The sequence below is a fragment of the Pseudarthrobacter sp. HLT1-3 genome (genome assembly GCF_059383535.1).
Genome location: NZ_JBWZCJ010000008.1, coordinates 1 through 115,343 on the forward strand (window position 1 = coordinate 1; position 115,343 = coordinate 115,343).

A 115,343-nucleotide genomic window follows, 5' to 3' on the forward strand; every position below is an offset into this window, starting at 1 on the left:
GGAGAGTGTTGAGTTCGGGGTTCACATACCGGGTTTAACACTCTCCGCCTCACTTTAAAAGCGTCCCCACCGTCCCAACCAATAGGAATTACTCATCTAGGGCTTGTCCTTACCGCGGCGCTTAAGGTAGCGCTCGAATTCCCGGGCGATCGACTCGCCGCTGGCCTCGGGGAGGTCGGCGGTGTCCTTCGCTTCCTCCAGCTGGCGCACATACGCCGCAATTTCTGGATCCTCGGTCGCCAGCTCATCAACGCCGCGCTCCCAGGCATCGGACTCATCCACCAGGTCCTGCGTGTCGAGCGGCACCTGCAGCAGCTCCTCGATGCGGTGCAGCAGCGCGAGCTGGGCCTTGGGGGAGGGGGCCTGCGCGACGTAATGCGGCACAGCGGCCCAGAGCGAGACCGTTGGCAGCCCGGCCAGCAGCGCAACCTCGGCGAGGACCCCAACAATGCCCACCGGACCCTCGTATTGGGAGGCCTCAAGGTCCATCCGCTCCCGCAGTGCAGGGTCATCCGAGGACGTGCTCACCGGAATCGGCCGGCTGTGCGGTACGTCGGCGAGGAGGGCGCCGACCAGGATCACGTAGTCCACGTGCAGCGCCTCCGCATGGACCAGCAGTTCCGCGGTGTACGCCCGCCACTTGTAGGACGGCTCCGTGCCCTGGACGAAGATCACGTCGACGTTGGAATCGGGAACGCTGGCTTTATAAATACGCGTGGAGGGCCACTTGATCTTCCGCTCCCCGGTTGCCGTGCGGCGGATCGTGGGCCGGGTGAACTGGAAGTCGTAGTACTCGTCGGCGTCGACCGATCCGACCTTCTTGCCGCCCCACAGCTTGTTGAGGTAGCGCAAAGCATCGCTGGCAGCCTCCCCGGCGTCATTCCAGCCCTCGAAGGCGGCGAGCATCACCGTGTTGCGCCGGCCCTCAGGGACGGGCAGCAGCAGCCGTTCCGGCTCGGGCACGCCGCCCGTTTCCGCGGGGTCTACCTCGAAGCTATTCATCTCTTCACCCTACGTCCAAGCACCCGGCCCCCGCATGGAATGAAGCGCCGGGAATAGCCGGCGGCCGCGCGGATTCGCCGTCGGCGTAGTATCAGCCCCCTCACAGGGCTGCACCGTAGACTGGAAAGCATGCAATCCTCAGTTCCCCAGCCCCTGCTCAAAGCCGCGCTCTGGGACATGGATGGCACCATCGTTGACACCGAGCCGTACTGGATCGAGGCTGAACACGCCCTGGTGGCCGCGCACGGCGGACACTGGTCCCACGAGAAGGCCATGCAGCTGGTGGGCCAGTCCCTGGTTTTCTCGGCCGGCATCCTGCAGGATTCCGGCGTGGCGCTGGAGCGCCGGGAAATCATCGACATCCTGACCGCCCACGTGATCAGCCAGGTCCGCACCTCCGTGCCGTGGCGGCCCGGCGCCCGCGAACTGCTGGACGGGCTCCACACCGCGGGCATCCGCTGCGCCCTCGTGACCATGTCCGAGGCCCCGCTGGCCCGGGAAATCGTGGCCAGCCTGCCCAAGCCCTACTTCGATTTCCTCGTCACCGGCGACACCGTCACGCAGGGCAAGCCGCACCCCGAGGCCTACCTCAAGGCGGTGGAACTGCTGCAGGGGCAGGACCCGGAACTCGGACCGCAGCACTGCATTGCGCTGGAGGACTCCGTGCCGGGCGTCGCATCCGCCGTCGCCTCGGGCGTGCTGACCGTCGCCATTCCGCACATCATGCCGCTGCCGCACGATCCGCGCCACGCCGTGTGGGACACCCTGGCCGGACGCACCGTGGCCGATCTCGAGGATCTCGTCGCGCTCCGCCACGAATTCCCGGACGCGACCTTCGGCCGGGCCGGCGGCACCGGCACCGCCCCCGACGGCGCGGATGAGCTCGGCGCGTATGAACACGGCGCAGCAAAGGTCCCGGTCCATGACTGACACCGACACGCGCAGCGGGCGGGATCCGCAGAAGCAGGGCCGCAAGGAAGGCATCCCGCTGGGACGCATCGCCGGCATCCCGGTGATCCTCGCCTACTCCTGGTTCATCATTGCGGCGTTCACGGTGATCGTCTACGGCCCGGTGCTGCAGAAGAACAACCCGGAACTGGGCGTCGGCGCCTACGTCGTGGCGTTCGCCTACGCTGTGCTGCTGCTGATCTCGGTCCTGGTGCACGAGCTCGCGCACGCCCTGACGGCGAAGATCTACCACTGGCCCAGCGAAAAGATCGTCCTGAACCTCTGGGGCGGCCACACCCAGTTTGAGAGTTTCACCGCGTCTCCCGGCCGTTCCGTCCTCGTCGCACTGGCCGGTCCTGCGGCCAACTTCGTCCTCGCTGCCGGGGGCTGGCTCGTCCTGACCGGCGGCGAACTCACCGGCGTCGCCGGTATCCTGGCGAACATCTTCGTCTGGGCCAACCTGCTGATCGGCATCTTCAACGTCCTGCCCGGGCTGCCGCTGGACGGTGGCCGGCTCGTCGAATCGGCCGTCTGGAAGCTGACCGGCAGCCACGAAAAGGGCACCGTTGCTGCCGGCTGGGGCGGCCGGATCATCGTGATCGGCCTGGTGGCCTGGTTTGTGGTCCTGCCCCTGCTGGGTGGCGGCCGGCCGGACACCTCCTTGATGCTCATCACGCTCCTCGTCTGCAGCTTCCTCTGGATGGGCGCCACCGCCTCGATCAGGCAGGCCCGGCTGCGCGGCCGGCTGCCGCTGGTGGAAGCCGGAGCACTGGCCGAGCCTGCGGTAGGCCTCCCGGAAGCGGCCACCGTGGCGGACCTGCTGGCGCTGCCCCGGGACCGTGCCACCGGGGCACCCCCCGCCGTCGTGCTGTACCGCCCGGACGGGCGTCCGGCCGCCGTGGTCGACGCCGGCGCCGTCGCCGCCGTTCCCGCGGCCGCCGCCGCTTCGACCCCGGTCACGGCAGTGTCCTATGCCCTCGGCGCAGGCGCCTACGTGCCCGAGGGGTCCAAGGGGCAGGAACTGATCCAGTACCTGTCCCAACTCGACGGGCTGGAGTACGCCGTCGTGGACAGTGCCGGAACCGTCACCGGGCTCCTCCGGCAGTCCGCCGTGCTGGGCGCGCTCACGGGCAAGGCCGCCGGGGCCGGCAAGCGGATGTACGGCCAAAGCCGGTAGAGTTACCTGCCGGTCGTGTATTTCCGGCCCGGGTTCGAGTCCCCGGGCACCAGCAGCCGGACCGCCGGCTACATCCGCGGCCACCCAGCTTTCCAGGAGCGAGGAACATCTTCATGAGCAGCGACACCGCCGCCAGCACCAGCCCCGACGACGCCGCCACAGCCGGCAGCGCGGCCATCCACACAGCCGCCCCGGCAATCGGCCTGCCGGCTGCCGCCGCCCCGGTGGGCGCGGCCCGCCGCCGCGGACCGTTCCGCGAAGGCGAACGCGTTCAGCTCACCGACGAACGCGGCCGGATGAACACGATCAGCCTGGAAGCAGGCGGAGCGTTCCACACGCACCGCGGCTTCCTCAACCACGACGAGATCATCGGCCAGCCGGACGGCTCCGTGGTGGTCAACAACGTCGGCCAGCAGTACCAGACGCTGCGCCCCCTGCTCTCGGACTTCGTACTCTCAATGCCGCGCGGCGCGGCCGTGGTCTATCCCAAGGACGCCGGCCAGATCGTCACCATGGCCGACATCTTCCCCGGCGCCCGCGTCGTCGAGGCCGGTGTGGGCTCCGGTGCGCTGTCCATCTCGCTGCTCCGCGCGGTGGGGGACAACGGCTACCTGCACTCCTTTGAACGACGGGAGGAATTCGCCGACATCGCCCGCGGCAACGTCGAGACGATCTTCGGCGGTCCGCACCCGGCCTGGCAGATCTCCCTTGGGGACTTCCAGGAGGAAGTGGTCCGCACCGAGGAACCCGGCTCCGTGGACCGGGTGGTCCTGGACATGCTCGCCCCGTGGGAATGCCTCGACGCCGTCGCCACCGTCCTGGCCCCGGGCGGCGTGTGGATCAACTATGTCGCTACGGTGACGCAGCTGTCCCGGACCGCGGAGGCCATCCGGGCCGACGGCCGCTTCACCGAACCCGACGCCTGGGAATCCATGGTCCGCGGCTGGCACCTTGAGGGCCTCGCGGTCCGGCCGGACCACCGGATGGTCGCGCACACCGGCTTCCTGCTGGTCACCCGCCGGCTGGCGGACGGCGTCACGGGCATCTCCGTGAAGCGCCGCCCGTCCAAGACCGGCTTCAACGAAGAGGACGTCAACGCCTGGACGCCGGGTGCCGTGGGGGAGCGCGCCGTCTCGGACAAAAAGCTCCGCCGGGCCGCCCGCGACGCCATCGCCGGAACCAACGTTAAGGACGATCCGGATATTACGAAGTAGTCCGTATTTCGGAAGTCTTCAGCAGCGTCCGGCTTCTTGGGGCTAATGTCTTAATAGAAGCGTAGGAAGGGGCTGATGCACGATGGAGACTCCGAACACCGATCCGGACCTGACCCCGGCAGAGGATGCGGGGGCCGCGGCGGGACAGCCGCGTGCCGCCGACGGTGACCGCTACGCGGCCAGCGAGCTGTCGGTGGCCGAGCGGCAGGTCAATATCCTCCGGGACAAGCTCCGGCATATTGACCGCCAGCTCGCCGCCGCCACCCAAAACAACTCCAAGCTGGTGGGCATGCTGGAGACCGCGAAAGCGGAAATCTTGCGGCTGAAGAACGCCCTCGACCAGGAAGGCCAGCCGCCGTACAGCTTCGGCACCGTGCTGCAGCTGAACCCCAGACGCCATTCCTCCGCCGGCAACGGCGGGCAGGCCGCCACCGAGGAATCGGTGGACATCTTCAACGCCGGCCGCAAGATGCGCGTCGGGATCAGCCCGCTGGTCAACATGAACCAGCTCGCCGTCGGCCAGGAAGTCCTCCTCAACGAGGCGCTGATGGTCGTTGCCGGGCTTGGCTACGAACGGGCCGGGGAACTCGTCACACTGAAGGAAATGCTGGGCGCTGACCGCGCCCTCGTGGTCGGGCGGGCGGACGAGGAACGCGTCGTCCGGCTCTCCGGCGCCCTGCTCGCGCAGAAGCTCAGGGTCGGGGACGCCCTCTCGGTCGATTCGCGCACCGGCTACGCCCTGGAAAAGGTTCCGCGCTCGGAGGTGGAGAACCTCGTCCTCGAGGAGGTCCCGGACATCACCTACCAGGACATCGGCGGCCTGGGACCGCAGATCGAACAGATCCGCGACGCCGTGGAGCTGCCGTTCCTGCACCCGGACCTGTACCGCGAGCACGGTCTCAAGGCGCCCAAGGGGATCCTGCTCTACGGCCCCCCGGGCTGCGGCAAGACGCTGATTGCCAAGGCCGTGGCGAATTCCCTCGCCGCCCGGGCAGCCGAACGCACCGGCAAGACGGACATGAAGAGCTACTTCCTGAACATCAAGGGCCCGGAGCTGCTGGACAAGTACGTCGGCGAGACCGAACGGCACATCCGGCTGATTTTCGCCCGGGCCCGGGAGAAGGCGTCCGAGGGCAGCCCCGTGGTGGTCTTCTTCGACGAAATGGACTCGCTGTTCCGCACCCGCGGCACCGGCATTTCCTCCGACGTGGAAACGACCATCGTCCCGCAGCTGCTCAGCGAGATCGACGGCGTCGAGCGGCTCGACAACGTGATTGTCATCGGCGCGTCCAACCGCGAAGATATGATCGACCCCGCGATTCTGCGGCCGGGCCGGCTGGACGTCAAGGTCAAGATCCACCGCCCCGACGCGGAGGCCGCGGCGGACATCTTCAACAAGTACATCACCGCCGACCTTCCGTTCCACGAGTCCGACCTGGCCGAGCACCACGGTGATGTCCAGGCCACCGTGGATGCGATGGTCCAGCGCACCGTGGAGGCCATGTACTCCACCGACAAGTCCAACGAATACCTCGAGGTCACCTACGCCAACGGCGACACCGAGATGCTCTACTTCAAGGACTTCAACTCCGGCGCCGTCGTTCAGAACGTCGTGGACCGGGCCAAGAAGTACGCCATCAAGGACCTGCTCACCGTGGGCCAGAAGGGCATCCGGATCGACCACCTGCTGCGCGCCGTCGTGGACGAGTTCCGCGAGCATGAGGACATGCCCAACACCACCAATCCGGATGACTGGGCGCGGATCTCGGGCAAGAAGGGCGAACGCATCACCTACATCCGCACCATCGTCCAGGGCAAAGCGGGGCAGGAACCCGGCAAATCCATCGAGACGATGCCGAGCACGGGCCAGTACCTGTGACGTCGGCGGTGCCCGGCAGACCGGCCGGTGTATCCGGCGGCCTGCCGGCGGGCGGAGCCCTGCGGGTGATGGGCTCGGAGACCGAATACGGCATCCACGCCCCCTCCGCGCCCGGCGCGAACGCGACCATGATGTCCGCCCGGGTGATCCAGGCATACGCCCAGGTCACCCGGCAGCGCGCCGCCGGCGGCGCCGAGACCCGCTGGGACTACACCGACGAGGAACCGCTGCACGACGCCCGCGGCTGGACACTGGAGCGCAGCCAGGCCGAACCGGACCAGCTGACCGACCAGCCGCCCATTCTCGACGCCGAGGCCGTCGCCCTTGCCTACGGGCGGCAGGAGCTGGAGGCTGACGGCGAGGACGAGTCCGGCACGCTGCTGATGAACATGGTGCTGGGCAACGGTGCCCGGCTGTACGTGGACCATGCCCACCCCGAGTACTCCAGCCCGGAAGTGACCAACCCGCGCGACGCCGTCGCCTGGGATGCCGCGGGGGACCTCGTGGCGCTTGCCGCGGTGCGCAGGCTGGCTGCCGATCCTGAGCTGCCGCCGGTCAATCTGTACAAGAACAACACCGACAACAAGTCCGTCTCCTACGGGTCGCACGAGAATTACCTGATGCCCCGCTCGGTGCCGTTCGGGGACATCGTCCGTGGCCTGACACCGTTCTTCATCACGCGCCAGATCATCTGCGGTGCCGGGAGGGTCGGCATGAAGCAGGACGGCTCCCGCCCCGGCTACCAGATCAGCCAGCGGGCCGACTTCTTCGAGACCGAAGTCGGCCTCGAGACCACCATCCGCCGGCCCATCATCAACACCCGCGATGAACCGCACGCTACCGCCGACAAGTACCGTCGGCTGCACGTCATCATCGGCGACGCCAACCTCAGCCAGGCCTCCAATTACCTCAAGTTCGGCAGCACCGCGATGGTGCTCAGCCTGATCGAGGCCGGTCTTGCCCCCAGGATCGAGGTCCACGAACCGGTCGCGGCGCTGCAGGCCGTCAGCCACGACACCTCGCTAACGGCCACCGTGCGGCTGCTGGACGGGCGGCGGATCACCGCCCTGGACCTGCAATGGATCTACTACGAAGCGGCCGCTAAGCATGCCCAGGACACCGGCGTCGCCGACGCCGTGGACGGGGACGGGCACACGCACGAGGTACTGGAGCGCTGGGCAGCGACGCTGACCGAACTCGGCAGCGACCGGGCGGCGGCCGCGACCTCCGTGGAATGGCTGGCGAAACTTTCCCTGCTGGATGGCTACCGGGACCGCGACGGGCTGGACTGGGGACACGCGCGGCTGGGCCTCGTGGACCTGCAGTGGGCTGACATCCGCCCCGAAAAGGGCCTCTATTACCGCCTGCTGGCGCGGGACCGCATGCGGCGGATCGTCGACGACGGCGTGATTCAGCGGGCGGTTACTGAACCGCCGTCGGACACCAGGGCCTTCTTCCGGGGCCGCTGCGTCAGCCGGTTCGGGGCCGATGTCGTCGGTGCCAGCTGGGACTCCGTGATCTTCGATCTGCCCGGCCGCGGCAGGCTGCAGCGGGTCCCCACCCGGGAACCGCTGCGTGGCACCGAGGCCCTCACGGGCGGTCTGTTCGCCCGGCACCGGGAAGCCGGGCCGTTCCTCGCCGAGCTGCTGGGACTGCCTCCCGGTTCGTAGCGAAAAGAGCCCCGCCGGAGCCCCGGGCGTGGCAATATGGCTTACAGGATGTCCCTTGCGAAAATGGGACGGACAGAAGGAGAAAACAATGGCAGGCCAGGAGCAGCAGCAGCCCACGTCGCGGGACACCGAAGTCGAGGAAGACGTCCCCGCGGCCCCGCCGGCTCCCGCGGAGGGACAGGCGTCAGCGGCCACCCAGGGCGTCGACGATCTGCTGGATGAGATCGACGGCGTGCTGGAGTCCAACGCCGAAGAGTTCGTCCGGGCTTTTGTCCAAAAGGGCGGCCAGTAGCACCGCCGGACCGCGGCGGCCCAAGGGTTGCGCCGGTACAGGGAAGAGGGCCGGAAGTCGTTGATTCACTACGTTGAGGGAGTGCACCAGTGCAGGAAACCACCGCCAACCAGGTAGCCGCCAACGCCACGTCCTCCTTCACCGAACATCTGCAGCGCCAACGCCCCGACTTACTGCCTTTCGGCCAACTGCCTTCCGGCCAGGGCCAGCAGCTGCCCGCTGGCGGTGCCGCGCCGCTGCAGGCGCCGCACGGGACCACGATCGTCGCGCTGACCTATGCCGGCGGGGTGCTGATGGCCGGCGACCGGCGCGCCACCATGGGCAACATCATCGCCAGCCGGCACATCGAAAAGGTGTTCCCGGCGGACCAGTACTCCGTGCTCGGCATCGCCGGAACCGCCGGAATCGCGCTCGACATCACCCGGCTCTTCCAGGTCGAACTCGAACACTACGAGAAGATCGAGGGAACCCTGCTGAGCCTCGACGGCAAAGCCAACCGGCTCGGTGCCATGATCCGCAGCAACCTGCCGATGGCGATGCAGGGCCTCGCCGTCGTGCCGCTCTTCGCCGGATTCGACCGTCCCGCGGGCGTTGGCCGGCTCTTCTCCTACGACGTCACCGGCGGCCGGTACGAGGAGCAGGAGCACCACTCGGTTGGTTCGGGATCGATGTTCGCGCGCGGCGCGCTCAAGAAACTCTGGCGGCCCAACCTCCCGGAACAGGACGCCGTCGCCGTCGCCGTCGAGGCGCTTTACGACGCCGCCGACGACGACTCCGCCACCGGCGGCCCGGACCCCGTCCGGCAGCTCTGGCCGGTGGTTTACATCGTTAACCGGACCGGGGCCTACCGGGTTCCCGAACGCGAGCTCGCGGCCATGGCCGGCACCATCATTGAATCCAGGGCCGTGGCCCAGCGGGAGGCCTGAGATGACCCAGCAGTTCTACGTATCGCCCGAACAACTGATGAAGGACCGCGCGGATTTCGCGCGGAAGGGCATCGCGCGCGGGCGCTCCGTAGTGGTCATCAGCTGCCGCGACGGGATCGCCCTGGTGGCCGAGAACCCCTCTCCGTCGCTGCACAAAATCGGCGAGATTTACGACAAGATCGCGTTTGCGGCCGTCGGAAAGTACAACGAATTCGAAAGCCTCCGGCAGGCCGGGGTGCGCTACGCCGACGTGCGCGGTTACTCCTACGACCGGGAGGACGTCACCGCCCGGGGCCTCGCGAGCGTTTACGCGCAAAGCCTCGGGGCGGTCTTCACGGCGGAGCAGAAACCTTTCGAGGTCGAGCTGGCCGTGGCCGAAGTGGGCGCCACCCCGGAAGAGGACCACCTCTACCGGCTGACATTCGACGGGTCCATCGCGGACGAGAACGGCTTCATCGTGATGGGCGGCCAGGCGGACAAGGTATCCGAGGCCGTCGCGGCGGGCTGGCAGGGCGCCCTGGACTTCGCCGGCGCCATCAGGCTGGCCCTGGCCGGCCTTGTTGCGGACAAGGAAACCGCCACGCTGCCGGCGTCGGCCGTGGAAGTGGCGGTGCTGGACCGCGGCTCGGAAAGCAGCCGGGGCACCCGCCGCGCCTTCCGCCGGCTTGAGGACGCAGACGTCACCGCACTGCTCGCTGAGGAGAACTGAGATGGACAAGCGCATTTTCGGCATTGAGACCGAGTTCGGGATTTCCTACTCAAGCCCGGAGTCCCGCCCGCTGGCCCCCGAAGAGGTGGCCCGCTACCTCTTCCGCAAGGTGGTCAGCTGGGGGAGATCCTCGAACGTGTTCCTGACCAACGGGTCCCGGCTGTATCTCGACGTCGGATCCCACCCGGAGTATGCGACCGCGGAGTGTGATGACCTCCTCCAGCTGATCGCGCATGACCGGGCGGGTGAACTGATATTGGACGACCTTGTCGACGAGGCACAGGAACGGCTCGCGGCGGAGGGCTTCAACGGCACGGTCTACCTGTTCAAGAACAACACGGACTCCGCCGGGAACTCGTACGGCAGCCACGAGAACTACCTGATCCCGCGGCGCGGCGAGTTCTCCCGGCTGGCCGAAATCCTGATTCCCTTCCTCGTGACCCGGCAGCTCATCGCCGGGGCCGGCAAGATCCTGAAGACCCCGCACGGAGCGACCTTCGCCTTCTCGCAGCGCGCTGACCACATCTGGGAAGGCGTCTCCTCCGCGACCACCCGGTCCCGGCCGATCATCAACACCCGCGACGAGCCGCACGCCGACGCCGAGTTCTACCGCCGGCTGCACGTGATCGTGGGCGACTCCAATATGTCCGAGACCACGGCGCTGCTCAAGGTCGGGACCGTTGACCTGATCCTGCGGATGATCGAAGCCGGGGTGATCATGCGCGACATGCGGATGGAAAACCCGATCCGCAGCATCCGGGAGATCTCCCACGACCTCAGCGGCCGGGCCCTCGTCCGCCTCGCCAACGGCCGCCAGCTCACGGCCCTGGATATCCAGCGCGAATACCTGGCCAAGGTCACGGCCTTCGTGGCCGAACAAGGCGCCCACAACGCCCATGTCCCGCTGATCCTGGACCTCTGGGAACGCACCCTCGATGCGATCGAAAGCGGCGACACCAGCAGGATCGATACCGAAGTGGACTGGGCGATCAAGAAGAAGCTGATGGACAACTACCGCGAACGGCACAACCTCGGCCTCGACGCACCGCGGATCGCCCAGCTGGACCTGACCTACCACGACATTTCGCGCACCCGCGGGCTGTACTACCTGCTCCAGACCCGGGGCGCGGTGCGCCGTGTGGTCGATGACACCGCGGTCAAGGACGCGGTGGACGCCCCGCCCCAGACCACCCGCGCCAAACTCCGCGGCGACTTCGTCCGGCGGGCACAGGAACTGGGCCGCGACTACACCGTGGACTGGGTGCATCTGAAGCTCAATGACCGCGCCCACCAGACGCTTTTGTGCAAAGACCCGTTCCGGAGTGTGGACGAGCGGGTCGATGCCCTGCTGGACTCTATGGGCTGATACCCAGCTTTCCACGTTATTCTGGATGGGGTGCCGTTCGCGGCCACCGCTTGCTTTGCCGCTGGCCGTTGCCCGGCGAGGCGTCCATCCTGCCCCGACGAAAGTTCTTAAGTGCGCCGACTACTTGCAATTCTTCTTCCCGGACTGCTGCTGCTGACTGCCTGCGGCGGCGGCGAACCCGCTGCCCCGGAACCCACCAGCCAGTCCGCCGGCGAAACCGCCAAGCTGGACTCCCTCAAGCTGACGGAGAACGGCGACAAGAAGGCACCCGGTGTCGAATTCACCAAGCCCCTCGAGGTCACTCAGCCGACCGTCAAGGTGATCACGGAGGGCGACGGCGACCCGGTCAAGGAAAACCAGATCGCGTCCATTTCGATTGTTGCCCTCAGCGGCAAGGACGGCTCGACCCTCGAGGACACCTTCCCGAACGACCCGGAGGAGCTCGAACTTAACGAGGAGCTCAAGACCAGCAGCCCGGTTATCTACAACGCCTTCGTAGGCGCGAAGGTCGGATCGAACGTGGCCCTGGCCGTTCCCGGCGCCGCAGCCGCTGAAGGCACCGAAGCGCAGCCCACCCAGCTGCTCGTCGTCAAGGTAGTCTCCGCCAAGGACGCACCCAAGGTCCTGGACAAGCCCGAGGGCGAGACCATCACCCCGCCGGCCGGCCTGCCGACCGTCAAGGACAACGACAAGGGCATTCCGGAGATCGCCGTCGCCGGCGTCGCCGCCCCGACTGCCCTGGTGTCCCAGGACCTGATCAAGGGCTCCGGCCCCGAGGTCAAGGAAACGGACACGCTGACCGTGAACTACGTCGGCGTGACCCTGACCGAAGGCAAGGTTTTCGACTCCAGCTTTGACCGGGGCGAGAAAGCCACCTTCCCCCTCACCGGTGTCATCAAGGGCTGGACCCAGGGTCTGACCGGAAAGACGGTGGGCTCCCGGGTCCTCCTGGTCATCCCCAAGGACCTCGCCTACGGTGATGAAGGCTCGGGCGACGCCAAGGGCGATCTCGTCTTCGTCGTCGATATCCTCGGCACCCGCTAACCACTGCACGACCCCAAGCCCCACCAGAAGGAGCAACCATGTCATTTGGACAGCGCAACATCGACCGCCAGAAGCCGGAAATTGACTTCCCCCAGGGCGACGTTCCCACCGAACTCGTCATCACCGACCTGATCGAGGGCGACGGCGCCGAAGCCAAGGCCGGCGACACCGTTTCCACCCACTACGTCGGCGTGGCTTGGTCCACCGGCGAGGAATTCGACGCCTCGTGGGGCCGCGGCGCACCGCTCGACTTCCGCGTCGGCGTCGGCCAGGTCATCCAGGGCTGGGACCAGGGCCTGCTGGGCATGAAGGTCGGCGGCCGCCGCCGGCTGGAGATCCCCTCCGAGCTGGCCTACGGCTCCCGCGGGGCCGGCGGGGCAATCGGTCCGAACGAAGCCCTGATCTTCGTCGTCGACCTCGTCGCCGTCCGCTAGGCACCTGGCTCGCTGAGCACCCGGCCCACGTCGGCGGCCACCCACCGGGTGGCGCCCTGATGGCCAAAGCGCGGTAACAATCGGAAAAGTTCTTCCGGCTGTTGCCGCGCTTTTGTCAGTTTCGGGCAGGGACTTTAGTAGCCTTGCGGGGTGTCAGCCTCACGTACCGAACGCCTCCTGAACCTGCTCATCGCCCTGCTCAACACGACCTACGGCCTGCGCCGCAGTGAGCTGCGCGAAAAGGTCTACCACGACACCACCAGCAGCGACGTCGCCTTCGGCCGGAAGTTCGAACGCGACAAGGGCGAGCTGCGGAGCTTCGGATTCGAGATCGAGACAGTCACCGACACGGGCTGGGGTTCCGATGATCCGGCGACCACCCGCTACCGGATCGGCAAGGAATCCAACCGGCTCCCGGACGTCAGCCTCACCCCGGCAGAGTGCACCGTGCTCATCCTCGCCGCCCAGCTCTGGGAACAGGCCGCTCTCGGCTCCGCGGCCGTCAACGCGGTCCGCAAGCTGCAGGCCGCCGGTGGCCTCGTCGACGCCGAACTCCCCGCCGGGGTCCAGCCCCGGATCCGACCCGCCGGCCAGGCCTTCGAGGACCTCGTCGCCGCGATGCACGCCCAGCATCCCGTCAGCTTCCGCTACCTCGCCGGCAGCACCGGCAGGGAGGAGGAACGATTCGTGGAACCCTGGGGCCTCGGCAGCCGCTTCGGCCAGTGGTACCTCGTGGCCCGGGACCGGACCCGCGGGGAGAAGCGCTTCTTCCGCCTGTCCCGGCTGACGTCCGCCGTCACCGTCCTGGACCAGGAACACTTCACCCCGCCGGCGGACTTCAACGTCCGCGCCGAACTTTCCGGACTGGCGGAACTGCCGGTCCGGACCGCCGTCGTCGACGTCCAGACCGGCAGGCTGCACGGCCTCCGCCAACGGGCGCTCCCCGACGCCGGCAGGCCCGACGCCGTGAAGCCCGACACCGTGAAGCCAGACGCCGGTCCGGACGCCGTCGGGCCGCCCACGGCCGGCCGGGACCGGCTCCGCGTCCCGTACCGGGACGACGAGACGCTTGCCGAGGAACTCGCCTCCTACGGGCCCCGCGTCCTCGTGGTCTCCCCGCCCGAACTCGTGGCCTCCGTGCGCCGCCGGCTGGCCGCCGCGGCTGAATTCGCCGTGTCGCCCGTCCCGCCGATCGATTTCCCGCCAGCCGCTTTCCCGGCCGTCTCCCCTCCGGGAGGGCACCGGCACGGCCGCAACCGCACTTCCGAGGACCAGCTGACCCGGATGCTGCAGCTTGTGCCGTTCCTGGTGCACAACCAGGGGCTCCACATCAGCGTCGTGGCGGAAAAATTCGGCATCACCCGCCAGGAACTGGAGGCGGACCTGCGGATCCTGATTTGCTCCGGCCTCCCGGAAGGCTATCCGGACGACCTGCTGGACATCCAGTGGGACGACGACCATGTCACCATCAGCGAGGATCTCGACCTGAAACGGCCCGTCCGCTTCACCGTCGAGGAGGCCTGCGCACTGCTGACCGGGCTGGAAACGCTCAACGGCCTGCCCGAACTGGCCGAAGGCAGCGCGCTGGAATCCGTCACGCTCAAGCTCATGGCGGCGGCGGGGGAGGAGGGGCTCAAGGCGGCCGCACTCTCCGGCCCCGAAGTGGCGCCCGGCAACTCCGTGGCCCTCGAGACGGCGCGGGAGGCGATCCGTACCGGCGCCCAGCTGCGGCTGCGGTACTTCTCGCCGCTCCGGGACACTGTCTCGGAACGGAACATCGACCCGCTGCGGCTCTATTCGCTGGACAACACCTGGTACCTCGAGGCCTACTGCCATGCGGCGCAGGGCCTGCGCAACTTCCGGCTGGACCGGATCGAAACCCTGGAAACCACCGGCCGGCCCGTCTCGGAAACGGCCAAACCGGGCGGCAGTTTCCCCGTCAAACTCTTCACCCCCAACGACGACGACACCGTCGTCGTCGTTGAACTGACCCGCCGCGGAATCGGCGTCGCCGACGAGTATTACGCCGAGCGGACGGCGGAACTGCCCGACGGCGGGCTGCTCGCCGAAATCCGCTTCGGCAGCACCGGCTGGCTGCCGATGTTCGTGGCCCAGCACGGCGGGACGGCCCGGATCCTGGAACCGCAGGACATCGCAGACGCTTCGCGCGAGTGGCTTGCCGCCGCCCTGGCCCAATATGAAGACTAGCCAGGCTGGCGGCTAGACTACTCAGCATGCCTTGGTGGTCCTGGATCGTAATTTGGATAGCGCTTGTCGCGTTGTCGCTGTTGTTCTTCGGTGTGCTCGGAGTCCGGTTGTTCCGGCAGTTCATGGCCACGGTCAAGGAACTCGGCGAAGCGGGGGACCGGTTCTCCACCTTCCCCTCCGGCCCGGGCAGCTTCGGTTCAGCCGATGTTCATGTGGGCCGCGTAGGCTCGGACGGCGGCGACGCGGGGGACGGATCCGGCCCACACACCGAGCCCGGCTCAGCCGTTTTCGCCTCACCCGTGCAGATGGGTCATGACTACCGCGCAGCCAAGTCTGCCCGGCAGGAAGCCCGCCGCAAGCGGCGCGTCCAGCGCAAGCAGGACCGCGGCCAGCCCCAGCGGCTGCACGACATCGATTTCAGTTAGACATAAGATGTATTCAAACGAAAGGACCACCCGTCATGAGGCTTGAAGGCTGGCATCTCATCATCATCATCGTCCTGGCGCTGGTGCTTTTCGCCGCACCGAAGCTGCCGGGCATGGCCCGCAGCCTCGGCCAGTCGATGCGCATCTTCAAATCGGAGGTCCGGGAGATGAAGAAGGACGGCTCCACCGACGCGGCGGACGGCACCGAGCCGGTCGAGGGCCGCGTCGTGAACCACCCGAAGTCCAACGGCACGGAATCCCGCACTGCAGACGGAACCGACGTTCCGCCGCCGAACCGCGCCTAACACCGCGTGGCAGTAACCATGGGCCGTAAGTCGAACCCCGAGGGGAGGATGGCGCTCCTCGAACACCTGAAGGAACTGCGGAACCGCCTCTTCAAGTCCGCGATCGCCGTCATTCTGGGTACCGTCGTCGGATTCCTCGTCTACCAGCCCATGCTCGCCGCGCTGATCAAACCCATCAGCGACCTGAATGAACATGAAGGCCGGCAGGCGACGCTGAACTTCGATGGCGTGGCCAGTTCCTTTGACCTGATGATCCAGGTCTCCGTCTTCCTGGGCCTGATACTCGCCAGCCCGGTATGGCTGTACCAGCTGTGGGCCTTCATCGTTCCCGGCCTGCACAAGAAGGAACGCCGGCTCGCTCTGTCCTTCGTGGCCGCCGCCGTTCCGTTGTTTATCGGCGGTGTCCTGCTGGCATGGCTGGTGCTGCCGAACGCGGTCCGGGTGCTGACCGATTTCACCCCCTCCGGCGGCTCGAACTTCATCAGCGCCCAGGTGTACCTGTCATTCGTGCTGCGGCTCCTGCTGGCCTTTGGCATCGCCTTCCTGCTGCCTGTGGTCCTCGTCGGGCTGAACCTGGCGGGGATCATCAAAGGCAAGCAGCTCGTCAAGAGCTGGCGCATCACCGTCTTCCTGGTCTGCCTCTTCGCCGCCATGGCCGCGCCCGGCGCCGACGCGATGAGCATGTTCTACCTCGCCGGGCCGATGCTGCTGCTCTTCTTTGCCGCGATCGGACTCTGTCTGCTCAACGACCGGCGCCGCGAACGCCGCGCGGTCAAGCGGGCCGCGGAGACCGAAGCGACCGCGAACCTGGCAACTCCCAGCTCCGAGCTGGAGAATCTCTAGCCCGTGGCGCACTAGGCTGGAAGCATGTCCTCACTACCCGGGCCGGTATCGCCGTCTGAACGCTACCGAGCCAGTGCCGAGCGGGCCGCCGAAGCCAAAACCTACCTGGGCGGCTTCATCCGTTCGCTCGCCTTCGAACTCGACGACTTCCAGCGCGAGGCCTGCCTGTCGCTGCAGGCAGGCCGTGGTGTCCTGGTGGCCGCCCCCACGGGAGCCGGCAAAACAATCGTGGGGGAGTTCGCCATCTACCTGGCTCTCCAGCGCGGGCTCAAGGCCTTCTACACCACCCCGATCAAGGCCCTGAGCAACCAAAAATATTCGGAACTGGCCGATAAATACGGTGCCGACCGGGTCGGCCTGCTGACCGGCGACACCAGCATCAACGGCGACGCCCCCGTCGTTGTGATGACCACCGAGGTGCTCCGCAACATGCTCTACGCGGACTCCAGCACCCTGGCCGATCTCGGCTACGTCGTGATGGACGAGGTCCATTACCTGGCGGACCGGTTCCGCGGCGCCGTCTGGGAAGAAGTCATCATCCACCTGCCCAGCGAGGTCCAGGTGGCCTCGCTCAGCGCGACCGTGTCCAACGCCGAGGAATTCGGCGCCTGGCTCGATACGGTCCGCGGCCAGACCGACGTGATCGTGTCCGAGCATCGTCCGGTCCCGCTCTGGCAGCACGTGATGGTGGGCCGCAAGATCGTGGACCTCTTTGCCGGCGACACCAGCTTCGATGAGATCGCCCCGGCCGGCGAGGCCGCCGTGGCCGCGGTGGCCGCCACCACGGAAACCGCTGACCTGAGTGTCCGCCCGGGCTTCGAGGTGAACCCCGAGCTGCTCTCGATGGCACGCGCCGAGAGTCAGATGAACTTCCGCAGCCGGTTCGGCCATGCCGGCCGGAACCAGCGGAATCAGCGCAACCAGCGCCAGCGCGACGACGCACCGCAGGGCGGGCCACGCAGCCCGGTCCGGAAAGCCAGCCGCCCGCAGGTCATTGCCAGCCTGGACCGGCAGGACCTGCTGCCGGCCATCACCTTCATTTTCTCCCGCGCGGGCTGCGACGCCGCCGTGGCGCAGTGTGTCGCCGCCGGACTGTGGCTGACCACGGAGCAGGAACAGCTCATCATCGCGCGGCGCGTTGATGAGGCGGCGCAGGACATCCCCTCCGACGACCTGGACGTCCTGGGCTTCTGGAGCTGGCGCGACGGGCTGCTCCGCGGACTGGCCGCCCACCATGCCGGGATGCTTCCCACCTTCAAGGAAGTCGTGGAGAAGCTCTTCGTCGACGGACTGGTCAAGGCCGTGTTCGCGACCGAAACCCTGGCGCTCGGCGTCAACATGCCGGCCCGTTCCGTCGTGCTGGAGAAACTGGACAAGTTCAACGGCGAGGCACACGTCAACATCACCGCGGGGGAGTACACCCAGCTGACCGGCCGCGCCGGCCGCCGCGGAATCGACGTCGAGGGCCACGCCGTGGTCCTGTGGCAGCCCGGCACGGACCCCGCGTCCGTCGCCGGCCTTGCCTCGCGCCGCACGTACCCGCTCAACTCCAGCTTCCGGCCCACCTACAACATGTCCATCAACCTGCTCGCGCAGTTCGGCCGGCCCCGGGCCCGGGAGATCCTCGAATCCTCCTTCGCCCAGTTCCAGGCAGACCGTTCGGTCGTCGGGCTGGCGAAACAGGTGCGCAGCCGGGAGGAATCCCTCGCAGGCTTCAGCAAGGCAATGAGCTGCCACCTCGGCGACTTCACCGAATACTCCCGGATCCGGCGGGCCCTCTCCGACGCGGAGAAGAACGCCTCACAAACCAGCTCCCGGGCCAGGAAATCGGTGACCGAGGACTCACTGAGCCGGCTGCTCCCCGGTGACGTCGTGGACGTGCCCACCGGACGGGCGCCCGGCCTCGCCGTCGTCCTCAGCTCCGACCACAACTCCCGCGAACCGCGGCCCGCGGTGATGACCCTGGACAACCAGCTGCGCCGGATCGGCACGCAGGACGTGGAAGGACCGCTCGCCCCGATCACCAGGGTCCGGATCCCGAAATCCTTCAACGCCAAGGTGCCCAAGTCGCGGCGGGACCTGGCCTCCTCGGTCCGCAACGCCCTCCGGGAGAACCGGCCCCCGGCGCCGCCCAGCCGGAACGACGACTTTGGCCGCGCCGCCGCCCTGCCGGACCAGGAGAAGAAGATCGCGGATCTCCGCCGCGAACTCCGCGCCCACCCGTGCCACGGCTGCAGCGAACGCGAGGACCACGCCCGCTGGTCGGAGCGCTACTGGAAGCTCCGCCAGGAAACGGACGGCCTGGTGCGCCAGATCCAGGGCCGCACCAACACCATCGCCAAGACCTTCGACCGGGTGTGCGGCGTCCTGTCCAGCTACGGCTACCTGGAAACCTCCGACGCCGGCGTGCTCACCATCAGCCCCGACGGACAGCGGCTGCGCCGGATTTTCGGCGAAAAAGACCTGCTGATCTCCCAGGCGCTGCGGCTGGGCGCGTTCGGTGACCTTGACGCCGCCGAAGTCGCCGCCCTCGCCAGCGTCCTGGTCTACCAGGCCAAACGCGAGGACCGCGGGCTCCGGCCCAAAATGCCCAGTGTGTCACTGGAATCCGCCGTGGACATCGTGGTGCATGAATGGTCCGCCCTGGAGGACATCGAGGAAGCCAACAAACTCCCGCTGACCGGTGAACCCGAACTCGGGCTGGTCTGGCCAATATTCAAGTGGGCCAAGGGCCGGCACCTGCAGGACGTCCTGAGCGGCACCGACCTTGCCGCCGGCGACTTCGTGCGCTGGGTGAAGCAGGTCATTGACCTGCTCGACCAGCTCGCAAAAATCCCCTCCCTCGACCCTCGCGTGTCGCGGCTGTGCGGCGAAGCGATCAAACTTATCAAGCGCGGCGTCGTCGCGTATTCCTCCGTGGCCTGACCGCCGCGGCCGGCCGTCCCGCCGTACCCTGCCACCGTCGTCGAACATGCCCGGCCCGCGCCGGACACCAGCCCAAGGAGTCCCCGACCCATGACCGATTCACCCGTCAAGCCCGCGCCGAACAAGGTGACGCTGTACCGGAACGGTTCCGTCTACACCGCCGCCGATCCTTTCGCGACGGCGATGCTGGTCGACGGCGACACGGTCGCGTGGGTCGGCTCCGAGCAGGCTGCCACCTCGATAGCGGATTCCTCCATGGAGATCATCGATGTGCACGGCGCCCTGGTGGCCCCCGGCTTCGTCGACTCCCACGTCCATCTCACCGAAACCGGCATTGCCCTGGACTCCCTTCAGCTGGCCGGGGTGCGCTCCGCCCGGGAGCTGCTCGACGCCGTCGCAGGCTTCTGCGTCTCCTCTTCCAGCGCGGGCGACACCGTGCTGGGGCACGGCTGGGACGAGACGCAATGGCCGGACTCCGCCCTGCCGTCCCGGGAAGAACTGGAACGCGCCGCCGGCGGACGGAAGGTCTACCTCTCCCGCGTCGATGTGCATTCGGCCCTCGTGTCCTCCTCGCTGGCACTCTCCGCCGGCCTCGACGGGATCGACGGCTCCGGTGCCGGCGGCCAGGTCAAGGGTGCCGCGCACACGGCCGCCCGGCTCGCTACGCGCCGGCTGCCCGCCGCGGCAATCCGCGGCTACCAGCAGCAGGCCCTGGCCGAGGCGGCCGCCAACGGCTATGTGGCCCTGGCCGAGATGGCGGCGCCGCACATCGGCAGTGTCGGGGACCTGCAGCTGGCCGCGGGGTGGAACGCCGGACCGGACGCGGTGCCCGAGATCCTGCCCTACTGGGGCCAGCTGGCCCACTCGCCGGAGCATGCCCGGTCCATCCTTGACAGCCTCGGCGTGCCCGTCCTGGGCCTGGCAGGCGACCTGAACATCGACGGCTCGATCGGTTCGCGCACCGCTGCCCTGCGGGCGGACTACAGCGACGCCCCCGGGGAACGCGGCAGCCTGTACCTCTCGGTCGCGGACGCCGCGGCCCACCTGGCGGCGTGCTCACTGCTGGGCATCCAGGCGGGTTTCCACGTGATCGGCGACGCCGGCCTGGATGCCGCGCTGGATGCCCTGGACCTGGCGGCCGCAGAAGTCGGAGAGCAGAAGCTCCGCGCCGCCGGGCACCGCTTCGAACACGTGGAGCTCGCCGACGCCGATGCCATCAGCCGGCTGGCCAAGTACTCGATATCCGTCAGCGCGCAGCCCGGCTTCGACGCCGACTGGGGCGGGGAGGGCAACCTCTACCAGCAGCGGCTTGGCTCCCGGCGTGACGGCATGAACCCCTTCGCCGCCTTCTACGCCGCCGGCGTCCCGATCTGCTTTGGCAGTGACAGCCCGGTGACGCCGCTGCGTCCCTGGGCCAGCGTCCGAGCCTGCCTGCAGCACAACAACCCGGCCGAACAGATCTCCGCCCGCGCGGCGTTCCTCGGACACACACGGGCGGGCTGGCGTGCCGCCCGGTACCGGAACCCTATGGCGGGCCAGCTGGTACCCGGCGCGCCCGCCAGCTTCGCGGTGTGGGAGGTCGAGGAACTGATGGTCCAGGTGGCCGACGGCCGGGTCCAGTCCTGGAGCACCGACCCCCGCGCCCGGACTCCGCTGCTGCCGGCGCTGGACACCGGCTCCGAGCCCGGCTGCCTGCAGACCGTCCGGGACGGCCGGGAACTGTACTCCAGCGGCGCGCTCCGGGGCTGACTCTCGGCTCCCGTCCGGCATTCTTTCGGCTCTCGTCCGGCCCGGGCACCGTCGGCCCGGCGGCGAAACTTTTCCCGCCCGCAAGGAGGCTTTGACCTGCGACGACGAATGGAACGGCAGGTCACCGAGCGGTTGACAGATCATGGCCGGCCCGTAGCATTGAGGGGCAACGGAGGGTGGTGTAGACCGCAGCCTCCGGACGTCCCCCGGTCAGTTTCAGGTTGCCGCCAGCGCGGCAGCTTCTCTGGTCGTGGCCATGGGAACTCCCAGGGGGCGGGTCCACTTCGCAGCAGAAAACGGTTCCGGCGGCGCACTCCGCGGGCTGCCGAAACTGGCCCGAGGCGGGTGGACCTGCCCGGGGGAGCGGGGTTTGCCCCGGACCGCCCGGCGACTCCCTATAATGGAAAGTTGCGCCCGGTATCAGCTAACCGCAGACTGCCCGGCGCTTGACCTCCCCCTTCAAGGAAAGGCCCCGCTGTGCGTGTCCTCACGATCATCCCGACCTACAACGAGCTGGAATCGTTGCCCAAGACCCTCGGGCGCCTGCGCAAGGCCGTGCCGGGCACCGACGTCTTGGTTGTCGACGACAACAGCCCCGACGGCACCGGGCAGCTCGCGGACCGCTTCGCCGCGGAGGACAGCCAGGTCCACGTGATGCACCGGGCCGGCAAGGCCGGGCTCGGGGCAGCCTACATCGCCGGCTTCAAATGGGGTCTCGACGCCGGATACGACGTCCTCGTGGAGATGGACGCCGACGGCTCGCACCAGCCCGAGCAGCTGCCCCAGCTCCTCGAAGCGGTGGAACAGGGCGCCGACCTCGCCATGGGGTCCCGCTGGGTCCCCGGCGGCAGTGTCGTCAACTGGCCGCTCCACCGTCAGGCAATCTCCCGGATCGGCAGCACGTATGCGCGGATCATGCTCGGCGTGAAAATCAAGGATGTCACGGGCGGCTTCCGCGCGTTCCGCCGGAGCACCCTGGAGAAACTGAACCTGGACACGGTCGACTCCGTCGGCTACGGCTTCCAGGTGGACCTGGCCTGGCGCGTGGCCAAGCTCGGGCTGACGATCGTAGAACGCCCCATCACCTTTGTCGAGCGGGAACTCGGCGACTCGAAAATGAGCGGCAACATCGTGGTCGAAGCGATGATCAACGTCACCAGGTGGGGCCTGACCTCACGGTGGAACACGCTCACCGGAAAGCTCACCGGCAAGGCTGCGGGCAAGTAGTCCCGCTAACAAAGCAACGCGGGGTCACTTCCAGCCCATCCGATGCGTCGGGATGGGCCGGAAGTGACCCCGCGTTGTTTGAAACGGCGGGTGCTCGGACGGTCTAGGCTGAGCGCCGTTCGCCGCGGCGTTCGCGCAGGATCGTCAAGCGGTCTGCGAGGATCTGCTCGAGTTCGGGCAGTGAGCGACGTTCCAGGAGCATGTCCCAGTGCGTGCGGACTGCCTTTTCATTGAGGTTCACGGGGCGTTCGCCATTGACGAGCAAGGCTTCCTTGCCGGTCTTCGACACCCATACCGGGGGGATCTCCGCTTCGGAGGAGAAGGTCACGAATACCTGCTCGCCGTCCGCGCAACGGTACTCAACCCGCTGGCGCGGAGCCGGTTCGACGCCGGATTCGGTCTCCATGCTCTGTGCGCCGAGGCGCATACCCCGCAGGCTGCGATCGCTCATCTTTTCTCCCTCTATTCGGTTCGCAGGGTCATAACCTGCGTTAGCCGGGGGCCGCGAGGCCGCGCCGGACTGTTGTTTGCGTTGCGCTGTCTCACTGGACCTAAACCGGACAAATCGTCACTGGATTAAACGCTTCGCGAAGCTTAATTGTTCCGCCGGACTGAACCTGCCGGACAAATACTCAAGTATACGGGAGTCGGGCGCCCCGGTAAAGCCTGGGGTGTCCGGTCGCCCCGGAAGCCCGGTGCGGGAAGCGGGCTCCGCGATGAAACGGCGCCCGGTACCCGGGGGCAACTGAACGGGGAGGCACCCGCCGCGCGGCTGCCTCCCCGTTCAGGGGGCGATCAGGAGTCCGGCTGGCCCGGGAAGCCGGTCGCGCTGGCGCCGGCCGCAGGTTCTGTGGCGCTGGCGCCGGCCGCGGGTCCTGCCGGCGGCGCCGTGCCGGACGCAACGGGTGCGGTGTCAGCAGGCTTCACCGCGGAGTCGGTTCCGGGACCGAAGAGCCCGTCGTTGAACTGTCCGTCCTTGCTGCCGCCCAGTGCGTTGCCGATGCCCTTAAGGGCTTCGCCGACTTCACTCGGAATGATCCACAGCTTGTTCGCTGATCCTTCGGCGATCTTGGGGAGCGTCTGCAGGTACTGGTAGGCGAGGAGCTTCTGGTCCGGGTTGCCCTTGTGGATCGCGTCGAAGACCTTCTGGATGGCCTGTGCCTCGCCGTCGGCCCGGAGGATCGCCGCCTTCGCGTCACCTTCGGCTTTCAGGATCGAGGACTGCCGCTGGCCTTCGGCGGTGAGGATAGCGGACTGCTTGGTGCCTTCCGCGGTCAGGATCGCGGCACGGCGGTCACGCTCGGCGCGCATCTGCTTTTCCATCGAGTCCTGGATGGAGTGGGGCGGATCGATCGCCTTGAGCTCAACCCGGGAGACCCGGATGCCCCAGCGGCCGGTCGCTTCGTCCAGCACCCCGCGGAGCTGCCCGTTGATCTGGTCACGGGAGGTCAGTGCCTCCTCGAGGTTCAGGCCGCCGACGACATTCCGGAGTGTCGTCGTGGTGAGCTGTTCGACCGCCTGGATGTAGTTGGCGATCTCGTAGGTAGCCGCCCGCGCGTCGGTGACCTGGAAATAAACGACCGTGTCGATCGAGACCACGAGGTTGTCCTCGGTGATCACCGGCTGCGGCGGGAAGGAGACCACCTGTTCACGCAGGTCAAGCAGCGGCAGCAGCCGGTCCACGAACGGGATCAGGATCGTGAGGCCGGGGTTCAGCGTTCGCTGGTACTTGCCCAGCCGTTCGACGACGCCGGCACGGGCCTGCGGGACAATCCGCACCGACCGGACCAGCACGATTATTACGAACGCAACGAGAACCAGCAGCACGATTGCGACTGCGATATCCATACATCACCTATTCCCCAGATTGGTCTAGCTATGGTGTGCGGCGGTGTCCCGCCGCGTGCCCGGTGCCGGTGGCGGCCGCCGGAATTCTTGCGCGTGCTACTGGATGGCGGTCTCAGGCTGCGGGGCAACGACGGCGGTCGCGCCATCAATGGCGCTGACGATCGCGTGCTGTCCGGGTGCCAGGACTCCGGTCTCGGACCGGGCGCTCCAGACGTCGCCGCCGATTTTGACCAGGCCGCCGCTTTCGCTGACCGGCTCCATCACCAGCGCGGATTCGCCGATCAGCCGTTCGATGTTGCTCCTGCGGTCCGCCGGGCCTTTGTGGAGGTGCTTGAGCGCGACCGGCCGGACGAAGCCGATCATCAGGAGGGAAACCACGCAGAAAGCCACGACCTGCAGTCCGAGGTCCGCGCCGGCGAAGGCCGCCACCAGGCCTGCAAGGGCTCCGCCGCCGAGCATAATAAAGAACAGGTCGAGGGTGAGCATCTCCACGACGGCAAAAACGAGGAAGACCGTGAGCCACAGCGCCCACCAGTTTTCCGGCAGCCATTCGAACATCATTTTCCCCCTTCGCCCCGGGGGCTGCAGGCGCAGACCCTCAGTAACTGTGATTCCATCCTAAGCCGCAGGGCAAGGCCTGCCGAGGGCCGCGGAAGGACCCCGGCGAAAGTCGCCAAGTCGTTACCTTGAAGTAGGCTTCGGGGCCGCTACCGGGGCCCGAAAACGCTGATCCGGAACCGGGCAGACACGGACGTCCGCGGCGGAAGCGCGGCCGTGAGGGACGCCAGTGCCCCGCGGTCCAGATGGTGTCCGGCCGGGCCCATGAAGGCGAGCCGGGCGACGTCGTCCGGGGCCAGCAGCAGCGGCACGTCCAGGTTGTCCGCGGACAGCGCGGAAAAATGTCCCTCGAGCGAGGCTGCGAGCCGTTCGTCCTTCGCCGGGTCGATCCCGAGCATCCCGGCGCGCCCTGCGACCTCCTCGAGATGCCCTGGCCGGGGAGTCACCACGACGAGCCGGCCCCCGGGACGGAGCACCCGGGCAAACTCGGCCGCGTTGCGCGGCGCGAAGACCACGGTGACGACGTCGACCGCGTCGTCGGCGAGCGGCAGCGGCTGCCACACGTCGCAGACGAGGTTCACGGCCTCAGGGTTCAGCCTGGCGGCCCGGCGCAGCGCGAACTTCGAAATATCCAGGCCGACGGCGGCCGTGGGAGTCCGGCCGAGTGCCGCCCGGTCCAGCACGGCCCGCAGATAGTGGCCGGTCCCGGTTCCCGCGTCCAGCACCGTCCCCGGGCTGCCCGCGGAACCGCCGGAAAGCGCCGGGGCGGCCAGCTCCGCCACGGCGTCGGCGAGCGGACGGTAGTGGCCGGCGTAGAGGAAGTCGAAGCGTGCCGCGACCATCTCGGCGGTGTCCGCTTCAAACACGGTCCCTTTGCCGACCAAGAAGTTGAAATACCCCTGTTTCGCCGCGTCGAAGCTGTGGCCGGCCGGGCAGACCAGGGTGCGGCCGCTGCCGTCGCTGAATCCGAGCCGGTTCCGGCAGACCGGACACTGCACGGAGGCGGCGGAGACGGGGGGCATAGTGTCCATCCTAGGGGTGCCAAGCCCAGACCAGGAGTGCGCCGACGCCGCCGGCCCGGGTGTTCCGGGGTGAGCTATTTCACAGCCCGGGATTCTGGGGCTAGGCTCGCACAGGTGAAACCAGAACATCTGCCGCTGATCAATTCCGTTTCCGCTCCCGCCGTGCATCCGGACGGCACGCGTGCCGTGGTGTCGGTGCTGCGGCCCGACTTCGACGCCGATGCCTACGTCGGCCAGCTCTGGTCGGTGCCGCTGGACCCGGAACACCGCCCCCGCCGCCTGACCCGCGGTTTCCGCGACACGGCTCCGGGCTTCTCCCCGGACGGACAGGTGCTGGGGTTCCTGCGCGCCGCGGCCGGCGGCAAACCCCAGCTGCACATCGTGGAGGCCGGTGGCGGGGAGCCGCAGCCCGTCACCGACGCCCCGCTGGGCGTGTCGGCGTTCGCGTGGTCGCCCGACTCGCGGCGCATTGTCTACAGCGCACGCACTCCGGCGGACGGCCGCTACGGCAGCACCGAGGGAGTCACCGCCGGAACCGAGGACGCCCGGCTGATCACGGACTACCAGTACCGGATGAACGGCGTCGGTTATACCGCGGACAAGCCGGTCCAGCTGTTCCTCGTCGAGCTTCCCGAACTCGGGGCGGAACCCAGGGTGGCGCCGCAGGGCAGGGCGCTGCAGGCGCGCACCGCGGTTGACGCCGCGAGCGGCAGCTCCGGCGGCACATCCGGCAAACTGTTGCCGGCCGCGCGGCAGCTCACCACCGCTGCCACCGACCACGACGGCGCCGGTTTCAGCGCCGACGGAACCACCATCTACTTCACGGCCGCCCTGCACCCCGGCAGCGACGCCGATCTCGCCAGCGGCATCTACCGCCTTCCGGTCGGGGACGGCGCCGGGGGTAGGGAGCCGGAACCGGTGGCTCCCGGCGACACCGGCCGCCAGACCGTGCACGCCGTCCGCCAGTCAGGGGACGGACGGTGGCTGTTTTTCCTCGCCCAGGAGCTCGGCAGCTCGGGCCTGGACTTCGTGGCACGCAACACCGCGCTTTACGTGATGCCGGCGACCGGCGGCGACGCCACCTGCCTGAGCGACGCCGAGGCGATGGACCTCGGCTGCAACGGCCGGATTGAACTGGGCGGCCCCGACTCGGCGCTGCTGCTGAACAACACCCGGGGCACGGTCGAGCTGCTTGAGTTCCACGCGGCCGGGAACCACCAGCTGCTGCACGGCGGGAGTGTCGTCACCGGCGCCGCCGCCGGCGGGGAATCGCTGGTGGTCAGTTTCACCGACCCGGCGACTGAGGGGGATGTCGCGGTCCTCGCCGGTGGCCAGCTCCGCGTGCTGACTGATTTTTCGGCAGCGCTGCGGGCCGAGGCCTCGATCCTCGAACCCCTCGAGCTCACGGTCCCTTCCGCGGATGGTTACCCCGTCCACGGCTGGCTCGTGAAGCCGCCTGGCGAGGGGCCCCACCCGGTCCTGCTGAACATCCACGGCGGCCCGTTTGCCCAGTTCACCGGGGCCCTCTTCGACGAGGCCCAGGTCTACGCCGCAGCAGGCTACGCGGTCCTGCAGTGCAACCCCCGCGGTTCCGCCGGATACGGCCAGGCCCACGGACGGGCCATCAAGGAAAAGATGGGCAGCGTGGACATGCAGGACGTGCTGGCCTTCCTGGACGGCGCGCTCGGCAAGTTCGAGGAGCTCGACGGCGGGGCGCTCGGCATCATGGGCGGGTCCTACGGCGGCTACCTGGCCGCCTGGACCATCAGCCATGACCATCGTTTCAGGGCGGCCATCGTGGAACGCGGCTTCCTCGATCCCGTGAGCTTTACCGGTTCGTCGGACATTGGCTGGTTCTTTGGCGGGGAGTACACCGGCCGATCCGCGGAACAGATGGCGGCGCAGAGCCCGATGGCCCGGGTGGACCAGGTGCGCACCCCGGCGCTGGTCATCCACAGCGAGGAGGATCTCCGCTGCCCGGTGGAGCAGGGGCAGCGATATTTCACCGCGCTCAAACAGCTCGGTGTCGAGGCCGCGTTCCTGGTCTTCCCGGGGGAGAACCATGAACTGTCACGCTCCGGTACGCCGCACCACCGCAAGCAGCGCTTCGAGCAGATCCTGCAGTGGTGGGCCCGCTACCTTCCGACGGCGGCAAACCCGGCCGCCGCTCCCGCCGGCACCGGGCCGGCACGGTCCTGAGCATCCGCCGCCCGGTCCGCCGCAGCGGACCGGGCGCGTTCGGCTTGAGCGGCCTCAGGCGTCGGGCAGGAACCCGAGCTCCTTCCGGGCGAGGCTGATATCGGGCTGTGACCAGCGCGCGGCGTACTCGGCATTGCTGCTGAGGGAGCGGAGTTCGGCGCGGTCCAGGTAAAGGATGCCGTGCACGTGGTCGGTTTCGTGCTGGACGATCCGGGCCTGCCAGCCGCTGAACTCCCGCTGCTGCCGGGTCCCGTCCGGTGCCGTGAAATCCAGCCGGACCGCCTCGGGGCGGGAGACGGCGGCCTGGAGACCGTTCACGGAGAGGCATCCTTCGTAGAACGCCACGGTGGCACCGCTGGTCGGCTCGTAGGACGGGTTCAGCATGGCGAAGAACGGCAGCGGCTCCCGTCCGCGCACGGCGGCGACGGTGGGATCGACGTCGAACTGGTCCTCGAGCACGGCGAGCTGCAGCGGAATGCCGAGCTGGGGTGCCGCCAGACCCACACCGGGTGCTTTGTGCATCAGGCTGCGCATCAGGTCGACCAGCTGGCCGAGCTCGGCGTCGCTCAGCTGGCCCTCGAACGGCTCGGCGACCTGCCGTAGCACCGGGTGTCCCGCCTGGACAATGGCAGGCAGCACCCCGGCGGTCAGTATTTGTTGGACGGTCTCGTGGATGCGGGCGGTGCTGAAGTCAGTCGGCGTGGCGTCAGGGGACATGGCAACAGACTACTGGCGTCCGCACGCCGTCGAAACAAAGTCGTGAATGCGTCCTCGCAGCAGGTCACCGGCGTCGATCTTCAGGATGCCGTCGCGTCCGCCCGCTGACACCCAGAGCGGCATCAGGGTCCCCACTTTGTCCTCCGCGACAGCGTGCGGATCGCAGCGCGCGGGCCGGATCCCCAGCCGGAACTGCTGGCTGGCACCGCCGGCGTGGACCGAAACGGAGCGCGGCCACGGGGCGGACCGGTCCTCGTCGAGCAGCGGGGTCCGGTCGATCCAGTTGATGGTGAGGGTACCCGTTGAGCCGGGGTTCACAGCACCCGGCGTGCTCCGCGGTGTGATGATGAGCGCCATCACCGCACTCTGCCCGTCCGCGGAGACCTCAAGTTCCGGTGCCAGCCGGATTTCGGCGACCGCTGCGGCCGCCTGGGCGAGACACATTTCCGAGTTGTTCCTGCTGAGCACCCCGTAGGGGTCGGTGGCGGGCACCGTCATGGCCGGCCCCGGAGCTTCAGTAAGGCGAATTTGCACGACCGGTCCTTCGGTCAGCACTCCTCCGGACGGCGCTCCTCCGGACGGCGGTTCCTTGTGCACCGGTACGGTCGGGAGTCCGCATTCCGCGGCGGGCAGGTGTGCCGGCAGGATCTTAGTCTGGCCCGGCGGCAGTTCGATCCCGCCGGGCGCCGCCTGCCATTCGATGGCGCCGGTAAACAGCGCACTGGCCACGCCCGCCGCATAAACGGTTACCGGTGCCGAGGTGGTATTGGTCAACTGAATGGCAATGATTTGCCGGCCGTAGTTGTCGCGGAGCTGGTTGATCTCCGCGGTGACCGGGACAACGGTGACCGGGGCAGCCGCAGCGGCGGCGGTGGATGTGGCCGACGGATGGCCTGTACCCGATGGTACCGGGCTGCAGGAAGCCATCAGGGCGAGGGCAGCCATGGCGGCCGCAACTGCACACACGGATGCGTTCCCAGGTTCGCCGGCCGGGCGCCGGAGCAGCGGAGGGGAGCAGCCCATGGCGCCAGTGTATTCCCGGCGCCGGATCAGACGATATCGCGCCCTTCCTGGCCGAGGACTATATCTCGACCGAGGCGCCCCACCTGCTCGCCCCGGCCGCAACGCGGAACCGACAGGAGGCGCTGGCCGGCGTGGCAGCAGCCCACGACGTCGTCTCGGGGCAGCACTTCGAGGTGCGACGGACAACGTGTGAAGGCACCCGGGTGGTGGTGGCCGAGTGGACCGCCACCCTGCCGAAGGACCTGCCGTCCTGCCCGGCGAGCACCCCAGCGGCGTAGCATCCCGGGGCGCCCTTGCGACTCCCTGCACCTTGAAGTCCGGCCGCTCCCTGCGCGGCGAGGTCCGGCCGTTCACTGCATGGTGAACCGGCGGGCCACGAAATTGTTGACGGCGGGCACGGAGGCGGCCGCGGCTATCGCGCGGTTCCGCGTCGCCCATGGCACTGCCGGCAGGGGACGGCCCAGCGCCATGTTGATTTCGGACTGGCGGGCCGCCCGGGCGGCTGCCGCCCTGCGGCTGGCCTCGAAGGTGCGGAGCTCCACGCCCACGTCCGCCCCGCGCAGCGACGCGAGAATCACCGGAGCCAGTGTGACCGCGTCGAGCCAGCCCAGGTTCATGCCCTGGCCTCCGATCGGGCTGATCTCGTGGGCGGCGTCGCCGATTAGCACCGTCCTGCCGGCGACCATCCTGCGTGCCAGTCGGGAGCGTACGCCGAAGCTGCTCAGCATGCTGTTGCTATCGGGATCGACGTCAATCCCGGTACGTTCTCCGATCCGAGCGACCAGCCAGCGGGCGTCGCCGTCGCGCCCGGCGTCCGCGAGGCGCACGACCCAGCGGCGCAGCGTTCCGGGCAGCGGAAAGGACTCGACGATTCCTCCCGGCTCCAGGAACAGGGCCGCGTCCGGGCCTAATCCGGTGGTGTCGGTGAAGTCGCCCATCAGGTAGCTGTCCGGGTAATTCTTGGCCACCACCGCAGTGCCCAGCCGGGTGCGGACGGTGGAGCGGATGCCGTCGGCAGCAACCGCAAGGGCGGCCCGATACCGCACAGTGCTGCCGTTGACGACGGCCTCAGCGGTGACCTGGCCGCCGTCGTCGTGCAGCCCGGTAACCCGGACGCCGCGGTGCAGCGCGCCGGGGTCGAGTTGCCGGACGCGCTCCTCCAGCACCGCCTCCGTCCGGGTCTGCGGCAGGGCGAGGATGAACGGAAAAGTGTCCGAGACGCCGGCGAAGGGCATCTCGGCGAGCCGGGTCCCTCCGGCAAGGGCGAAGCCCCGGCGGATCGGGACCCCTTCGGCCACCAGACCCGGTGCCACGCCGATTCCCTGGAGCGCGTCCAGTGACGGGGGATGGATGCCGATGGCGCGGGAGTGCGGCTCGGCGCCGGTGCGCTGCTCCAGGATGCGGACGTTCACGCCGTGCTGGAGGAGCAGGGCGGCCATGAACAGTCCCACCGGGCCGCCGCCGATCACCAGGACGTCAATCACGGGGCCGGTCCTGGTCGAGGATCAGCAGGTTGCGGTAGGGCGCGTGGCGCAGGACCGTCCAGCCCGGGGGAGCGGCGGCCCGGAGTTCGGCCGCGGTGTAGCTTCGGCGGATCGAGGTGAGGCCGTCCTGCCGGATGTAGGAGCCGGTGAAAGGCCAGGAGGAGACGAAGAAGAGACCGTAGGCGACCGCGCTGCGCCGGAGGTCGTTGTGGATGACCCGGCCGTGGCAGAGCCGGGCGGATTCGGCCAGGAACGCCGGAAGCTGGTCCTCCGCCAGATGGTGCAGTACATGGTTGGAGACCACCAGGTCGAAGCTGAGGCCTTCGCCGGCCAGCTCGGCGGCCGTGGCCTGATGGAAGGTCACGCCGGCGGCCGGGTGCCGTTCTGCGGCGAAGCGGCTGGCGCGCGGATCCGGGTCGACGGCCGTGATCTTCAGGCGGAGACCGTCCCGGGCAGCCCAGCGGGACAGCAGGACCGGCACGTCGCCGCCCCCGCAGCCGATGTCCAGCAGGGAGACGGTGGTGTCACGGCTGAGTCGCGGCCTGAGCTGGGTCCGATAGATGCCCCGCCAGCCGGAGACCGCCCGGTTGACCAGGCCAAACTGGGCATAGGTTCGGTCCAGCCGGTCCGGATCGCAGCCGGGCCGGTCCATTTCCTCGACGGCGTGCGCCGCGCGTCCGCGCAGAAGATCCATCGTGTGGCGCTCAGGCAAGCGCCGCTTCCGGCTGCGCGGACGGGGCGGCGGCGTCTTCGGACAATGCTGCCTGCCCGCCGCTTCGTGGGCTGCCGATCCTGGTGAACAGCGCGGTTTCCACGGTCAGTCCGGGGCCGAAGGCCATCGAGCAGATCCGTTCCTCGCCGTCTCCGGCCCTGCCCGCCGGCGGCAGGTCCAGGATGTGGCGGAGCACGAACAGGACGGTGGCGCTGCTCATGTTCCCGTAGTTGCGCAGGGTCTCCCGGGCCGGAACCAGCTGCTCATCGCTGAGGTCCAGCCGGGACTGGACCTTGTCCAGGATGCTGCGTCCGCCCGGGTGGATGGCCCAGTGCCGGATCTCGCGGTAGGGGAGTCCGTACAGGGAACTATCCCGGGACAGGAGCGGCTCCAGGGCACCGATGATGTGGTCATCGATGATGTGCGGGACATAGTTTCCCAGGACCATCTCGAATCCCTCGTCGCCGATGTTCCACGCCATGGATTCCTCGCCGACCGGCGTCAGGACGGTTTCGAAGTGGTCCAGCTGCAGCAGGGCGGGTTGGTCCGGGTACTCGCGGGCGGTCACGATGGCCGCTGCCGCACCGTCGGCGAACAACGCCGAACCCATGATGGTGTCCGGATCGTTCGACGTTCGGACGTGCAGCGAGCAAAGCTCGGCGCAAACCACGAGGACGACGGCGTTCGGGTCCGCCTCGCAGAACGACTTGGCCGCACGCAATGCGGGGAACGCCGCGTAACAGCCCATGAATCCGAGATGGTAGCGCTGGACCGCGGGGTTCAGACCGAGGGCCCGGACGATCTTGTAGTCCGGGCCGGGGTTGAAGAATCCGGTGCAGGACACCGTCACAAGGTGAGTTATGTCAAGTAAAGTGATTTCGGGGCAGGCATCCAGGGCTTTTTGGGCGGCCTCGATGAAGAGCTTGGTGGCCTCGATGGCGAAGATGTCATTGCGCACCTTGGTGCTGGGGCTGAGCAGCAGGCCGGTTCCGGCGTCGAAAAACCGCGGGTTCTCCGCCCGGCTGTCCTTGGTCATTTCCGCAACAGCTGTGTAGCGGGTCTCAATGGCGGCGGAATCAAAGCAGGTAGCGACCAGCCGGGTTCCAAGCCTGGTGAGCCCTGGCTGGGCAGCAAAAACGTCCCGGGCCTCGGTCTGAATTAACACAGTCGGCGGGACAGCAGTTTCCAGGGACCTCAGGTAGACCGTCATGGTTCATTCTCAGTGAGTCCGGCGCAGAAGACAATGGAACGGACGCTGCAATGGATGCCGCACACGGAATGAGGGCCGCCAGGAAAACGTGGCCTGTAGCCCTCTCAGCCCGCTCGCATAAAACGCCGATAATCAACATTATGTAAAGTAGTGTTCCTGCGTGGCTCATCTGCTCGGATGTCCAACCACTGCAATTGCGGCAGAGACGACAACAAGCCCTTGGGGGTCTTTACGGCCCAGAGCGTTAGGCGCCGGACACCAGAGCCACTCGACGTCCGTGAGGTCGAGCAAAGCATGGTCGATCCACACGTCATGCTCCGAGCGGCACTTGGCAGCAGATTCAGCGGATCTCCGTTGGGCAACCATGACCCGAGCATGTCGCAAAGCCCCGCTGAACCACGACAGAGAGGCTCCCGGTGAGTCTCGTCAGCGGGGATTAGTACCAAAATGATTATGCATGGCTACCAGTAGCACTCTGCGTATCTCATCTGGTGAATCATGCATGCCCTCCCCCGCTGTCGTTCCGGGCGACGGATCTGCTCAGGCTCCGCGGCCTCGGCTCGGCGCACGAAACACTGCCCAGGACGACTACCTCTCCGCCACGCCGCGTTCACTGGTCGCTGACCCCCTCGGTTACAGCTGCCAGGTCGAGTTCCTCCACGCAGACGCCGCAGGAGAAGGGTGGTTCGCGCTGCATCGACGGGCACCCCGAAGGCTCCATGAACACGAGCGCCCGTCAGATGGCCTCAGCCGAACCCAAAACGGCCCGGTTACTTCCTCAGAGCAGGCGTGAGCGCCAGCGGTCAATTTCAGCTGTGAACTCGGACGATTGTCCCGATTCCGCCCACAGTTGAGCCAGTTCATTTCCCGCTGCGTCTTTCATCCGGTCCAGCACGGCCGCGGCTTTCGTCTGCAAATACTCAGGCAAGGGATCGGCGGTTCGTGGCCAAGGTTCCGGGGCATAGGCGGCATCGCTGCCAAGCAACTCCGGTTCATTCCAAGCGACAACAAGTGCAGCGGCTGCCATCCCTATCGACCCGTCTGGAGCCTCCACATCTGGGGCGGACTCAAGGACAGCGTCCAGTGCGTTCTCGATGATCGGCGAAACTGTTGCTACGGAGTTGGCGTTATCGAACTCGTACGAGAAGTCCGCTGCGTCGTCGTTGCCAAAAACCGATCCATCCCATGCGCCCATAAGCACTGCCCCCTGAGTCGACTGTTAGGCCGACGGTGCGCGGCTTAGCTGAGATTCTTGCACGCAAGCCAGCGAAGGCCAACCATGGCGCTTCGCCGAACACTTCTCCGTCACACCCCTGCTACTGGTCGCCGACGCACTCCGTCATGGCTGGTTCGCGACTACAGAGGATCAAGCGACACCGTTCGAGCAGGGGCTGCTGGTAGTCCACGACGTCCAACTCCGACGGCGCCACGCCCAATCTGAAGTACGTGCCCCCAGCTCCGTCCTCAAATAGGGGAACCCGGCGCGGTTTCCGGAGTGAGACCGGAACGGGGGCCTCAGTCCTTCGTGGCAGCCCGGGCAGCGGCCGCAGGCACCGGTTCGTGGCGGAGATAGCTCCGGGTGAACCGCCCGCTCCCCGCGGTCAGGGCACGCAGCTCGATCGCGTACCGCAGGAGCTCCTGGTCCGGCACTTCGGCAGTGATTTCGGTCCGGTCCCCGCCGGTCGACGTCGTGCCGGTCAGACGCGCCCGGCGTGACGAGAGGTCGCCCATCACCGCGCCCACGTGCTCGTCCGAGACGCTGATGGTCACTGCCGAGACGGGCTCCAGAAGCTGGATGCGCCCGGCTGCCGCGGCCTCCCGCAGGGCCAGCGCGCCGGCCGCCTGGAAGGCTGCGTCCGAGGAGTCCACGCTGTGCGCCTTGCCCCCGAGCAGGGTCACCCGGATATCCACCACCGGGAAGCCGGCGGAGACGCCCTTCTGCATCTGTGTCCGCACACCCTTCTCCACCGAGGTGATGAAGGGCCCCGGAATAACTCCGCCGACGGTTTTGTCGACAAACTCAAAGCCACTCCCCCGTTCCAGCGGCTCAACTTCGATGTCGCAGACGGCGTACTGGCCGTGGCCGCCCGATTGCTTGACGTGCCGGCCGTGGCCAACCGTCGGAGCAGCGAAGGTCTCCCGCAACGGTGTGACCACGTCGGCCGTCTGCAGCTTGACCCCCTGCTCGCGCAGACGTCCCAGGACGACGTCCGCGTGCGCCTCGCCCATGCACCAGAGGATCAGCTGATGAGTTTCAGCGTTCCGTTCCACCCGCAGCGCCGGGTCGCCGGCCGCGACCTTGGCCAGGCTCCGTGCCAGGACATCCTCATCGCCATGAGAGGCCGCCTCGACCGCAACGGGCAACAGCGGATCCGGCATCTCCCATGGCCGGATCAACAACGGCATTTCCCGGGCCGAAATCGTGTCACCGGTCTCCGCAGGCCCGAGTTTCGTGAGGGCGCAGATATCCCCGGCCACGCTGTACGGCACCGGCCGGAGGCTGGCCCCCAGCGGCGAATACAGGTGGGCGACGCGCTCATCACTGTCGTGGTCCGGATGGCCCCTGTCCGCCAGACCGCGGCCGGCCACATGCACGAACGAGTCCTCCCGCAAGGTGCCGGAAAAGAGTCGGACCAGACAAACCCGGCCCAGAAAAGCGTCGATCGTGGTGCGGATTACCTCGCCGACCAGTGGCCCGGCCGGGTCGCAGTCGGGAATAGCCGCAGGGGTTCCGTCGGCGTGGGAGACGGCCGGCGGCCGTCCCTCCGCGGGCGACGGGAAGGCCCGGGTCACCATTTCCAGCAGCTCCGCGAGCCCGACGCCGGTCTCGGCGGAGGTGGCGACCACCGGATGAAAGGATCCCCGGGACACCGCGGTCTCAAGGTCGCTGATGAGGATCCCGGCCGGGATCACCTCGCCTTCGAGGTAGCGCTCCATCAGGGTTTCGTCCTCGCTCTCCGCGATGATCCCTTCGATGAGCGCACCCCGTGCCGCTTCCGAGGAGGCGCGTTCGACGTCGTCGACGTTCCGGTAAGCGGGCACAGCGTCATCCGTAAGGTGTTCCGAGACGGTGCCCGAGAGCAGCCCCAGCAGTCCGGTGATCTCGCCCTTCGGGCGGACAGGGAGGTAGAGCGGCAGGACCGTGTCGCCGAAGGCCCGCTGGCACCGCGCGAGGGCCGCGTGGAAGTCCGCCCGGGGATGGTCCAGCCGGCTGAGCACCACGGCCCGGGGCACCCCGACGCGCTGGCATTCGGCCCAGAGGGCGGTGGTGGCAGCGTCAATGTCATCGATTGCCGAGACGACGAACAGGGCAGCGTCCGCCGCGCGCAGCCCGGCGCGCAGTTCGCCGATGAAGTCCGGGTAGCCTGGCGTGTCGAGCAGGTTCACTTTGATGCCGCCGGCCTGCACGGGCACGACGGACAGGGCGACGGAGCGTTGCTGGTGGATCGCGGCCGGCTCCGAGTCGCTGACCGTGGTGCCCTCGGTAATGGAGCCTTTCCGCGCAATCGCACCGGTTGCGGCCAACAGAGCCTCAGCCAGCATCGTCTTGCCGGATCCCGAATGGCCCACCAGTGCTACGTTCCGGATCTGCGCCGGCTGGTCGGGCGGCAGGGTCTCGGAGGCGTCGGCCCGCCGGAGTTCAGCCGCCCCCCGTGCTGCTGATCTGGCCGGAACCTTGGCATCTTTCGCTGGCATTTGGTCCTCCCGGTGTGCATCCCTTGGCCGGCCTGACCGCCCGGCTTCCGCGCGTCGTGCAGCTGTCTCCTTGGATTGGACACCCGCCAACGAACTGACGGCAAGATGCAAAAGTCACCTTCGCCGGCACGGCCCGGAACCCCGGGCCCGGTCCGCCCGCTCAGCGCCCTCCGTAGGCCGCCTCCAGCGCCGCGATGTCGAGCTTCTGCATTGACAGCATGGCCTGCATGGCGCGCTGCGAACCCGCGGGGTCCGGACCGCCGAGCAGCTGGCCCAGCACTGAGGGGACCACCTGCCAGGACACCCCGTAGCGGTCCTTGAGCCAGCCGCATTGGCTTTCGGAGCCACCCTCGCTGAGCGCGTCCCAGTACCGGTCGACTTCCTCCTGCGAGGAACAGTCAATAACAAAGGAGATCGATTCGTTAAACGTGAAGGCCGGTCCCCCGTTCAACGCAGTGAAGGTCCGGCCCTCAATTTCGAACCGCGCGGTGATCGCCTGGCCCGCAGGTGCGGGTCCGCCCTCCCCGTAGCGGGACACCTCCAGCAGCTTCCCGCCGTCGAACACGGAAACGTAGAATTCGGCGGCTTCTTCCGCTTGGGTGTCGAACCACAGGCAGGTGGTGATCTTCTCGGCCATTGCGCGTCCTCCGTTCGGCCCGTGCCGCGGCGGTGTCCGGCGGCAGTGCGGGGTTTCAGCCCGAGCCTAGTCCGGCCGTTTGGCGGGCACAACGGGTTACCGGGCAAGACCGGTGGCCCGACTAGGCTTGGTGCTATGTCCTCTTCAACGCCTCCGCTCCCCCGGCCCCCCGAGCATAAAGCGGCGCCGGCGGACTCCAAACGGACGACGGTCTGGGCCGCCTGCGCCGACGCCGCCCTGATTCTCATCTTCGCCGCCATCGGCCGGGACGCCCATCAACGCGGGGACATCATCTCCGGCGTCTTTGCCACCGCCTGGCCGTTCCTCGCCGGCGCCGCACTGTCCTGGCTCGCCCTGCGGCTGTGGCGCGCACCCCTGGCCCTGTGGCCGGCCGGCGTCGGCGTCTGGCTCGGAACAGTCACCGTGGGCATGCTCCTGCGTGCCGCCACCGGGCAGACGGTGGTCCTGCCGTTCGTGCTTGTGGCCCTGCTCAGTCTCGGGCTGTTCCTGCTCGGCTCCCGACTGCTGGCCGCTGTCGTCCGGCGGCGCAACACACGGCGCGCCCGGGCCTGATGGACTAGGCTGGCAGGGACATGGCCAGGGCCCCGGGAGTACCCTCCGGCAGGCCCAACTGGCCGGCAACGGCGCAACAGATCCGGAAAGGTTCACACGTGGTCACCGCTTTCGTCCTGATTAAGACAGACGCTTCCCGCATCCCGGAGACCGCGGAGGAGATCTCCGCCATCCAGGGCATCAGCGAGGTCTACTCCGTTACCGGCGAATGGGATCTTATTGCGGTCGCCCGCGTCCCCAAGCATGACGATCTCGCGGATGTCATCGCGGACCAGCTGTCCAAGGTACGCGGTGTTGTCCACACCATCACGCAGATTGCCTTCCGGGCCTACTCCCAGCATGACCTGGACGCGGCCTTCGCGCTGGGCTTCGAACAGTAGGGCTCAGACGCTTCAGCTGCGTGAGAGCGCGACCCAGCGGTCCAGTACCGCAGCGGCCGCACCCGACTCGATGGACTGTTCAGCGCGGCTGAAGGCGGCCGCCATCCGCTGGCTCAACGGACCAACAGCGTCCCTATCGAAGGCCACGAGTCCGGCGGCGGCGTTCAGCAGGGCGGCGTCCCGCGCGGAACCGCGTCCCCCCGCGAGTACGGAACGGACGACGGCGGCATTGGCGGCGGCGTCCCCGCCGCGCAGCTCCTCCAGGGTCGCCCGGCGGATGCCCAGGTCGCCCGGCTCGAATATCTCCTCACTCACCGCGCCGTCGCGGATTTCCCACACGCGGGACGGACCGGTTGTCGTCAGTTCATCGAGCCCGTCATTCCCGCGGAACACCAGCCCGCGGCTTCCGCGCTTGGCCAGCACCCCTGCCACCAGCGGGGCCATCCGCTCGTTGGCGACACCCACCGCCGAGGCCTGCACGTGGGCGGGGTTGATCATCGGCCCCAGGAAGTTGAAGGCTGTGGGTACGCCAAGTTCGCGGCGGGCGACGGCGGCATGCCGCATCGAGGGATGAAACACCTGGGCAAAGCAGAAGGTGATGCCTGCCTCTTCCGCGTTCAGGGCCACACGCGGAATCGGCAGGTCCAGCCGGACGCCCAGCGCCTCCAGGACATCCGCTGAACCGGAAGTGGAGGAAGCGGCACGGTTGCCGTGCTTAACGACCTTGGCGCCGGCACCGGCCGCGATCAGCGCGGCCATAGTGGAAATGTTGACCGTGTTCTGCTGGTCCCCGCCGGTTCCGACGATGTCCAGTTTCTGCCCTGCTATATCAATAGGGCTCGCATGCGCGATCATCGCATCGACCAGGCCGACGAGTTCGTCAACGGTCTCGCCTTTGGAACGCAGAGCGACCAGGAAGCCGGCCACCTGGGCGGGCGAGGCCTCGCCGGACATGATCGAGTTCATCGCCCATTCCGTGTTGCCGGTCGTCAGATCGGTACCGTTAATAAGGGCGTTGATGAGCCGCGGCCAGGTGTTGCCTGCCGCCTGTGCAGTTGCCTGAGAAGTCACGTTCCGATGCTATCGAGGTGCGCACTGCAATGACCAATGTGAACGGCGCCGGGAACTTTTCCGCGCGAATTCGCGTCTTTGTAGAAAAAGTCCCCCGAAAACGCCGTTTGCGTTGGGCAGGAGCGAGTTTTATAGACATAATGTCTATGTGACATCTGCGACCCAAGCCCCCAGTACCCCGGCGCACCCGACGCTGAATCGTCCGAACATGGTTTCTGTTGGAACCGTTGTCTGGCTTTCCAGTGAGTTGATGTTCTTCGCCGGTCTCTTCGCCATGTACTTCACACTCCGTTCGACTTCCGGACTGATGTGGGCCGAAGAGACAGCCAAGCTCAACTTTCCCTTTGCGCTCGTAAACACGATCGTCCTCGTGGCAAGTTCCTTTACTTGCCAGATGGGCGTCTTCGCCGCCGAGCGGCTTCAGCCGCGTCGAAGCGGCGGCCGCCTCAGCTTCACCCGCTGGGGTATGAACGAATGGTTCACCCTGACTTTCATCATGGGTTCCATCTTCGTGGCCGGCCAGGCGATGGAGTATGCCTTGCTCGTTTCCGAGCATGTCTCGCTCTCCTCCAACGCCTATGGTTCGGCGTTCTACATCACCACAGGCTTCCACGGCCTGCACGTTATAGGTGGCCTGGTTGCCTTCCTCCTGATCATGGGCCGCTCCTTCGCAGCGAAGAAGTTCGGCCACTTCGAGGCAACCTCAGCGATTGTCACCTCGTACTACTGGCACTTCGTCGACGTCGTCTGGATCGGCCTGTTCCTGGTGATCTACGTCCTCAAGTAGCCCAGACTGGACTCTTTCCATAAGAGGCAGAATTTCAAAAGACGGCTCCCGGAGCCGACGCAGGATCGAAAAAAGGAACCACCACGTGAAGGCACTCTCGCAGAAGCGACGTCACCCACTGGCAGCTATTGCGCTGCTGCTGATGGGCCTCCTGGTGACTGGTGGGCTGTACGCAGTCGCCAGCACCGTCAACCAGGCCAAGGCAACCACCAGCTTCAGCGCAAATGACGCAGAGGAAGGCGGCAAGCTCTTTGCCGCCAACTGCGCCACCTGCCACGGCATGGGCGCCAGCGGGTCCAATGCCGGACCCTCCCTGGTAGGCGTCGGCGCCGCCGCCGTCGACTTCCAGGTCGGGACCGGCCGTATGCCCATGCAGATGAACGGCCCGCAGGCTTACAAGAAGCCGGCACAGTTCAACGAAGAGCAGACGCACCAGCTGTCCGCGTATGTCGCTACGCTCGGGCCCGGCCCGTCCATCCCGGAGGCCGGTGTCCTCGATGAGAAGGGCAACGCAGCCGCCGGCGGCGAGCTGTTCCGCGTAAACTGCGCCATGTGCCACAACGCCGCCGCTGCCGGCGGCGCGCTGACCCGTGGCAAATTCGCTCCGGCCCTGGCTGATGTGTCCGGCAAGCACATCTACGAAGCGATGGTCACTGGCCCGCAGAACATGCCGGTCTTCAGCGACAGCAACGTTACCCCCGAAGGCAAGCGCGACATCATCACCTTCCTGAAGCAGATCGAGGCCAGCGGTTCACCCGGCGGCGCCGACCTGGGTTCCCTGGGTCCGGTGTCTGAAGGTCTGTTTGTCTGGATCGCCGGTCTGGGCGTCATTGTTGCCTTTACCATCTGGCTGACGTCCCGGACGTCCTAAGCCCCACCTGTTACACCTGTAAGAGTTTTCTGCTGACCCGTCAGCAGTTTGAATTGAAAGCTAACTCGGCACTCGCCGAGACGAGAGAGGGATGAGGCGAATTATGGGCAACCATAGTGACGGCAGTCCGAACCACTCGGGCACCGTAGCTACGGCTGGTCAGAATGAGGTGGAGAAGTTCCAGGATCCTGGACTTCCTCCGCATCGTTTGCGCCTGGCTGACACGGACCCGAAGGCCGCAAAGCGAGCAGAACGGCAGGTAGCCCTTCTATTCGGGACTTCGGTCGTTGGCACCCTGATCTTCCTGGTGGCGTACTTTGCCATCGATCTGGGGGATGACAGCACGATCGTGACCATCCGGCTGCAGAACATGCTGCTGGGCCTGGGCACCGCCTTTGCCATGCTTGGCATCGGCACCGGAATCGTGCACTGGGCCAAGGCCCTTATGCCGGACCATGAAGTCTCGGAAGAGCGTCATGCCATCCGCACCGAGGAAGACCGTCTTGCTGCGGTCCGGATCGTCGACGACATCGTTGAGGAAACCGGCATCAAGCGCCGCCCGCTGATCCGCAACACCCTTCTGGGCGCCGTGGCGCTGGCTCCCCTGCCGGCCCTCGCCGTCTTCGGTGACTTGGGTCCGCGTCCCGACAAGGCTCTGGCGCACACCATGTGGGCACCCCAGGAGGGCAAGCTCAAGCGGCTCACCCGCGATCCTGACGGCACCCCCATCAAGGCCTCCGATGTGACAATCGGTTCAGCTTTCCACGTTATTCCGGAGGGCCTGAACGAACTCCACGAAGGCAAGCTGAACGAAAAGGCCAAGGCCGTCGTGCTGCTCATGCGGCTGAACCCGGAGTCGCTCAACCCGTCAGCGGGCCGCGAGGACTGGGGCTACAACGGGATCGTTGCGTACTCCAAAATCTGCACCCACGTCGGTTGCCCTGTTGCCCTGTACGAGCAGCAGACCCACCACTTGCTGTGCCCGTGCCACCAGTCAACCTTCGACCTGACCCAGGAATGCAAGGTTATCTTTGGCCCGGCCAGCCGTCCGCTCCCGCAGCTGCCCATCGCGGTTGACTCCGAGGGCTACCTGGTCGCCACCAGCGACTTCAAAGAACCTGTTGGACCTAGCTATTGGGAGCGTGATGAGCATGAGCGCAACGTCAACGCCTAATGCCCCCGCCTTCGTCGCCAAGACCAAAGGCGGCCGTATTACCAACTTCGTTGACGAGCGCGTCGGCGGTTCCGGGATCCTCCGTGAATTCGGCCGCAAGGTCTTTCCGGACCACTGGTCGTTTATGTTCGGCGAAGTGGCGCTCTATTCCTTCGTCATCCTGCTGCTCTCCGGCACTTTCCTGACGTTCTTCTTCGATCCCTCGATGGCGGAAACGCACTACCAGGGCTCGTACACCCCGCTGAAGAACGTCGAAATGTCGGTGGCCTACAGCTCCTCGCTGGACATCTCCTTCGATGTCCGCGGCGGTCTGTTTATGCGCCAGGTCCACCACTGGTCCGCGCTGCTGTTCGTGGCCTCGGTGTCCGTGCACATGCTCCGCGTGTTCTTCACCGGTGCTTTCCGCAAGCCGCGCGAAATGAACTGGGTGGTGGGCGGCGTGCTGCTCATCCTCTCCATGGCTGCCGGCTTCACCGGTTACTCCCTCCCCGATGACCTGCTCTCCGGCAACGGCCTGCGCATCATCGACGGCGTGATCAAGTCCATCCCGGTGATCGGAACGTACATCTCGTTCTTCCTCTTCGGCGGCGAATTCCCGGGCACGGTCATTATCGGCCGCCTGTACATGCTGCACATCCTGCTGGTGCCCGCACTCATCCTCCTGATGATCGTGCTGCACCTCTTTATGGTGGTCGTGCACAAGCACACCCAGTACCCCGGCCCGGGACGGAACGACGGCAACGTCGTCGGTTACCCTCTCGGCCCGGTCTACGCGGCCAAGGCCGGCGGCTTCTTCTTCATCGTGTTCGGTGTTGTTGCCCTCATGGCGGGATTCTTCACCATCAACCCGATCTGGAACTACGGCCCCTACGACCCCTCCCCTGTTTCGGCGGGCACCCAGCCTGACTGGTACATCGGATTCGTTGACGGCGCGCTCCGCCTGATGCCGGGCATCATCGGTGACTGGCGGATCGAGCAGTTGTGGTTCGGGCATGTCTTCAGCTTCAACGTGCTGCTCCCGGCGCTGGTACCGGCCGGAATCATCTTCACCGCACTGTTCACCTACCCGTGGATTGAACGCTGGATCACCAAGGACGACCGCGAGCACCACGTCCTGGACCGCCCGCGGAACGCCCCGACCCGCACCGCGATCGGCATGGCCGGTTTCGTCTGGTACTGCGTTATGTGGGCCGCGGCCGGCTCGGACCTCATCGCCACGCACTTCCACGTGTCGCTGAACGATGTGACCTACTGGCTGCGTGCACTGTTCATCGTTGGCCCGTTCATCGCCTTCATCGTCACGAAGCGCATCGCCCTGGCCCTGCAGCGTAAGGACCGCGAGATTGCCCTCCACGGCCGCGAAACCGGCCGCATCGTGCGCCTGCCGCACGGCGAGTTCATCGAGGTCCACGCCCCGCTCGACGAGTACAAGCGCTACAAGCTCGTTGGTTTCGAGTCGCCGTCGCCGCTTCCGGCTGAGCCGAACGCCCATGGCGTCGTCGACAGCAAGGAAAAGCGCCGTGCGAAGCTTTCCCAGCTGTTCTTCGAGGACCGGGTGGCCCCGGCCACGCCCGCTGAGCTCGCGGCGGCCCATGGCCACCACGGCGCTCACGAGGCTATCGAATCTGGCGAGACCCAGAAGACGCTCAGCCACTAACCGGCTGCAGTGATCACCAGAAAGGCCCGGTCCATCAGGACCGGGCCTTTCTGCATCTGACCGGAAATCAGCCGCAACGCGGGGTCAGCTAGCGCCCATCCCGGGCCCCGGATGGGCCGTAGCTGACCCCGCGTTGCCGTTAAGGGCGGTAGCCGGAGGCGTAGTTGCGCATCGGGCGGACCCCGGGCCGCTGCAGGGGCACCCAGAGCTTGTAGCGGTCGGCCCGGTAGTAGGACACCGAATAGTCCACCATGGCCCGGGCCACAAAGGCGTGGCGCTGGATCTTCAACAGCGGCGACCCCACTTCAACATTGAGCAGACGGGCCGTCGACGGCGAGGCAGCCGTCGCCTCGATCATGTCCTCGCCCCACTCCATCACCAGTCCAAAACGTTCACTGAGCACGTTGTACAGCGACGTCGGCGGCTCGCCATCGAGCAGGCCGGGCACCCGGTGGGCGGGAATGAAGTTCTCGTCCACGCTCATGGGTTCGTTGTCCGCCAGCAGGAGGCGTCGGAACCGCACCAGGGGCGTTCCCTCCTCCAGCTGGAGCTCCCGCGCCAGAAAGGCGCTCGCACCGATCTGCTCGAAGCTGAGGACCTTGGCGGCCGGGACCATGCCGCGGCGCTGCATTTCCTCGCTGTAGGAGGTCAGCTTGACCTGCAGGTCCAGTTTGGGTTTGCGCACAAAGGTTCCCAGACCCACCACACGCTCGATGACCTCCTCGCCAACGAGCGCATCAATAGCCTGGCGCACTGTCATCCGGGCAAGTCCGAAGCGCTCCGCAAGGTCACGCTCCGACGGCAGCGCTGACCCCGGCGGGCAGGCCTTCACGATATGGGCCCTGAGGATTTCCCTCAGCTGGACGTAGATGGGCGTACCGTTGTTCCGGTCGATTTCGCCGGCCATGCCTGCCGCGTCAGAGGACGCCACAGCATGGCCTTACGCAATGAGTCATACCTCAAGGTTAAGCCACCCCGGCAACAGGTCTAGACCACTCGGTCGACTTGGTTCGCCCGGAAACGCGGCCACGGCTAGGCTTTAATCCGCCGGCATCCCGCCGGCAGCAGAAATCATGAGAGACAAGGATGTCCCGGTGCCAGTTCGGAACGCAGTCGTGCAGGCCGCCATTGGACTGCACGCACGCCCTGCGGCGCTCTTTGTCCGCGCTGTCCACGAAACCGGCCTGCCCGTCACCATCAGCAAGGACGGCCGGCAAGGTGTGGACGCCCGCTCACTGCTCGAGGTCATGACCGAGGACTTCCACTGCGGCTGCGCGGTGCAGCTGGCCGTGGCCCCCGACGCCGTTCCGGAGCGCTACAGCCCAGCCGACGTTGAGAAGGCGTTGGACGGCCTCCGCGCCCTGCTGGAGTCCGCCCGGTCCCGCTGAGCAACTGGACACCATCCGGGCCCGCCACGGCCCTCTGCTGCGGCTCCGGACGCCTCCCCGCCAGGGCTTTCTCCCGTGGCTTCCGTGGCTCCCCGCCAGGCCCTTCTCCGGCCGGCTCCGGTCCCCTCCGGGGAACCGTGCCCGCTGCTGGTGCTTCGGGGGGAGCCGCCGCGGCGGACAGTCCGCTCCCCCGGTCTGCGCCCAGGACACAACCAGAACCTGAAGCAACAACGACGGCGGGCCCCACCAAAAAGGTGGGGCCCGCCGTCGTTGTTGACTTAGTGTGTCCGTGCGGACATCAGTGCGCGTGGTCTCCGCGGCTGTATTCGTAGACCCAGCCGACCAAACCGACGAGTGCAAGACCGCCCGCAATGTAGACGATCCAGAACCCTACGGCCAGGCCGAGGAACCCTGCTGCGGAGGCCAGTCCGAGGATCAGCGGCCACCAGCTCCAGGGGCTGAAGTGGCCCTGTTCGCCCGCGCCCTCGTGGATCTCCGCATCGCTGCGGTCCTCGGGACGCTGCCCGACGCGCTTGCCGGTGAAGGCAAGGTAGGCGCCGACCATGCCGGAGAGCCCGCCGAGCAGCAGAACGCCCAGGATGCCGACCCACTCGGTCCAACCGGTCAGGAACCCGTAGATAACCGAAACCGGGACGAAGAAGAAAACTCCCAATCCAAAGATCCTTGATTCGATTTTCACTCGGCTTGATCCTTCTGGTCGGCGTTACCGAGCGCTGCTGCTGCCGGGGCAGGAGATTCGACGGTGTATGACTGGGACAGTTCGGGGTGGTGCAGGTCCAGGGCGGGACGCTCGGACCGGATCCGCGGCAACGAGGTGAAGTTGTGCCGCGGCGGCGGGCAGGAAGTTGCCCATTCGAGCGATGCTCCGAAGCCCCAGGGGTCGTCTACCGTAACGCGTTCGTTGCTGCGCCAGGTGATGTAGACGTTCCAGAAGAACGGGATCAGTGAGGCGCCCAGCAGGAACGAGGCGTAGGTGGAGAACTGGTTCATCCAGGTGAAGTTGTCCTGCGGCATGTAGTCCGCGTAGCGGCGGGGCATACCCTCAACACCCAGCCAGTGCTGGATGAGGAACGTGCCGTGGAAGCCGAGGAACAGCATCCAGAAGTGGATCTTGCCAAGGCGCTCGTTGAGCATCTTGCCGGTCCATTTCGGCCACCAGAAGTAGAAGCCGGCGAACATCGCGAACACCACGGTGCCGAACACCACGTAGTGGAAGTGCGCCACCACGAAGTAGGAGTCGGAGACGTGGAAGTCCAGCGGCGGGGAGGCCAGGATGATGCCGGTCAGCCCACCGAACAGGAAGGTCGCCAGGAAGCCGATGCTCCACAGCATGGGGGTTTCGAAGGTGAGCGAACCCCGCCACATGGTGCCGATCCAGTTGAAGAATTTCACGCCGGTTGGCACCGCGATGAGCATCGTCATGAAGGAGAAGAACGGCAGCAGGACCGAGCCGGTGACGTACATGTGGTGCGCCCACACGGTCACGGACAGCGCGGCGATGGAGATCGTCGCGTAGACAAGGCCCTTGTAGCCGAAGATCGGCTTCCGGCTGAAGACCGGGAAGATCTCCGAGACGATGCCGAAGAACGGCAGGGCGATGATGTAGACCTCCGGGTGACCGAAGAACCAGAACAGGTGCTGCCAGAGGACCGCGCCGCCGTTTTCCGGGTCGAAGATGTGGGCTCCGAAGCGCCGGTCCGCGCCGAGGGCGAACAGGGCAGCCGCGAGCGGCGGGAAGGCCATCAGGACCAGGATGGACGTGACGAGGATGTTCCAGGTGAAGATCGGCATCCGCCACATGGTCATGCCCGGCGCACGCATGCAGATGATCGTGGTGATGAAGTTGACCGCACCAAGGATGGTACCGAAACCGGTAAGCGCCAGGCCGAAGACCCAGAGGTCACCACCTACGCCGGGGCTGAACGTCGTGTTCGACAGCGGCGCATAAGCGAACCAGCCGAACGACGCTGCGCCCTGCGGGGTGATGAAGCCGGACACCGCAATCGTGGAGCCGAAGAGGAAGAACCAGAAGGCGAGGGCGTTCAGCCGTGGGAAGGCCACGTCCGGGGCGCCGATCTGCAGCGGCATCATGACGTTGGCGAAGCCGGCGAACAAAGGCGTCGCGAACATCAGCAGCATGACGGTGCCGTGCATGGTGAACAGCTGGTTGTACTGCTCTTTGGTCTGCAGGATCTGCATGCCGGGCTCGAACAGTTCGGCGCGGATCAGCAGCGCCATGACTCCGCCGAAGCAGAAGAACACGAAGGACGTGATCAGGTACATGTACCCGATGGTCTTGTGGTCGGTTGTGGTCATCCAGTTGACGACGATGCGTCCCTTGGATTTCGGTACTACGGGAGCCTCAAGGATCCCGGTGGGCTGTGAATAGGTAGTTGCCACGTCGCTCCCCTTACTTGGTTTCGGTCGGGGCCGGGTTGCGGTCGTACTCTTCGCCGAGGAGTCCCGTGTTGCCGTCCTGGCGCAGCTTCTCCAGGTGCGACTGGAACTCGGCCTCGGAGACGACCTTTACGCGGAACAGCATTTCGGAGTGGTACTCGCCACAAAGTTCGGCGCACTTGCCGTCGTAGGTTCCCTCCTTGGTGGGGGTGAACCGCATGTAGTTGGTCTTTCCGGGGATCATGTCGCGCTTCTGCAGGAAGGCGGGAACCCAGAAGGAGTGGATGACGTCGCGGGCGTTCAGCTCGACGTCAACCGATTTGTTGACCGGCAGGTACAGGGTGGGCAGCTTTTCCTTGTCCACTTCCTCGCCGGTGAGGTGCGCCTGGACGCCGGCTTCGTGGACATCCTCGCGGATCACGTCGCCCTTTTTGTAGTTGAAGTCCCACGCCCACTGCTTGCCGCGGACGTCAACGACGACGTCGGCCGGCTCGGCGCGGTTGTCGATCGCCTGCTGGTCACGTTCGGTGAAGTAGAAGAACACCAGGACCATAAACAGCGGGATCGTCAGGTAGAAGACCTCGAGCGGCAGGTTGAAGCTGTTCTGGCGGGGGAACCCAACGGTGCCTTTGCGGCGCCGGTAGGCAACGATGCACCAGATCATCAAGCCCCAGGTAATGACACCCACGGCCAGAGCGGCAATCCATGAGTTGACCCAGAGGTCCATGATGCGGTCAGTGTGGTTGGTGGTGCCACGCTCAGTGGGCAACCACCCTTTCTGTACCTCTGGTGAACATCCAGTCAAAGCCAACGCGCCGGCGAGTGCCAAGCCAGTGATCGTAGTGATCTGTTTGCGTCGGCTGCCGGTTCGGTTCTGCGAACTCACAGACGGCCCTTCCTACTTGTTGCTGTCGCCCCGGGCCGGAAAATGGCGTTCAGGGCAAACTAATAGTTTTACTACTCGGTGTAGAGCTTACCGCTCCCCGCGAGTTTTCGCCCACATGTCCGCGCCGTGCGTCGGGACCTTTTTGCCGGGCCCGATCGTTGGGCATCCTGCGGCACTAAGGCCGGGCAGATGGCCCGGCCTTAGTGGAAGGAATCACCGCAGGCGCAGGAGCCGCCGGCGTTGGGGTTGTCGATGGTGAAGCCTTGCTTGGAGATGGTGTCTTCGAAGTCGATGCTGGCACCGCTGAGGTACGGAACGCTCATCTTGTCGACGACAACTTCAACGCCGTCGTAGTCGCGGACAGCGTCTCCGTCGAGGATTCTCTCGTCGAAGTAGAGCTGGTAGATGAGGCCGGAGCAACCGCCGGGCTGCACGGCCACCCGGAGGCGCAGATCGGTGCGGCCTTCCTGCTCGAGCAGGCTGCGGACTTTGCCGGCCGCGACGTCGGTCAGTTTGACCTCGTGCGTGGCTAGTTCCTCGCCCGCCGTGGCGGTGGTTTCGGCGCTGTTTTCGTTGGTTGTAGTGCTCATGGCCTACCTTCTGACGACGGTGGTGGCGGCGCCGCTTCCGCGGCACCCGCCCCTACTTGAACGGTACGGGCTATAGCTACATGCTACGTCGATCAGCCCTGTAGCTCTAACTCCTGACGTAACCGTCCCAGCCCGCTGGATGTTCCCCGGGAACCGGACCCGGCCGGCCGTTTGGGCCAGTGCTGCAGGAGTCCAATCCGTTAGGACAGTCCTTCGTCGTTGAGACGGGCGAGCATCAGCGCCTCGGCCACGATCGCGTTTCGGAAGTCTTCAAGGTGGAGGGATTCGTTGGCGCTGTGCGCCCGCGAATCGGGATCCTCGACTCCTGTGACCAGGATTTGCACGTCCGGGTACAGCTCGGTCAGGTCGGAGATGAAGGGAATCGAGCCGCCGATGCCGGTTTCCACTGCGGGGACGCCCCACGCTTCACCGAGCGCCCACATCGCGATGCTGGCCGCCCGGGAGGAGGTGTCGGTGCTGAAGGCGTTGCCGCTCTCCCCCGGGGTGAAGACGACGTGGGCGCCGAACGGTGCGTTGGCTTCGAGATGCCTGCGGACCGCGTCCATGGCCTCAGCCGGGGCCTGGCCGGGGGCGAGCCGCAGGCTGAACTTGGCCCGCGCCCGGGGCAGCAGGGTATTGGAGGCGACGTCGACGGCGGGGGCATCGAGGCCGATGATGGACAGTGCCGGTTTGGTCCACAGCCGCGAGGCGATCGTGCCGGTGCCGGCAAGCCTGACGCCGTCGAGCACCGAGGCATCCGCGCGGTATTCCTCTTCCGAGAGGTCCACGGTGGCGTCGTCCCGGCTGACCAGGCCGTCGATCGCGACGTTGCCCTGCTCGTCGTGCAGGGTGGCAATAAGCCGGGACAGGAGGGTTGGCGCGTCCAGCACAGGGCCGCCAAACATGCCGGAGTGGACAGCGTGGTCGAGGACCTTGACCTCGATGGTGCCGTCGACCAGGCCGCGGAGGCTGGTGGTGAGCGCTGGGATGCCGACCTTCCAGTTGCTGGAGTCGGCGACGACGATCACATCGGCGCGCAGCAGCTCCCGGTGGGCTTCCAGGAAGGTCCGGAACGTCGGGGAGCCCGCTTCCTCCTCGCCTTCGAAGAAGAAGGTCACGCCGAGCCCAAGCTGGTCCCCCAGCACACGGGATGCGGCAGAGTAGGCAGCGATGTGGGCAAGGATTCCGGCCTTGTCGTCGGCCGCACCGCGTCCGTAGAGACGCCCGCCGCGTTCGACGGCGGTGAACGGCTCCGTCTCCCACAGCTCCGGGTCGCCGGTGGGCTGCACATCGTGGTGCGCGTAGAGCAGGATGGTCGGTTTGCCCGCGGCGGCCGGTCGGCGCGCGACGACAGCGGGGCCGCCGGGGGTGCCGTCGTTCTTATAGCAGCGCAGGATCCGGACGTCGTCGAATCCGTTCGCCCGCACCAGTTGCGCGACGGCCTCGGCGCTGGCGTTCAGCGGGGCGGGGTCGAAACTGGGCCAGGCGATGCCCGGGATGGCGACAAGCTCTTTCAGCTGGGCGATCGTGGTGTCGAACGATTCGGCCACAGCCTGGCGGAGGGCCTCGGTGTCGACGTTTCCGACCGGGCCTGATGCGGTTTGCGGGTTCCCCGCGGGTAATGAGGTCATGGCCAGAACACTACCCGTGTCACGGATCACCTCAAACAGTGCGGCGGCGGCTTGGGCCCCGTGTGGTCCGGGTCTCGCGGACCCCGTCCCGGGGTATTCTGTAGGGGTGTTTGGACGTAAAAAGGAAGCGCCTACGGCGCAGGACAGAGTTGACCAGCAGGCGGCCGGGGCGATAGCCCGGGACTCCGCCACCGGCAAGGGCGCGCCCACGCCCAAGCGCAGCGCCCAGGTGGCCGCCCGCAAGCGGCCGCTGGTGCCGGAGGACCGCAAGGCCTCCAAGGCCGCAGAGCGCGTGGCGGTCCAGGACCAGCGGCTCAAGATGCGGCGGGCCATGGAAACCGGCGATGAGAAGTTCCTGCCGCTGCGTGACAAGGGTCCGCAAAAGCGCTTTGCCCGTGACTATGTGGACGCCCGCTTCAGCCTCGGCGAGTACCTCATGTTCGGCGCCCTGATCTTCGTGGTCGTCTCGCTCCTCGTCCCGGCCTCGAGCGATCAGATGATTTATGTTCTGGGCGGGTTCTGGGTCATGTTCCTGGCCGTTTTCGTCGACGTCTTCATCCTTTCCCGGAAGCTGAAGAAGCGCCTCACCGAGAAGTTCGGCGACGTGGAGCGCGGGACCGTCTGGTACGGGTCCATGCGCTCGCTGCAGTTCCGCCGCCTCCGCCTGCCCAAGCCCCTCGTCAAGCGCGGCGAATACCCCGCCTGATCCACTTACCCAAGGAGCCCCCGGCAGACTGGCTGCCGGGGGCTTTGTCGTCTGGATGAGCTGCCGGGTCCGCTGGCTTCCGCAGCGGGCCGCGGGGGCCGCGTTCAGCGCCGGGACGGGTGCTTCGCGAGCAGACGGTTGATGCGGGCAGCCCAGAACGGACCTTCGTAGAGGAACGCCGTGTACCCCTGCACCAGGGTGGCACCGGCGTCGAGCCGCTGCTGGACGTCCTGGGCGGTTTCAACGCCGCCCACCGAAACCAGGGTCAGCCGTCCGCCGGTTGCCGCCTTGAGCCGGGCCAGCACCTCGAGGGACCGCTGCCTCAGGGGTGCACCCGACAGCCCGCCGGCGCCGCAGGCCGCGACCGCCTCCGCGCTGGCGACGAGTCCGGTGCGGGCGATGGTGGTGTTGGTGGCGATGATGCCGTCGAGTTTCAGGTCCAGGGCCAGGCGCGCGACGTCGTCGATGTCATCGTCGCTGAGGTCCGGGGCGATTTTGACCAGCAGCGGAACGTGGCGTCCGGACGCTTTGTCCGCTTCCTCCCCCACAGCCGTCAGGAGCGGGCGCAGGGTTTCCACATCCTGCAGCAGCCGAAGCCCCGGGGTGTTCGGGGAACTGACGTTGACCACGAGGTAGTCGGCGGCGGGGGCAAGGCTGCGGGCGCTGATCAGGTAGTCGGCTACGGCGTCCTCGAGCTCCACGGCCTTGCTCTTGCCGATGTTGACCCCGATTACCGGGCGGACACCCGGGTGCCGGCGCTGCAGCGCCGCCCGGGCGGACTTCAGCCGGGGTGCGACGGCGGCTGCCCCGTCGTTGTTGAAACCCATCCGGTTGATCACGGCCCGGTCCTCAACCAGGCGGAAGAGCCGCGGGGCGGGGTTGCCGGGCTGGGCCTGGCCCGTAATGGTGCCGACCTCCACGTGGCCGAAGCCAAGCTCGGTGAGGGCCTCGATGCCGTGGCCCTCCTTGTCGAACCCGGCCGCGAGGCCGAAGGGCGAGGGGAACGTCAGGCCGAACGCCTGGGTCTGCAGTGACGCCGCCGGTGCCGTGAACTTCTGCAACAGCCGTCCTGCGCCGCAGGAGTGGACGAGCCGGATGGCCTTGAAGCCGATTTTGTGGGCGCGTTCGGCGTCCATCGATGAGAAAGCCAGCCGGAAGAAAGTCGGATATACGCGCATGGCTCTAGTTTTCCTGCTCCGGCGGTCCAGACCAAACCCACCCGCTGCCGGGCGCTAGCATGAAGCCATGACCAGCGACGATGAAGCGGGATGGGCACCCGACATCCTCGGTGACGAATTTGAGGCCCGCACCTTCCCTGCCGCCGGCCCCGACGGCGTCGAGCGCACCGCCACGCTGATCCGGCACCTTGGCCCCACGGGCGGGAGAGCCGCCACCGGGGGCACAGCTCCCGCGCCGGCCTCCGCGGGGGACGCTGCCGGCCGCCGGACCCGGGCCGTCCTGTTCCTGCATGGCTGGAGTGACTACTTCTTCAACGAGGAGCTCGCCGAATTCTGGACCGGCCAGGGCTTCGCGTTCTATGCCCTTGACATGCACAACCACGGCCGAAGCCTCCACGCCGGCACGCACGGCGGCTACGTGGCGGACTTGGACGACTACGACGCCGAGATCACCGCCGCGATCGGCATCATCACCTCCCTGCAGGCCGAGCCGGACCGAAAGCCATCCGTGGCGCTGATGGGGCATTCCACCGGCGGGCTGATTGCCGCGCTGTGGGCGAACCGGCACCCGGGCGTGGTCTCGCAGCTGATCCTGGACAGCCCCTGGCTGGAAATGCACGGCAGCCCGGCCGTGCGCCGCGCGGCCCGGACCATGGTGGAACCGCTCGCACGGTTCCGGCCCGAGGCCATCATCCGTCTCCCCGAACGTTCCTTCTACTGGCGGAGCATCAGCAGCGCCGCGGACGGCGAATGGACGCTCGATGACAACTACCGCCCGCCCCGGGCATTTCCCGTCCGGGCCGGCTGGCTCAGCGCAGTCCTCTCGGGCCAGGCGCGGGTGGCCCGGGGGCTGAACATCGACGTCCCCATCCTGGTGCTGATCTCCGGGGCCAGCGCCAACGGGATGTTCTGGAAGGAATCCATGCGGCGGACCGACGCGGTGCTGGACGTGAACACCATCGCCCTCCGCGCCCTCAGCCTGGGCCGCACCGTCACGCTGGAACGGATCGATGGAGCCCTGCATGATGTGTTCCTGTCCGCCCCGCGCGTCCGGGCCGACGCCTACGCCCGGCTGGCCCGCTGGCTCCGCGCCTACGTACTCGACGACGGCGGCACCCTGTGACCCTGCCCGCCGCGCCGCCACTGTGGCGGCAGGATGTACTGGGCGGCCGTTTCGAGCGGCTGGAACTGCCGCTCAAATCCGACGACGAAGGACCCGTCGTCGCCACCCTGGTCCGGCATGCAGGCTCGGGCGGAGCTGCGGCCGGGATGAACGCAGGGGCTGCTCCGGCACCGCAGGCGAGCCCCGGTCAGCGGATCCGGTCCGCGCTGCACCGGTTCTTTTCGCCCGGCAGCAGCCGTGCACCGGCGACAGGCGGCGCCACGACCGGCCGCGCCGCCACAGGCAACCGGGACATTCCGGGCGGACGGGCACCGGCCAAGGTGGTCCTGTACCTGCACGGCTGGGCTGACTATTTCCTGCAGGCCGAACTCGCCGATCACCTCGTGGCCAGCGGATTCCACTTCTACGCGCTCGACCTGCGGAAGTTCGGGCGCAGCCTCCGGCACTGGCAAACCCCCGGCTATACGACCGACCTGGCCGTCTACGACGAGGACATCGCGGCGGCGCTGACGGCGATCGGCTCCGACATCGCCGGGCGCACCGGCAGCCCGTTGGCGCCAACGGTGCACCTGCTCGCGCATTCCTTCGGGGGCCTGGTGGCGGCGCTGTGGGCGGACCGGAATCCGGGGCAACTGGGGACCCTGATCCTCAACGCGCCCTGGCTGGAACTGCAGGGCAGCAGCCTGATCCGCAACATCGCGATGCATCTGGTGGAACCGCTGGCGCGCACCGACCCGCGCCGGGCGCTGCTGCTGCCCAGTATGCCGGGCTATTGGGACAGCGTGAGCGGCACAGCACACGGCGAATGGGTGCTGGATCCCGAGTGGCGCCCGAAGGAGTCGTTCCCCATCCGGCCGGGCTGGACGAAAGCAGTTCTGGCCGGCCACGCCGCCGTGGCCCGGCGGCTGGACATCACGTCCCCGGTCCTGGTGATGCTGTCCGGACGCACCCGGATCCAGGCCGACTGGTCAGAAGAACTGATGGAACTTGACGCCGTGATCGATGTCGAGGAAACGGCGCGCAGTGCGCTCGGCCTGGGCCGCCGGACGGCAGTCTTCCGGTACCCGGGGGCGCTCCACGACATTTTCCTGTCCCGCCGCGCGCTGCGCGAGGAAGCCTACAAGGACCTCGTCCTCTGGCTGCGCCTGTACCCGGGCTGACCTGACCCTGACCCGACCCACCCCACCCCTGCCCTGGCCTTTTCCTCAGGCGGGGGCGGCGTCGACCGCGCCGCCGTAGCGGCGGTCCCGCTGGGCATAGATTTCCACGGCATCCCACAGCGTGCGCCGGTCCACATCGGGCCAGAGCGTGTCCATGAAGACGAATTCGGCGTAGGCGGACTGCCAGAGCATGAAGTTGGAGAGCCGCTGCTCGCCGGAACTGCGCAGGAACAGGTCGACGTCGGGCAGGTCCGGTTCGTCCAGGTATTTCTGGATGGTCTTCTCGGTGATGGCGCCCGGCTTGAGCCGCCCGGCCGCCACCTCTTCCGCGATCGCGGACACCGCGTCGGCGATTTCCGCGCGTCCACCGTAGTTAACACACATGTTCAACGTGCACGTGCTGTTGCCCCGGGTGAAGTCCTCGGCCTCCTCCAGCTCACGGATCACCGATCCCCACAGCCGCGGCCGCCGGCCGGACCAGCGGATCCGGACGCCCCACTCATCCAGCTGGTTGCGCTGCCGACGTAGCACGTCCTTGTTAAATCCCATCAGGAAGCGGACCTCCTCGGGCGAGCGCCGCCAGTTCTCCGTGGAAAAGGCATAGACACTGAGATGCTCGATGCCGAGCTCGATCGCCCCGGCCACCACGTCCAGCAGGGCGGGCTCCCCCGCCTTATGGCCTTCGATCCGCGGCAGGCCGCGCTGGTTGGCCCAGCGCCCGTTGCCGTCCATTACGATGGCAACGTGCCGCGGGATGAACTCCGCCGGGATCGCCGGCGGGACCGCTCCGGAGGGGTGCGGGTACGGACTCGCCACGGGGGTGCTCCGTTGCCGGACCGGATTTTTCTTTTTACCCAACGCCACAGCTACGTTCGCTCCACATGTTTGAGGGATTTAAGGACACGCTCCAGATGCCACTGCAGGTAGCTGGCGACCAGGCTGGCGGCCTCGCGCCGGTGTTGCGGCACGGACGCGTCCGCCGTCGTCCAGTCCCCGGTCAGCAGGGCGCCGAGCAGCAGAACGGTTTCCGCGGCGGGGGCGGGCGACCCGGGCGGCCGGCAGTCGGCGCAGACCATTCCGCCGAGAGGTGCCGAAAACGCAGTGTGCGGCCCGCGGGCGCCGCAGCGGGCGCAGCCGGTAAAGCTCGGGGCCCAGCCGCCGGTGGCGAGGGCGCGCAGCAGGTAGGAATCGAGAATGAGTTCCGGGGTGTGGTCGCCGCGGCTCAGTGAGGCCAGTGCGCCGACGAGGAGATTGTATTGCGCGGTTCCCGCCTCACCGTCGACGTCGGTGAGCTTCTCCGCCGTCTCGGTCATGGCCGCAGCCACGGTGTAGCGGCCGTAGTCCGCGGCGATGTTGCCGCCGTAGGCTCCCTTGGCGACGGCCTGTGTGACGATGTCCAGGCTGCGGCCGGAAATCAGCTGGAGGTCCGCGACCATAAACGGTTCGAGCCGGGCGCCGAAGCGGCTGCTCGTGCGCCGGACGCCCTTGGCCACCGCACGGACCTGGCCGTGGTGTTTGGTCAGGATGGTGATGATGCGGTCCGCTTCGCCCAGCTTGTGGGTGCGCAGCACGACGCCGTCGTCACGGTAGGCGCGGGAGGCAAAAGAAGAGGGGTGGGCCACGGTTAATCTTCGCACTGTCTGGGTAGGAAACTTTGCCATTCGGGAATACAGCGCTGCGCCGCCGGATCCTCCGGCGGCGCAGCGACTGGCAGCTCAGGCGCGGGCGTCCCGGATGGCCCGGTTCACTGCCGAGATGACGGCCTTGAGCGATGACGTGCTGGTGTTCGCGTCGATCCCGACGCCCCACAGCACACGTTCCCCCACAGCGCATTCGACGTAGGCAGCGGCGAGGGCGCTGCCGCCCTCGGAGAGGGCATGCTCGCTGTAGTCCAGGACGCGGACGTCGACGCCGTCTTCGCGCAGGATGCTCAGCAGCGCGGCGATCGGGCCGTTGCCGGTGCCGGTGCGGTGGACCACCGTGCCGTCAACTTTGAGCGCTGCGTGCAGCGTCATGGAGCCGTCCTCGTCGGTTTCGGTGCTGAACGAACCGAGGGCGTAGCGTCCCCACTGCGCGTCAGCCGTGCCGGAGGGCAGGTATTCATCCTGGAAGGCCTGCCAGAGCTGGGCGCCGCTGACTTCGCCGCCCAGGGTGTCGGTATGCTTCTGGATCACGCCGGAGAACTCGATCTGGGCGCGCCGGGGCAGGTCCAGGTTGTGCTCGTTCTTCAGCAGGTAGGCGACGCCGCCCTTGCCTGACTGGGAGTTGACCCGGATCACGGCCTCGTAGCTGCGGCCGAGGTCCTTCGGGTCGACTGGCAGGTACGGGACCTGCCAGGGGTAGTCTGCGACGTCCTTGCCAGCGGCGGCGGCGTCCTTCTCGAGGGCTTCCAGGCCCTTCTTGATGGCGTCCTGGTGTGAGCCGGAGAACGCGGTGAAAACGAGGTCCCCGCCGTAGGGTGCGCGCTCGGCGACGGGCAGCTGGTTGCAGTACTCCACGGTGCGGCGGACCTCATCGATGTCGGAGAAATCGATCATCGGGTCGACGCCCTGGACGAACATGTTCAGGCCCAGCGTCACCAGGTCAACGTTGCCGGTCCGCTCGCCGTTGCCGAACAGGCAGCCTTCAATCCGGTCCGCGCCGGCCAGGTATCCCAGCTCCGCGGCCGCGACGCCGGTACCCCGGTCGTTGTGCGGGTGCAGGGACAAGATGATGCCCTCCCGCGGGTGCAGGTTGCGGCTCATCCACTCGATGGAGTCGGCATACACGTTGGGGGTGGCCATTTCCACCGTGGCCGGCAGGTTGATGATGACCTGGCTGTCCGCGGAGGCCTCGAACACGTCGGCGATGGCGTTGCAGACCCGGACGGCGTACTCCAGCTCGGTCCCGGTGAAGGATTCCGGCGAGTACTCGTAGGTGATGTGGGTGTCCTGGAGGGTCTCTTCGTACTTCTTGCACAGCCGCGCACCCTGCAGGGCGATGTCCAGGATGCCGTCTTCGTCCTGGTTGAAGACAACCCTGCGCTGCAGGACCGACGTCGAGTTGTACAGGTGCACGATGGCCTGCCTGGCGCCGACGAGGGACTCGTAGGTCCGCTCGATCAGGTGCTCGCGCGCCTGGGTCAGGACCTGGATGGTGACGTCGTCCGGGATGTGGTTGCCCTCGATCAGCTGCCGGACGAAGTCGAAGTCCGTCTGCGAGGCGGAGGGGAAGCCGACTTCGATTTCCTTGTAGCCCATCCGGACCAGCAGCTGGAACATTTTCAGCTTGCGGGCCGGGCTCATCGGGTCGATCAGGGCCTGGTTGCCGTCGCGCAGGTCCACGGCGCACCAGCGCGGTGCCTTGGTGATGACCTTGTCCGGCCAGGTGCGGTCCGGCAGTTCAACCGTGATCAGGTCCTGGAACGGGACATAGCGGTGGACGGGCATTCCTGAGGTTTTTTGTGCGTTTCGCATTACAATCGGGGCCTTTTCTGTGGTTCCTGGTGAAAGGGGGGCCGGGCAACACAAACTCCGCAGCGAGGATGGGCCTTGCGCTAGATCGCGTCTGAGGCCTCGCTGCGGCAGCTAAGAAGAAGCAGTTCTGCGCGCACCTTTTCACAGTAACACGGTGCGTAAGATGAAGGAGCCATACCTCCGTAACGTCCATCATGCAGACCGGCAACCCCGTAACAAGGCAGCGCCGGGCTGCCTCTCAGAAGGAGCATTTGTGCCATTTTCGGGGATTGCCCTGTCCAACATCGACTCCACCGTCCGGCCGCAGGATGACCTGTACCAGCATGTCAACGGCACCTGGCTGAAGAGCACCGAGATTCCGGACGACCGGCCCCTGGAGGGGACCTTCACGGCCCTTCGGGACGGTTCGGAACTCGCGGTGAAGGAAATCATCGAGGACGCGGCCGCCCGCGGCGCGGAGTCCACCGGGATCGAGCAGAAGATCGGGGACCTCTACAACAGCTTCATGGACGAAGCCGCTGTGGAAGCCAGGGGGCTGGACCCGATCAGGCAGCGGCTTGACGAGGTGTTCGCCACGGAGTCCATCGCCGAACTCATCGCGCTGTCCGGGCGGCTGTTCCGCGCGGACGTGGGCGGCCTCTTCTACATCTATCCCGCCCCCGACGCCGGGAACCCGGACCGGATCCTGCTCTACACCGGCCAGGGCGGCCTCGGACTGCCGGATGAGTCCTACTACCGCGAAGCGAAATTCGCGACGGTGGTCCAGGCCTACACCGACCATGTGAAGACGGTCTTCGGCCTGGCCGGTGTCGCCGCGCCGGAAGAGGCGGCCGGCCGGGTCGTGAAACTGGAGACGGCGCTGGCCGGACACCACTGGGACAAGGTCACGCTCCGCGACCCGCAGAAGACCTACAACCTGAAATCCGCCGACGAGGCGGCCCAGCTCTTCCCGCTCCTGGCCACCTGGTTCGACGCCGCCGGGGTCGCACCGGAGAAGCGGGCGGACCTTGTCGTCAGCACCCCGGACTTCTTCACCGGGGCCGCATCGCTGCTGGACTCGGAGCCGTTGTCCGTCTGGCAGGAATGGCTCGCCCTGCGCGTCGTCGGAGCGGCCGCACCGTACTTGTCCGCCGCGTTCGTGGACGCCAACTTTGCCTTCTACGGCACGACCCTCAGCGGCACGCCGCGCAACAAGGACCGCTGGAAGCGCGGGGTCGCCGTCGTCGAGGCGGCTCTCGGCGAGGCGGTCGGCCAGATCTACGTCGCCCGGCACTTCCCGGAAACCCACAAGGCCCGGATGGAGTCGCTGGTCGCGAACCTGATCGAGGCCTACCGCGAATCCATCACCGGTCTGGCCTGGATGGGCGAGGAAACGAAACATGAGGCGCTGAAGAAACTCGATTCCTTCCGGGCCAAGATCGGTTACCCGGACCAGTGGATCGACTACTCCGCGGTGCAGATCGACCCGAAGGATCTGCTCGGCAACGTGGAACGCGCGCACAGCGCCGACATCGACCGGCACCTGGACGAGGTGGGTAAGCCGGTGGACCGGGAGAAGTGGCTGATGACGCCGCAGACGGTGAACGCGTACTACCACCCGCTGCTCAACGAGATCGTGTTCCCCGCGGCCATCCTGCAGCCGCCGTTCTTCACCGCCGACGCCGACGATGCCGTCAACTATGGCGGCATCGGCGCCGTCATCGGCCACGAGATCGGCCACGGCTTCGACGACCAGGGCTCCCAGTACGACGGCAGCGGCCTGCTGCGCAACTGGTGGACGGACGACGACCGCACCGCCTTCGAGGCGCTGACCTCCAAGCTGGTGGCACAGTTCGACGCGCTCTCCCCCACCGCCGCGCCGGGCCACCATGTCAACGGCAAACTGACCCTGGGCGAAAATATCGGCGACCTTGGCGGCCTGACCATCGCCTACAAGGCCTACCAGATCAGCCTGGACGGCCAGGAGCCGCCGGTGCTGGACGGCCTGACCGGCGTGCAGCGGTTCTTTGCGTCCTGGGCCGCCGGCTGGCGGCAGGTGATGCGGAACGAGGAAGCGATCCGCCGGCTGGCCACGGACCCGCACTCGCCGAACGAGTTCCGCACCAACCAGATCGCCAGGAACCTCGACGCCTTCCATGAGTCGTTCGGCACGGGAGAACAGGACGGGATGTGGCTGGCCCCGGAGGAGCGGGTCAGCATCTGGTAGGCGTCTGTTACTTCCGGATCGTCTGCGTGGGCAGGACGGAATGCCCGTCGCCGGCTGTTAGGGTTGCGGATGATCGGGCAGTTGCTCATCGACAAGGGCAAACCGGGTGCGAATCCGCGACGCAAAGCTACGGCACCCACGCGGTGTTCCGGGGCGGCCGACCAGCAAGGGACCCCACCATGGTTTCAATTTCTCTGACCCACGCCCATCCCCAAATTGAGTCCGGTGAGGAATCCCGCCTGCGGCGCCCCAGCGTTCGACGCCGGACCGTGGCGGTGGCTGCCCTGGGAACTGCTGTCGTTCTAGCCTGGGCAACGGTCGGGCAGTCTCCGGCCTACGCCGCTGAGGCTCCGGTGGGTCTGGGAACGGCTGCTGCGTACTCAGTCCTTGGGGGAACTACGGTCACGAACACCGGAGCCACGAGGCTCGCAGGAGAGCTTGGGGTGAACCCGGGCACTGCGATCACCGGTTTTCAGCCGGAACTCGTGACCGGTGCCATCCACGAGGGTGACACGCAGGCCGGCCAGGCGCAGTCCGATCTGACCACCGCTTACAACGATGCGGCAGGCCGGGCCGTGACCGCCAGCGTGGCCGGTGACCTCGTCGGGCAAACCCTGTCTCCGGGCGTCTACAAATCCTCCGGCCCGCTCGAGGTCAGCGGCGCGCTGACCCTGGATGGACAGGGCAACCCCAACTCGGTGTTCATCTTCCAGGTGGCCTCGGATCTGATCACCGCCTCGGCAAGCAACATCGTCCTGACCAACAGCGCCCAGGCCTGCAACATCTACTGGCAGGTCGGTCGCTCCGCAACGCTGGGCACAAATTCAACGTTCAACGGCAACATCCTGGCACTTACCTCGATCACGGTAACGACCGACACGACGGTCGAGGGCAGGGCGCTGGCCCGGAACGGTCAGGTATCGCTCGACACGAACGTCTTCACCTCCCCCGGCTGTGCCACCGCATCTGCAACCGCCACCACGTCGGCCAGCACCAGCCCCACGGCAACACCGTCGCCCTCGTCCACCCCTGCGCCCAGCTCCGGCCCGCGAACCGGCCGTGGCGTGAATATCGATACCGCCGCAGAAAACCATGTCTCACCCGCGGCGCCGGTGCTCGGCGCGGCAGCCGCGACGGCGGGGCTGATCGGGGTGTGGATGTGGACCGGCGGTAGGCGCCTGTCCGGACGCAACAAGTGACGCCAGGCGAAAAGGCGCGCGGGCGCGCAAAGCGTCGACGGGAGCCTCATCCGGTGGATGGGCAAACCACAACCGAAGGCGCGTCTGCCGCGGCCTCCGCCCGCCGCCGGTCTCGAACCATGATGATATCCGGTGGCGCCCTGGTGGCAGCAGCTGCTCTGGCCGCCACCATCAGCCTGACGGCAGCTCCGGCTCCGCCTCCGTCCGCTGCCGGACCCGGCACAGTGACGACACCCCCTGCACCGCCGCCCCCGGCGGCGGCCGATGCCCCGCCGACTGCGAAGTTGGACACGCCGGCACCCCAAGGATCCCCTCCGCTGCACATCACCTATCCGGTCATCGGCATGGACCAGGACGTTGTGCCGCTGACACCCCTGGACCAGGGACCGCAGGCGACAATCGTTCCCCCGATGACCGCAGACGCGTACTGGCTCACCCCGTACGGGAGCCCGGGTTCCACAGACACGACCTACATCATTGGCCACAGCTGGGAGGGCCGCGACTCGGCCTTCAACCACCTCAGCAGGCAGGCAAAGCCCGGAGACCAGCTCGTCGTCACCACAGCAGCCGGGCCGGGCACCTACACGGTCACCACGGTTTCCACCGAAGACAAATACACGCTCAGGGACAGCCCCATCTGGGACAAGGTCCCCAACCGGCTCATCCTGGTCAGCTGCTACACCGCCGACCTCCGGGGAACAAACATCGTCGTAACCGCCGATCTGGAACCTGTTCCCTGACGGTGCCGCTCCCCGGTCCTTGCGGTGACCCGGGCCCTGTGGGCCCGGCCCTTTGACCAGTCCCCTTGGCCAGCGCAGCCCGGGCGCCCAGAGGTCACCTCAGAGACAACAACATGGGCGGCCCGGACGCCGGGCCGGGTTTCAGCAGCCCGTGTGAGCCGCCCCCGCTAGCGGACGATCAGCGCCGGGTTGGCCTGCTGGCAGACGACGTCCCCGGCCGTCTGGTTGACGATGTCCGAGGGCAGGTCCACCGCGGCGTCGGCGCCCGGGGTGCCGCCGGCGAGGTCGCTGCCGAGGTAGACCTGGGCGCCGACAACACCGGCGGCCGGCAGCACCCGCGCCGCCGGGATCCCCAGCAGCGTGGCGATGTCGGCGGCCACATCGGCGTATCCGGTACCGTAGTAGACCGCGGTCGTCGCTACGGGCGCGGCGGCCAGCTGGCCGAGCTGGGTGAAGCCGCCGGCGGTGAGGGCCTGGATGATCTCCTGGCTGCGCGCCGGAACCCCGGATCCGTTCGCCACTGTGACGGGCTGCAGGGCTTTGTCGTAGGCGGTGGCGGTCTCACTGGGTGTCGGCTCCGGACTTGGGCTGGGGCTGGGGCTCGCGTCAGGGGACGCGGACGGGCTCGGGGTCGCCGTCGGATCCGTGAGGTCAATGTCCTTGCGCATCGCCGCGAAGAGCTGCGACGCTGCGGGCTCCGCCACCTGCAGCCGGTTCGGGTCGCTGACCGCCGGGATGGTCGGCACAGCCACGAAGGCGACCTTCCCGAGGTCGATGTTCTTCAGCCGGTTTCCGACCGTCAGCAGCGTCGGGATGGAGGCAAGGCCCTCGTCAATGGTCAGGTTCTTGGTGACGACGTCGGCGATCTCCAGCATCTTGCCGGGATTGGACATGGTGCCGTCATCCTTCATCTTCCGGGTCAGGGAGGACAGGAAGGCCTGCTGCGCCTTGATCCTGCCGAGGTCGCCGCCGTCGACAAAGGCGTGCCGGGCGCGCAGGAACGCCAGCGCCTGTTCGCCCTGGACCGGAGAGGTTCCCTTGGGCAACCGCAGCTGCGAATCCGGGTCATACACCGCGTCGCTGATGCAGACGTCCACACCGCCCACCGTGTTGGACAGTTCCTTGACCGCGTTGAAGTCGGCCATCATAAAGTGGTCGACCTCCAGGCCTGTCAGTTTGTTGACGGTGTCCACGGCGCAGCCGATACCGGCTTCCGACATCGCCGCGTTGATCATCACGTTCTTCTGCGCCGGGAATTCCTGTTTGGATGCCTGGTCGGTGCATTTGGGCGTGTCCACCAGCAGGTCGCGGGGGAAACTCACCACACTGACGCGCTTGTTGTCCGCCGAGATGTCCATCAGCATCATGACGTCGGAGTGCCCGTAACCGGTGGCGTCGTCCGACGTGCCGTACTGCGAGTTCTTGCCATCGCGGGTGTCCGAGCCGAGGATCAGGATCTGCAACCGGTCCCGGGAGTCGTCCACCGCGCCTTCGGTCTTGTCGCTGCCTGCACTCAGTGCTGACTTGCTGAGGTTGCCCTGCAGGCGGATGACCCAATAGGCGCCGAAGGCCAGGACGCCAACAAGCAGGATCGACACCACGACCGACCCGATCTTCAACCAGCCGGGCATGCCGTGGACCGCGCCCAGATGCCGTGCCGGCCCGACAGCAGGGTCGTCCGTGTGCCGGGCATCAGAACCTGACGGAACCGGGGATCCGGTGCCGTCTGCACGGTCTTCACGGGGTCGAGACACGGTTGAGCCTTCTTTCAGGAACGGGATCCGCCCATTTTAGAGCCAAAAACTGGGAATTCCCCGATGGCAGGCCCCATCGGAGCGCCGCAGGCACCGCCTGCGCCGGGGCCGGGCGCTTAGAAGCCGAGCTTCACAAGCTGCTTCGGGTCACGCTGCCAGTCCTTGGCGACCTTCACGTGCAGGTCAAGGTAAATGCGGGCGCCGAGCAGCGCCTCGATCCCCTTGCGGGCGTTGGTGCCGACTTCGCGGAGCCGGGCGCCGCCCTTGCCGATGATGATGGCCTTCTGCGACGGGCGTTCGACATACAGGTTGACCCGGACGTCGAGGAACGGCCGGTCCTCGGGCCGGCCCTCACGCGGAACGATCTCATCGACGACGACGGCCAGGGAGTGCGGCAGTTCGTCCCGGACGCCTTCAAGGGCCGCCTCACGGATGAGCTCGGCGATCATGACGGCTTCCGGTTCGTCCGTCAGGTGTCCGTCCGGATACAGCGGCGGGGAGAGAGGCATCAGTCCGATCAGCACGTCGGCAAGGGTCTTGACCTGGAAGCCATCGGCCGCGGAGACCGGGACAATGTCCTTCCAGCCGTCCTCGCCGAGGACCTCGCGGCCGAGGGCGTCGACGGCTAGCAGTTGCTCGGTGAGGGCCTGGCGGTCCACCGTGTCGGACTTCGTCACGATCGCGATGACCGGCTTGTTGCCGATGGCGGCGAGCTGGGCGGCGATGAACTTGTCGCCGGGGCCGATCTTCTCGTTGGCCGGCAGGCAGAAGCCGATCGCGTCCACCTCGGCGAGGGTGTCGGCGACGAGTTCGTTCAGCCGCTTCCCCAGCAGGGTGCGCGGGCGGTGCAGGCCGGGGGTGTCGACGAGGATCAGCTGCCCGTCCTCCCGGTGCACGATGCCGCGGATGGTGTGCCGCGTGGTCTGGGGCTTGGCCGAGGTGATCGCGACCTTCTGGCCGACCAGGGCGTTGGTGAGGGTGGACTTGCCCGTGTTGGGCCGCCCCACCAGCACGGCAAAACCGGCTCGGTAGCCGCCGTGGGCCGCTTCGCCGTCGGACTTATTCTGCTTGCTCACGTGAGACTCCCTGTTGGATTGGTGCGGCCTCGTCGAGAAGGTCTTCAAGGTCAGTTTCTTCTTTTGGTACGGCGGACGCAATGATGTGGCTGACGCGGTTCCGCCGGCCCTCGAGCCGGTCGGCGCGGAGGGACAGCCCGTGGACCTCGGCGGTGCTGCCGACGATCGGCACCCGCCCGAGGGACTTGGCGAGCAGGCCACCCACGGTGTCCACTTCGTCGTCGTCGAGCTCCAGGTCGAAGAGTTCGCCCAGGTCATCGATGCTCATCCGCGCGCTGACCCGGTAGCTTCCATCGCCGAGTTCCACCGCCTCCGCGCTTTCGGTGTCGTACTCGTCGACGATCTCTCCGACGATTTCCTCGATCAGGTCCTCGAGCGTGACGAGTCCGGCGGTGCCGCCGTATTCGTCGATCACGATCGCGACATGGGTCGATTCCTTCTGCAGTTCGCGCAACAGTTCGCTCACCGGCTTGGAGTCCGGTACGTAGCGGACCTCGCGGGCCAGTTCGTCCACCACCGGGGGCTCCTCGCCGGGGCCGAGGTTGTGGATGACGGCTGCCACGTCCTTGAGGTAGACGATGCCGAGGACCTGGTCCGTGTTTTCACCGATCACCGGGATCCGCGAATAGCCCGAGCGCAGGAACAGCGACATTGCCCGGTGCAGGCTGGAGCCGGAGTCGATGCTCAGGATGTCGGTGCGCGGCACCATGACCGAGCGGACCAGGGTGTCGCCGAAATCAAAGACCGACTGGATCAGTTCGGCCTCATTGTCCTCGATCACGTCGGACTCCGTGGCGCGGTCCACAAGCTCGCGGAATTCCTCTTCGCTGAAGAAGGCCTGGGTGTCCGCGGGGGTTCCGGGGGCGACGGCGCTGCCCACGGTGACGAGCCAGCCGGGAATCGGTCCGAGCACCCAGCACAGCCAGCGGATCGGCGGGGCGCTGAAGCGGACCAGGCCGGCGGAGTGCACCCGGCCGATCTGCCGCGGGGACACACCCACGATCACGAAGCCCAGCACCGCCATGACGCCGGTCGCGATCAGCCCTGCGAGCCAGACGTTGTCGAGCAGGCTGTTCAGCAATACCGTCACGGCGACGGCGGAGGCCATGTCGAACCAGATCCGCCAGAAGCGCAGCGCCCGCATATGGGCGACGGGCTGCGCCATGATGCGCTTCAGCGCGTTGCCGCGGCTCTGCAGGATCGCAGCTTCGGCCTCATGCCGGGAAAGGTAGTTGAAGGCAGATTCAGCCGCGGTCAGGAACGCCGCAAAACCAATAAACACCAGCGCCATGCCGGCAAGGATCAGTGGCGTCACTGAATCGTCTCTGACGGGGCCTCTTTGCCGGTGAAGGCGGAGAGCAGTTCGCGCTGGAGGCCGAACATCTCCTCCTTCTCCTCCGGCTCGGCGTGGTCAAAGCCGAGCAGATGCAGAATGCCGTGGGTGGTGAGCAGCAGCATCTCGTCCTGGGTCGAGTGGCCGGCGTTCATCGCCTGGACCTCTGCGACCTGCGGGCAGATGGCAATGTCACCGAGCATGCCCTGGGGCGTGGGCTTGTCCGGTGTGCCGGGCGTCAGCTCGTCCATGGGCACCGAGAGCACGTCGGTGGAGCCCGGTTCGTCCATCAGTTCAAGGTGCAGCTTCTCCATGGCCGGCTCGTCCACGAGCAGGACCGACAGCTCGGCCTGGGGGTGGATGAAAAGCCGCTCAAAGATGAACCGGGCGAGCTGCACCAGCTGGGCCTCATCGACATCGACGCCGGATTCGTTGTTGACCTCGATGCTCATGCGTGTTCCTCCCGCTTGTCGCGGGCCACGGAATGCTTGACCCGGTTCCGCTGGATCTCGTCCCAGACGCCGTAGGCGTTGACGATGTCGCCGACGAGGCGGTGCCGGACGACGTCGGAGGAGTCCAGGACGGTGAAGTTGACGTCCTCGATGCCCTGCAGGATGTCTTCCACGATCCGCAGGCCCGACCGGGTCCCGAACGGCAGATCCACCTGCGTGACGTCACCGGTGACCACCATCTTCGAGCCGAAGCCCAGCCGGGTGAGGAACATCTTCATCTGTTCCGGGGTGGTGTTCTGGGCCTCATCCAGAATGATGAAGGCGTCATTGAGCGTTCGCCCGCGCATGTAGGCAAGCGGCGCGACCTCGATGGTGCCGGCCGCGATCAGCCGCGGAATGGATTCGGGGTCCATCATTTCGTGCAGGGCGTCGTAGAGCGGCCGCAGGTACGGGTCGATCTTGTCGCTGAGCGTGCCGGGCAGGAACCCCAGCCGCTCCCCCGCTTCGACGGCGGGGCGGGTCAGGATGATCCGTGTGACTTCCTTTTGCTGCAGCGCCTGGACGGCCTTGGCCATCGCCAGGTACGTCTTGCCGGTACCGGCCGGGCCGATTCCGAAGATCACGGTGTTGGCGTCAATCGCGTCCACGTAGTTCTTCTGGTTCAGGGTCTTCGGCCGGATGGTCTTGCCGCGGCTCGAGAGGATGTTGTGCGTGAGCACGTCAACGGGGTTCTGCAGGGACTGGGACCGGAGCATCGACGCGAGCTGCTGCAGGACCGCGGGAGTGATGACGGTGCCCCGGGCGACGAGGCCGCGGACCTCGTTGAGCAGGCGCATGATCCGCGGCACGTCCGCCGCGGGACCGCTGATGGCGAGCTCGTTGCCGCGGACGTGGAAGTCGACGGCGGGGAACTGGGTTTCGATGTACCGGAGGGCTTCGTCATGACTGCCGAGGGACTGGACCATCTGGTCGGAGCTGTCAAACAGGACTACCTCCGTCCGCAGCCCTGGTAGGGAGTGGGGGAATTCACCTGTGGAGCGCTCTCCGGCGCTGATCCGGGCCTTGCCGTTCGCTGCTTCAGTCATGGTGTTGGCCCGCGGGCCTCTGGTCCCCTCCAGTTCGGAAATGTTCTGTCCGCCGATCCGGCCCGACGGCGGTGCGCGCCATCTGGTACCGGTGTCTGCGGTCCTCTTATCCTACGCCAGTGAGGACCCTCGCACGCCGCGTCCGCGGCGGCCTTTCGGCCCGGCGGCTGACGTGATTCCCGGATTTAGGTATCAACTTCGTATCGTCCTCATATCGTTCCCGTTGCAGTTCCCGTCTGCCGGGCCAATCCACGGTTTGGCGCCAAAGCCGTGTGCCATGCTGGAAACCGGCCTCCGGCGCGGGCCTTGCAGCCGGCCGGGCCAGGAAGTGGGCCGGCAACAGCAAGCCGAAAGGACGGCGGAGATCAGGCAACGCGGCGTTGACAAGACACCAGCAGGCAGGCGGCTTCGTCCTGGCCTGCTGCTGTTGGTGCTGCCCGCCGCCCTTGCCCTGTCCGGCTGCGTGGCTACGCCGCAGCCCGGGATCACGGACTCCGGTGCGGCGTCGCAGGTCACGGCAGCCCAGGCGCCGACCACCAGCGCGCCGCTGGAAACCACGCAGGCGTCCAACAAGGCGCCGGTGTACTGGATCGGGCGCAGCAACGACAGCACGTTCCTTTACCGGGAGTTCCGTGATGTTCCGGAACAGGACAACCCGGTCACCCGGGCGCTCCGGGTCATGATGTCCCAGAAGCCGCTCGACCCGGATTTCTTCACGCCGTGGCAGAACCCGAAGAAGCTGGCAAGCTCGATCTCGGGCAAGAATGTCATCACGGTGGACCTGTCGGCGGACGCATTCAACAGCAATGTGGATCCCGCCATGGCCGAGCGTGCGGTACAGCAGCTCGTCTACACGGCGACGGCGGCCGCCGCGAGTGCCGGGCTGATCGATGCCGGCCAGCAGATCCAGGTCGTGGTGCTGGTCGATGGGCATACCGACTTTGTCGCCTTCAACCACGTCCGGCTGGGTTCCCCGACGGCCCGCAGCGCCGGGATGGTCGCCCCGGTGTGGATCATTGATCCGCAGGAGGGGACCTCCCTGGCGGAGGGCGCGGTGAAGGTCTCCGGCCGCAGCACGGCTCCCGGCGGCACCCTCCGGTGGGAAATCCTGCGGATCGACGGCAGCGTCACGACCTCGTACCTGAACGGAACGACGGCCGCCTCGGCTGAGGCCGGACAATCCGGTGCCTTCAGCCTCTCGGTCAACCTGGCACCGGGCAGCTATGAGGTCCGGGTGTCCCAGCTGGAGGACGGCAACCCGGCCAAGGATTTGAACGTCGACACCCGCGGATTCACGGTTAAGTAAGCCCCATTCCGCCAGGACGGCCAGCAGGTACGGGCTACCAGCGGCCCAGGATGTCGCTCGCGAGGACCGTTGCAGCGGGTCCGGCGGTCGATGAGCGCAGCACATGGTGGCCCAGCAGGGCCGTCACCGCTCCTGCGTCGCAGAGCCTGGTGACTTCCCGCGGGCTGATGCCGCCTTCGGGACCAACAATCAGCAGCACCTCGCGTCCCGTCCCTGTTCCGTCGCCGGCCGGGCGGGTATCCTGCCAGGCTTCCAGCACCTGGCGCAGCGGGCGCACGGCATCCTCGTGCAGGATCACGGCGAGGTCGGCGGCACCCACTGCCGCCTGCAGCCCGGCGCCGTCGACGGCGGCGCGGACCTCCGGGATCCAGGCCCGGCGGGCCTGCTTGGCGGCCGCCGTGACGACCGACTGCCACTTTGCGTGGGCCTTGGCCGCACGTTCGGCCTTCCAGCGCACAATTGACCGTTCGGCCTGCCAGGGGATGACGGCGTCGATCCCCAGTTCGGTCGCAGTCTCGGCGGCGAGCTCGTCGCGGTCGCCTTTGGCGAGGGCCTGGACCAGGACGAGCCGGACCTCGGGCCGGGGTTCGTCGGCGAGGGCGGAGCATTCCACGCTCAGCTCGCCGGGGGCGACGGCCGCGACACTGCCGCTGAGCCGCTTCCCGGCGCCGTCGGCGATGTCCACCTTCTCCCCCACGGCAAGCCGCTTTACCGTGACCGCGTGGCGGGCCTCGGGTCCGTCAAGAACGAAGACGGCGCCGGGGACCAGCCCGTCCAGGGTGCCGGGGGCGGTGAAGAAGACCGGGTTGCTCACCGCTACAGGTTACCGAGCCGGTCCCGCAGCTTCGAGAAGACCCCGCCGGTGCCGGCGAGCTTTCCTTCGGTGAACTGTTCGCCGCGCAGCTTGGCGAGCTGGCGGAGCAGGTCCTCCTGGGCGGCGTCGAGCTTTTCGGGGGTGTCGACCTGCAGGTGGACCTTGAGGTCGCCGCGGCCGTAGCCGCGCAAGTGGGTGACGCCCAGCCCGCGCAGGGTGATGACCTCGCCGGACTGGGTGCCGGCCTTGACGTCGATCTCCTGCTGGCCGTCGAAGGTGTCGAGGGTGAGTTCGGTGCCCAGCGCCGCAGCCGTCATCGGGATGTTGAGGCTGGCGTGGAGGTCATCGCCGTCGCGCACATAGGTGGCGTCGTTGTTGACCCGGATTTCCACATAGAGGTCGCCGGCGGGTCCGCCGGCGGGTCCTGCCTCGCCCTGGCCGGAGAGCTGGATGCGAGTGCCGGTAGCCACACCGGCGGGCACCTTGACCGTCAGCGAGCGGCGGCTGCGGATCCGGCCCTGGCCGGCGCATTCGTTGCAGGGGTCGTTGATGACGGTGCCGAAGCCCCCGCAGGAACCGCAGGGGGCAGTAGTCATGACCTGGCCGAGGATGGAACGAACGGCGCGCTGGACCTGGCCGCTGCCGCCGCAGATGTCACAACGTTCCGGGTGGCTGCCCTCACGGCAGCAGGAGCCCTCACAGGTGGGGCAGGTGACGGCCGTGTCGACTTCGATTTTCTTGTTGACGCCGAAAACGGCGTCGCGGAGGTCGATCCGGACGCTGATCAGGGCGTCCTGTCCGCGGCGGACGCGGGACGCCGGTCCGGTCTGGCCGCCGGAGCCGAAGAACGTCTCGAAAATATCCTGGAACGCGAAGCCCTGGCCGGAGTAGCTGCCGCCGCCGAAGCCGTTGTCGGTGCCGTTCTCGTTGCCCGTGGTGTCGTAGATCCGGCGTTTCTGCGGATCCGAAAGCACCTCGTAGGCGTGCGTGACGGCCTTGAACCGGTCCGACGCGTCATCCCCGGGATTAACATCCGGGTGGAGGTTGCGTGCCAGTTTGCGGTAGGCCTTCTTGATCTCTTCGCCCGTGGCTTCGCGGGAGACTCCAAGAACGTCGTAATGGCTGCTCAAAGTTTGTATCTCTTCCTGGTTGTACTGCCGGTTAGTGGCAAGAAGCCTGGTTGGGGTCCGGCGCGCGGGTGCGGGCGCCGGACGGGTGGCCGCGGTCCGTCAGGGGCCGAGAATCCTGGACAGGTAGCGGGCCACGGCCCGGACGGCGGCCATCGTGGTGGGATAGTCCATCCGGGTGGGGCCGAGGACCCCGACCTTCGCGGTCGCGTCCGGGCCGTAGCCGGTCGCGACCACCGAGGCCTCGGCCAGCCCGTCATACGGGTTCTCCCGGCCGATGCTGACCGTGACGCCCCGCGGGTCCGCAGCCATGTCCCCGAGCAGGCGGAGCATGACCACCTGCTCCTCGAGGGCTTCGAGGACCGGGCCGATGCTGAGCGGGAAGTCGACGTTGGAGCGGGCCAGGTTGGCTGTTCCGGCCATGACCATCCGCTCCTCGCGGCTGCTGACTGCCAGTGCCTCCAGGCCCCGTGCCAATGCCTGGGCGTCGGCCCGCCGCGACGGCGGGCAAGTGACAATCACGGATTTCAGCGATTGCGGCAGCTGGTTCAGGGACGTCCCGGAAAGGGTGCCGAGGAACCTCGTCCGCAGCTCGGACAGCGCCTCCTCGGAGAGGTCCTGCCCGACGTCAATGACCCGCTGTTCCACCTTGCCGGTGTCGGCGATCAACACTGCCAGCACCTTTCGGGGAGCCAGCAGGACGAATTCGATGTGCCGCACCTTGGCCCTGCTCAGGTGCGGGTACTGCACCACGGCGACCTGGTGGGTCAGCTGCGAGAGCAGCCGCACGGTCCTGTCCAGGACGTCGTCGAGGTCGTCGGAGCCCTCCAGCAGGGCCTGGATGGCGCGGCGTTCCGCCGGCGAGAGCGGCTTGACCGCCGAAATCTGGTCCACGAAGAGCCGGTAGCCCTTGTCCGTGGGAATCCGCCCGGCGCTGGTATGCGGCGCCGTGATGAGGCCGTCATCTTCCAGGGCCGCCATATCATTGCGGATCGTGGCGCTGGACACGCCCAGGTGATGCCGCTCGACGAGGGCCTTGGAGCCGACAGGTTCCCGTGAATGGACGTAGTCCTCCACGATGGCGCGCAGCACTTCGAGTTTGCGCGGTTCGCTCATGCTCCACCTCCATTCGACTGTCGGATCCGATGCCGCCAAGTGCCGGCCGTCGCGGACCGCCGTGTTAGCACTCGACATGCCTAAGTGCTAACCAGTCTAATATGAGTCGCCGCGTTGTTAGCATTGGATTCGCTCCGGGCGTTCTTCCTGGGGCTGGTGTTTTCGGGCACAGCCCGCCCGCAGCCATCCGAGTGTAAAGGACTGTGTCACCGATGTCGTACCAGAACTGGGGTCCGCAGGACCTGTCCGCGCCCGCCAAGACGCAGCTGCCCGAAGTGCCGGCGGAGCGCGGAATGGTGCTTGAGGAGGTCCAGTCCGGCTGGGTCGGCGCCGTTACGCGGGTGGAGAAGTCCGGCGGAATGCACGTCGTCGCCCTGGAGGACCGGCGCGGCAAATCCCGGTCATTCCGGCTCGGCTTCGGCTTCCTGCTGGAAGGCCAGCCGATCCGGCTGATGCCGCCGGCGCCCCGCGCGGCCGCGCCGGCGGCTGGAATCCGCACCGCCTCCGGCTCGGTCCGGGTGCAGGGCCACCGGGCCCAGGTGGCGAAGGCCAGCCGGATCTGGGTGGAGGGCAAGCACGACGCCGAACTCGTGGAGAAGGTCTGGGGCGACGATCTCCGGGTGGAGGGCATCGTCGTCGAGCCATTGCACGGCATTGACGACCTTGCCGGCGCCGTTGCCGCCTTCCGGCCCGGCCCGGGACGCCGGCTGGGCGTACTGGTGGACCACCTGGTGCCGAATTCCAAGGAATCCCGGATCGCCGACGCCGTGATGGCCTCCCCCGGAGCGGCCGGGAACGTGCTGATTGTGGGCCATCCCTATGTAGATGTCTGGCAGGCGATCCGGCCGTCGGTGCTGGGGATCGAGAAGTGGCCGGTTATTCCGCGCGGGGTGGACTGGAAGACCGGCATACTGACGGCCTTCGGTTGGCCGCACAGCACCAAGGAGGACGTCGGTCTGGGCTGGCAGAAGCTCCTCGGCGCGGTACGCAGTTATGCGGATCTGGAGCCCTCCCTGCTGGGCCGGGTCGAAGAGGTTATCGATTTCCTCACCGTTCCCTGAGGCCGCGCCCGGGTGGGCCCGGGTGGGCCCGCGCCAGCGGGCCGATCGGCGTTTTGGCGCCCAAGCACGTATTCTTGGTAGGGCGGTTGTGCTCCCGGCGCAGCCCTGGCAATTCGACGCACCAATGCACCCCCGCAATCTGAAGGACAACACCGTGGCAGACGACGCACGCGAACACGCTGGCAACCAGGCCGGCCATGGCCAGCCTCCGTACCATGGCGTTCCGGCAAATGCCCTGCCGCTGACGGCAAACGAGGACCGGCAGTGGGCCACGCTGGCCCACTTCGGCGGCATCCTGGGCTGTGTGCCCGCGTTGCTGATCTACCTGATCTTCAAGGACCGGGGCCCGTTCACGGCGCAGGAGTCCAAAGAAGCCCTGAACTTCACGCTGCCCCCCACGGCTGCGGCCGTGCTGTGCAACCTGCTGGTCTTCGTACCTGTGGTGGGCAACATTTTCGCTGTCCTGGCCACGATCATCTGGATCGCTGTGACGTGCTTCTCGGTGGCGGCCGGCATCCACGTCAACCGCGGCCAGCCGCACCGCTACGACTTCAACCTCCGCTGGATCAAGTAGCGCGGCAGCCCGTCGGCGCCGCAACGCGCGCCAGCCCCAGAGCAAGGTCCCAGCCGCAGGGCCAGGCCCGGCACCAGTCCCAGGGCCGGGCCCGGCGCCAGTCCAAGGGCCAGGTCCCCGCCCGGATCTAGTCCGGCAGGATCCTGCGGACCACGGCGTCGGCGAGCAGCCGGCCCTTGAGCGTCAGGACCAGCCGGCCCCGGAAGGCTGAGACCGGGTCCACGAGTCCGTCCGCGATAAGTCCGGCGACGGCGTGCCGCCCGGTGTCACCCAGGCCGCCGAGGCTGGCGATCTCCAGCCCGGAGTTCAGGCGGGCTTCCAGCATGACGCGTTCCACATTCCGGGTTTCCGAATCGAGGGTTTCCCGTCCGGCGGCAGGCGAGAGGCCGGAGCCCAGCCGGTTCGCGTAGGCGACGGGATGCTTGACGTTCCACCAGCGCACACCGCCGACATGCGAGTGCGCGCCGGGGCCGATCCCCCACCAGTCGTCGCCGCGCCAGTAGGCGAGGTTGTGGCGGCAGGCCTGCCCGGGGGTGCGGGCCCAGTTGCTGACCTCGTACCAGGACAAACCGGCGGCCGAGATGAGCTCGTCGGCGAGTTCGTACTTGGCGGCGTGGTCGTCGTCGTCAATTCCCGGGACCTCGCCGCGGCGGATCTGCGCCGCGAGCTTGGTGCCCTCCTCGACAATCAGCGCGTAGGCGCTGATGTGGTCCGGCCCGTAGGACAGCGCCGTCTCCAGCGAATAGCGCCAGTCGGCCAGCGACTCCCCCGGCGTCCCGTAGATCAAATCGAGGCTGACGGCGAGGCCCGCGTCCCGGGCCCACCGGACCGCCTCGGGCACCCGGCTGGGGGTGTGCGTCCGGTCCAGGACCTTCAGGACGTGCGGCACCGCCGACTGCATGCCAAAGGACACCCGGGTGAAGCCCGCATCCGCCAGCAGCTGCAGGGATCCGGGGGTGACCGAGTCCGGGTTCGCTTCCGTGGTGACCTCGGCGCCGGGCTCGAGTCCCCAGGCCGCGACGGCGGCGGTGAGGATGCGCGCGAGGTCTTCGGCCGGGAGCAGCGTCGGTGTTCCGCCGCCGAAGAATACCGTGCTGAGCGGCCGTACCGGCAGGCCGCTGTTTTTCAGGGCGACGACGGCGAAACCGACCTCCGCGACCGCCGTGCCGGCATAGGCGTCCTGGGACGCCCCGCCGCCGAGCTCCGTGGCCGTGTAGGTGTTGAAATCGCAGTAGCCGCAGCGCACGGCGCAGAACGGAATGTGCACGTAGAGCCCAAAGGCGCGGGCCGCGGCGCCGTCGAGCGCCTGGCCGGGCAGCAGACCGTCGGGCGGGGCCGGGTCGCCCAGCGGCAGGACGCTAGGCATCGGCCCTGCCGGCCTGGATCGGGACAGTATTCACCAGCACCGCTACTTCTTGGCCTTGTCCTTGGACTCGTCCGTGGTGAGGGCGGCGATGAAGGCTTCCTGCGGGACCTCGACGCGGCCCACCATCTTCATGCGCTTCTTGCCTTCCTTCTGCTTCTCCAGCAGTTTCCGCTTTCGGGTGATGTCACCGCCGTAGCACTTGGCGAGCACGTCCTTGCGGATGGCGCGGATGCTTTCCCGGGCGATGATCCGGGAGCCAATGGCGGCCTGGATGGGCACCTCGAACTGCTGGCGCGGAATCAGTTCGCGCAGCTTGCCGGTCATCATCACGCCGTAGGCATACGCCTTGTCGCGGTGGGTGATGGCGGAGAAGGCATCCACCTGCTCGCCCTGGAGCATGATGTCGACCTTGACCAGATCGGCGACCTGCTCGCCGTCGGCCTTCCAGTCCAGTGACCCGTAGCCGCGGGTCTTGGATTTGAGGATGTCGAAGAAATCGAAGACGATCTCGGCCAGCGGCAGGCGGTAACGGATTTCCACCCGGTCCTCGGAGAGATAGTCCATGCCGCCCATGACGCCGCGCCGGCTCTGGCACAGCTCCATGATGGCTCCGACAAATTCGTTCGGCGCCAGGATGGTGGCGGAAACCATCGGCTCGCGGACCTCGGCGATCTTGCCGCTGGGGTATTCGCTGGGGTTGGTGACGTGGACGACCTTCTTGTCCTCCAGGGTCACCTCGTACTCCACGTTCGGGGCGGTGGAGATCAGGTCCAGGTTGTATTCGCGTTCGAGCCGCTCCCGGGTGATTTCCAGGTGCAGCAGGCCCAGGAAACCCACGCGGAAGCCGAATCCCAGCGCGGCCGACGTCTCCGGCTCGTACACCAGTGCGGCGTCGTTCAGCATCAGCTTTTCCAGCGCATCGCGGAGCACCGGGTAATCCGTGCCGTCCAGCGGGTACAGGCCGGAGAACACCATCGGTTTGGCGTCTGCGTAGCCGGGCAGTGACTGGGTGGCGGGCTTGGCCAGGTTGGTGACAGTGTCGCCGACCTTGGACAGCCGGACGTCCTTCACACCGGTGATGAGGTAGCCCACCTCGCCGACGCCGAGGCCCTTGGAGGGAGTGGGCTCCGGGGAGCTGACACCAATCTCCAGGAGTTCGTGGGTGGCGCGGGTGGACATCATCTGGATGCGTTCGCGGGGGTGCAGCATGCCGTCGACCACACGGACGTAGGTGACCACACCGCGGTAGGTGTCGTACACCGAGTCGAAAATCATGGCCCGGGCCGGGGCGTTGGGGTCGCCCACGGGGGCGGGAAGGTCGCGGACAATCTTGTCCAGCAGGACCTCGACGCCCATCCCGGTCTTGCCGGAGACGCGGAGCACGTCGTCGGGGTCGCCGCCGATCAGGTTGGCGAGTTCCGCGGCGTACTTCTCGGGCTGGGCTGCCGGAAGGTCGATCTTGTTCAGGACCGGGATGATCGTGAGGTTGTTTTCCATCGCCAGGTAGAGGTTGGCGAGAGTCTGAGCTTCGATGCCCTGCGCCGCGTCCACGAGCAGCACTGCGCCTTCGCAGGCCGCGAGCGAGCGGGAAACCTCATAGGTGAAGTCAACGTGTCCGGGAGTGTCGATCATGTTCAGCGCATAGCTGACGCCGTCGAGCTCCCAGGGCATCCGGACTGCCTGGGATTTAATGGTGATGCCGCGTTCGCGCTCAATGTCCATGCGGTCCAGGTACTGGGCCTTCATGTCACGGGACTGGACAACGCCGGTGTACTGGAGCATCCGGTCGGCCAGTGTGGATTTGCCGTGGTCAATGTGCGCAATGATGCAAAAGTTCCGGATGATGGCCGGATCTGTTGCGGCGGGCACCGGGGCGGTGCGGGCCATGGGAGACACGCAGGGTCCTTACTCTTGGCATTCTGTTGGCTGTGCACGGTCGGCGCTGGGGCTGGGTTCCCAACGGCGACGTGCCGTATATCTGAACCTATAGTCTCCCACGTCCGGGCCTGTGGAACTGCATCCCAGGATTCCGCAGCGGACGCTGAATGTTCCGCTACCGGTAGGGTGGCTCCATGGCTTGGAACTTGCGCTCGATCAGCAATGCAGTCCGCAGTACTTTGCGCTTTCTGGAGGGGCGTTCCGGCTCGGCGCTCGGCAGGTCGGGGACAAAGCAGCCCGCGACAAAGCAGCCCGGGACAAAGCAGCCCGGCAGGCCGGGCACGACCGGCGGGCGCCCGGGTGCCGGGCAAGCCACCGACGGCCTGGCCGGCAGCTATCCCGGCGACTTCCGCGGGACGGCGAAGGTCAGCTATGCCCCCTCCCCCAATGGCCGTCCCGAGCCGGGCGAGGTTGTCTGGACCTGGGTGCCCTATGAAGAGGATCATTCCCGGGGCAAGGACCGCCCGGTGTTGCTGGTGGGCAGCAGCGGCCGTTTTCTGCTCGGACTCATGCTGACCAGCAAGGACCACGACGGCGATGCGCGCCGGGCCGACGACTACGTGGACATCGGCACCGGCCCCTGGGACCGGCAGGGGCGCCCCAGCGAAGCAAAGCTGGACCGCATCCTGCAGATCAACCCGGCGGACGTCCGGCGCGAGGGCGCAATTCTTGACGCCGGAAGGTTCCGCCCCATCGCCGCCGCCCTGCAGTCCCGTCACGGCTGGCGCTGAGCTTCGACGAATTGGTCCCCCGTGTGCGGGTTCCGGAGCGGAGCCCGCCATTGCCCCGGCCCCGGACGGGTCAGGCGGCCGGCACGGAGCCGATAACTGGCCCCCCTGGCCGGCCAGGGCGCGACGCGACGCGATCGGTGACCGGCTGTGACATCGGCCGGAGACGGCCGGCAAGTCCGTCCAGCACGACGAGCGGGAGTTCGCGGTGGACGAGGTAATCGCACGCTGCCGGGCCGGTCATCATCAGTCCCGGGCACCGGCTTCGGCGGCCTGCCGGGCGGATGTTGGCTGCGCGCAGACCGGCTCTGAACGCCCTGCTGCGGACAGGTGTCGAACCTCCGAGGCCGCACCAGCTCAGGTACAGACCATACAGTTCCTCCACGCTGAGTCCGTCCCCGTCCGGATCCCGGGCAACGCACTCGTTGAGGAAATCTTCCAGGGGTGTCTTCGCCATCGTGGCCTCCTGCATCGGGGCGGCATAACCGCTCAACTGAAACAGCAACAGCAACAGCAATGAATGTGAAGTAAGACCAGCCAGAAACGTCCTGAAACACTACGAATTTAGGAGCGCCGGGTTGCCGCTGTCAACCACACTTCCGGAGGCAGGTGGACCTGGTTGTGCCGGCTTCGCGCCAGGTGGAGGCGACCCCCATTGCTCCCGGCTGGAAAGTACGGAGCTGGGGGCGTGCGTGGCCGGCACGGTGATTGCCTACTTCTTAGCGGGGTATTCATCGTCAGTGAGTTTGTCACCCCAGATCGTTTCCGGCTCGCCGCTATCGGCCGGGGCCTCCCAGAGGGCGAGGTGGCACATGAAGTTGTCTACACTCGCGCCGTGCCAGTGCCACTCGCCGGCGGGAGTGTAGACGGTATCGCCGGGGCGCAGTTCGATGAGCTCTTCCCCTCGTGATTGCACATAGCCGACGCCTTCCGTGACGTGCAGGGTCTGCCCGACGGCGTGCTTGTGCCAGGCCGTCCGGGCCCCGGGGGTGAATCGCACGAGGTTCAGCCGGGCCCGGGAGGGTTGCTTGCCGGAATAGTAGGCGTTGAAGTAGACGTCGCCGGCAAACCACTGCTCGGGGCCCTTGACGGTGGGGGTCTTGGGTTGCATCTGCGTGCTCATGGTTGTTCTCCTTCGGATTGGTTCTGGTGTCCGCCCGCAGGGCGTTGACACGGCACATGTTGCCGCGCCTTCACAGTGTCCTTGTCCCTCCCTAGCGGGAACGGCTGTGATGCGGCCCACCGCTAATTGCCGCTGCGTGCCTCCGACGTCGCCGGCGTCTGGGGGTGGGCCGGTTGGTGCGTGGCCGCCCAGGTGGCGAGGAGTTGGAGGCTGTCGTGGGAGACAGTGCCGGCTTTGGCGGTGTAGGCCAGGAACATGAGCCCACTTTCGGCCGAGAGGGGCATCGCTTCGAAGTCGAGTTCGAGGTTTCCGACGATGGGGTGGTGGATGCGTTTTGTTCCGGTGCTGTGGAGGCGGACATCGTGGGCGGCCCAGAGGATCCGGAAGTCGTCGCTTCTGGTCGAAAGCTCACCGATGAGGTCGCTGAGCCCGCGGTCGTAGGGAACCCGGCCGGCTTCGATGCGCAGCATCGCCACTATTTGCTGCGCGGCATCATCCCAGTCCTGGTAGATCTCCTTGGCGCGCGCTCCAAGGAAGAGGAACCGGGCGAAGTTGTTGGGTTGACCCTTCCGGTCGAAGATCTCGCTGAACAGGGCCCGGCCCAGGGCGTTTGACGCAATGATGTCCAGGCGGCCGTTCTGCACTATCGCCGGGATGCCTGTCATGGCGTCGAGGAGTTGCTGGACGCCCGGGCGGATCCGTTGGGACTTCGCCGGTAGGCGTTTGCGGGGCGAACGAGGACCGGCATTGGCCGCCCTGACGAGATCATGCAAGTGGGTTTGTTCAGCGTCATCGAGTTGCAGGGCCCGGCAGATTCCTGACAGCACGGCCTCGGAGACGCCTTTGGCGTTGCCGCGTTCCAGGCGGACGTAGTACTCGGTGCTCATCCCGGCCAGCAGCGCGACTTCCTCACGCCGCAGGCCCGGGACGCGCCGTCGCCCGCCGAAATCCGGCAGCCCAGCCTGCTGGGGCGTGATTCTGGCCCGTCGGGTCGCCAGGAAGTCCCGGATCAGGTTTTCGTTGTTCATGGTTTCGACGCTACGCCACTGGGCCACGGCGAGGGGGTCATGGGTATTAACCCTATAGACGGAGCCTGTTTCCTGTTTCCGGAGTGCTTTTGAATTGAAGGACACCGGCAGGTAGCCTGCCTCACCATCTTCGGAAAAGGAAAAACCCAATGAGTGAGAACAACGTCTGGTTCATTACCGGAGCAGCCCGCGGCATGGGCATCGACATCGCCAAAGCAGCCCTTCAGGCCGGACACTCGGTTGTCGCCACCGCCCGCGACACGGCCAACGTCACCGCAGCCCTGGGCGAGCAGGAGAACCTGCTCGCCGTGTCCCTGGACATCACCGACTCCGACGCCGCACAGGTGGCCGCCGACGCCGCGGTGGAGCGTTTCGGGTCCATCGATGTGCTCGTGAACAACGCCGGTAACTTCTACGCTGGCTACTTCGAGGAAATCAGCGACCAGCAGTTCCGCGCGCAGATGGAGACGAACTTCTTCGGCCCGCTGAACGTCACCCGCGCCGTCCTGCCCGTGATGCGTAACCAGCGCTCCGGTCACGTCATCACGATGTCTTCCGCAGCCGGCATCATCGGCCAGGAGTTCTGGGCCGCGTACGCCGCCTCGAAGTTCGCCCTCGAAGGGTGGATGGAATCCCTCCAGTACGATCTCGAGCCTTACAGCATCAAGACCACCATCGTGGAGCCCGGGTTCTTCCGCACCGAACTCCTCGTTGAAGGGGCCTCCTCGATCTGGCCGGAGCTCTCCATCGAGGACTACGCCCAGCGCACCACCGCAACGATCGCGGCCTGGAAGACAATGAACGGCAAGCAGGGCGGCGACCCCGCAAAACTGGCTGCGGCCCTGGTCACCATCGCCGAGCTCAAGCAGCCACCGCTCCGCTGGCAGGCCGGCGCCGACGTCATCGCAGGAGTCGAACAGAAAATCGCGACCCTCCGGGAACAGGTCAACGCACACCGTGAGCTGTCCACCTGCCTCCAGCACGACGACGCCTAACCGCGCAGCCCCTCCCGGTCTCCAGTGGTCGGGGCGGCAGGTGACGGTCTCTGCCGCCGTCTCTGCTATTATTGACAGCTGTGTGTCCGTGCAGGTCGACGGCCACAGATGGTTGGTCGCCATAGGTATCCCCACGCCGCTCAGTCAATGGCCAATCTGAAAGCCCTCTAGACCATTTTCCGCATTGAAAAAGAGAGTTCACACGTGGCTAATATCAAGTCCCAGAAGAAGCGCATCCTCACCAACGAGAAGGCTCGCCTGCGCAACAACGCAGTCAAGTCCGAGCTGAAGACGGCCATCCGCGCCGTCAACACCGCCGTTGAGTCCACCGACAAGGATGCTGCGGCTGCCGCAATGCTTTCCGCCAGCCGCAAGCTGGACAAGGCTGTCAGCAAGGGCGTTCTCCACAAGAACAACGCTGCAAACCGCAAGTCGGCCATCTCCAAAAAGGTCAACGCGCTGTAAGGATTCCAGTTCAACTGAACTGATGATTGTGGCCGGCACCTTCGGGTGCCGGCCACTTCCAGTTAAGCAGCACTTCAGGACGACTTTATGTCGCGCACTTCAGGATGACGGCAGCTCCCGCCGTCGGGGTGCACGCTCCAGGTCCGGTATCAGCGGCGCACAGACGTCGCAATCACCGTCACGGCATGCTCTACGGCATAGACCGGGTCCCGGGAGAGACCCTTGACCTGGGCATCAGCCTCAGCGGTTACCTGGATGGACCGGACGAGGCCCTCGGGAGTCCATCTCCGGACCTCCCGCTGCGCCTGCTCGACGAGCCAGGGCTGCATGCCCAACTGCTTGGCAATCTGGGCCGAGGACCCTTGGGCGCCGGCGACCTTTGCGAGGCCGCGGAGCTTCGATGCCAGCGCTGCCACCAGCGGAACCGGGTCCGCCCCCGTTGCGAGGGCATGGCGAAGGGTGGATAGCGCCAACGGGGCGTTCCCGGCCATCGCGGCGTCAGCAACTTTGAAACCTGTGGCCTCCACCCTGCCGCCGTAGTAACGGTCCACCATTGCGGTGTCCACTCCGGTGGCAGCATCGGCGATCAGTTGGCTGCAGGCGGCTGCCAGTTCGGCCAGATGGGCGCCGACGGCGTTGACCAGGGCGTGCACGGCACCGGGTTCGATTCGCCGGGACGCCGCCCTGAACTCGGACGTCACGAAAGCGACCTTGTCGGCGTCCTTCTTCAAGGGCTGGCAATCCACGACCGGCCAGCCACCGGCCTTGATGGCGTCCAGGAACTTCTTGCCGCGCACGCCGCCGCCATGCCGGAGGACCAGCACAGCATCAGGTTCGGGCCGGACGAGGTATTTAAGCGCGTCGGCCAGGAAGGCGTCGTTCATGGCCTCTACGCCTTCCACCTCGATGAGCTTCTGCTCACCGAAAAGTGAGGGGCTGACGTGCATGACGAGGGACCCCGGCTCATAGCTGGCGGCATTGAGCCTGATGACTTCGACGTCGGGGGCTGCGGCGCGGACCTGCACCCGGAGGCGGTCCATGGCCCGAGAGCCCAGATAATCCTCCGGGCCGCCCACCAGCACGACGGCGGCCGGTGTCACATCGCGCCAGGTGGCGGTCTTCGATGCCGTGGTCCGGGCGCGTGGGGTCTGGGCAGCAGCCACTGAGGTTTCCTCCCGGAAGATTGTTTACAGGCTCTAAGCCTGCCACGCCCTGGGCGGTGCACCAAGCCGGGCCGGCGACCTCCCCGCCGCGCCCGCAAGCCGTCGGGGAACTGTGGCATCCGGCTGAGCCAGGCAACGGTCCGCCCGTGCGCGGCCAGGGCCAGCCCTGCCGTCCGGGCGGGGTGGAATACCAGCCAACAGGCTGCGAGGCCGGCTGCGGAGAAGAGTGCCATGGTCGCGGCGCCGAAAGCTCCTTCCGGCCACGGGAGGACCGCTCCGGGGAGGCCGGCGAAGAAGCGGGCGACTCCTCCCACCCCGGTGGCGAACGCAGCAGCGATGCCCAGCGGCGCGCCGGCGAGCACCGGGGACAGCGGCACAAGGGGAACGGCCGCGGTCCCCAGCAGCGTAACCGGGGCGACGAGGACCGCCGCGGCCATGTTGGCCGGCAAGGCGTAGCTCGAGAACTGCGGCTGGAGGAGTACGACCACCGGACCGCAGAAGGTCTGAGCGGACAAGGGAACGGCGACACCCGCGGCCGCCCAGCGCGGCACCGCCGGCGGGAACCACCCCATGATCGGCCTCCCTGTCACGACGATGCCGAGGGTCGCCAGCACGGAGAGTAGGAATCCGAAACTGGTGGAGAGCTCCGGCTGTGCCAGCAAAAGCCCGACCACGGCAAGGCACAGGAAGCTGAGGCCCCGTCCGGGCCGGCCGCCGGCCAACGCGACGAGCCCGATGGCACCCATCACGGCGGCGCGCAGGACACTGGCGTCCGGACCCACCATCAGAACGAAGAGTCCGAGCCCGACGACGCCGAGGACTGCAGCCACCGCCCGGCTACAGCGCAGGCTGCGTGCGGCCAGCAGCAACGCGCCCAGGACAAGGCTGCAGTTGGCGCCGCTGACAGCGGTCAGATGGGTCATCCCGACGGATTTCATGGCGGCGTCCAATTCGGCGTCCAGGAAGCGGGTGTCCCCGGTGACCATTCCCGGCAGGAGGCCCCGCGCATCACCTTTGAACTGCCCGGCGGCAGCGGCGAATTGGCCCCGGAGTTCACCCGGGCCGCGCTGCCAAGGTCCGGGCGCTCCGATGGTGCCCGGGCCGGAACTGGACGAGAGCACAGCAGCCTCTGCCTGACCCGGTGCGGGAGCCGTGAGTTTGCCGGTCGCGCGGAACCGCTGTCCTGGGGTGGCGTGTTCCCATTCGGCACCACCCAGGACCAACAGCTTGGCCTGGGTGCGCACCTGTCGGGAGTCTGCGTTCATTTGGATCAGCGTCGCCGGCACCGCCCAACGGTCTGCCAGACCTGAGCTCCCCGGCTTCTTGAGCCGCCGCGGCGTCCCCGTTACTTCCACTTCCACTACGACGGCTGCTTGCACCGCGGCCGCTGCCGCCACGGCACCCTGATGCCTTCGGGACGATTCGACGGCGGCGTGGGCACCCGCTGCAGCGGCGAGGAGCAGCGCCACGGCCAGCGTCGCCTGGAAGCTACGCCGGCGCCGCTTGTTCGACACCGCCGCTCTTTCCCTTGACGACACTCGCAGCAGGAGCAGCCCGGCCGCTGCCACGAGAAGTAGGCAGAGCACTGCCAAGCCTCCCGGCTGCAAGTAGTGTCCGACCGCGGCTGCCGACCAAACCAACGCCGCCGAGGGGACCAGACGCACATCGGTCCTGCGCAGCAATTCCTCCGGTACCGGAGATCCTGGCCCCGGAAGGACAAAGTACAGAAGACGGTCACGGAGCCGTATTCCCCGCGCCTGTTGCCCGCTGGCCTGCCCAGCGCCCGGCGAGCCCTGGGCTGACGCGGGCAGTCCGGAGGGTCCGGGCATCCGGCCCGCCGCGGCATCAACGTACCATTGCCACCGGCTCCGCCGTTCCATGATCCGCTTTCAGACCCTGACCAGGGGCAGCAAGGCCGCGAGCAGCTTGGGACCGATCCCTTCCACGGCATCCAGCTCTTCGACCCGCTGGAAGCGGCCGTGCTGCGTTCGCCAGTCCACGATCCGCTGCGCGAGTACCGGGCCCACGCGTGGGAGGGTCGCCAGTTCGTCCGCTTCGGCGGTATTCAGGTTGATCTTGCCCGCAGCCGGAGGGGACCCCGCACCGCCTGTCGGGCTTCCCCTGGCGCTCGTGTCACCAGCCGCTGGATCACCGACTGCTGCATCTCCGGCCGGGGCGGTTTCACCCTGCAGCGGCACCAGCACTTTCTGCCCGTCCTCGAGGACCGCAGCGAGATTAAGCTGGTCAGGGTCCGCGTCCGTGGCGCTTCCTCCGGCCGCCGCGATGGCCTCGTGCAGGCGGCTGCCCTCCGGCAACTCCACGATTCCGGCACGGATGACCGCGCCGGCCACGTGCACGATGATTGTTCCGGGGGCACCGTCTCCTCTTCCGCCGGGAGCGCTGTCCGTGCCGGCCGCACCGGCCGTGGACCCGGTCTCGGGTTCAGGGACGGTTGCTTCGCCGTTTTCCGTACTGTTCACGGCGCTGATTGGACTGACGGCCGCTGTCACGTTCGCAGCCTGCCACCAGAACCAGCTCAGAAGCGCCATGGACGCCAGGCACAGCAGCGTGGCGGCCTGCCGGCCGGTGCGCCACCTGATGCGGGGACCGCGGCGGCCCGGCGAATCGCCCGAAGTCCGCTGTCCCTCGGCCCTGGAAACCAGCGGCGGTTCCCCGAGTAGGCCGGCTCCGTCGCCCGCCCGGACAGCGAACGACAGCCTGCGGCCAGCCGGGCCCGGCTCGTCGGTGGGTAGGTAGTCGGGATCGTGGCGCGGCATGCGCCCATCGTACGAAGCTTCGGAGTCGCCGCTCAGGGCTCTCGGTGCCTATGTGGATACTGGAGGAAGCGCGGAGAGTTGGCCCGGCGCCTATAGGCAGACACGGTCGATGGTCTGCCTCAGGATCCGCGGCGTCCCAGGTTCGCTCCCGTCAATCAGAGAGATTTGACCAGGAAGTATTCCAGAACGGATCCGTCGACGCGATCCAGCCAATCCACGTCGGCGCGGGCGTCCGCGATTGGTTCCCCGGCCGTGACGGGGTGCCAGCCCGGGAAGGGGTCCGCGGGCAGTTCCTGCTCCTGTTCAGGATCCGGGCCGGGATCCAGGGGCAGGGCCTGGTCCAGGTCAGCGTCTCGGTCCGGGGGCATGGCTGCGCCTATGTCGAGGTCCCTGTCCGGGTCCGGGTACATTTCCCCGGCTGCGTCCATGTCCGCGGCTGCATCTACCCCGGGGTCCGGGTAGGTGGCCAGGATTCCGGGTGGCCAGTGGGGTGGTTCCCAGTCCTGTTGTTCGCTGGGGTAGTACCGTCCGGACGGGGAGGTCCAGCCGGGCGGGGCGTCTTTGCTGGCTCCGGCCGGTGTCCAGGCTGAACTGTGTTTCAGCCCGTGATGCTTGCGGCACGGCCCGCCGAGGTTGGTGATCCCGGTGGTCCCTCCGTCGGCCCAGGCCAGGAGATGGTCCGCGTCGTTGTCCAGGGAATGGTTGTGACAGCCCGGGAACGGGCACCGGCCATCGCGGAGCCGCAGCCACTGCCGCAGCGCGGGGGGCAGGCGGTAGCTGCTCCGGCCGATTTCCAGCGGCGCCCCGTCCCGCGGGTCCACCAGGACCCGGTAAAACGAGCCGGCCCCCTCGGCGATCAGGCGCCGGGCCATCGAGGGCGGGATCGTCCAGCATCGTCGGTTCCTCAGTGGCGCCCAGCAGCGAGAACACGGGCACGGTGATCAGGACCTGCGCCCGCGGCGACGGCACACCCCCGCCCGCACCCGCCCCCTCAGCGCCCGCGGCACCATCAGCGCCGGCGGTGAGGAGCCAGGTCGCGGCGATGTCGGCGCGCAACTGGGTCAGGGTGCGTGCCTCGGCCGGGCCCTGCAGGGCGCGGGCCGCGGCGGTGGTCCGGTCCCAGATCCCCGCGGCGGTATCGGCCGGAAGATACGCGGAGAACCACGCCATCCCGTCAGTATCCGGGCGGAACTCGACCCGCCGGTCCGCCGCGCACTTGGCGTGGCGTTTTTCGATGCTCTCCCGGTGGTGGCGTTCGCGCCACGTCCGGGCCTTCGCCCGGAGCCGGCCCGGGACGAGCTCCCCGGCCGGGCACCCCCGGGCCGGGTCCGGCGCGGCCGGGTCCAGGAAGTGCCCCTCCAGCGCCGCCGCCCCCGCCGGGTCCAGGTTCGTGGTTTCGTCCACCATGACCCTCGCGTGCGCCCAGGAAATCGTCCCCGCCGTGAGCGCGGCGAGGGTCAGCGGCAACGTCGTCGTCAGCGCCACGCAATCGCCCAGGAACCCGTCCGCGGCCCGTTCACTCACGGTCAGGACACACGCGACCTCCGCCCGCACCGCCATCTCCTGGCCCATGGCATGGTGCAGGGCCGTCGCCGGTGGCGCCACAGCGTCGGCGGCCCGCAGATAGGCCGCGGCCACCCGCACCTTCCACGCAGCGGCCCGAGCCTCCCACCGCGCCATGTCGGCCAGGCCATCCAGGCAGCCATCCGCCAGATCCCGCAACGGATCATCCCACAACGGATCAGCATCCCGGCGGAGACTGCCTCCGGACGGACCAGTCTGATCAGCGCCGGCCCCGGTCACGGAATCCAGCGCCGCAGTCAACGCCGCGACAGCCGCCAGGGCCTCCCTGCCCTCCGTCATCCAGTCCGTGCTTTCCATAAACCAAGACTATTCCGAGGCTACGACAATCTAATGAACCGGCTGCGTGGCCGTATTCGATTAACGGCCAGGACTCTTCGCGCGCTATCACCGGCGTATGTGCACTTTCAGCCGCGGGATAGCCCGAGACTAGGCTCTAAAAAGGTGCCGGCGTTCCCAGTGCCGCCGGGGCGCCGCTCTCCCCCACGATCACGGCTAGCACACCGAGTCCGGCATGGGCGGCCAGCACGGCCGGCAGCGCACTAATCTGGACGGGCGGAGAGCCGGGAAGCGATTCCGTCAGGTCCGCGGCGAGCTGCTCGGCCTCGGCCGGGTTGCCGAAATGGTGGACGGCGAGCCGTGCCTGACCCTCGGGCCGGCCGGCGGCGTCGGCCACCGCGATCTCCTTGAGCCGCGAGATGGCCTTCGGCGCCGACCGCACCTTCTCCAGCGGGACCACCTTGCCGTCCTCCAAAGCGAGGATGGGCTTGATCGAAAACATGGTCCCCCAGAGCGAGGCTGCGGCGCCGATCCGTCCCCCGCGCCGCAACTGTTCAAGGCTCGGCACGTAGAAGTACACCTTGGTGCGGGCCAGCTGTTGCTCGGTGCACTCGCGCACTTCCGCTGCCGTCCTGCCGTCCGCCGCGGCGACCACAGCGCTCTGGACCCCCATCCCCTGCGCCATGCCGACCGTGCGCGAGTCCAGGACCTCCACGGGAATGCTCACGCGCGTGGCGGCAAGCCGGGCCGAGTCCGCGGTCCCGGACAGTTCGCCGGAAATGTGGACCGACACAACAGCCGCGAAACCACGCCGCTGGGCCGCCAGGTAGGCCTGCTCGAATTGCCCGGGTGACGGACGCGAGGTCTTGACCGGCTTGCCGCTGGCAAGGGCCACGGCGATCGTGTCGGCGATGTCGTCCTCACCCTCGCCGTAAATCTCGGCACCCACCATCACTGGCATCGGCACGACGGTCAGCCGCCCGTCGGCGGAGAAGGCGCGGACCCAATCCGCCGGTAATGCTGCGGCGGAATCCGTGACGATGGCCGTGCGCACGGCGGGGGCCGCTTCGGGCCGGCGGGCCTGGCGGAGCGGGATGAGGCGCTCCTTCAGCCACAGCCACCCGGCTGGGTCGCGGTGGGGCACGAAGCACCTCCTGGTCTTTGCTCATGCTGTCGGGAAGCTTTGCTGTCGGGACACGCTCTGATGGCCAGCCGCCGGATCACCCCGGCGGCCGGCCAGGCCCGGCTAGGCCGGGACGATGTTGACCAGTTTAGGCGCCCGAACGATCACCGTGCGGATCCCGCGACCGTCGAGGGCACGCTGGACGTTTTCCGAGGCCAGCGCCAGTTCCCGCAGTTCGTCCTCGCCGATCTCGGAGGAGACTTCCAGGCGGTCCCGCACCTTGCCCTGGACCTGGACGACGGCGGTCACCGTGTCCTGCACCAGGAGCGCCTCGTCGTGGGCCGGCCAGCCGGCATTGGCGACGGACGCCGGGTGCCCCAGCACGTTCCAGAGATCCTCGGCCGTATACGGCGCGAAGAGGCTGAGGATGACCGCGACGGTCTCGACGGCTTCACGGACGGCCGGATCGGCGCCGCCGGCCCCACTGGCTGCGTCAATAGTTTTGCGGGTCGCGTTCACCAGTTCCATCAGCTTGGCCACGACCACATTGAATTTGTTGTGGTCCAGCAGGGCTTCCGCGTCGGCGATGGTGCGGTGCGTGACGGTTCGCAGGGCCCGGTCGCCGGCGGCGTAGTCGACGCCGGGTGCGCTGGTGACGTCCTGTCCCAGCCGCCAGGCACGGGCCAGGAACTTCGCGGAGCCCGACGGCGAAACGTCCGCCCAGTCGACGTCGTCCTCCGGCGGGGACGCGAAGATCATGGTGAGCCGGACGGCGTCGACGCCGTACTTGTCCAGCTGTTCGCCCAGGTCCACGCCGTTGCCCAGGGACTTGCTCATGGCCTTGCCGCCGTTGAGCACCTGCCCCTGGTTCAGCAGCGCGCTGAACGGCTCATCGGCGTCGATCATGCCCAGGTCGTGGATGACCTTGGTGAAGAACCGGGCGTAGAGCAGGTGCAGGATGGCGTGCTCCACACCGCCCACATACTGGCCGACCGGCATCCAGTCGTTGATCTTCTGCGGATCGAACGGGCCGTCGGTGTACTGCGGGGAGACGAAGCGCAGGAAGTACCAGGAGGAATCCACGAAGGTGTCCATGGTGTCCGTGTCCCGCTTGGCCGGACCGCTGCAGCTGGGGCACTCGACGTTGACCCAGCTGTCGACGGCGGCCAGCGGTGACGTTCCCTTCGGGGACAGGTCTTCGCCGCGCAGGTCGGCCGGCAGCGTGACGGGCAGCTGATCGTCCGGGACCGGGACTTCCCCGCAGGCGGGGCAGTGGATGATCGGGATCGGGGTACCCCAGAACCGCTGCCGGCTGAGCAGCCAGTCGCGCAGCCGGAAATTCACAAATTTCTCGCCCGTGCCCTGCTGCTCCAGGATCCCGATGGCGGCCGGGATGGCATCCGCCTTGGGCAGTCCGTCCAGGGAGCCGGAGTTGATCAGGGTTCCCTCGCCGGAGGTCGCGGTGCCGCTGACCGCGGGGTCTTCCTGGCCCGTGTCCAGCACGGCCCGGACCGGCAGGTCGAAGGTCCGGGCGAAGTCGAGGTCGCGCTGGTCATGCGCCGGGACGGCCATGATGGCTCCGGTGCCGTAGTCCGCCAGCACGTAGTCGGCCGCCCAGACAGGGAGCTTCTCGCCGTTCAGCGGGTTGATCGCGTAACGGCCGGTGAAGACGCCGGTCTTCTCCCGCTCGGTGGACTGGCGTTCGATTTCGGAGAGCGCCTTGACCTGTTCGCGGTACGCGTCCAGGGCGGCAGCGTGCTCCTGGCTGACGAGTTCGACGGCGATCGGCGCGTCCGCGGCGACCACGAAGAACGTCGCGCCGTACAGGGTGTCCGGGCGGGTGGTGAACACCGTAACGTCCTTGGCGGGTTTGCCGCCGTCGGCCTCGATCACAAAGGTGACGTGCGCGCCCTCGGACCGTCCGATCCAGTTCTTCTGCATGGCCAGGACACGTTCGGGCCAATGCCCGCGCAGTTCGTCCATGTCATCGAGCAGCCGGTCGGCGTAGTCGGTGATCTTGAAGTACCACTGGTTGAGTGACTTCTTGGTGACCGGGGTACCGCAGCGCTCACAGGCACCGTTGACCACCTGTTCGTTGGCCAGCACCGTCTGGTCCTTGGGGCACCAGTTGACCGGGGAATTCTTGCGGTAGGCCAGTCCGCGCTCGTGGAAGCGCTTGAAGAGCCATTGCGTCCAGCGGTAGTACTCCGGGTCGGAGGTATGGATCCGGCGGGACCAGTCGGCGGAGATGGCGTAGCGCTTGAACGATGCCGCCTGGGTTTCGATGTTGGCGTAGGTCCACTCGCTGGGGTGGGCGTTGCGCTTGATGGCCGCGTTCTCGGCGGGAAGCCCGAACGAATCCCAGCCGATCGGGTGCAGCACGTCAAAGCCCTTTTGCCGCAGGTAGCGCGCGACGACGTCGCCCATCGCGAACGCCTCGGCGTGGCCCATGTGCAGGTCACCGGACGGGTAAGGGAACATGTCCAAAACGTAGCGGCGTTCCTTGGAACCGTCATCGAGAGGCGTGAAGACTTTCAGGTCCTCCCAGACCTGCGGCCATCTGGCTTCCATTGCCGCAAAACTGTAGGCACCTTCCTCGGGGCCATCCGTTCCGACTCCTGCTGTTCCGGTTTCTGTCTCCGGCTGAACGCTCACTGCTGGCCTCTTCTGTTCTTCACGCCTGATTACCGTCAAGTCTGTACTACGGGGGCCCGTCGCGCTCGGCCCCTCCCCCTGCCGCCGTTCCCGAAAAGGGCCCAGACGCACAAAAGCCCCTCGACACGGAGGGGCGGCCGCTCGACAGTCCGAATTCTCCTCGGAACGCCGGGCGGCTAGCTAAGCAGAAGGATCGCACGCATAGAACCACTTTAGCGCCTTTGGCCGCGCCGCGGGTGGAGCATGGCCCGCCCCTCGATGATCGGCGGCCCAACGGGAAGCTGGCCGGGACGAAAGGCGGAGAATCCGGCGGGTCCGGGCAGCGCTCAAATTGTTATAAACCTAACACTGGGAAACAGCGGTACTTACTAATAATGCTATTTGCCGGGACGGCGAGTGCTAAAAGTTAGCGTGCGAGTAGTTTGCAGAAATAGGCAGGTAGCAGTTCTTGGCATCCGAGGGGTCCCAAGGGAGCCATCCACGTAGTCCCTGGACTCTCGTTGAATGCGTCCCTGGGCTCTCGTTAAATGCGCAGCACTGCATCTTTCTGACTACTCGAAACGCCCGTGGTTTCCGGTATTCCAGCGGCCTTGCCAACGCCCTCGAATAGGCACACTATTCTCCCAAGATCCCTGGGGGGGATTCACCAAATCTTGGGTTGAGGAGCCTGCCATGTATCCCTTCGACGTTTCAGTGCCGCGCAAATTAATTCTCCCAACGGAGCGCATCGACGCTACCGGCAGCCACCAGAAAATGGCCTAGCCATGTTTGGCTGGATAACCCGGTACAGTTTGCACTTCCGCATCCTCGTTCTCGCCCTCGCCGCCGGACTCATTGCCTTCGGCGTCGTGAACGTCCCCCGCATCGCAGTGGATACCCTGCCCGAGTTCGCACCGGCGCAGGTTGAGATCCAGACCGAGGCGCTGGGCCTTTCGGCTGTTGAGGTGGAACAGCTCATTACTTCCCCGATGGAGGCCGATCTCCTCAATGGAGTGGCCTGGCTGGATGAGATCCGGTCCAAATCCGTTCCGGGGCTCTCATCCATTGAACTCGTCTTCGAGCCGGGCACGGACCTGCTCCGTGCCCGGCAACTGGTGGCGGAACGGATGACCCAGGCGCACGCCCTGCCGAACGTCTCGTCCCCGCCGATGATCATGCAGCCGATGTCCTCCACCAGCCGCGTGCTGATGGTCCGGTTAAACTCCAAGCAGCTCTCCGGCATCGAGATGTCCGTCCTGGCACGCTGGAAGATCAAACCGCGCCTGGTCGGCATTCCGGGGGTAGCGAACGTATCCATTTGGGGCCAGCGTGAACAGCAGCTTCAGGTGGAGGTCACTCCCACCCAGCTGCGCGACCGGGGCATCACCCTGGAACAGATCATCAAGACCGCCGGCAACGCGGTCTGGGTCTCACCGTTGAGCTTCCTTGAGGCGTCCACTCCGGGCACCGGCGGATTCGTGGAGTCCCCCAGCCAGCGTTTGGGTATCCAGCACGTTCTTCCCATCCGCACCCCGGCGGACCTGGCCAAAGTCAGCGTGGAGGACGCGCCCGAGCCGATGATGCTGGGCGAGATAGCAAACGTCAAGGAAGACCATCAGCCCCTGATCGGCGATGCCGTCGTCGGCCAGGATGCAGGCCTGATGCTGGTCGTGGAGAAATTCCCGGGGACCAGCACGGTGGATGTGACCCGTGATGTCGAGGCAGCCCTGCAGGACATGGGACCGGGACTCACCGGCGTCACAATCGACACCAGCGTGTTCCGTCCCGCCACTGCCGTTCAGGACACCGTGGACGGTCTCGGTGTCGCGCTGCTGCTCAGCCTCCTGATCGCTGTGGCACTATTCTGGCTGCTCTTCCGCTCCTGGCGGGTCGCTGTGATCGCCCTGGTGGCCATCACGACGACGGTCATGACCGCGGCCGTAGTGCTCTACTCGCAAAACGCCACGCTCAACATCACGGTGCTGCTCGGCATTCTGCTCGGCGTTTCGGTGATCGTCGGTGACATTGTGGAGGACGTCCAGGCGCAGCGCCGCCGGCCCCTGACCACCGTGGCAACTGAAACCGAAGCCACGCTGCGGTCGCGCATAACGGACGCGGCCCGTGGCATCCGCACTCCGCTCTTCCACGCCTCAGTCATTATGGTTGTCGCGCTCATCCCGACGCTGTTTGTATCAGGTGTCGGCGGCTCCTTCTTCCAGCCGCTCTTCTGGTCGTTGGCGCTGGCCCTCGCAGCCGGGCTCCTGGTCGGCCTTTCCGTGACGCCGGTCCTGGCACAGATGCTGCTGCCCCGCGACACCGCCCGCCGGCCCGAGTCTGAGGCCGCCGGTCGTGCCCGTGCCCGCTACAACCGGGTCCTGGATGGCGCCCGTTCACGCCGCACCCTCAGCCTGGTCGCCGTTGCCGTCATCGGGGCCCTGGGCCTCGCCGCCGGATCCCAACTCGTGGCCAACCGGCCCATCGTCCCGACGCTTCCGGACAGGACCCTGCTGGTGCAGTGGGACACCATGGCCGGTACGTCCACTGACGAAGTCCGCCGGGTCGCCTCGAGGGCCTCGGAGGAACTGCGCGCGCTGCCGGGCGTGAGCGGCGTGGGCGGCCACATCGGCCGTGCCATCACCTCGGACCAGGTTGTCGGAAACAATTCCGCCGAGCTCTGGGTGTCAATAGCTGCGGACGCCGACTTCAGCGACACGGAGCAGGCAGTACGGGACGTGGTCCAGGGCTACCCCGGTATCTCCGATAACGTCACGAACTACTCGCAGCAGGAAGTCGGCAACATGCGCAGCACCCTGGAGCGGGGCTTCGCGGTGCGGGTCTATGGCACCGAGATGCCGATCCTGCGCGAAAAGGCCGAAGACGTCCGGAAGGCCCTGCAAAAGATCGACGGCGTCCAGAACCCGACGATCAACACCGCGGCGATGAACCCGATCGTGGAAGTCGAGGTCAATCTGGAGGCCGCCAACCGGGTGGGCATCAAGCCTGGCGACGCCCGGCGCGCCGCCGCGACCCTGATGCAGGGCGTCATCGTCGGCAACATGTTTGAACAACAGAAGGTGTTCGAAGTGGTAGTCCGTGGTGCGGCGAACGTCCGGGATGATCTCACCAGCATCCGCGAACTGCTCCTGGACACCCCCGACGGCGGACACGTCCAGCTCGGCGAGATCGCCGCAGTCCGGATGGTTCCCAATGAAGTAGTCATCCAGCACGACGCCACCTCCCGGCGGATCGACGTCGTAGCCGACATCGTCGGACGGCCCCTGGCCGACGTCCAGCGCGATATTGAAGCAGCCATAAAGCAGGTTCAGTTCCCGCTGGAATACCATGCCGAAATCCCCGCCAAATACGGTGAACTGCGGGCAGCTGACACGCTGGTGCTGTGGCTTGGAGCAGGGTCCCTCGTAGGCATCCTGCTCTTGCTCCAGACCGCGGTCCGGAGCTGGAAACTCGCACTCGCGGTCTTCCTGACCCTACCGGCGGCGCTGTCCGGTTCGTTTGTGGCCGCGTGGATCGGCGCGACGTCGATCTCCTGGCTGTCACTCACCGCCGTTGCTGCGGTGTTGGCCATCACGGCCCGCAACGCGGTGCTGCTGTCAGCACGGGCAGACGAACTATGGCGCTCGGCGCCGCAATCGTCCAGCACGGAAGTGGTTCTGACGGCGGCCCGCGAGCGGGTGTCGCCGGTCCTCAAAGCGGCACTCGTCACCGTCGCGGTCCTGATACCGCCGGCTCTGCTTGGCGGCAGTGTCGGCCAGGCCCTGATCGTCCCCATGCTGCTGATCATCGTCGGCGGCCTCATCACCGCGACGCTTGTGGCGCTGCTGGTGTTCCCCCTCCTGACCCTGTGGTTCGGTCCCCGCACCGCACCCGAAGAGTGGTCGGAAGTCTACGAAGCGGAAGTCCCCGTTCAGCCCGTCATGCAGGAAAAGGTGGAAGCAAAATGACCAGCCGAAAACCCCAACGGCGCCTACCCTTGGCGGCCGCTGTCTGTGCAGCTCTCGTGTTCTCCCTCCCGGCCTGCGCGGCGCCAACCGCCGCCCAGACGGCCGTCACTGAGGCCCCGGCCAAGGTGGAAAAGAACGCGGACACCGGCATCGCCAAGCTGACCCTGACCCAGCGGGGCGTGGATCGGCTGGAACTGAAAACCGAGCCGGTTACGGCCGGGGCGGGAACCGACATCACGCTGCCCTACGGGGCCCTGATGTACGACGCCAACGGCAAGACCTGGGTTTACACCAGCCCGGAACCGAGGGTCTTCGCGCGCCACGAGCTCACAGTGAGCAGGGTGGAAGCCGGCGTAGTCACGGCCACCGCCGGACCTCCGGTGGGAACGCAGGTGGTCACGGTAGGCGCGGCTGAGCTGTTCGGCGCCGAATTTAATACTGGCAAATGACATGCGCCGGATAGTCGCAGCCAGCCTCAGGTTCAGATCAATCATCATTGCGCTCGCCACGGCGATGATGGTTGTCGGCGGCGGGCAACTCAGCAGCGCCTCCGTGGACGTGTTTCCCGAGTTCGCGCCGCCCAAAGTCGAGGTCCAGACCGCCTGCCTTGGACTCACCGCCGCAGAGGTCGAGGAACTGGTCTCCGTTCCCCTGGAGGAGGCCTTCAACGGCATCGACGGCCTCGACCATATGAGGTCAAAGTCGGTTCCGCAGCTCTCCTCCATCGTGCTGGAATTCAAAAACGGCACCGATCTGCTCACCGCCAGGCAACTGGTGTCAGAGCGGATGGCAACCGTTATCCCGACCCTGCCCACCTGGGCCGCGCCGCCGCTGATGCTGCAGCCGCTGTCCTCGACCAGCAGGGTCATGAAGATCGGGATGTCCTCGGACACGCGCTCCCTGATCGAAATGTCCATGATCTCATACTGGAACGTCAGGGCCCATCTGCTCCGCGTTCCCGGAGTGGCCAACGTGGCGATCTGGGGTGAACGCCTCCAGATGCTTCAGGTTCAGGTTGACCCCAACAAGCTGGCGGCCCACAACGTCACGCTGGAAACCGTAATGACCTCCACCGGTGACGCCCTCGATGCGGGGCTGCTGCAGTACTCCCCCGGCGCGCTGATCGGAACCGGCGGAGCCCTCGATACACCCAGCCAGGCCTTGGGCATCCGCCACGTCCAGCCCATCACGTCGCCTGAAGAACTGGCGAAGGTGGCAGTGGAAGATCGTGGGGGCCAGGCCCCGCTCCGGCTTTCCGACGTCGCTACCGTCGTGGAAGATCACCAGCAGCTGATCGGTGACGCCGTCATCAACGGTGGTCCGGGGCTCATGCTGATCGTGGAGAAGCTCCCCTGGGGCAATACGCTCGAAGTCACGCGTGGGGTCGAAGAGGCGCTAAAGCAACTCGAACCGGGCCTCACCGGGATCGCGGTGGACACCACGATCTTCCGGCCGGCGACTTTCATCGAGGAATCACTGGGCAACCTGGGTGTGGCTCTTGTCCTCGGATGCCTCCTGGTCATCCTGGTCCTGAGCGTGTTCCTCTTCCAGTGGCGGACTGCGTTGGTCAGCGTGACGGCGATCCCGCTGTCCCTGATGGCCGCAGCACTGGTGTTGTATTGGACCGGAGGCACAATCAACACGATGGTGCTTGCGGGGTTGGTGATTGCCGTCGGGGTGGTGGTGGACGATGCCATCATCGACGTCGAAAACATCGTCCGGCGGCTCCGCCAGCACCGCGCCAGTGGCGGCACCGGAAGCACGGCCCGGGTGGTGGTCAACGCCTCGCTTGAGGTCCGGGGACCGATTGTGTATGCAACCCTGATCATCGTTGCCGCCACCGTGCCAATCTTCTTCCTGGACGGACTGACGGGGGCGTTCTTCCGGCCGCTCGCCACGTCGTACACCCTTGCGGTGATTGCGTCCATGCTGGTCGCGCTCACAGTCACACCGGCGATGGCGTACATCTTCCTGCGGAACGCCAAGCTGGAGGACCGCGATCCGCCGGTCGTCAGGGTACTCAAGCGCTGGTACGCCAAAGCGCTCCGGCCCATCGTCCGCCGTCCTGTGCCGGGATACCTTGCCCTGGGCGCGCTGGGCGTCGTCGGCATTGTGGCGGCCCCCCTGTTGGGCCAATCGCTGCTGCCGTCCTTCAAGGAACGGGACTTCCTGATGCACTGGCTCACGCAGCCGGGCACCTCCAACTCGGAGGAGGTCCGCGTCAGCCAGCTGGCCTGCAAGGAGCTCATGACGATACCGGGCGTGAACAACTGCGGGTCGCACATTGGACAGGCCTTCAACGCCGATGAGGTGGTGGGCGTCTACTTCGGTGAGAACTGGATCAGCGTCGACCCCGCGGTCGACTATGACGAAACCCTCGCGGCAGTCCAGGAAGTGGTTGATGGCTATCCCGGCATTGTCCGGGACGTCCAGACCTACCTTAAGGAACGCATCCGCGAGGTCCTGACCGGCACAGGTTACGCCGTCGTCGTCCGTGTATACGGTGACGACCTCACGATACTGAAGCAGGAGGCCGACAAGATCAAGACCATCCTGGGCGGCATCGAGGGGGCAGTGGGTGCGAAGGTCGCCCTCCAGGCCAACATTCCGCAGATCAACGTGGAAGTGAACCTGGACGCCGCGAACCGCTACGGGCTGAAACCTGGCGATGTGCGCCGCGCCGCGGCCACGATGATCGCCGGCGAGGAAGTGGGCGACATCTACCGGGACGGCAAGGCCTACGACGTCCAGGTCTGGAGCCCGCCGGAAACCCGGACCAGCGTCACGAGCATCGAGAACCTCCAGCTTGATACCCCGAGCGGGCAGAAGATCCGGTTGGCCGACGTCGCCACAGTGGCGGTCAAGCCCACCCCGAACGTCATCGAGCGTTCGGAAGGATCCCGGCGCATCGACGTCAGTGCCAATGTCAAGGAAGGCGATCTGGCGAAAGTTGTCGAGAACCTCGAGTCCCAGATGAAGTCGGTTGAGTTCCCGGTCGGCTACGAAGCGGTTACCCTCGGCGAATACGCAGAACGCCAGGCCGCCTCTCAGCGGCTGCTGCTCTACGCGATCGGCGCGGTCATCGTGGTCTTCCTGCTGCTCCAGGCGGCGTTCCGCAGTTGGCGGTTGGCGATTCTTGCCATCCTGACGCTGCCGGTGGCGCTGGTGGGCGGCATCATCGCAGCGCATTTGAGCGGCGGAATCCTCTCCCTCGGGTCGCTGGTCGGCTTCCTGACCCTGATGGGGATCGCGGCCCGAAACGGCATCCTGCTCATCAACCACTGCCAGCACCTGGAACAGTTCGAAGGGATGCCCTTCGGCCGGGACCTGGTGCTGCGTGGCGCGGCCGAACGGTTGTCACCGATCCTGATGACCACCCTCGCCACCGCGCTGGCCCTCGTGCCGCTCGTGGTCATGGGCAACATCCCCGGTCATGAGATCGAGCACCCGATGGCGGTGGTGATTCTGGGCGGCCTCGTCACCTCGACGCTGGTCAACCTGTTCATTGTCCCCTCGCTGTACCTCCGCTTTGCCAAGAAGGGTCCGGCCCGCCATCGCGGGCCACGCCAGCCCGAACCGGTCGCGGTCGGCTAGCCACCCGCCACCCATCATCCAAGAGAGAAGCCTGTGACATGCCTCTAGCAGGACAACGCTTCACCGCATACGGCTCGGCACTCCTGCTGGTGCTGGCCACGCTGACGGTGACGACGGCGGCTGCCGCCACCGCCGCACCGGGTCCAAAGGAGCTCTGCGGACCCGGCTCGGAGATCGACTTCGATCCCTGGGAATTCCCTGCCTCGCCGCGGATCAACAACAAATGGTTTCCGCTGAAGCCAGGGATGCAGTACACCACCGACGGCACCGTCACCTCGGCGGAAGGAACCAGCGCGCACAAGGTTGTCCATACCGTCACCGGCCTGACCAAGGTCATCGACGGGGTGAACACCCTGGTGATGTGGGACCGGGACTACTCCGACGGCGAGCTGGCTGAATCCGAGCTGGCGTTCTTCGCCCAGTCGGAGGATAACGACGTCTGGCTCTTCGGTGAGTATCCGGAGGAGTATGAAAACGGGGAGTTTGTGGGTGCGCCCAGCACCTTTATGAGCGGGATCGCCAAGGCACAGGCCGGAATCGCCATGCAGGCCCGTCCGAGGACCGGCACACCGGCGTATGTCCAGGCGTATGCGCCCACGGTTGATTTCCTCGACTGCGGCAACGTGATCGAAACGAACCAGCACGTCTGCGTCCCGACCGGATGCTACGACGATGTGCTGGTGATCGATGAATACAACCCGCTGGAACCGCCCGACGCCGGCCACCAGCGGAAGTTCTACTCCGCCGGCACCGGCCTCGTGCTGGTCACCGCAGTGGGCGGTGACCAGCAGGAGACCATGGACCTGGTGAAGATCCGCAAGCTCAGCGATGCGCAGCTCAGGAAGGTCAACGAGCAGGCACTGGAACTGGACAGGCGCGCCTATGAGGTCAGCAAGGATGTGTACGCCAAGACGCCTCCCGCCGTCGAGGTAGCTCCCCGGCGGCACCGGGACTGACCCGGGTTCCTCACCGGCGAAGAACAGGAAGAGCTCCGGCCAGCATTGCTGGCCGGAGCTCTCCTTGTGCCGGAAGGACCTACTTAACGTCGTCGTCGACCCAGTCCATGGACTTGGTGACGGCTTTCTTCCAGAGGCGCATCTGGCGCTCGCGCTCGGACTGTTCCATCTTCGGTTCCCAGCGCTTGTCCTCGGACCAGTTGGCGGAGCATTCGCCGAGGTCCTTCCAGAAGCCGACGGCGAGCCCGGCGGCGTAGGCGGCGCCCAGCGAGGTCGTTTCCACGACCTTGGGCCGGATCACCGGGACGCCCAGGATGTCCGCCTGGAACTGCATCAGCGCGTCGTTGGCGACCATGCCGCCGTCGACCTTCAGCTCAGTCAGCGGCACGCCCGAGTCGGCGTTGACGGCGTCGAGCACTTCGCGGGTCTGGAAGGCGGTGGCCTCCAGCGCCGCGCGGGCGATGTGGTTCTTGTTCACGAAGCGGGTCAGGCCGACAATCGCGCCGCGGGCGTCCGAACGCCAGTAGGGGGCGAACAGCCCGGAGAACGCAGGAACGATGTACACACCGCCGTTGTCCTCGACCGAAGCGGCAAGCGTCTCGACTTCCGGGGCGCTGCTGATCATGCCAAGGTTGTCCCGCAGCCACTGCACCAGCGACCCGGTGACGGCGATGGAGCCTTCCAGGGCGTAGTGCGGCGCGGCGTCGCCGAGCTTATAGCCGACCGTGGTCAGCAGCCCGTTCTTGGAGTGGACGATTTCCTCACCGGTGTTGAAGATGAGGAAGCAGCCGGTGCCGTAGGTGTTCTTGGCCTCGCCCGCGTCGAAGGCGGCCTGGCCGAACGTTGCCGCCTGCTGGTCGCCGAGGATGCCCGCGACCGGGACCTCGCGCAGCAGCTGCGAGGTGTGCACCGTGCCGTAAACCTCGGAGGAGGACTTGATGGCAGGCATCATGGACGCAGGCACTCCGAAGGCGTCCAGGATTTCCTGGTCCCAGGAGAGCGTCTCCAGGTCCATGAACATGGTCCTCGAGGCGTTGGTGACGTCCGTGACGTGGACTCCGCCGTCAGTTCCGCCGGTGAGGTTCCAGAGCACCCAGCAGTCGGTGTTGCCGAAGACCAGATCCCCGGCCTCGGCCTTGGCGCGGGCGCCCTCGACGTTGTCCAGGATCCACTTGATCTTGGTGCCCGAGAAGTAGGTGGCCAGCGGCAGGCCGACCTTCTGCTTGAACCGCTCCGGCCCCCCGTCCTTCGCCAGCTCATCGACGATCGACTGCGTGCGGGTGTCCTGCCAGACGATGGCGTTGTAGATAGCCTTGCCGGTTGTCTTGTCCCAGACGACGGCGGTTTCACGCTGGTTGGTGATTCCGACGGCGGCAATGTCGTGGCGGGTCAGGTTGGCCTTCGAGAGCGCGGAGCCGATCACCTCACGGGTGTTGTTCCAGATCTCGGCGGGGTCGTGCTCCACCCAGCCGGCCTGCGGGAAAATCTGCTCGTGCTCCATCTGGCCCGAGGAGACGATGTTTCCGCTGTGGTCGAACACGATGGCGCGGGTGCTGGTGGTGCCCTGGTCGATGGCGATTACGTACTGGTTCATGTTGACGTCCTTGTCGTGGGGCTGGCAGTTGAATGAGTGCGTACTTAGGCGTGGTTAGGTGTCTTAGGCTGCGGCCGCAATGATCGGCACCAAGAGGGCCACGAGACCGGCGAGGCCGCCACCGACCATCGGTCCAATGACCGGAATCCAGGAGTAGCTCCAGTCGGAGGATCCCTTGCCCTTCATCGGCAGCAGGGCGTGGGCGATGCGGGGGCCAAGGTCACGGGCCGGGTTGATGGCGTAACCGGTGGGGCCGCCGAGCGAGACACCGATGCCGACAACGAGCAGTGCCACCGCCAGCGGGCCAAGTCCCGACGGTGTCCCGCCGAAGGTCAGGATGACGAAGACCAGGACAAAGGTGCCGATGATCTCCGTGATCAGGTTCCACGGCGTGGAGCGGATGGCCGGACCGGTGGAGAAGACTGCCAGCTGGCTGGCGGGCTCCGGCTCGGCATCGAAGTGCTGCTTGTACGCCAGCCACATCACCACGGCGCCGAGGAACGCACCGAGCAGTTCACCGCCGAAGTAGGTGAGCGTGGAGACGAAGTCGACGGCAACGCCGGGTGCGTACTCCTTCTTGCCGTTGACCAGCAGGCCGAAGGTCACGGCGGGATTCAGGTGCGCCCCGGACTGGGCGGCGACGTAGACGCCGGAGAAGACGGCGATGCCCCATCCCCAGGTGACCATCAGGAACCCGCCGTTGTTGCCCTTGGTGCCTTTGAGTGCAACGTTTGCCACAACGCCGCAACCCAGCAGGGTCAGCATTGCGGTACCGAATACTTCGGACAGGAAAACTATTCCAAGAGACATCTTTGACTCCTCTAATTTTCTGTTGTCAGCCCCTCGCGAGTTTGAAGGGCTGTGGGGCCGGCGCCTGGTGGCGCCGCCGGCCGGCCACTGCGCCGGTCCCCCTGGGGGAACCACGCAGTCCCTGCGACCGGACGTTCCCCGTCCGGTCGAGGTCTATCAGGAGACCAGGCTGTGGACCTGGACGCCGTGGAATCGTTTGAGCACCTCCTGAGCGTGGCTGATCTCGAAGGACCGTGTTGCCGCGTCCCAGCCCAGCGGGCCGGAGAGGATGTCGGCAACCTCGTTCAGCAGCTCGCCGGTCACCAGTCCCCGGAAGGCCAGGGAGGTGCGGCGGATCAGGATGTCCACCAGGTGCCCGATCTGCTCGTTCCGGGCCATGAACTCCAATTCACGGACACTCAGTTCGCGGGTCGAGTGCAGGAGCCGGTCCGGGGCGGAACCCGGGCCGCCGTCGAGGTAGCTGATGACTTCCCCGGCGCGGGTGCCGTAGCGGGTCAGCAGTCCGGCGGTACGGTCCGCATCGCGGCCGGCGGCCATGTGCGCCTTGATCCAGCGCTGCACGCCGTCCGCGCTGGCCGGGAAGCCGGCGCCGCCGCCGATGGCGAGTTTCGCCGTCGAGAGCTTCCGTTCCACGCCGAGTTCGGCGAGCACGTCGTTGCTCAGGTGTTCGGCCAGGGCCCGGAAGGTGGTCCATTTGCCGCCGACGAGGCTGAACACGACGGCGCCGCCCTCCTGCCCGGGGATGCCGTCAGCGGAGCCGCCGGCACCGGCCCGGCGTTCGATCCGGTAGTCGCGGCTGACGAAGCCGGGCTGGGTGGCGTCGTGCCGGGGCAGCGGGCGGACGCCGGCGAACGTGTAGACGATCTGCTCCCGGTCCACCGTGATGTCCGGGAAGACGTGGCCGATCAGGTCGAAGAAATAGTCGATCTCAGCATCCGTGCACACGGCGTCTTCCGCCATGTCGGCGTCGACGTCGGTGGTGCCCACCAGGACCCGGTCGCCCATCGGATAGATCAGCACGATCCGGCCGTCGGTGTGTTCGAAGAAGATCTCGCGGCCGTTGCAGGCGTCCAGCAGTTCCGGATGGTCCAGCACGATGTGCGATCCCTTGGTGCCGCCCATAAAGGCCGACGGCGCGCCCATCGCCTGGTTGGTCAGGTCCACCCACGCGCCGGTGGTGTTGACGATGACGTCTGCGGAGAATTCGAACAGCTCACCGGTGAGCTCGTCGCGGAGTTCCACGATGCTGCCGGTCCGCCCGGGCCCTGCACCGTCCCTCACCGCGACGAGTGAGAGGTAGTTGCTGGCCCGGGCGTCGCTGGCGCCGGCGGCGCCCGCTTTCTCGCCGTCCTGCAGCACGTCCAGGGTCAGCCGCTCGGGGTTGTGGACGGAGGCGTCGAAGTAGGTGGCGGCGTACTTGATGCCGGGGTGCAGGCGCGGCAGTTCCGCCAGGGCCCGCTTGCGGCCGCGGAATTCGTGCCGGGGCACGCTGCCGCCATCACGGGAGAAGAAGTCGTACAGGCTCAGCCCGAGTTTGATCAGGAAGGCGCCGCGCTCCGTCGGCGCGCCCTGCTGCTTGTGGGTGAGGAAACGCAGCGGGGCCGCGAGGACACCGGAGAACGTGCTGAAGATGGGGATGGTGGTCTGCAGCGGCTTCACGTAGTGCGGGGCGATGCGCAGCAGCCGGTTGCGTTCCACCACCGATTCCCGGACCAGCCGGAACTCGCCGTTCTCGAGGTAGCGGATCCCGCCGTGGATCATGTGCGAGGAGGCGCCGCTGGCCCCCTGGCAGTAATCGCCGCACTCCACAAGGGCCACGTCCACACCCTGCAGGGCCAGGTCCCGGAACGTGCCCACTCCGTTGATGCCACCGCCGATGATCAGCACCTGCGCGTGGGGCCGCTTCCGCAGCTTCTGCACCGATGCTCGCTCGCCGGCCGTCGCCTGGTTGCGGGCTGAATCCTTCTGTCCCAAGAACTGCTCCTACTTTGCTGCTGTGCGGTGCGGCGCGCCGCGTGGCGCGGCGCCGTTCAACACTATTCTTTGGACTAATGGAAAATGGAGTCAAGCACTATGCACAAACGTGCAGAACGGAAATGGGATGACACCCTCACGCCACTCCGACGCCCTCCGCGCGGCCCAGTTGTATTACCTGCAGGACCTGACCATGGACGCCATCGCCCGCGAGCTCCGCACCTCCCGGTCCACGGTGTCGCGGCTGCTTTCCTCCGCCCGGGAATCCGGCCTGGTGCAGATCCAGATCCGCAGTCCGCTGGACACCGGACCCGAGCTGGCGAGCATGATCCGCGCCGAATTCAAGGTCGATGTGCACGTCGTCCCGGTGCTGGACACGCTCAATGAGGCGGAAACACTGGACCGTGTGGCCATGCAGGCCGCCCGCACCATCGGCCCCCTGGTCGACTCCAATGCCATCATCGGCGTCGCCTGGGGCTCCACCCTCAGCGCCGTCAGCCGGCACCTGACCCGGAAGATCACGCACGACAGCGTGATCGTGCAGCTCAACGGTGCAGGCAACATGCAAACCACCGGCATCACGTACGCCTCTGACATCATGCGTCGCTTTGGCAGCGCTTACGGGGCCCGGGTGGAGCAGTTCCCGGTGCCGGCGTTCTTCGACCACGCCGCGACCAAGAAGGCCATGTGGAATGAGCGCAGTGTGCAACGGATCCTCGACCTCCAGGCCCGGATGAGCATTGCCATTTTCGGCGTGGGATCGGTCGACGCCGACTACCCCAGCCACGTCTACGCGGGCGGTTACCTCGATGAGGACGACCTGAACGTGCTGGCCACTTCCGACGTCGTGGGAGATGTGGCCACCGTCTTCTTCCGGGCCGATGGCTCCGCGGACGGCATCGCCCTGAACGAGCGCTCCACCGGACCGGACCTGGCACAGTTGCGCCAGGTGCGCCGCCGCATCTGTGTGGTGTCCGGTGCCTCTAAGATCAACGGCCTGCGTGGCGCCCTTGCTGCGGGCCTGGCCACTGACCTGATCCTGGATGAGGCCAGCGCCCGGCGGCTGGTCAGCTTCGACGGGGCCGAGTCGGTAAAGTCGATGCTATGAAACCCTCGCCCCGGCTCAGCCTCAACAACGGTGTCCTGATCGACCAGTTGGGGTTCGGACTCTACAAAGTGCCTCCCGGCGATGCCGCCGGACTGGTGACCATGGCGCTCGAGGCCGGCTACCGGCATTTCGACACCGCCGCCATGTACGGGAACGAGACCGGCGCCGGCCGGGGCATTGGCTCGCTGTCCGGGTTCGTCAGCCCCGACGGCGCCCGCGGCGGCTCCGGCGAGGCCTCCCCCTCGCTCTCGCGTGAGGACCTGTTCGTCACCACCAAGCTCTGGAACGACGACCAGGGCTACGACGCCACACTGCGCGCCTTCGACACGTCCATGGCCAATCTCGGACTGGAATACGTGGACCTCTACCTGATCCACTGGCCATGTCCGCAGCGCGGGCTGTACGCCGAGAGCTACCGCGCCATGGAAACGCTGTACCGGGAAGGCAGGGCGCGGGCCATCGGCGTCTCGAACTTCCAGCCGGACCATCTGGACCGCCTGCTGCAGAGCGCGGAAGTCGTCCCCGCGGTCAACCAGATCGAACTGCACCCCTGGCTGCAGCAGGAGGAACTGCGCGCCCTGCACTCCGGGCTGGGCATCACTACCCAGGCGTGGAGCCCGCTGGGCCGCGGCCAGGTCCTGGCGGATCCGGTGGTGCTGGATCTCGCAGCAGCGCTCGGCAGGACCCCGGCGCAGGTCATCCTGCGCTGGCATGTCCAGCTGGGCAATGTCGCCATCCCCAAGGCCAGCTCGTACACCCGGATCAGGGAAAACCTGAACGTCTTCGGCTTCAGCCTCGACGTCGCCGCGATGGACGCCCTGGCCGGCCTGGAACGTGGCTTCCGCTCCGGCTCCCACCCGGACACCGTCAATTAGGACTGATCGAATGGAACCCGTGACCCTCGAGCCCTCCCCCGCGACGCCCCTGTTCAGCGCCGGACTGGAGGCCCGCACCCATGCCGCCGAAGTGGTCCTGGACGGCACCAGGGTCGCGTACTGGAGCTACGAGCCGGTCCGCGTGACGCCGGAGACCCGGACCATCCTGGTCATCCACGGCTTCCGCGGCGACCACCACGGCTTGCTCCGGGTCGCCGACCAGCTCTCCGAGATGCGGCTGATCATGCCGGACCTGCCCGGCTTTGGCAGCTCCGCCGCCTTCGCGGATGCCGAGCACAGCGTGGAGCGCTACGGCCGGTTCATCTCCGGCTTCATGGCGGCCCTCGGCCTGGGCAGCGATACGGTCCTGCTGGGGCACTCCTTCGGCTCCATCGTCGCCAGCCACTTCGTGGCGGCGAACCCCGGCACGGTCTCGGAACTGATCCTCATCAACCCGATCGCTGCCCCGGCCCTCGAGGGTCCCAAGGGGCTCATGACCAAGCTCGCCGTCCTGTACTACGAGGCTGCCGCGCGGCTTCCCCGCCGGCTGGGACAGGGCCTGCTGCGCAGCCAGCTGATCGTCCGGGTCATGAGCGAAACGATGGCGAAGACCCGGGACAAGCGGCTCCGCCGTTTTGTCCACGCCCAGCACAGCGCCTATTTCTCCGCGTTCGCCGACCGGGAAAGCCTGCTGGAGGCGTTCAAGGCCTCGGTCGGCAGCAACGTCGCGGAAGTCGCCCGCAGCCTGACCCTTCCGGTGCTGCTGATCGCTGGGGAGAAGGACGAGATCGCAATGCTGCCGGACCAGCACACATTGCTCGCCCTGCTGCCGGACGCGCACCTTGACGTGATCCCCGGCGTCGGCCATCTGATCCACTACGAGACCCCGGAGCCCGCCGCCGGCTTCATCCGCCGCTTCCTGAAGGACCATGCCGCGTGAAACTCCTGATCGATGCCCGCTTCACCCGGCTGGACCAGCACGACGGCATCAGCCGCTACGGGGCCAGCCTGATCGAGGCCACCGCGAAAATCGCCGATATCTCCATGCTGATCAGCGACGTCCGCCAGCTGGCACTGCTGCCGGATGTTCCCTACACGCTGATCAACAGTCCGCTGTCCCCGGCCGAGCTGTTTGTCGCCGGCACGATCAACCGGCTCGGCGCCGACGTGGTGGTGTGTCCGATGCAGACGATGGGCAGCTGGGGTCGGAAGTACGCCCTGGTGCTGACGCTGCACGACCTGATCTACTACGAACACCCCGCGCCCCCCGGCTTCCTGCCCGCTCCCGTCCGTGTGCTCTGGCGGCTCTACCACCAGGCGTTCTGGCCGCAGCGCCTGCTGCTGAACCGGGCCGACGTCGTCGCCACCATCAGTTCCACGACGGCGGCGCTGATCGCGAAGTACCGGCTCACCCGGCGTCCGGTCCGGATCGTCGGGAACGCCCCGCAGCACGGCCACACCCCGCGGGACCCGGGGGCGGGAGCGGACAAAACGCTGCTGTACATGGGTTCCTTCATGCCGTACAAGAATGTCGAGACCATGATCCGGGGCATGGCCGACCTGCCGGACATGAGCCTGCACCTGCTCAGCCGGATCACTCCCGAACGCCGGGCGGAACTCCAGGCCCTGGCACCGGCGGGCGCGGAGATCGTCTTCCACAACGGCGTGACCGACGCCGAGTACGAGGCCATGCTGGGACGCACCACGGCGTTGATCAGCCTCTCCCGGGCGGAGGGCTACGGGCTGCCCCTCGTGGAAGCCATGTCCCACGGCACCCCCGTGATCGCCAGCGACATCCCGATCTTCCGCGAGGTCGGCGGCGACGCCGTCAGCTATGTCCATCCGGATTCGCCCGCGGAGTTCGCCGCCGCGGTCCGGAAGCTCGAGGACCCGGATCTCTGGAAGGCCCGGTCCGGCCGTTCGGTGGAACGCGCCGCGGACTTCAGCTGGGACGAGTCCGCCCGCCGGCTGCTGGCCGCCGCGGAAGAGGCCCTGGCGCTGCGTGCCCGCCGTTCCGGGCGCGCGACGGGTCCGGCCCGGACGTAGAAGAACGAATCCATGCCGCACCCGCCGGTCCGCTGCGGGGGTCGGGGGTTGGCATCGGCGAACCCGCAGGGTACCGGTGACCCCGGTACTGTCCTGGCCGCGAACGGCCTAGAGCACGTCCACGCCGTCGAGCCGCAGCTGCACCGGGTCGTCGGTGCGTTTGGCGGCGGCGGCGACCTTGACTGCCCGCAGCACCCGGGTGACCTGGGCGGCCTGCGCGTACGGGATGAACAGCAGGGTCCGGACGTCCTCGGCGGCGCCCGCGGCACCCTTCTGGCCGGGCGCGCCGGCCAGCACGAGCGGCGCCGGGCCGGCGGTGCGCAGATCGATCCCCAGCGGGCCAAGCTGCTGCGCGACCGCCGCACCGAAATGCCCGACGGCGGTCCGGCCGCCGGTGATGGACGCGACCCGGACGGCCGGCGGAAGCTGCAGTTCCTGCCGCAGTGACAGTTCCCGCTGGGCGTACCCGGCGGGATCCCAGCGCAGCAGGGCCCCGACCCCGGCGGTGTCGTCCGCGGTGATGACGACCAGGCCGCCGTCGCCGGCGGGACGGACCAGGGCCGCGGCGTTGAACCAGCGCCGGACGGCGTCCTCCCCCGCCCGCAGGTTTTCGCGCCGCAGCAGCGAATCGCCGTCGAGCAGCAGGGCCGCCGCGTAGCCGCGGTCCGCGACCGGTTCGGCGCCGACCGTGGCCACGACCAGCGCCTTCGTGTCCGGAACCGTGGCGAGGACGCGGTCCCCGGAGGAGGTGATGACCGGCTTGCCCGGGAAGGCGCGGCCCAGTTCCTCGGCGGTCCGCAGGGCCCCGGTGGCGCCGCGCCGGAGCCGGACGCCGTTGCAGGTGCCGCAGCGCCAGGCCGGCGCCGGCGTCGAACACCAGCGGCACTGCGGCACGGCGGAGTTCCCGCTGGCTCCGGCGACCGCCAGCGGCCCGCTGCAGGCGGTGCAGCGGGCCGGTTCGCGGCAGTTGTCGCAGGCAAGGGACGGCGCGTAGCCGGCCCTGGCCACCTGGACCAGGACCGGGCCGCGTTCGAGTCCTTCCTTGGCGGCCCGCCAGGCCGCGCCGGGCAGCCGGGCGATCCTGGCCAGCGGATCGTGTTCGAGTTCGTAGCTGTCCGCGGTGTTCAGGACCCGCGGGACGGTCCGGCGGACGACGGCGCGGTCCGCTTCCACCGGCCACGCCCAGCCGGCCTCGACGAGGCGCTGCGTTTCGGTGCTCCGGGTGTGCGCGGCGAGCAGGCAGGCGGTGCCCTCCTGCGCGGCGCGCAGCAGCAGGACTTCGCGGGTGTGGGCGTAGGGTGAGCGCTGTTCGATGTGCAGGTCGTCGCCGTCGTCCCAGCAGACCACCAGGCCAAGATTGCCGACCGGGGCGTAGGCGGCGGACCGGGTGCCAACGGCAACCCCGGCGGCGCCGCTGAGGATCCGCAGGAAGCTGCGGTAGCGCGGGGTCTGGCCGTCGTCCGCGGTGAGCCGGGCGACGTCCCCGGCGGGCAGGAGCTGCAGGAGGGCGCCTTCGACCCGGTCCAGGTCCCGGTAGTCGGGCACAACGACGATGGCACCGCGGCCGGACAGCCGGACGGCGGCGACGGCCTCGGCGATCATCCGGGGCCAGCCGCCGGGGCCGTGGCCCTGCAGCGCGGCCAGCACGGCGCGCGGCGACTCCCCCGCGCTGAGATGCTGCAGGAAGGCCGGACCGTTGCGGTAGGGCGCCCAGCTGGAGGCCTCGAGACCGCCCGGGATGGCGGCGCCGGTGTCGGCCCCATCGGCGAAGAGGGACGGATCCAGGGTCCCCGCCGGGGCCAGTTCCTTTTCGAGTTTCGCCATCCGCGGGGGCACTGCAACGCGCAGCACATCGCTGACGCTCCCGGCGTAGCGCGCCGCGACGCGTGCGGCGAGTTCCGCGACGGCGGCGGCCAGCACGGGGACCGGGGAGACCACCTTGTGCAGCGGCACGAGGGGGTGGCCGGCGTCGGATTCCGCCGCCCGGTCCGTGAGGTAGCCGGCAAGTTCCTGGCCGTTGAACTTCACTTTCACCCGGACCCCGGGCTGCGCCGCGGCATCGAGCGCGGCGGGCACGCTGTAGTCGAAGGGCCGGTCCAGGTGCGGGAGGGAGGACTCCAGCCGGACCCGCGCCACCGGCAGGTGGGCTGCCAGTGCGGGGCCGGGCGCGGCGGCCGCGGACGCCGGAAAGCCGTGCAGCAGCGAGAGCTGGAAGGGCTCGTCCGGCGCGCTGCTCTGGACCGGGCTCATCGTTTGTCTCCTCCGCTCAGCAAAAGTTCAGTCCCGGCCCGGTAAGCGCCGGCGCAAACCGCCAGACCAGCGTTGCCGGCTCAAACGTCGGCCCGGCCGGGCCGGCCCAACAAAGAATAGCCAGGCCGCCGGAAACGGCGGCCTGGCTACAGCACATCACGGCGCAGTGACATTTATCCCAGGCTGCCTTCAGGCAGTGGCGGGACGGTTCAGGCGTTGAAGAATGCCTTCAGCTCGTCGACCCGGTCCAGCCGCTCCCAGGTGAAGTCGGGATCCTCGCGGCCGAAGTGGCCGTGCGCGGCGGTCTTGGCGTAGATCGGGCGCTTGAGGTCCAGCGCGTCGATGATGGCCCGCGGGCGCAGGTCGAAGATCTCGGCGATGGCAGCACTGATCCTGGCCGGGTCCACGGTCTCGGTGCCGAAGGTCTCCACGTACGTTCCGACCGGGCGGGCCTGGCCGATCGCGTAGGCAATCTGGATTTCGGCGCGCTTGGCGAGACCGGCAGCGACCACGTTCTTGGCTACCCAGCGCATCGCGTAGGCCGCCGAGCGGTCCACCTTGGACGGATCCTTGCCGGAGAAGGCCCCGCCGCCGTGGCGGGCCATGCCGCCGTAGGTGTCAACGATGATCTTGCGCCCGGTGAGGCCGGCGTCACCGACCGGGCCGCCGATAACGAAGGCACCGGCCGGGTTCAGGATGTTCCGTGCCCGGGAAATGTCGAGGTTGGACACGGCCATGACCGGGGCCACGACGTAAGCGGCGAGGTCGGCGCGGAGCTGGTCCAGGCTGGCGCCCTCTGCGTGCTGGCTGGAGATGACGACGGTCTCGACCGAGACGGGCCGGTCGCCGTCGTAGCCGACGGTGACCTGGGTCTTGCCGTCGGGGCGCAGGTAGGCGAGCTCGCCGCTCTTGCGGACCTCGGTGAGACGCTCGGAGAGGCGGTGCGCGAGCCAGATCGGAACCGGCATGTAGGACGGGGTCTCGTCGCTCGCGTAGCCGAACATCAGGCCCTGGTCGCCGGCGCCCTGGAGGTCGTAGTCGTCCTCCTGGCGCCCTTCGCGGGCTTCCAGCGAATTGAAGACGCCCCCGGCGATGTCGTTGGACTGCTGCCCGATCGACACGGACACACCGCAGCGGGCGCCGTCGAATCCGTTGGCGGAGGAGTCGTAGCCGATGCCCAGGATGGTTTCCCGGACGATCTGCGGGATCTCGACGTAGGCGTCAGTGGTCACTTCACCGGCGACGTGGACCAGCCCGGTCGTGGCCAGCGTCTCCACGGCGACCCGGGACTCGGGGTCCTTGGCCAGCAGGGCGTCGAGGATCGCATCGCTGATCTGGTCACAGATCTTGTCGGGGTGTCCTTCGGTCACCGACTCGGACGTGAAAAGCCGGAGCGAGGCGGGCGTGGACCCGTGGAAATCAGGAATGTGCAGCGGTAAAGTCACTCAACTACCTTACTGGTTGGAAAACGGACGTCCGGCGGCGTGTGTCCCCGTGCTAAGGAGACGTCGCTTACGCACGATCAGGCCGGAGGGACAACCCGGCTCAGCTCGGCGCTGATGCGGTCGATCACGGCAGCCGCAACATCGGATTTGGAACCCGACGCCTCTTGGGGTTCGGAGCCGGACCGGGCAAGGATGACTACGGAATTGGTGTCCAGGCCGAACACCTGGTCCTGGCCCACGTGGTTGACCACCAGCAGGTCACACGCCTTGCGGCGCAACTTGGCGGCGGCATATTCCAGCACATCCGCGTCGGCGTCGCCGGTCTCCGCGGCGAAGCCGACGATCAGCTGGTTGCGGGAGGCGGCGTCGCGGATCTCGACAAGTTCCCGCAGGATGTCCGGGTTCCGGACCAGGGAGATGACGGGATCCGCCCCGTCGTCGCGCTTCTTGATTTTCGTCCCGGACACGTCGGCGGGGCGGAAATCGGCGACGGCGGCGGCCATGATGATGACGTCGGAATCGGCGGCAGCGTGCAGGGCAGCCTTGCGGAGCTCCAGGGCGGTCTCGACCCTGACGACATCCACGCCGGCCGGCGGCGGAACGTCCATGTGGGCGGCCAGCAGCCGGACCTTCGCGCCGGCGTCGCGGGCGGCGGCGGCCAGCGCCACTCCCTGCTTGCCGGAGGAGCGGTTTCCGAGGAAGCGGACGGGGTCCAGCGGCTCGCGGGTGCCGCCGGCGCTGATCGTGACGGTGAGACCGCCGAGGGGACGCGGCGCCGCGGATGGCGGCGCACCAAGGGCAGAATCCGACGCCGGCAGTGGCGCGGTCGCGGGGACCCCCGGCGCACCGGCGAGGGCCAGCGCCGCTTCGAAAATGGCTTCCGGTTCGGGCAGCCGGCCCGGACCGGAGTCCGATCCGGTCAGCCGGCCGGAGGCGGGTTCCAGCACGGTGACGCCCCGGCTGCGGAGGGTCTCGACGTTGGCCTGGGTCGCCGGGTGCTGCCACATCTCGGTGTGCATGGCGGGGGCCATCAGCACCGGGCAGTCACCGGCCATCAGCAGGGTGTTGGTCAGCAGGTCGTTGGCCTGGCCGCCGGCGGCGCGTGCCAGCAGGTCAGCGGTGGCGGGGGCCACCACGATGAGCTCGGCCTCGTGGCCGAGGCGGACGTGGTTGACGGTGTGCACCTCGTCGAAGACGCTGTTGCTGACCGGATGCCCGGACAGCGCCTCCCAGGTGGCGACCCCGACGAAACGCGTCGCGGCCTCCGTGGGGATGACGGTGACGTCATGGCCGGCTTCAGTAAAAAGCCGGAGGAGCGAAGCCACCTTGTAGGCGGCTATCCCTCCCCCGACTCCGAGGACTATGCGCACGTGGCCTCCGCCTGCGTCTGCGAAACTACTCTGCAGGTTCGATCGGAGTGGAAACGAGCTTGCCTTCGTTGATTTCGCGCAGCGCGATGGAAAGCGACTTCTCGTTCAGCTTGGTGTCGACCAGCGGGCCGACGTACTCGAACAGGCCCTCGTGCAGCTGGGCGTAGTAGGCGTTGATCTGACGGGCGCGCTTGGCGCCGAAAATCACCAGTCCGTACTTCGAATCGGCAGCCTTCAGCAGCTCGTCGATCGGCGGGTTGATGATGCCTTCAAGGTTCGTGGACACGAATTCTCCAAATTCTAGCGGGCCGATACGTCCCGGCGCCTAGCGCGGGTTCGGGGTCAGCCCCATGAGTGAAACTAGCTCGTCCGCTGCCCGTCGAATGTCATCATTGATGACGGTGTGGTCAAACTCCGGTTCAGCGGCAAGCTCTAGTTTAGCTGTTTCCAGCCGCTGCTGCTGTTCCTCCGCTGTTTCCGTGCCGCGTCCCACCAGGCGGCGGACCATTTCGTCCCAGCTGGGGGGCGCCAGGAAGACGAACTGGGCCTCCGGCACGGCCTGCTTGACCTGCCGCGCGCCCTGCAGGTCAATCTCCAGCAGGACGGACCTGCCATCGGCAATCGCGGCGTCCACGCTGCTGCGCAGCGTGCCGTAGCGGTTGCGTCCGTGGACCACGGCCCACTCCAGGAGTTCCCCGTTCGCAACCAGGGAATCAAATTCCTGGGCGGACTTGAAGAAATAGTGGACCCCGTCGATTTCGCCGGGCCGCGGGGGGCGGGTGGTCGCGGAGACGGAGAGCCAGACGCCGGGGTAATTGTCCCGGATGTAGGTGGACACGGTGCCTTTGCCAACAGCCGTCGGGCCGGCGAGGACTGTCAGTCCCGGTTTGTTGCTCACATATTCCTTAAAGCGGGGGTGTCAGCGCGGCGGAGCCTGCTGTTTGTCGTCTATAAAATCTACCAGCGCCTGGCGCTGGTGAATGCCCAGGCCGCGGACCCGGCGCGACGCGGCGATGCCGAGCTGTTCCATAATTGCCGCGGCCCGCACCCGCCCGATGCCTGGCAGCGACTCCAGCAGTTCAACAATCCGCATCCGGGCGATCGCGTCGTCGGTTTCCCCGGCGCTGAGCAATTCCCTGATCGTCAGCCTGCCCGACTTCAGCCGGTCCTTTGCAGCGGCCCGGGTGGTCCTGGCGGCGGCGGCCTTGGCGAGGGCGTCGGCACGCTCCTGCGGAGTGAGGGGTCGCAAACTCACTGAATGCCTCCCTGCAGTTGTCGGACTGACCGCGTACGGCCCGTCCGGGCGGGCCGAACAGTGCTCCGGCCGGTGACGCGGACCTGTCCTGAACCTACCGTCTGGGCCAGGCAGAAATCAATGGAGAGCTCCGGCGGCTCCGGCGGCGGCTGTCACTGCGGCGCGAGGTCCCCGTAGAAGTAGGATGCCGTCACTCCGCCGTCCATGAGGAAGTCGCGGCCGGTGATGAACGCGCCGTCGCGGCCCATCAGGAGCGCGCCTACCGTGCCGACCTCGTCGGGAGTTCCACCCCGTCCGGCCGGGGACAACTCGATCATCCGCCGGTATCCCCCGCCGCGCGGTCCGGTGAGCTCATCCTTGGCGAGCGGGGTGAAAATGATGCCGGGGCTGATGGTGTTGACCCGTGCGCCCCGCTTGCCCCACCGGACGGCCTCGGCCATTACGCGCAGCGAGTTGCCGCGCTTCGCCAGCTGGTAGGCGTGCAGGGAGTCTGAGACCTGCTCCGGCTGAAGCATGGGCAGCGCCAGCAGTTCGTCGGCAGGCGTCGTCGCGAGGGCAGCGTCT

General features: G+C 67.2%; 99 protein-coding genes and 1 pseudogene (1 of these 100 running past the window's edge). 47 read left to right on the forward strand and 53 right to left on the reverse strand.

All coding sequences use genetic code 11. The annotated features are described in order from the left end of the window. Window positions 1-96: 96 nt before the first annotated feature. The gene (locus AC50X9_RS08715; protein ID WP_494892502.1) at window positions 97-1,002 is read right to left on the reverse strand and encodes a PAC2 family protein; all 906 of its coding nucleotides are present in this window, start codon (window positions 1,000-1,002) and stop codon (window positions 97-99) included. A 129-nt stretch (window positions 1,003-1,131) separates the two neighbouring features. Between AC50X9_RS08715 and AC50X9_RS08720 the strand changes: the two genes are divergently transcribed. The 18 genes from AC50X9_RS08720 (at window position 1,132) to AC50X9_RS08805 (ending at window position 22,343) form a co-directional block, all read left to right on the forward strand. After that, window positions 1,132-1,932, forward strand: a complete 801-nt coding sequence (locus AC50X9_RS08720; protein WP_494892504.1) for an HAD family hydrolase — start codon at window positions 1,132-1,134, stop codon at window positions 1,930-1,932. Beyond that, window positions 1,925-3,127, forward strand: a complete 1,203-nt coding sequence (locus AC50X9_RS08725) for a site-2 protease family protein (RefSeq protein WP_494892506.1) — start codon at window positions 1,925-1,927, stop codon at window positions 3,125-3,127. Before AC50X9_RS08720 ends, AC50X9_RS08725 begins: the two co-directional genes overlap by 8 nt. A gap of 113 nt (window positions 3,128-3,240) precedes the next feature. After that, window positions 3,241-4,341, forward strand: a complete 1,101-nt coding sequence (locus AC50X9_RS08730) for a tRNA (adenine-N1)-methyltransferase (protein WP_494892508.1) — start codon at window positions 3,241-3,243, stop codon at window positions 4,339-4,341. Between the two features lie 82 nt (window positions 4,342-4,423). Continuing rightward, window positions 4,424-6,220 carry a proteasome ATPase gene (arc, locus tag AC50X9_RS08735; protein ID WP_494892510.1) on the forward strand — a complete coding sequence of 599 codons (1,797 nt, stop codon included), beginning with the start codon at window positions 4,424-4,426 and terminating at the stop codon, window positions 6,218-6,220. A 68-nt stretch (window positions 6,221-6,288) separates the two neighbouring features. Beyond that, window positions 6,289-7,890, forward strand: coding sequence for a depupylase/deamidase Dop (gene dop, locus AC50X9_RS08740; protein WP_494892839.1), 1,602 nt, complete (start codon window positions 6,289-6,291; stop codon window positions 7,888-7,890). Window positions 7,891-7,978: 88 nt separating this feature from the next. Next, window positions 7,979-8,182, forward strand: a complete 204-nt coding sequence (locus AC50X9_RS08745) for a ubiquitin-like protein Pup (RefSeq protein ID WP_494892512.1) — start codon at window positions 7,979-7,981, stop codon at window positions 8,180-8,182. A gap of 89 nt (window positions 8,183-8,271) precedes the next feature. Next, window positions 8,272-9,108 carry a proteasome subunit beta gene (gene prcB, locus AC50X9_RS08750; protein WP_494892514.1) on the forward strand — a complete coding sequence of 279 codons (837 nt, stop codon included), beginning with the start codon at window positions 8,272-8,274 and terminating at the stop codon, window positions 9,106-9,108. Window position 9,109: 1 nt separating this feature from the next. Next, on the forward strand, window positions 9,110-9,817 hold the full coding sequence (prcA, locus tag AC50X9_RS08755; RefSeq protein ID WP_494892516.1) for a proteasome subunit alpha: 708 nt from the start codon (window positions 9,110-9,112) through the stop codon (window positions 9,815-9,817). Window position 9,818: 1 nt separating this feature from the next. Next, window positions 9,819-11,183, forward strand: a complete 1,365-nt coding sequence (gene pafA / locus AC50X9_RS08760) for a Pup--protein ligase (protein WP_494892518.1) — start codon at window positions 9,819-9,821, stop codon at window positions 11,181-11,183. Between the two features lie 111 nt (window positions 11,184-11,294). Further along, window positions 11,295-12,227: an FKBP-type peptidyl-prolyl cis-trans isomerase gene (locus tag AC50X9_RS08765; RefSeq protein WP_494892520.1), complete on the forward strand. Its 933-nt coding sequence runs from the start codon at window positions 11,295-11,297 to the stop codon at window positions 12,225-12,227. A gap of 38 nt (window positions 12,228-12,265) precedes the next feature. Beyond that, window positions 12,266-12,661 carry an FKBP-type peptidyl-prolyl cis-trans isomerase gene (locus AC50X9_RS08770; RefSeq protein ID WP_494892523.1) on the forward strand — a complete coding sequence of 132 codons (396 nt, stop codon included), beginning with the start codon at window positions 12,266-12,268 and terminating at the stop codon, window positions 12,659-12,661. 150 nt (window positions 12,662-12,811) lie between these two features. Continuing rightward, window positions 12,812-14,869, forward strand: coding sequence for a helix-turn-helix transcriptional regulator (locus tag AC50X9_RS08775; RefSeq protein ID WP_494892527.1), 2,058 nt, complete (start codon window positions 12,812-12,814; stop codon window positions 14,867-14,869). Window positions 14,870-14,895: 26 nt separating this feature from the next. Beyond that, the gene (locus AC50X9_RS08780) at window positions 14,896-15,294 is read left to right on the forward strand and encodes a hypothetical protein (protein ID WP_494892529.1); all 399 of its coding nucleotides are present in this window, start codon (window positions 14,896-14,898) and stop codon (window positions 15,292-15,294) included. A 35-nt stretch (window positions 15,295-15,329) separates the two neighbouring features. Then, window positions 15,330-15,599 carry a Sec-independent protein translocase subunit TatA gene (gene tatA, locus AC50X9_RS08785; RefSeq protein WP_494892531.1) on the forward strand — a complete coding sequence of 90 codons (270 nt, stop codon included), beginning with the start codon at window positions 15,330-15,332 and terminating at the stop codon, window positions 15,597-15,599. A gap of 48 nt (window positions 15,600-15,647) precedes the next feature. Next, entirely contained in the window at window positions 15,648-16,442 is a 795-nt protein-coding gene (gene tatC / locus AC50X9_RS08790) for a twin-arginine translocase subunit TatC (protein WP_494892841.1), read from the forward strand. 24 nt (window positions 16,443-16,466) lie between these two features. Next, on the forward strand, window positions 16,467-19,367 hold the full coding sequence (locus AC50X9_RS08795; RefSeq protein ID WP_494892533.1) for a DEAD/DEAH box helicase: 2,901 nt from the start codon (window positions 16,467-16,469) through the stop codon (window positions 19,365-19,367). Between the two features lie 90 nt (window positions 19,368-19,457). Next, on the forward strand, window positions 19,458-21,116 hold the full coding sequence (locus AC50X9_RS08800; protein ID WP_494892535.1) for an amidohydrolase: 1,659 nt from the start codon (window positions 19,458-19,460) through the stop codon (window positions 21,114-21,116). A 477-nt stretch (window positions 21,117-21,593) separates the two neighbouring features. Continuing rightward, the gene (locus tag AC50X9_RS08805; RefSeq protein ID WP_494892537.1) at window positions 21,594-22,343 is read left to right on the forward strand and encodes a polyprenol monophosphomannose synthase; all 750 of its coding nucleotides are present in this window, start codon (window positions 21,594-21,596) and stop codon (window positions 22,341-22,343) included. A gap of 103 nt (window positions 22,344-22,446) precedes the next feature. Here AC50X9_RS08805 and AC50X9_RS08810 read toward each other — a convergent pair whose 3' ends face one another. The 4 genes from AC50X9_RS08810 to AC50X9_RS08825 form a co-directional block, all read right to left on the reverse strand. Continuing rightward, window positions 22,447-22,794, reverse strand: coding sequence for an RNA polymerase-binding protein RbpA (locus tag AC50X9_RS08810; RefSeq protein WP_069951745.1), 348 nt, complete (start codon window positions 22,792-22,794; stop codon window positions 22,447-22,449). A 344-nt stretch (window positions 22,795-23,138) separates the two neighbouring features. Then, the gene (locus AC50X9_RS08815; RefSeq protein WP_494892539.1) at window positions 23,139-24,191 is read right to left on the reverse strand and encodes an SPFH domain-containing protein; all 1,053 of its coding nucleotides are present in this window, start codon (window positions 24,189-24,191) and stop codon (window positions 23,139-23,141) included. Between the two features lie 96 nt (window positions 24,192-24,287). Beyond that, window positions 24,288-24,749 (reverse strand): NfeD family protein, encoded by a 462-nt coding sequence (locus AC50X9_RS08820; RefSeq protein WP_494892843.1) that lies wholly within the window; start codon window positions 24,747-24,749, stop codon window positions 24,288-24,290. A gap of 149 nt (window positions 24,750-24,898) precedes the next feature. After that, window positions 24,899-25,771, reverse strand: a complete 873-nt coding sequence (locus tag AC50X9_RS08825; RefSeq protein ID WP_494892541.1) for a methyltransferase domain-containing protein — start codon at window positions 25,769-25,771, stop codon at window positions 24,899-24,901. 114 nt (window positions 25,772-25,885) lie between these two features. Here AC50X9_RS08825 and AC50X9_RS08830 point away from each other — a divergent pair, with 114 nt between their 5' ends. Further along, window positions 25,886-27,970 carry a S9 family peptidase gene (locus AC50X9_RS08830; RefSeq protein WP_494892543.1) on the forward strand — a complete coding sequence of 695 codons (2,085 nt, stop codon included), beginning with the start codon at window positions 25,886-25,888 and terminating at the stop codon, window positions 27,968-27,970. A gap of 54 nt (window positions 27,971-28,024) precedes the next feature. Here the strand turns inward: AC50X9_RS08830 and AC50X9_RS08835 are convergent, their stop codons facing one another. Both AC50X9_RS08835 and AC50X9_RS08840 read right to left on the reverse strand, forming a co-directional pair. After that, window positions 28,025-28,687 carry a peptide deformylase gene (locus AC50X9_RS08835; RefSeq protein WP_494892545.1) on the reverse strand — a complete coding sequence of 221 codons (663 nt, stop codon included), beginning with the start codon at window positions 28,685-28,687 and terminating at the stop codon, window positions 28,025-28,027. A 9-nt stretch (window positions 28,688-28,696) separates the two neighbouring features. After that, window positions 28,697-29,653, reverse strand: coding sequence for a hypothetical protein (locus tag AC50X9_RS08840; protein WP_494892547.1), 957 nt, complete (start codon window positions 29,651-29,653; stop codon window positions 28,697-28,699). 2 nt (window positions 29,654-29,655) lie between these two features. On the opposite strand from AC50X9_RS08840, the gene AC50X9_RS08845 reads away from it, so the two are divergent. Further along, window positions 29,656-29,988, forward strand: coding sequence for a hypothetical protein (locus tag AC50X9_RS08845; protein WP_494892549.1), 333 nt, complete (start codon window positions 29,656-29,658; stop codon window positions 29,986-29,988). Between the two features lie 72 nt (window positions 29,989-30,060). On the opposite strand, the gene AC50X9_RS08850 is transcribed toward AC50X9_RS08845, so the two are convergent. The 6 genes from AC50X9_RS08850 to AC50X9_RS08875 all read right to left on the reverse strand — a co-directional run bounded on the left by AC50X9_RS08850 (window position 30,061) and on the right by AC50X9_RS08875 (window position 37,449). After that, window positions 30,061-31,194 (reverse strand): FAD-dependent oxidoreductase, encoded by a 1,134-nt coding sequence (locus AC50X9_RS08850; RefSeq protein WP_494892551.1) that lies wholly within the window; start codon window positions 31,192-31,194, stop codon window positions 30,061-30,063. Continuing rightward, complete coding sequence (locus AC50X9_RS08855; RefSeq protein ID WP_494892845.1) at window positions 31,187-31,888, reverse strand: class I SAM-dependent methyltransferase; 702 nt, start codon at window positions 31,886-31,888, stop codon at window positions 31,187-31,189. Before AC50X9_RS08855 ends, AC50X9_RS08850 begins: the two co-directional genes overlap by 8 nt. Window positions 31,889-31,898: 10 nt before the next feature. Continuing rightward, entirely contained in the window at window positions 31,899-33,116 is a 1,218-nt protein-coding gene (locus AC50X9_RS08860) for a type III polyketide synthase (protein WP_494892553.1), read from the reverse strand. Between the two features lie 778 nt (window positions 33,117-33,894). Further along, window positions 33,895-34,311 carry a DUF4259 domain-containing protein gene (locus AC50X9_RS08865; RefSeq protein ID WP_494892555.1) on the reverse strand — a complete coding sequence of 139 codons (417 nt, stop codon included), beginning with the start codon at window positions 34,309-34,311 and terminating at the stop codon, window positions 33,895-33,897. Between the two features lie 320 nt (window positions 34,312-34,631). Then, window positions 34,632-36,812: an elongation factor G-like protein EF-G2 gene (locus tag AC50X9_RS08870; RefSeq protein ID WP_494892557.1), complete on the reverse strand. Its 2,181-nt coding sequence runs from the start codon at window positions 36,810-36,812 to the stop codon at window positions 34,632-34,634. Between the two features lie 160 nt (window positions 36,813-36,972). After that, a complete protein-coding gene (locus AC50X9_RS08875; RefSeq protein ID WP_494892559.1) occupies window positions 36,973-37,449 on the reverse strand; it encodes a VOC family protein in 477 nt (158 codons plus the stop codon). Window positions 37,450-37,584: 135 nt separating this feature from the next. Between AC50X9_RS08875 and AC50X9_RS08880 the strand changes: the two genes are divergently transcribed. Both AC50X9_RS08880 and AC50X9_RS08885 read left to right on the forward strand, forming a co-directional pair. Beyond that, window positions 37,585-38,022, forward strand: coding sequence for a DUF3054 domain-containing protein (locus tag AC50X9_RS08880; RefSeq protein ID WP_494892561.1), 438 nt, complete (start codon window positions 37,585-37,587; stop codon window positions 38,020-38,022). Window positions 38,023-38,120: 98 nt separating this feature from the next. Further along, window positions 38,121-38,402: an Lrp/AsnC family transcriptional regulator gene (locus tag AC50X9_RS08885; RefSeq protein WP_494892563.1), complete on the forward strand. Its 282-nt coding sequence runs from the start codon at window positions 38,121-38,123 to the stop codon at window positions 38,400-38,402. A gap of 12 nt (window positions 38,403-38,414) precedes the next feature. On the opposite strand, the gene trpD is transcribed toward AC50X9_RS08885, so the two are convergent. Then, the gene (gene trpD / locus AC50X9_RS08890) at window positions 38,415-39,473 is read right to left on the reverse strand and encodes an anthranilate phosphoribosyltransferase (RefSeq protein ID WP_494892565.1); all 1,059 of its coding nucleotides are present in this window, start codon (window positions 39,471-39,473) and stop codon (window positions 38,415-38,417) included. Window positions 39,474-39,585: 112 nt separating this feature from the next. Between trpD and ctaE the strand changes: the two genes are divergently transcribed. From ctaE to qcrB, 4 genes are all read left to right on the forward strand, one after another. After that, window positions 39,586-40,260 carry an aa3-type cytochrome oxidase subunit III gene (ctaE, locus tag AC50X9_RS08895; RefSeq protein WP_494892567.1) on the forward strand — a complete coding sequence of 225 codons (675 nt, stop codon included), beginning with the start codon at window positions 39,586-39,588 and terminating at the stop codon, window positions 40,258-40,260. Window positions 40,261-40,345: 85 nt separating this feature from the next. Then, complete coding sequence (gene qcrC, locus AC50X9_RS08900) at window positions 40,346-41,131, forward strand: cytochrome bc1 complex diheme cytochrome c subunit (protein ID WP_494892569.1); 786 nt, start codon at window positions 40,346-40,348, stop codon at window positions 41,129-41,131. 103 nt (window positions 41,132-41,234) lie between these two features. Beyond that, window positions 41,235-42,305, forward strand: a complete 1,071-nt coding sequence (gene qcrA, locus AC50X9_RS08905; protein ID WP_494892571.1) for a cytochrome bc1 complex Rieske iron-sulfur subunit — start codon at window positions 41,235-41,237, stop codon at window positions 42,303-42,305. Next, a complete protein-coding gene (gene qcrB / locus AC50X9_RS08910; RefSeq protein WP_494892573.1) occupies window positions 42,283-43,962 on the forward strand; it encodes a cytochrome bc1 complex cytochrome b subunit in 1,680 nt (559 codons plus the stop codon). Before qcrA ends, qcrB begins: the two co-directional genes overlap by 23 nt. A 139-nt stretch (window positions 43,963-44,101) precedes the next feature. On the opposite strand, the gene AC50X9_RS08915 is transcribed toward qcrB, so the two are convergent. Beyond that, a complete protein-coding gene (locus AC50X9_RS08915; RefSeq protein WP_494892847.1) occupies window positions 44,102-44,869 on the reverse strand; it encodes a GntR family transcriptional regulator in 768 nt (255 codons plus the stop codon). Between the two features lie 187 nt (window positions 44,870-45,056). On the opposite strand from AC50X9_RS08915, the gene AC50X9_RS08920 reads away from it, so the two are divergent. Then, window positions 45,057-45,350 (forward strand): HPr family phosphocarrier protein, encoded by a 294-nt coding sequence (locus AC50X9_RS08920; protein ID WP_494892575.1) that lies wholly within the window; start codon window positions 45,057-45,059, stop codon window positions 45,348-45,350. A gap of 298 nt (window positions 45,351-45,648) precedes the next feature. On the opposite strand, the gene AC50X9_RS08925 is transcribed toward AC50X9_RS08920, so the two are convergent. The 5 genes from AC50X9_RS08925 to AC50X9_RS08945 all read right to left on the reverse strand — a co-directional run bounded on the left by AC50X9_RS08925 (window position 45,649) and on the right by AC50X9_RS08945 (window position 50,875). Beyond that, a complete protein-coding gene (locus AC50X9_RS08925) occupies window positions 45,649-46,050 on the reverse strand; it encodes a cytochrome c oxidase subunit 4 (RefSeq protein ID WP_494892577.1) in 402 nt (133 codons plus the stop codon). Beyond that, window positions 46,047-47,771 carry an aa3-type cytochrome oxidase subunit I gene (gene ctaD / locus AC50X9_RS08930; RefSeq protein ID WP_494892579.1) on the reverse strand — a complete coding sequence of 575 codons (1,725 nt, stop codon included), beginning with the start codon at window positions 47,769-47,771 and terminating at the stop codon, window positions 46,047-46,049. The genes AC50X9_RS08925 and ctaD overlap by 4 nt, the downstream gene beginning before the upstream one ends. Window positions 47,772-47,781: 10 nt before the next feature. Beyond that, window positions 47,782-48,654 carry an aa3-type cytochrome oxidase subunit II gene (gene ctaC, locus AC50X9_RS08935; protein ID WP_494892581.1) on the reverse strand — a complete coding sequence of 291 codons (873 nt, stop codon included), beginning with the start codon at window positions 48,652-48,654 and terminating at the stop codon, window positions 47,782-47,784. 200 nt (window positions 48,655-48,854) lie between these two features. Then, the gene (locus tag AC50X9_RS08940) at window positions 48,855-49,244 is read right to left on the reverse strand and encodes a HesB/IscA family protein (RefSeq protein WP_494892583.1); all 390 of its coding nucleotides are present in this window, start codon (window positions 49,242-49,244) and stop codon (window positions 48,855-48,857) included. Between the two features lie 200 nt (window positions 49,245-49,444). Further along, window positions 49,445-50,875, reverse strand: a complete 1,431-nt coding sequence (locus AC50X9_RS08945) for a dipeptidase (RefSeq protein ID WP_494892585.1) — start codon at window positions 50,873-50,875, stop codon at window positions 49,445-49,447. A gap of 106 nt (window positions 50,876-50,981) precedes the next feature. Between AC50X9_RS08945 and AC50X9_RS08950 the strand changes: the two genes are divergently transcribed. Then, entirely contained in the window at window positions 50,982-51,581 is a 600-nt protein-coding gene (locus tag AC50X9_RS08950; protein WP_494892587.1) for a DUF3043 domain-containing protein, read from the forward strand. A gap of 104 nt (window positions 51,582-51,685) precedes the next feature. Here the strand turns inward: AC50X9_RS08950 and AC50X9_RS08955 are convergent, their stop codons facing one another. Beyond that, window positions 51,686-52,759, reverse strand: coding sequence for a quinone-dependent dihydroorotate dehydrogenase (locus AC50X9_RS08955; RefSeq protein ID WP_494892589.1), 1,074 nt, complete (start codon window positions 52,757-52,759; stop codon window positions 51,686-51,688). 67 nt (window positions 52,760-52,826) lie between these two features. On the opposite strand from AC50X9_RS08955, the gene AC50X9_RS08960 reads away from it, so the two are divergent. Further along, on the forward strand, window positions 52,827-53,882 hold the full coding sequence (locus AC50X9_RS08960; RefSeq protein WP_494892591.1) for an alpha/beta hydrolase: 1,056 nt from the start codon (window positions 52,827-52,829) through the stop codon (window positions 53,880-53,882). Further along, a complete protein-coding gene (locus tag AC50X9_RS08965; RefSeq protein WP_494892593.1) occupies window positions 53,879-55,042 on the forward strand; it encodes an alpha/beta hydrolase in 1,164 nt (387 codons plus the stop codon). Before AC50X9_RS08960 ends, AC50X9_RS08965 begins: the two co-directional genes overlap by 4 nt. Window positions 55,043-55,087: 45 nt before the next feature. On the opposite strand, the gene AC50X9_RS08970 is transcribed toward AC50X9_RS08965, so the two are convergent. Genes AC50X9_RS08970 through leuA form a run of 3 tightly spaced genes read right to left on the reverse strand, consistent with a single transcriptional unit; the run spans window position 55,088 to window position 58,497 of the window. After that, complete coding sequence (locus AC50X9_RS08970; RefSeq protein WP_494892595.1) at window positions 55,088-55,906, reverse strand: isoprenyl transferase; 819 nt, start codon at window positions 55,904-55,906, stop codon at window positions 55,088-55,090. Window positions 55,907-55,908: 2 nt separating this feature from the next. Beyond that, window positions 55,909-56,703 (reverse strand): DNA repair protein RecO, encoded by a 795-nt coding sequence (gene recO, locus AC50X9_RS08975; protein WP_494892597.1) that lies wholly within the window; start codon window positions 56,701-56,703, stop codon window positions 55,909-55,911. 54 nt (window positions 56,704-56,757) lie between these two features. Next, complete coding sequence (gene leuA / locus AC50X9_RS08980) at window positions 56,758-58,497, reverse strand: 2-isopropylmalate synthase (RefSeq protein WP_494892599.1); 1,740 nt, start codon at window positions 58,495-58,497, stop codon at window positions 56,758-56,760. Between the two features lie 253 nt (window positions 58,498-58,750). Here leuA and AC50X9_RS08985 point away from each other — a divergent pair, with 253 nt between their 5' ends. The 3 genes from AC50X9_RS08985 (at window position 58,751) to AC50X9_RS08995 (ending at window position 62,642) form a co-directional block, all read left to right on the forward strand. Then, window positions 58,751-60,703: a M13 family metallopeptidase gene (locus AC50X9_RS08985; protein ID WP_494892601.1), complete on the forward strand. Its 1,953-nt coding sequence runs from the start codon at window positions 58,751-58,753 to the stop codon at window positions 60,701-60,703. A gap of 179 nt (window positions 60,704-60,882) precedes the next feature. Continuing rightward, window positions 60,883-61,902, forward strand: coding sequence for an ice-binding family protein (locus AC50X9_RS08990; protein ID WP_494892603.1), 1,020 nt, complete (start codon window positions 60,883-60,885; stop codon window positions 61,900-61,902). 119 nt (window positions 61,903-62,021) lie between these two features. Beyond that, the gene (locus tag AC50X9_RS08995; protein WP_494892605.1) at window positions 62,022-62,642 is read left to right on the forward strand and encodes a class F sortase; all 621 of its coding nucleotides are present in this window, start codon (window positions 62,022-62,024) and stop codon (window positions 62,640-62,642) included. Window positions 62,643-62,809: 167 nt separating this feature from the next. Here the strand turns inward: AC50X9_RS08995 and AC50X9_RS09000 are convergent, their stop codons facing one another. The 5 genes from AC50X9_RS09000 to AC50X9_RS09020 all read right to left on the reverse strand — a co-directional run bounded on the left by AC50X9_RS09000 (window position 62,810) and on the right by AC50X9_RS09020 (window position 68,342). Then, window positions 62,810-64,396: an LCP family protein gene (locus AC50X9_RS09000; protein WP_494892607.1), complete on the reverse strand. Its 1,587-nt coding sequence runs from the start codon at window positions 64,394-64,396 to the stop codon at window positions 62,810-62,812. Window positions 64,397-64,512: 116 nt separating this feature from the next. Beyond that, window positions 64,513-65,472, reverse strand: coding sequence for a GTPase Era (gene era / locus AC50X9_RS09005; RefSeq protein WP_494892609.1), 960 nt, complete (start codon window positions 65,470-65,472; stop codon window positions 64,513-64,515). Next, on the reverse strand, window positions 65,456-66,787 hold the full coding sequence (locus AC50X9_RS09010) for a hemolysin family protein (RefSeq protein ID WP_494892611.1): 1,332 nt from the start codon (window positions 66,785-66,787) through the stop codon (window positions 65,456-65,458). Before AC50X9_RS09010 ends, era begins: the two co-directional genes overlap by 17 nt. After that, window positions 66,784-67,257: an rRNA maturation RNase YbeY gene (ybeY, locus tag AC50X9_RS09015; protein ID WP_494892617.1), complete on the reverse strand. Its 474-nt coding sequence runs from the start codon at window positions 67,255-67,257 to the stop codon at window positions 66,784-66,786. The genes AC50X9_RS09010 and ybeY overlap by 4 nt, the downstream gene beginning before the upstream one ends. Next, window positions 67,254-68,342, reverse strand: a complete 1,089-nt coding sequence (locus AC50X9_RS09020; RefSeq protein WP_494892621.1) for a PhoH family protein — start codon at window positions 68,340-68,342, stop codon at window positions 67,254-67,256. Before AC50X9_RS09020 ends, ybeY begins: the two co-directional genes overlap by 4 nt. A 427-nt stretch (window positions 68,343-68,769) precedes the next feature. Here AC50X9_RS09020 and AC50X9_RS09025 point away from each other — a divergent pair, with 427 nt between their 5' ends. After that, window positions 68,770-69,648 (forward strand): GerMN domain-containing protein, encoded by an 879-nt coding sequence (locus tag AC50X9_RS09025; RefSeq protein ID WP_494892623.1) that lies wholly within the window; start codon window positions 68,770-68,772, stop codon window positions 69,646-69,648. Between the two features lie 34 nt (window positions 69,649-69,682). On the opposite strand, the gene AC50X9_RS09030 is transcribed toward AC50X9_RS09025, so the two are convergent. From AC50X9_RS09030 to hrcA, 3 genes are all read right to left on the reverse strand, one after another. Next, window positions 69,683-70,462 carry a 16S rRNA (uracil(1498)-N(3))-methyltransferase gene (locus AC50X9_RS09030; protein ID WP_494892625.1) on the reverse strand — a complete coding sequence of 260 codons (780 nt, stop codon included), beginning with the start codon at window positions 70,460-70,462 and terminating at the stop codon, window positions 69,683-69,685. A 2-nt stretch (window positions 70,463-70,464) separates the two neighbouring features. Continuing rightward, window positions 70,465-71,592, reverse strand: coding sequence for a molecular chaperone DnaJ (dnaJ, locus tag AC50X9_RS09035; RefSeq protein WP_494892627.1), 1,128 nt, complete (start codon window positions 71,590-71,592; stop codon window positions 70,465-70,467). 99 nt (window positions 71,593-71,691) lie between these two features. Continuing rightward, a complete protein-coding gene (gene hrcA, locus AC50X9_RS09040; RefSeq protein ID WP_494892629.1) occupies window positions 71,692-72,705 on the reverse strand; it encodes a heat-inducible transcriptional repressor HrcA in 1,014 nt (337 codons plus the stop codon). Between the two features lie 212 nt (window positions 72,706-72,917). On the opposite strand from hrcA, the gene AC50X9_RS09045 reads away from it, so the two are divergent. Together AC50X9_RS09045 and AC50X9_RS09050 are read left to right on the forward strand one after the other, a co-directional pair. Further along, the gene (locus tag AC50X9_RS09045; protein ID WP_494892631.1) at window positions 72,918-73,766 is read left to right on the forward strand and encodes a DUF3097 domain-containing protein; all 849 of its coding nucleotides are present in this window, start codon (window positions 72,918-72,920) and stop codon (window positions 73,764-73,766) included. Between the two features lie 154 nt (window positions 73,767-73,920). Continuing rightward, entirely contained in the window at window positions 73,921-74,340 is a 420-nt protein-coding gene (locus tag AC50X9_RS09050) for a DUF4870 domain-containing protein (RefSeq protein ID WP_494892633.1), read from the forward strand. 127 nt (window positions 74,341-74,467) lie between these two features. Here the strand turns inward: AC50X9_RS09050 and hemW are convergent, their stop codons facing one another. Both hemW and lepA read right to left on the reverse strand, forming a co-directional pair. After that, window positions 74,468-75,706 carry a radical SAM family heme chaperone HemW gene (gene hemW / locus AC50X9_RS09055; protein WP_494892635.1) on the reverse strand — a complete coding sequence of 413 codons (1,239 nt, stop codon included), beginning with the start codon at window positions 75,704-75,706 and terminating at the stop codon, window positions 74,468-74,470. 42 nt (window positions 75,707-75,748) lie between these two features. Continuing rightward, window positions 75,749-77,602: a translation elongation factor 4 gene (lepA, locus tag AC50X9_RS09060; RefSeq protein ID WP_494892637.1), complete on the reverse strand. Its 1,854-nt coding sequence runs from the start codon at window positions 77,600-77,602 to the stop codon at window positions 75,749-75,751. A 176-nt stretch (window positions 77,603-77,778) separates the two neighbouring features. Between lepA and AC50X9_RS09065 the strand changes: the two genes are divergently transcribed. Continuing rightward, on the forward strand, window positions 77,779-78,375 hold the full coding sequence (locus AC50X9_RS09065) for a type II toxin-antitoxin system PemK/MazF family toxin (protein WP_494892642.1): 597 nt from the start codon (window positions 77,779-77,781) through the stop codon (window positions 78,373-78,375). A 70-nt stretch (window positions 78,376-78,445) separates the two neighbouring features. Here the strand turns inward: AC50X9_RS09065 and AC50X9_RS09070 are convergent, their stop codons facing one another. From AC50X9_RS09070 to AC50X9_RS09080, 3 genes are all read right to left on the reverse strand, one after another. Further along, on the reverse strand, window positions 78,446-78,829 hold the full coding sequence (locus AC50X9_RS09070; RefSeq protein WP_494892645.1) for a hypothetical protein: 384 nt from the start codon (window positions 78,827-78,829) through the stop codon (window positions 78,446-78,448). Between the two features lie 255 nt (window positions 78,830-79,084). After that, window positions 79,085-79,495 (reverse strand): (R)-mandelonitrile lyase, encoded by a 411-nt coding sequence (locus AC50X9_RS09075; protein ID WP_494892647.1) that lies wholly within the window; start codon window positions 79,493-79,495, stop codon window positions 79,085-79,087. Between the two features lie 122 nt (window positions 79,496-79,617). Further along, a complete protein-coding gene (locus AC50X9_RS09080) occupies window positions 79,618-80,523 on the reverse strand; it encodes a helix-turn-helix domain-containing protein (RefSeq protein WP_494892649.1) in 906 nt (301 codons plus the stop codon). Between the two features lie 149 nt (window positions 80,524-80,672). On the opposite strand from AC50X9_RS09080, the gene AC50X9_RS09085 reads away from it, so the two are divergent. Beyond that, complete coding sequence (locus tag AC50X9_RS09085) at window positions 80,673-81,518, forward strand: SDR family oxidoreductase (protein WP_494892651.1); 846 nt, start codon at window positions 80,673-80,675, stop codon at window positions 81,516-81,518. Between the two features lie 204 nt (window positions 81,519-81,722). Then, window positions 81,723-81,983, forward strand: a complete 261-nt coding sequence (gene rpsT / locus AC50X9_RS09090) for a 30S ribosomal protein S20 (protein WP_310049613.1) — start codon at window positions 81,723-81,725, stop codon at window positions 81,981-81,983. A 149-nt stretch (window positions 81,984-82,132) separates the two neighbouring features. On the opposite strand, the gene holA is transcribed toward rpsT, so the two are convergent. From holA to leuS, 6 genes and pseudogenes are all read right to left on the reverse strand, one after another. Further along, window positions 82,133-83,146 carry a DNA polymerase III subunit delta gene (gene holA / locus AC50X9_RS09095; RefSeq protein ID WP_494892654.1) on the reverse strand — a complete coding sequence of 338 codons (1,014 nt, stop codon included), beginning with the start codon at window positions 83,144-83,146 and terminating at the stop codon, window positions 82,133-82,135. After that, the gene (locus AC50X9_RS09100; protein ID WP_494892656.1) at window positions 83,080-85,026 is read right to left on the reverse strand and encodes a ComEC/Rec2 family competence protein; all 1,947 of its coding nucleotides are present in this window, start codon (window positions 85,024-85,026) and stop codon (window positions 83,080-83,082) included. The genes holA and AC50X9_RS09100 overlap by 67 nt, the downstream gene beginning before the upstream one ends. Window positions 85,027-85,035: 9 nt before the next feature. Further along, window positions 85,036-85,923, reverse strand: coding sequence for a ComEA family DNA-binding protein (locus AC50X9_RS09105; RefSeq protein WP_494892658.1), 888 nt, complete (start codon window positions 85,921-85,923; stop codon window positions 85,036-85,038). 155 nt (window positions 85,924-86,078) lie between these two features. Continuing rightward, window positions 86,079-87,786, reverse strand: a pseudogene (locus AC50X9_RS09110) (HNH endonuclease signature motif containing protein). 154 nt (window positions 87,787-87,940) lie between these two features. After that, window positions 87,941-88,927 carry a DegV family protein gene (locus tag AC50X9_RS09115; RefSeq protein ID WP_494892660.1) on the reverse strand — a complete coding sequence of 329 codons (987 nt, stop codon included), beginning with the start codon at window positions 88,925-88,927 and terminating at the stop codon, window positions 87,941-87,943. A 102-nt stretch (window positions 88,928-89,029) separates the two neighbouring features. Beyond that, window positions 89,030-91,561 carry a leucine--tRNA ligase gene (leuS, locus tag AC50X9_RS09120; protein WP_494892662.1) on the reverse strand — a complete coding sequence of 844 codons (2,532 nt, stop codon included), beginning with the start codon at window positions 91,559-91,561 and terminating at the stop codon, window positions 89,030-89,032. 764 nt (window positions 91,562-92,325) lie between these two features. Between leuS and AC50X9_RS09125 the strand changes: the two genes are divergently transcribed. From AC50X9_RS09125 to AC50X9_RS09140, 4 genes are read left to right on the forward strand one after another with little or no spacing between them, the layout of a single operon-like run. After that, entirely contained in the window at window positions 92,326-95,502 is a 3,177-nt protein-coding gene (locus tag AC50X9_RS09125) for an efflux RND transporter permease subunit (RefSeq protein WP_494892664.1), read from the forward strand. Further along, complete coding sequence (locus tag AC50X9_RS09130; protein ID WP_494892666.1) at window positions 95,499-95,951, forward strand: hypothetical protein; 453 nt, start codon at window positions 95,499-95,501, stop codon at window positions 95,949-95,951. The genes AC50X9_RS09125 and AC50X9_RS09130 overlap by 4 nt, the downstream gene beginning before the upstream one ends. A gap of 1 nt (window position 95,952) precedes the next feature. Then, window positions 95,953-99,096 (forward strand): efflux RND transporter permease subunit, encoded by a 3,144-nt coding sequence (locus AC50X9_RS09135; RefSeq protein WP_494892668.1) that lies wholly within the window; start codon window positions 95,953-95,955, stop codon window positions 99,094-99,096. A 38-nt stretch (window positions 99,097-99,134) separates the two neighbouring features. Continuing rightward, window positions 99,135-100,052 carry a hypothetical protein gene (locus AC50X9_RS09140; protein ID WP_494892670.1) on the forward strand — a complete coding sequence of 306 codons (918 nt, stop codon included), beginning with the start codon at window positions 99,135-99,137 and terminating at the stop codon, window positions 100,050-100,052. A gap of 79 nt (window positions 100,053-100,131) precedes the next feature. On the opposite strand, the gene glpK is transcribed toward AC50X9_RS09140, so the two are convergent. The 3 genes from glpK to AC50X9_RS09155 form a co-directional block, all read right to left on the reverse strand. Beyond that, on the reverse strand, window positions 100,132-101,646 hold the full coding sequence (gene glpK / locus AC50X9_RS09145) for a glycerol kinase GlpK (RefSeq protein WP_494892672.1): 1,515 nt from the start codon (window positions 101,644-101,646) through the stop codon (window positions 100,132-100,134). Window positions 101,647-101,709: 63 nt separating this feature from the next. Continuing rightward, entirely contained in the window at window positions 101,710-102,456 is a 747-nt protein-coding gene (locus AC50X9_RS09150; RefSeq protein WP_494892674.1) for an MIP/aquaporin family protein, read from the reverse strand. 156 nt (window positions 102,457-102,612) lie between these two features. Beyond that, window positions 102,613-104,430 (reverse strand): glycerol-3-phosphate dehydrogenase/oxidase, encoded by a 1,818-nt coding sequence (locus AC50X9_RS09155; protein ID WP_494892676.1) that lies wholly within the window; start codon window positions 104,428-104,430, stop codon window positions 102,613-102,615. A 127-nt stretch (window positions 104,431-104,557) separates the two neighbouring features. Between AC50X9_RS09155 and AC50X9_RS09160 the strand changes: the two genes are divergently transcribed. From AC50X9_RS09160 to AC50X9_RS09175, 4 genes are read left to right on the forward strand one after another with little or no spacing between them, the layout of a single operon-like run. Beyond that, window positions 104,558-105,538: a sugar-binding transcriptional regulator gene (locus AC50X9_RS09160; RefSeq protein ID WP_494892678.1), complete on the forward strand. Its 981-nt coding sequence runs from the start codon at window positions 104,558-104,560 to the stop codon at window positions 105,536-105,538. Next, window positions 105,535-106,413 (forward strand): aldo/keto reductase, encoded by an 879-nt coding sequence (locus tag AC50X9_RS09165; RefSeq protein ID WP_494892680.1) that lies wholly within the window; start codon window positions 105,535-105,537, stop codon window positions 106,411-106,413. Before AC50X9_RS09160 ends, AC50X9_RS09165 begins: the two co-directional genes overlap by 4 nt. Window positions 106,414-106,423: 10 nt before the next feature. Next, window positions 106,424-107,353 (forward strand): alpha/beta fold hydrolase, encoded by a 930-nt coding sequence (locus AC50X9_RS09170; protein ID WP_494892682.1) that lies wholly within the window; start codon window positions 106,424-106,426, stop codon window positions 107,351-107,353. Continuing rightward, window positions 107,350-108,459 carry a glycosyltransferase family 4 protein gene (locus AC50X9_RS09175; protein WP_494892684.1) on the forward strand — a complete coding sequence of 370 codons (1,110 nt, stop codon included), beginning with the start codon at window positions 107,350-107,352 and terminating at the stop codon, window positions 108,457-108,459. Before AC50X9_RS09170 ends, AC50X9_RS09175 begins: the two co-directional genes overlap by 4 nt. A 108-nt stretch (window positions 108,460-108,567) precedes the next feature. Here the strand turns inward: AC50X9_RS09175 and AC50X9_RS09180 are convergent, their stop codons facing one another. The 7 genes from AC50X9_RS09180 to AC50X9_RS09210 all read right to left on the reverse strand — a co-directional run. Continuing rightward, on the reverse strand, window positions 108,568-110,709 hold the full coding sequence (locus tag AC50X9_RS09180) for a primosomal protein N' family DNA-binding protein (protein WP_494892686.1): 2,142 nt from the start codon (window positions 110,707-110,709) through the stop codon (window positions 108,568-108,570). 209 nt (window positions 110,710-110,918) lie between these two features. Then, a complete protein-coding gene (gene metK / locus AC50X9_RS09185) occupies window positions 110,919-112,154 on the reverse strand; it encodes a methionine adenosyltransferase (RefSeq protein ID WP_494892688.1) in 1,236 nt (411 codons plus the stop codon). A gap of 77 nt (window positions 112,155-112,231) precedes the next feature. Next, complete coding sequence (locus AC50X9_RS09190; RefSeq protein WP_494892690.1) at window positions 112,232-113,524, reverse strand: bifunctional phosphopantothenoylcysteine decarboxylase/phosphopantothenate synthase; 1,293 nt, start codon at window positions 113,522-113,524, stop codon at window positions 112,232-112,234. A 25-nt stretch (window positions 113,525-113,549) separates the two neighbouring features. Then, window positions 113,550-113,810 carry a DNA-directed RNA polymerase subunit omega gene (gene rpoZ, locus AC50X9_RS09195; protein ID WP_011692102.1) on the reverse strand — a complete coding sequence of 87 codons (261 nt, stop codon included), beginning with the start codon at window positions 113,808-113,810 and terminating at the stop codon, window positions 113,550-113,552. Between the two features lie 39 nt (window positions 113,811-113,849). Continuing rightward, window positions 113,850-114,422 carry a guanylate kinase gene (gmk, locus tag AC50X9_RS09200; RefSeq protein ID WP_494892693.1) on the reverse strand — a complete coding sequence of 191 codons (573 nt, stop codon included), beginning with the start codon at window positions 114,420-114,422 and terminating at the stop codon, window positions 113,850-113,852. 21 nt (window positions 114,423-114,443) lie between these two features. Next, complete coding sequence (mihF, locus tag AC50X9_RS09205; RefSeq protein WP_494892695.1) at window positions 114,444-114,779, reverse strand: integration host factor, actinobacterial type; 336 nt, start codon at window positions 114,777-114,779, stop codon at window positions 114,444-114,446. A gap of 152 nt (window positions 114,780-114,931) precedes the next feature. Next, window positions 114,932-115,343, reverse strand: the end of a protein-coding gene (locus AC50X9_RS09210) for an SDR family oxidoreductase (RefSeq protein WP_494892697.1). Its footprint extends 416 nt past the window's final position; only the last 412 of its 828 coding nucleotides appear in the window; the start codon falls outside the window, past its right edge; it ends in the stop codon at window positions 114,932-114,934.

Coding starts and splice junctions, on each gene's coding strand:
- AC50X9_RS08715 (WP_494892502.1), bottom strand. CDS start 1,002: ATGAATAGCTTCGAGGTAGACCCCGCGGAAACGGGCGGCGTGCCCGAG.
- AC50X9_RS08720 (WP_494892504.1), top strand. CDS start 1,132: ATGCAATCCTCAGTTCCCCAGCCCCTGCTCAAAGCCGCGCTCTGGGAC.
- AC50X9_RS08725 (WP_494892506.1), top strand. CDS start 1,925: ATGACTGACACCGACACGCGCAGCGGGCGGGATCCGCAGAAGCAGGGC.
- AC50X9_RS08730 (WP_494892508.1), top strand. CDS start 3,241: ATGAGCAGCGACACCGCCGCCAGCACCAGCCCCGACGACGCCGCCACA.
- arc (WP_494892510.1), top strand. CDS start 4,424: ATGGAGACTCCGAACACCGATCCGGACCTGACCCCGGCAGAGGATGCG.
- dop (WP_494892839.1), top strand. CDS start 6,289: ATGGGCTCGGAGACCGAATACGGCATCCACGCCCCCTCCGCGCCCGGC.
- AC50X9_RS08745 (WP_494892512.1), top strand. CDS start 7,979: ATGGCAGGCCAGGAGCAGCAGCAGCCCACGTCGCGGGACACCGAAGTC.
- prcA (WP_494892516.1), top strand. CDS start 9,110: ATGACCCAGCAGTTCTACGTATCGCCCGAACAACTGATGAAGGACCGC.
- pafA (WP_494892518.1), top strand. CDS start 9,819: ATGGACAAGCGCATTTTCGGCATTGAGACCGAGTTCGGGATTTCCTAC.
- AC50X9_RS08770 (WP_494892523.1), top strand. CDS start 12,266: ATGTCATTTGGACAGCGCAACATCGACCGCCAGAAGCCGGAAATTGAC.
- AC50X9_RS08780 (WP_494892529.1), top strand. CDS start 14,896: ATGCCTTGGTGGTCCTGGATCGTAATTTGGATAGCGCTTGTCGCGTTG.
- tatA (WP_494892531.1), top strand. CDS start 15,330: ATGAGGCTTGAAGGCTGGCATCTCATCATCATCATCGTCCTGGCGCTG.
- tatC (WP_494892841.1), top strand. CDS start 15,648: ATGGCGCTCCTCGAACACCTGAAGGAACTGCGGAACCGCCTCTTCAAG.
- AC50X9_RS08795 (WP_494892533.1), top strand. CDS start 16,467: ATGTCCTCACTACCCGGGCCGGTATCGCCGTCTGAACGCTACCGAGCC.
- AC50X9_RS08800 (WP_494892535.1), top strand. CDS start 19,458: ATGACCGATTCACCCGTCAAGCCCGCGCCGAACAAGGTGACGCTGTAC.
- AC50X9_RS08810 (WP_069951745.1), bottom strand. CDS start 22,794: ATGAGCGATCGCAGCCTGCGGGGTATGCGCCTCGGCGCACAGAGCATG.
- AC50X9_RS08815 (WP_494892539.1), bottom strand. CDS start 24,191: ATGGATATCGCAGTCGCAATCGTGCTGCTGGTTCTCGTTGCGTTCGTA.
- AC50X9_RS08820 (WP_494892843.1), bottom strand. CDS start 24,749: ATGTTCGAATGGCTGCCGGAAAACTGGTGGGCGCTGTGGCTCACGGTC.
- AC50X9_RS08825 (WP_494892541.1), bottom strand. CDS start 25,771: ATGCCCCCCGTCTCCGCCGCCTCCGTGCAGTGTCCGGTCTGCCGGAAC.
- AC50X9_RS08835 (WP_494892545.1), bottom strand. CDS start 28,687: ATGTCCCCTGACGCCACGCCGACTGACTTCAGCACCGCCCGCATCCAC.
- AC50X9_RS08845 (WP_494892549.1), top strand. CDS start 29,656: ATGCGTTCCCAGGTTCGCCGGCCGGGCGCCGGAGCAGCGGAGGGGAGC.
- AC50X9_RS08855 (WP_494892845.1), bottom strand. CDS start 31,888: ATGGATCTTCTGCGCGGACGCGCGGCGCACGCCGTCGAGGAAATGGAC.
- AC50X9_RS08860 (WP_494892553.1), bottom strand. CDS start 33,116: ATGACGGTCTACCTGAGGTCCCTGGAAACTGCTGTCCCGCCGACTGTG.
- AC50X9_RS08865 (WP_494892555.1), bottom strand. CDS start 34,311: ATGGGCGCATGGGATGGATCGGTTTTTGGCAACGACGACGCAGCGGAC.
- AC50X9_RS08870 (WP_494892557.1), bottom strand. CDS start 36,812: ATGCCAGCGAAAGATGCCAAGGTTCCGGCCAGATCAGCAGCACGGGGG.
- AC50X9_RS08875 (WP_494892559.1), bottom strand. CDS start 37,449: ATGGCCGAGAAGATCACCACCTGCCTGTGGTTCGACACCCAAGCGGAA.
- AC50X9_RS08880 (WP_494892561.1), top strand. CDS start 37,585: ATGTCCTCTTCAACGCCTCCGCTCCCCCGGCCCCCCGAGCATAAAGCG.
- qcrA (WP_494892571.1), top strand. CDS start 41,235: ATGGGCAACCATAGTGACGGCAGTCCGAACCACTCGGGCACCGTAGCT.
- qcrB (WP_494892573.1), top strand. CDS start 42,283: ATGAGCGCAACGTCAACGCCTAATGCCCCCGCCTTCGTCGCCAAGACC.
- AC50X9_RS08915 (WP_494892847.1), bottom strand. CDS start 44,869: ATGGCCGGCGAAATCGACCGGAACAACGGTACGCCCATCTACGTCCAG.
- AC50X9_RS08940 (WP_494892583.1), bottom strand. CDS start 49,244: ATGAGCACTACAACCAACGAAAACAGCGCCGAAACCACCGCCACGGCG.
- AC50X9_RS08945 (WP_494892585.1), bottom strand. CDS start 50,875: ATGACCTCATTACCCGCGGGGAACCCGCAAACCGCATCAGGCCCGGTC.
- AC50X9_RS08955 (WP_494892589.1), bottom strand. CDS start 52,759: ATGCGCGTATATCCGACTTTCTTCCGGCTGGCTTTCTCATCGATGGAC.
- AC50X9_RS08960 (WP_494892591.1), top strand. CDS start 52,827: ATGACCAGCGACGATGAAGCGGGATGGGCACCCGACATCCTCGGTGAC.
- recO (WP_494892597.1), bottom strand. CDS start 56,703: ATGGCAAAGTTTCCTACCCAGACAGTGCGAAGATTAACCGTGGCCCAC.
- leuA (WP_494892599.1), bottom strand. CDS start 58,497: ATGCGAAACGCACAAAAAACCTCAGGAATGCCCGTCCACCGCTATGTC.
- AC50X9_RS08990 (WP_494892603.1), top strand. CDS start 60,883: ATGGTTTCAATTTCTCTGACCCACGCCCATCCCCAAATTGAGTCCGGT.
- AC50X9_RS08995 (WP_494892605.1), top strand. CDS start 62,022: ATGATGATATCCGGTGGCGCCCTGGTGGCAGCAGCTGCTCTGGCCGCC.
- ybeY (WP_494892617.1), bottom strand. CDS start 67,257: ATGAGCATCGAGGTCAACAACGAATCCGGCGTCGATGTCGATGAGGCC.
- AC50X9_RS09020 (WP_494892621.1), bottom strand. CDS start 68,342: ATGACTGAAGCAGCGAACGGCAAGGCCCGGATCAGCGCCGGAGAGCGC.
- hrcA (WP_494892629.1), bottom strand. CDS start 72,705: ATGAGCGAACCGCGCAAACTCGAAGTGCTGCGCGCCATCGTGGAGGAC.
- AC50X9_RS09045 (WP_494892631.1), top strand. CDS start 72,918: ATGTCGTACCAGAACTGGGGTCCGCAGGACCTGTCCGCGCCCGCCAAG.
- hemW (WP_494892635.1), bottom strand. CDS start 75,706: ATGCCTAGCGTCCTGCCGCTGGGCGACCCGGCCCCGCCCGACGGTCTG.
- AC50X9_RS09065 (WP_494892642.1), top strand. CDS start 77,779: ATGGCTTGGAACTTGCGCTCGATCAGCAATGCAGTCCGCAGTACTTTG.
- AC50X9_RS09070 (WP_494892645.1), bottom strand. CDS start 78,829: ATGGCGAAGACACCCCTGGAAGATTTCCTCAACGAGTGCGTTGCCCGG.
- AC50X9_RS09075 (WP_494892647.1), bottom strand. CDS start 79,495: ATGAGCACGCAGATGCAACCCAAGACCCCCACCGTCAAGGGCCCCGAG.
- AC50X9_RS09080 (WP_494892649.1), bottom strand. CDS start 80,523: ATGAACAACGAAAACCTGATCCGGGACTTCCTGGCGACCCGACGGGCC.
- AC50X9_RS09085 (WP_494892651.1), top strand. CDS start 80,673: ATGAGTGAGAACAACGTCTGGTTCATTACCGGAGCAGCCCGCGGCATG.
- AC50X9_RS09100 (WP_494892656.1), bottom strand. CDS start 85,026: ATGGAACGGCGGAGCCGGTGGCAATGGTACGTTGATGCCGCGGCGGGC.
- AC50X9_RS09105 (WP_494892658.1), bottom strand. CDS start 85,923: ATGCCGCGCCACGATCCCGACTACCTACCCACCGACGAGCCGGGCCCG.
- AC50X9_RS09125 (WP_494892664.1), top strand. CDS start 92,326: ATGTTTGGCTGGATAACCCGGTACAGTTTGCACTTCCGCATCCTCGTT.
- AC50X9_RS09130 (WP_494892666.1), top strand. CDS start 95,499: ATGACCAGCCGAAAACCCCAACGGCGCCTACCCTTGGCGGCCGCTGTC.
- AC50X9_RS09135 (WP_494892668.1), top strand. CDS start 95,953: ATGCGCCGGATAGTCGCAGCCAGCCTCAGGTTCAGATCAATCATCATT.
- AC50X9_RS09140 (WP_494892670.1), top strand. CDS start 99,135: ATGCCTCTAGCAGGACAACGCTTCACCGCATACGGCTCGGCACTCCTG.
- glpK (WP_494892672.1), bottom strand. CDS start 101,646: ATGAACCAGTACGTAATCGCCATCGACCAGGGCACCACCAGCACCCGC.
- AC50X9_RS09150 (WP_494892674.1), bottom strand. CDS start 102,456: ATGTCTCTTGGAATAGTTTTCCTGTCCGAAGTATTCGGTACCGCAATG.
- AC50X9_RS09160 (WP_494892678.1), top strand. CDS start 104,558: ATGACACCCTCACGCCACTCCGACGCCCTCCGCGCGGCCCAGTTGTAT.
- AC50X9_RS09165 (WP_494892680.1), top strand. CDS start 105,535: ATGAAACCCTCGCCCCGGCTCAGCCTCAACAACGGTGTCCTGATCGAC.
- AC50X9_RS09170 (WP_494892682.1), top strand. CDS start 106,424: ATGGAACCCGTGACCCTCGAGCCCTCCCCCGCGACGCCCCTGTTCAGC.
- AC50X9_RS09180 (WP_494892686.1), bottom strand. CDS start 110,709: ATGAGCCCGGTCCAGAGCAGCGCGCCGGACGAGCCCTTCCAGCTCTCG.